Below are 103,187 nucleotides of genomic sequence, written 5' to 3'. Positions count from 1 at the left end.
TATAAAAGTGTCTAAGGCCATAAACATAATGTCCATTTAATAAATAATGGACACTATCGGGATATTGAGAAAATAAGAAAAGTGGGGTTCAGCGGACGCTTACGCAGTAAATGAATAAAAATTAGGAGAACAGTTTGACGGGTTTTATCGCAGTGCTGATTGTACCGGCAATGAAAATGACGCTGCGGGTTGATACGAAACTGGAGAACTCAAGCGGACATTAGGGCTGATGCAAACCAAGTCTGGTTAAATGTAGACGCAAGATACGACGCAATTCTAAAACAGCTTCTGGTGTTTCCTGAATGGAATGACCGCCTTTAATAATTTTTTCCGAAATAGCACCCTCCAGATGGGCACTCTTATAGGGCACTATGTCATCAGTGATCACATGGATATCATTACTGTTGGTGATATTGCCAATAATGGAATGAAAGACCAATCCTTTACGCGGGTTAATGTCTTTGGTCAGTTCAATAAACTTGGACTGATAACTTAAATCACTCGGTCCATTTTGAATCAGGCCATGATCAATCTGCTGTAACAGCTCTTTCAAATCCAGATCCTGAGTTTGTATGCTATCGCTAATCGCAGAGAGGAAAGCTCCGGGAATACGGATGATTTTACGTGCTGCCTTGGTAAACCAGCGATCGGCATAATCGGTTCCCCGATGCGGGGTGGCCAGAAAAATCGCCCGAGAAAAATTAGGAATGTCCTTGATGACCAGGCGCTGCGAAATAATCGGTAATTTTTGAAACTTGTTTAACTGACGATTATTCATCATGGATAAGGCTTTTTGGGTTAAGTCTGCATCACTGACCAAAAGCCGGGCAATAATGCCCCCCATACTATGTCCGACCAGTACCGCATCTTTTTTGGCAGGGGCATTGGCATCGACCTGGGCAAAGGCCTGAGTCAATAGGGCATAAATCTGAAAACGGCTTTCCATAATCGGCATATTAGTTGAATAAAATACCTGCCAGACCTGAAAATTTTCCCGTAGTACTGTGTCCCCCATAATATCGTTAGTCAGACGAATCCATGCTTCAGGGCTGCTGGCCAGACCATGGATTAAGACAATCACTTTTTTATTCGGATTATAAGGTTCCAGCATATATAAATGCGGCATGGTGAGATGATCATCACGGTCAATAAGGGTTAAATAGGCTGCCCGGCCGAGATTGTTTTGTGCAAGCCATAAGCCATAAGGCGTAGAAAAGTTTCCAGCCAGCGGATAGGTCTTTCCGGCCATATTGACCTGATCATATTTGTACGGATCAAAGGCTTTTATTTCAAATTCTGCATTGTTTAAAATGTCTTCTACACTGCTGGCCGCTTTAGGCTGGGCAGTCAGGGTTGCCGCTAAATAGCGGGCCTGATGAATATTGGGATTGACCCCGTTTTTGTAACTGAAATTTATTGGGTTAATAATATATTTATTTTTCCCTTCGCTAATACCATCCTTGACCTGCGGTAGAACCAGGACAAATTCTGAGCCAAAACCATCGCGACGGTTAATGGAACGTAAGCCTGAAAAATTCAGGTTGTAACTGGAAAGCAGCTGCTCGATTTTCTGATTTTTGAGCTGTGGATAGTAATCAAAGTTGATCTGATAAATACTTTTACCCACCTTGACCTGTGGCTCAACTACAGTAGGTTTATGACGCAAGGCATAAGCAGTTACCAGTTTAGCCAGTGCTAAATTATAAAAGTCACGTATTTGCACCTGCCGGTTGTCAAAAATGCGGTCTTTGGGCTGTCGTTTGGTCTTAAACATGTAGGCATAGCTGTAGCGGATACTTTTATCCAGCATATACAGTTGCTGATCCAGACATTGATCATAGGTTTCTTGTTGCTGTTTCTGTTTTTCTTCAGATCGGGTACTGGCTAAAGTACTGGTTTTACAGTCAGAAGAATTTTCAAATTCCAATGCTTTGGCCAGGTAAATTTCGCTGGAGGTAGAGAGCAGCTGTTCGTCCTGAATTTGCGGAATCTGTTGCAGTTCCTGAATACACTGGTCGGGTTGGTCGGAACAGATTTTAGCTTCACGACCGGTCATGGACAGCACATTTAAACTGGCTTCACTCAATTTATTTCGGGTAAGGATACTTTCACGTTCATTGGCAATGGTGACATTAATGCCCTGGCTTTTGACGCTGACAATTTGACAACCTGTAAGCAGATAACTACTCAGCAGCGAGGCAAATAAAAGCTGATATATTTGTTTTGGCATAAAGTATGTCTACGTTCAGTATTTATTTGAGTTTTGTTCATCATACGATGATTCTTCTAATTTTCAATTCGTACATATAAAAATAGACCGTTTTGAACGGTCTATCTGAAAGGTGAATGGACAAAGAAAAATTAAGACGTTTTAGCCGGATTAAGTACTTGCCATACATTCCAGCGACCTTGCTTTTCAATTTCTGCAATTAAACGGTCAGCCACTTCAGCTTCTTGCGGATATTTCACTTTGTAATTTTTCAAGACCTGAATCGCATTTTTCTTTTGTTCCATGGCAATGTAATTGTTTGCCGCAGATAAATAGGCTTCCTGCACACCTGCCTTCATGGCCTTGTCTAAATAAGGAATAGCTTCACGTTGACCACCACCTTCAGATAAGCCAAAACCGAACCAGAAGTTTGCTTCAGCATCTTCTTTGTTAATTTTTAAAATGCGCTGTGCATAAGTTAAAGACTTGGTGGTATAGACTGAACCTAAGTCCAGGTTACGTGCCATAACACTGGCTTTAAATGCACGAATCAACACATCAAAAGAGGCATTTTCTTTAGATGCCAGGGTATCGAGCTGTTGAGTCACTTGTTTCAGTTTGGCTTCAAAGCCTTTACGTTCCTGACGTTCAGTAAAACGAGGCGGATAATGGCGTGCTTTGCCTTCTACCAGCTGCAAGAAGTCATCAACTTCGGTGATATCTACTTCATTGTCACCCGCCACAACCGCATATTTTACATTACGTTGCTTGCTGTTTACGGTAGGAATAATCAGCTTGTTGACATCAAGCATCACTTTTTTCTTTGGATCACCCGGCAGTGTGACTTCCATTTTGGTTACCGGCTGTGCAGCAGCTTTTTGTAAGGCAATTTCAAATGGAGGTGGGGCATCATAGTTAAATGGATTTAGTGCATAAAACGGAGCAGTCAATTCAGGTTCAGTGAAAACGATCGGTGCATTGGAATTTTTATCTTTTGTTGGTGTCGAGCTACAGGCTGAGAGTAAAGAAACAGCAATCAATGTACATGCCAAAGGCTTAAGGGTCATAGGTGTCATCCGTTCATTTAATTTTAAAATTAATTAGTAGGTATGTTCCTCAGTCTAAAAAAACTTTCAGGAACATACAAGTCAGGGCTTGTTAATATTCAGGACAGCCGTTCAGGCTTTGGATTGACTGCTTTGCGCTTCGCATTCACGGCGAACGTCCTCCATAATTTTTAATTCTTCTGCACTAAAAGGTTGTTCATTCTGCTGCTGCTTTTTAAATGAAGGATCAATCACTGATAAACGCTGACATAGGGTATTCATACGTTTTTCATTAAGCTGAATCCGGTCCAGCAGTACGCGCATGCCATCCAGAATCGGGTCAGACTGGTCCTGTGTAGCTGCATAAGGCTGAAAGCCAATACTTTCTGCATAATCACGACGGCGGGCTTCTTCTGCATCTTTAGGTTTATCTTTGGTAATAAAGCGTGCCGGGTTTCCTACAGCAGTCGTATTCGGTGGAACAGCCTTGGTTACGACGGCATTGGAACCGACTTTGGCATTTTTACCCACGGTAAAAGGGCCCAGAATTTTGGCACCTGCACCAACCACCACGCCATCTTCCAGCGTAGGATGACGTTTGCCCTTGTTCCAGGTGGTACCGCCCAAAGTGACGCCGTGATAGAGCGTGACATCATCTCCAATTTCAGCCGTTTCACCAATTACTACACCCATGCCATGATCGATAAAGAAACGGCGCCCGATTTTGGCACCCGGATGGATTTCAATGCCGGTGGCAAAACGGCTAAAAGAAGACAGCAGGCGAGCAGAGCCTTTACACTCTTTTTGCCAAAGTTCATGGGCAATACGGTGCATGATCAGTGCATGAATGCCGGGATAGGTAGTGAGAACTTCTAAAGTGTTTCGTGCTGCAGGATCGCGCGCGAATACAGCTTGGATGTCTTCTTTGAGCTGTTTAAGCATTGGATTGATCCTCTGAAGAATCGGTTGTTTTGTCTGTAGATTTTTTCCATGTACCATTGTTCAATGCCTGTACACGGCTAAAGATGCCACGCAGTAAATGATATTCCATACGATCTAATTGTATACGTCCAAATAAACGACGCAAGCGTAAAGGCAATAATCGTGGGTTTTTCGGGTCCATAAATTCAATTTCGGCCAGCATTTTTTCAATATGTGGGTAAAACTGTTCCATCTGTTCATGCGTTACCAAAGGCTCATCCCACTGCATGTCAATGTCATCGGTGACATGCATGGTGGCTTTAGGGTCTTCCGCCTGTTCAGTCAATGCCATGGCAGCCATACGCATTTCATAGCAAATGACCTGAATGGCCTGAGCAACATTCAGTACGCCATAATCGCTATTGACCGGAATGGTGACATGATAATTGGCCATCGCCAGTTCTTCATTGGTCAGACCGCGATCTTCACGACCAAATACAATCGCAATTTCCTGTTTGTTCTGTACCACAGCTTGCAATGATTTTTCTGCAGCAGGGCGGGCATCGAGTAAAGGCCAGGGAATGGTGCGGTTACGTGCACTGGTACCAAAGACCAGATGACAATCCTTAATCGCTTCTTGCAAAGTCGGCACAATTTCAATCTGTTCAATCAGATCGGTTGCGCCTGCGGCCAGTGCATCAATATCAGGATGCGGATAGATTTTAGGCTCTACCAGTACCAGTCTGGATAGGCCCATGGTTTTCATGGCACGTAAGGCGCTGCCGATATTGGCAGGCAAGGTAGTATTGACCATGACAATACGCACATGAGAGAGATGTGCGGAAACCACAGCATTGTCAACTTGACTCATAAGGTGTCCGATTTGAATTTAAATATTTAAAAATTAAGAATATTGAGTGGCTTCAGCCTGATACATATCCATCGCTTCATCCATGCTCACATTGGCTGGAGGCGGCGGGACATTCGCAGGCATGGCCTGCTCGTAACTCACAGCTTTGGCCGCCTTGGATTTGACCTGATATTCAATATGAATTACGTCTTTACCAAAATAGTCACGTAATTTCGTCAGTAACTCATCCAGTGGAGCCACCTTCCAATTCAGGCCCAGGTTGATATCAGCAGAGGCATAGGAATAATCAATGTGTAATTGCATCGGGATATGATTGCACATATCGACATTACAGAATGGCATTAAGATTTTGCGTAAATCCTGACTGAGTGAAGGGTTGAGATGTTCCGCGTTCAGCTTGATTTGAATACTGTTGGCACGTTTCTGACGAATTTCATTCAGGCTAAAGGCTTTGGTCAGGCGTCCCATAGGACGGTCAAAACCTTCACGTTCATAAATTTCTCCTTCAATCACCACCACTTTTTCATTTTGAATAATGTCTTTAAAGCGTTGGAAACGTTCGTGATTGGCCGAGACTTCTATACGTGCAGTGCCATCATCCAGAGTAACCATCATGCGGTTCGGGAAGTTGGCGACATCGACCACCAGCCCGGCAAATACGGTAGTCACACCACGGCGTGTAGGGGTGAGCTCATTAATACGTGCAGGAATAAAGGATTTAAGTTCTGGACGATACACATCAATCGGATGTCCGGTTAAATACAGTCCCAAAGTGTCTTTTTCACCTTTGAGGCGAACTTCATCTGACCACGGTTTGACCGGTTTGGCTGGTTTGCGCTGAACTTCCTCAACTTCACCGAATAAATCCATGATGCCAGATTCACGGTTTGAACGTGCCTGTTCTGCGGCTTGAACCGCTTCAGGAAGTTGCGCCATGAGGTCAGCACGTTCAATGCCCAAACAGTCCATCGCACCTGCACGGATGAGTGCTTCAAGGGTACGTTTATTGATTTTTTTCAGATCGACTCGGTGGCAGAAATCAAACAAATCTTTATAAGGACCATCCTGTATGCGTGAATCAATCACCGACTGCATTGCAGCTTCACCCACGCCTTTAATTGCACCTAAACCATAGACAATGGTATTCGGACTGCTGGCATGGAAATTATATAAGGACATATTGATAGATGGCGGAAGAACTTCCAGACCATTAATACGGCAGTCATCAATCAGGAACACGATGTTGTCGGTGTTCTGCATTTCCGAGGTCATTACCGCAGACATAAACTCTGCAGGATAATGTGCTTTTAGCCATGCGGTCTGATAAGCAACCAGGGCATAGGCGGCAGCATGTGATTTGTTGAAACCATAACCGGCAAATTTTTCCATATAGTCGAAGATATGGTTGGCGGTCGCTTCATCAATATCTTTTTCAGCAGCACCTTTAATAAAGATCTGGCGCTGCTTGACCATTTCCTCAGGTTTTTTCTTACCCATGGCACGGCGCAGTAAATCCGCACCGCCCAGACTATAACCGGCACAGAACTGTGCAGCCTGCATCACCTGTTCCTGATACACCATAATCCCGTAGGTCGGTTCCAGAACTTTTTCCAGTAATGGGTGCAGGTATTCAAACTCACCGCCATGCATACGATGAATAAAGTCAGGAATCAGGTCCATTGGACCCGGACGGTACAAAGACACGAAGGCAATAATTTCTTCGAATTTGCTTGGACGTGCTTCCTTGAGCATTTTTTTCATGCCCACGGATTCAAACTGGAATACCGCAGTGGTGTTGGCGTTGGCAAAGATTTCGTAGGCCGGTTTATCATCCAGTGGAATATAGGAAATATTGACCGGTTCTGTGACATCTGGACGCGCATTGATATGCTTAATCGCATCTTCAATTACGGTTAAGTTACGTAAACCCAAGAAGTCGAACTTGACCAGACCAGCTGCTTCGACATCGTCCTTATCGAACTGGGCAACACGGTTAGTTCCGTCGGCATCACACATTACAGCTGAGTAGTCGGTCAGCTTGGTCGGTGCAATCACCACACCACCGGCATGTTTACCGGTATTACGGGTAATGCCTTCAAGTTTGAGTGCCATTTCCCAGATTTCAGCGGCATCGTCATTGTCCGGGTTGGACGGATTGGTGACAATATCCTTGAGCTGCGGCTCAGCTTCCAGCGATTCTTCCAGACTCAAACCCAAGGGCTTGGTTGGAATCATTTTGGAAATACGGTCCGCCAGACCATAGGATTTACCTAAAACACGTGCCACGTCCCGAATTGCACCTTTGGCCGCCATGGTCCCGAAAGTGGCAATCTGTGATACCGCATCTCGGCCATAAGTACGTGCCACATAGTCAATTACGCGGTCACGACCGGCAATACAGAAATCGACGTCAAAGTCGGGCATCGACACACGTTCCGGGTTCAAGAAACGTTCGAACAGCAGGTCATAACGCAGTGGATCCAGATCGGTAATTTTTAAGCTATACGCCACCAGTGAACCGGCACCTGAACCACGGCCCGGGCCGACAGGTACACCGTTACCTTTGGACCATTGAATAAAGTCCATCACGATCAGGAAGTAACCGGGGAAACCCATGTCGAGAATAATCTTTACTTCGAAGGCTAAACGCTCGTCATAAGGTTTACGGATTTCCGGCCAGTCTTCACCGCGCTTTTCAGGTGGATATAGGAAGTTAAGTCGTTCTTCCAGACCTTGTTCGGATAAATGTGCAAAGTAGGTATCAATGGTATGACCTTCCGGAATTGGGTAGTCCGGTAAGTCATTAAAACCTAAGCGTAAAGTCACATTACAACGCTTGGCAATGTGGTAGGTATTTTCAATGGCTGTTGGAATATCTGAAAATAGTTCCGTCATTTCTACAGCAGTTTTAAAGTACTGTTCAGGGCTATAGGTTTTAGGACGGCGGTTATCACCCAATACATAACCATCGGCAATACAGACCCGGGCTTCATGTGCTTCAAAATCATCACGTGTAATGAAGTGTACGTCGTTATGGGCGACCACGCCTATATTGTATTTTTTTGCAAGTTTGACAGCTTCTTCAATAAAGGCATCTTCATCAGGACGGTTGGTACGGGTCAAAGCTAAATAAACCCGATTGCCGAATTTTTCAATCCATTCTTGAAGGAGGGGTTCAGCTTTATCTGGATTTGATGTGATCAGCATTTTGCCAACATCAGATTGCATGCCCAATAGCACAATCAGGTCTTGATGCTGATCTAAAATCCAGTCTTTTTGTACACAAGGAATATCGAGTTGCTGACCTGAAATAAAACCTTGAGAAACCAGTTCGGTCAGACTGCGCCAGCCTTTATTGGTCATGGACAATAATGTCACACGATGTTCAGCATCATTCAGGCGGATTTCTGAACCTAAAATAGGTTTAATGCCTTTATCCAGACATTTTTTATAGAATTTTACCGCAGCATGCAGGTTGGACAGGTCGGTAATGGCCAGTGCTGGCATTTCATCATTTGCAGCAGCTTTAATTAGATCAGATATACGTACGATAGATTCTGTAATGGAAAATTCTGTATGTATACCAAGATGAACAAAGTGCATAAATGAGTCCCTGCAAAAACCACTGGATAGTTTAGCATGCTCTAGGAAAAGTCATGGATTATTATTTAGCTAATTCAAGTTCAAAATTGACTTTTTAAGTGTGATGAATAGGTGATTAAAATCATATCAGTAGGCTAAACGAATTTGAGTCCTCCTAATATTGATTGGAAGTGAAGCGGTACTTAAACTTAATTCTGAATATAAAAAAGCCCTCAATCGAGAGGGCATTCAATAATGGTATTTTATCTTAATCGTGACAGCCATTCACCAAAGGTCTGTACAAATTGCACCAGCAATAACAGCACAATCACGGTCAAAATGACTACACTGGTATCAAAACGCTGGTAACCGTAGGAAATGGCCAGATCGCCAATACCACCGGCACCGACCGCACCAGCCATCGCCGTTGCACCAATCAGGCTAATGGTTGCCGTAGTAAGGTTTAAAATCAGTGAACTGCGTGCTTCAGGCAAAATGAACTTGAAAATAATTTGCAGGGGCGAAGCACCCATGGCTTGCGCTGATTCGATAATACCTTCATTTACTTCAAGCAATGAAGTTTCAATCAATCGACCCATATAAGGACCAATATAAATGGTCAACGGCACAATTGCCGCCCATGTACCAATTGATGTGCCCACGAGTAATTTAGTCAGTGGAATAAAGGCAATCAGCAGGATAATAAAGGGTAAGGAACGTAGCGCATTTACAATCGGGTTTAAGCCATGATAAATCACCCGGTTTGGCAAAATGCCTGCCGGACGGGTCACCAGCAAAATGATGGCCTGGATAAAGCCCCAGATACAACCAAACAGCATGGCAAAGAACACCATGTGCAAGGTTTCTTGCAGCGCGGTTACAAACTGGTCAATCGAAAGTGAGCTTTTCCAGTAAGGCGCCGTGATTTCAGTCAGCCATTGAACAATTAAATCTCTCATGCGCTGACTCCAGACTGTTCAACTTTGACCCCATTTTGCTGGAAAAATGCAACAGCTTGCTCAATCACCACAGGATCACCTAGCAGCTGGACAAACATTTGTCCTATCACTGAACCGTTAATTTCAGTCATATTGGCAAACAGAATATTCAAGCTGATATCAAACTGTTTAATGGCTGCCTGTACTACGGTTTCTTGTGCAGATGTACCCAAAAATTGCAGGCTATAAATGCTGTTATGATTTTGATTTTCCAGGTTTTGTAGAATATTAAAAGGAAGTTGCTGCTGCAAAACGGTCTGAATAAAATTCTTCGTGGTTGGATGCTGTGGCTGACTGAAAATTTCCAGCGTCGAACCGGTTTCGATCACTTTACCCTGTTCCATTACCGCAACATAATCACAAACAGATTCAATCACATCCATTTCATGGGTCACCATAACAATGGTAATGCCTTGTTCTTTATTAATCTTTTTAAGCAAATCTAAAACAGATTTGGTGGTTTGCGGATCCAGTGCCGAAGTCGCTTCATCACAGAGTAAAATTTTAGGATGATTGGCGAGGGCACGGGCAATACCGACACGCTGTTTTTGACCGCCAGACAGTTCATCCGGATAAGCATCTTTCTTATGCTTAAGATCGATAAACTCGAGCAATTCCGCTAAACGTTTTTCACGCTCGGCTTTGCTCCAGCCCAACAGTTTCATTGGCATTTCAATATTGGCTGCGACAGTTTTACTCTGCAACAAATTAAAATGCTGAAAGATCATCCCGATGTTGGCACGTTCCTGACGTAATGAACGTGCATCCAATGCGGTAAAATCTTTTTGATTAATGATGACTTGACCATCATTTGGTCGTTCCAGCAAATTAATCAGGCGGATTAAGGTACTTTTACCCGCACCACTATAGCCAATAATGCCAAAAATACTGCCATCTGGAATCTGTAAATTAATTTGATCCAAGGCACGAATTGTTTGACCTTTAAGCTGATAATGTTTTGAAATATTTTTAAATTCAATCATATGGTCAAAAACTATCTATAAAAAGAAAAACAGGCAAAGAAACTTTGCCTGTTTAGATAAACCAATTATATTACTATTTCGAGTCAGTGAGATAGCTAATCGGTTTATTTACGTCAACTTTGGTACCGCCAAATTTCTGTTGCACAAATTTTTTCACGGCTTCAGAGTGGTAAAGTGCACCTACTTTTTGCAATACTGGGTCATTTTGACGACCTTCTGCAACAGCAAGAATATTGACATTCATTTTGGTGCTTTGGTCGATTGGCTCATAATAAATAGAGTCTTTCAGCACATTTAAGCCACCTTCCATTGCCAAAGTATTACCCAAAACAATGGCATCGACTTCGTCTTTTACACGTACAGCAGTTGCCATCTGAATTGGTTTGATCACAATTTTTTTGTTGTTTTCAACAACATCGGCAGGGGTGCCTTTTACGTTGTCAAAATTAGTTTTTAATTTAACCAAACCGGCAGATTGAAGTAACAATAATGCACGTGATTCATTTGCACCATCGTTAGGAATGGCAATCGTTGCACCTGTTTTGAATTCATCAAGTTTCTTCACTTTACTTGAATAAATACCCATTGGTTCCAGGTAAGTGGTAGAAAGCGGAGCAATCTTGTCTTTATTGGATTCGTTAAAAGCAACCAGGTAGGCATAAGACTGGAAGGCATTCACATCAATTTCTTTATTGGCTACTGCTGTGTTCATAGACACATAGTCAGTGAAGTTTTTCACTTCAAGCTTAATACCAGCAGTTTTGGTTTCCGGAAGTGTGGCAATATAACGCCAAACTTCTGCATCCGAACCTGTAGACGCCATAGTGACCGTTTGCAGACCATTCGCGTCTTTTGTTTGAGCTGCATTATTTGCAGGCGCTTCTTGCTTACCACAGCCAGACAAGCCAACTGAAAGACCTAAAACAAGACCAAGGAGCTTTTTCATGTATATGTCCTAGTAAATTTAATTTGGCGATAAATTTACGAATATGTCATTGGAGAGATTAAATCAAGTGTGAATCAGATCAACTGATTGATGCAGATAACTTTAAAATGTCCCATTCATCAACGCAATTGGATATCGGTAGCATCATGGAGAGATGTTTTTTGTTTGAAAAAAGCAAATTGCTGTAATCAAACAATTTTCATGATGACTTATTCCTAAAAATTGGATACATCATAACAATTTTTTTTTATGCATAATAGTGATTATAAATCTGATATTTAGCTTAATTTTGCATAAAAAAGTGAGACGTTTTTATAAATTAATTCATAAAACAATAGATTAAATTTATTGAAATGAGTAAAACCGATAATTAAAGAATTTTGTTTCTATATAAATTTTTTGAAAATACAAAGCTAAAAAATGGATATTGATAAAAATACTAATTGTTTGGTATTGATTCATTCTCTAAAAGATAAAGTTCATTAATTAGCATAAATTCGCGTATTTGCATTTTGTAGTGTTTATTGATTTCTCCGTGGGCGCGTTCCTTTCTATATGCTGTAAAAATGTGAGTGAACAAGCGTCCTATAGCATTTGATACCTCTTCATTATCTACATTCCACTTGTACATTGATTTATGTTTATCAGAAATGAATGCAGTCTTGAGCAGATTTGAAGAAAATAAATCTGTCTTGGTTTTGTGTCTAAGTATGTCTTCGAGTCTGGCATATGCTGTCATAATTGCATTGTTAGGCTCTTCCTTAAATTTTAAAGCTAAATCAAAAATACGAGGGTCGATAAGGTGATAGCTAAGCTCAATTGGATAATGTCGATCATTGATTTGTTGATATTCTAATGTTTTATAGATTGTATAAATATATTCATGAATACGTAAAGGGCGAACAAATTTACTTTCTAATATGTGTTTTACATCCGACTCTAAAATTAATGCTTTATTAACTTTCTTCATTAGTTTTTCGGAAATATTAACTTCTTCAATGTCTATTTGATGTTTCAGGAGAAGTTGAAGCGAAGATGCTAGACCTTTTGGACCCTCACCCATATAACCAGATTTAAATCCTGATCGGACTACGTAAGTATTTCTTTCAGAAATAATTAAGAATGCATGATATTGTTTATTTGATAGAAGGATAGCTTTTTCTATATTTTGTTGTGTTTGAAGTATAAATCCTAAAGCTTCTAAACAATCTTGTGTATAGCAAGTACCTAAATATTGTATTTTTTCTGAACCTTGAGTAAATAGAGTACTGAGCATTTTTAAGTAAATGATTTTATAAAATAAAATTAATATACATTAAAAAAACCCGCACTAGGCGGGTTTTTTTGCTGAATTAAATCAATCAAGCATTTCGCGTGCAATTGCGCGGTAACCAATATCCTTACGGTATTGAACACCATCAAAAGTCACTTTTTGGCAAAGTTCCAAAGCTTTGGCTTGTGCTTCACCGATGGTATTGCCGAGTGCAGTTACGCAAAGTACACGACCACCAGCAGTCACAATTTCACCTTTTTCATTGGCTTTTGTACCTGCGTGGAATACTTTTGCATCTGCCATTTCAGTGTTTAAGCCTGAAATTACATCACCATTGCTTGAGGTTTCCGGATAACCTTTCGATGCCAGTACGATACCGACAGTCTTACGTTCATCCCATTCAGCGTCCGCAGGTAAGCTACCTGCAATACCTGCTTCAACCAGATCCACTAAAGATGATTTTAAACGCATCATGATAGGCTGGGTTTCAGGATCACCAAAACGACAGTTGAATTCGATCACTTTAGGTTGACCTTGTTCATCAATCATTAAGCCTGCATACAAGAAACCTGTATAGACATGACCATCAGCTTTCATGCCATCAACGGTTGGACGCATGACTTCTTTCATGACTTTTTCAAAAACGTCAGCAGTCACAACAGGAGCAGGAGAGTAAGCACCCATACCACCAGTGTTTGGACCTTGGTCACCTTCAAAGATACGTTTGTGATCTTGCGATGTTGCCATTGGCAAGATGTTGTCGCCATCAATCATACAAATGAAAGATGCTTCTTCACCTGCAAGGAACTCTTCGATCACAACGCGAGAACCAGCATCACCAAATTTGTTGCCAGCCAGCATGTCATCAATGGCATCAAATGCTTCTTGATTGGTCATGGCAACGATTACGCCTTTACCCGCAGCAAGACCATCGGCCTTGATTACGATTGGCGCACCATTTTTCTCAACAAATGCTTTGGCTGCATCTACTTCAGTAAATACGTCATAGAAAGCAGTAGGAATGTTGTGACGTTTTAAGAAGTGCTTGGCGAATGCTTTAGAGCCTTCAAGCTGTGCAGCAAATTGAGTTGGACCCCAGATTTTAAGCTCAGCCGCGCGGCAAGCATCGACTACACCATTTACCAGTGGTGCTTCAGGACCAACGACAATTAGATCAACTGCATTGTTTTTAGCAAAGTCGATAATTGCAGCATTGTCTAAAATATTTAACGCAACATTTTCGCATTTATTTTCTGTTGCAGTACCTGCATTACCCGGTGCTACAAATACTTTTGCGACTTTGTCATCTTGCGCGATTTTCCATGCCAAAGCATGTTCACGACCGCCATTACCCAAAACTAAAATATTCATCGGTTCATACTCCATGAATCGAAAATGACATAAAGTCCTCAACCTAAAAATAGGAGAGGACTTTATGCAAGATTAGAAATCTATTTGTCTAAATGTAGATGACTTTGTCATTACATTAATATCCAATCACTTAGTGACGGAAGTGACGCATGCCAGTGAAGACCATTGCAATACCAGCTTCGTCAGCAGCAGCAATTGTTTCTTCATCACGCATAGAACCACCCGGTTGGATAATGCATTTAATACCTGCTTTAGCAGCATTATCAATACCATCACGGAATGGGAAGAATGCATCAGACGCCATGACAGCACCTTCAACCACTAAGCCAGCATGTTCAGCTTTGATCGCAGCAATACGAGCAGAGTTTACACGGCTCATTTGACCTGCGCCGACACCAATGGTTTGACGGTTTTTCGCATAAACAATCGCGTTAGATTTTACATATTTCGCAACTTTCCAGGCGAAGATCATGTCATCGATTTCTTGCTCAGTCGGTGCACGTTTAGTCACAACTTTAAGATCATCTTTGGTGATCATACCCAAGTCTTGATCTTGAACCAGTAAACCACCGTTTACACGTTTGTAGTCAAGCTGTGCTTTACGCTCATCAATTGCTGGCAATTCACCACATACAAGAACACGGACGTTTTTCTTCGCACCAGTGATTTCAAGTACGCCTTCAGCTACGCTTGGCGCAATGATCACTTCAACGAATTGACGGTCAACAATCGCTTGCGCAGTTGCAACGTCTAATTCACGGTTGAATGCAATGATGCCACCGAATGCAGATTCAGGGTCAGTTGCATAAGCAAGATCATAAGCAGCTTTAATACCGTCAAGCGATACTGCAACGCCACACGGGTTCGCATGTTTTACAATCACACAAGCAGGCTTCGCAAATGATTTCACACATTCAAGTGCTGCATCTGTATCTGCAATGTTGTTGTAAGAAAGTTCTTTACCTTGCAGCTGTTTCGAAGTTGAAACAGAAGCTTCTGTTGCATTAGCTTCTACATAGAAAGCAGCAGCTTGATGTGGGTTTTCACCGTAACGAAGGTCTTGGGCTTTATTCAATTGAGTATTGAAAGTACGTGCAAATTTGTCTGCTTGACCTTCTTCTTTACCTACGCGAGCGCCTAAGTAAGAAGCGATCATGCCGTCATATTGTGCAGTGTGTTCAAATGCTTTCACCGCTAAGTCGAAGCGAGTTGCATAAGACAATGCACCTTCAGCTTTAAGCTCGGCAACTACAGTCGCATAGTCAGCAGCATTTACAACAATACCTACAGATGCATGGTTTTTCGCAGCTGCACGAACCATAGTAGGACCACCGATGTCGATGTTTTCAATTGCATCAGCCAGTGAACAGTTTGGTTTTGCTACAGTTGCAGCAAATGGGTAAAGGTTCACCACAACCAGATCGATGGCATCGATGTTGTGTTCAGCCATTACAGCTTCGTCTAGACCACGACGAGCGAGGATACCACCATGGATTTTCGGGTGAAGTGTTTTTACACGTCCGTCCATCATCTCTGGGAAACCGGTGTGCTCTGAAACTTCAACTACAGCGATATTGTTGTCTTTTAAAAGTTTGTAAGTACCGCCAGTAGATAAAATTTCTACCCCAAGAGCAGCAAGGTCTTGTGCAAATTCGACAATGCCGGTTTTGTCAGAAACAGAGATTAAAGCACGTTTAATAGTCATGATGTCGTCACAGTTATCAAGAATTAAATCAAAAAGCTAAATAGCAGGCCAAAAAAAATGCCTGCGGAAACCGCAAGCATTTTATCACTTATTCACTCATTAAACCGTGAGCTTTTAACTTTTTGCGCAAAGTACCACGGTTAAGGCCTAGAATTTCAGCAGCGCGGGTTTGGTTGCCGCGAGTGTATTCTAAAACAACAGATAAAAGAGGTTTCTCCATTTCTGCCAGCACCATGTCATACACCTGAGAGGGTTGCTCGCCTTGCAATTGTGCAAAGTAATGGCGAACTGCGCGATCTACGTGAATACGAAGAGCGACATCAGATTGTGCAGTAAAAATAGGAGACTTGCTATTCATGCGAATTAATCCGAAAAATCAAATATCACTTGGGTAAAGAGATATATAAAAGTGGTCTATAGAAATTCAATGAACCCCGTTTTAGATCCTAAAACGGAAGTTCTAAAACTTGATCATTTAGCTTGCCACAACTCGACGTTTTTGATCGAAATTTAAGCGTAACAATAGATTAATATTTGTTACCACCCAAAATCAAAACAAAAAAATCTACTCAATACGCTATATTTAATAAAGCGCATTTCAGTTAGACAATTTTGTTGTAAAAATTTTCGAGGAGTTTGCAGCACTAAGCTTTCGTGGCGCGTATGATAGCATTGTCTAAGAAAAAGTGAGCAAGAAAACTACATTTTTTTTACATTTTTTTGTATTTTTTAATAGTTTTTTTCAATGTTACGGGCGAATTATTTCTAAACTATAAGTGTCAAAGCTTTTGCGTGGCATAGGAACGCTAAATTTGAATTTAAAAGGACTATTCTGGGGAATTCGTTGAATTCCTTGCAGACTCGTAATCAGATATTCAGAAGGCTTAAAGGAATAGGTCGAGATGGTTTCCCCATTTGCTTTCAGATCCACCCTGATCATTGGAAGAGCCAGGCTTTGAGTATGATAGTTAATTAGTTCTCCGCTAAACTGGGTTTCTTGTTTGGAAATTTGTTTAACCTTTAACTTGTTGGTAGAGAGTAGTCGATAATTTTCTTCCATAACCGAACATTTAAGTGCCTGACATGCTGTATTAAACAAAGCACTGAATACTGGGCTATTGTTTAAAATTTTCGGATTAAACCAGAAAAACTGAAAAACAAGCAAGCTGACTAAACATAAGTTGATTGTTCCCCATAAAACATAATGCCGCGCACCATATTTTTTCTCTTGTTCAGCTTTTTCTGACCAGTTTAGTGTGGGGTAGTTGCCAATCGGTTCTGTACTAAAATAATTCAAGTTATTGAGATAAGTTTTTAAATCGATATTCGAGTTTTCAACTTTATGATCGAAAATATCCAATAAATGTTTTACCGGTTTCTGTTCTGTAATGAACTGTTCTTTAATGAATGCATTGGATAAAGAAGTTTGTTTGGCTGGATCTAAAGAGGGAGTTGCTTGAGGGAGAGAAAAAGCCTCTTCTTTCTCTACGACCAGATGACTCAATGCATTAAAGTTGGTTGAGCATTTGGCACAACAAACCATGCCGCGAGCAACTGTAAGTTGAGCCACAGAGACTTTGTACTTGGTAAAACAGTTGGGGCAGCAGGTTTGTTTTTCGCTCATAGTCTATTCATGATTAGCAGGGGTATTTTTGCGTTTACCCGAAATTCGACACCAATGTTCGTCACGTTTTTCGACTTGCAGTATATCAAAAAATTCAGAATAAACACTAGAAACATCAGCAACTTGCTCTTCTAATATGCCGGCAAGTGCGAACTCCCCCTCAGATTTAACCAAAGTTGCGAATTCAGGCGCAAGCTCCATTAAGGGACCTGCCAGAATGTTGGCAACAAACACATCGGCTTTCTGATTTTTCAGCTCTTTATTGAACTCTTCAGGTAGTCCAACATACAGATTTTCAAGTACACCATTCAATTCTGCATTTTGTTTGGTTGCCAGTACAGCTTGTGGGTCAATATCGGTAGCATAGACTTTTTTTGCGCCCAGTAATAAAGCGGCAACCCCTAAAATGCCTGAACCACAACCATAATCGATGACAATTTTATCTTTGAGATCGACTTTGCCGAGCCATTGCAGGCAAAGGAAAGTTGAGGCATGGTTACCGGTACCAAAAGCCAGACCTGGGTCAAGCTTGATATTTACTGCATCGGCTTCAGGAGCTTCCATCCATTCAGGTACAATCCAGTATTTCTCGCCAATTTGAATAGGCTCATAGGTATCCATCCAGGTACGTTCCCATTCTTGGTCTTCAAGAAACTCGTAACGTAATGGTGCTTCAGGCATCTGTGCAGTAATAAAGGTAATGAGGGCATCTACATCAATTTCTTCATCATCTTCCTGCGCATAGATACCGGTTACAATGACTTTATTCCACAGAGGCGTTTCACCTGGAAGTGGTTCAAGCAAGTCCTGATTTTCAGCATCGTCTAAAGTTACGCTCACTGCACCCAATGAACTTAATAATGTTTCAGTAAAATCGACTTGAGCCTGCTCAACAGTAATATGAATTTGTAACCACTTCACGGAGATAACCTAAATTTGTGTTTTTAAAAATGCCATTGTAACGGAACTCAGGCTGAAACCACTATATATTGATGAAAACTATCTTGAAAAAGCAAAAGAAGCAGTTTGCACTCTTTATTTACAGAAGCGAAATCAGGGCGTTATAGCCGCTGGATGAGCTGCGAATTTATTTAATAACATGCCGAATAATGTGGCAAAAATATACATAAAAATAGTGTAAATTCCTGCGGGAATGGCAATGGTGGTATTTGATAACACGGAAAGTGCAATAGTAAGCGCCATGCCTGTGTTGTGAATTCCTACTTCAAATGTACATGCGCGTGCCTGTTTGTCGGAAATTCCAGATAAATGTGGAACTAGATAACCCACTAAAAAACTGATGAGGCAAAACAGCGCGATGGCAACCCCAATCTCGGAAAAGTATTCGGTGACATTGAATCGTTCTTTATAAAGGGCATACAAGAAAATCGAAAATAAAAAAATTACTGAACATAATCGCATGGGTTTGTTGAGTTGCAATGCAGTGTTGGGGGCAAGTGAACGAATCAACATACCCAAACAAACCGGAACAAAAATAATTAAAAAGACTTGGGTTATTTTTTCAATAGGCATGGCAACACTTTGCGACTCACCTAAAAAATAATGCATGGATAAATTGACAATAAACGGCAGGGTAAAGGTACAGATAATAGAATTAAGGGCTGTAAGGGTAAGGTTTAATGCCACATCTCCCTTGAAAATATAGCTAATCAAATTGGCTGTAGGGCCACCAGGAGAAGCGGCAAGCAACATTAAGCCAATCGCTAAAAGTGGAGAAGGCTTAAATAAAATACAGATAAAAAATGCCACGCCAACCAAAATGACTTGTTGCGAAAATAAAGCTAAAAAAATAGCTTTAGGGTGATGACGGATACGAAGAAAATCTTTAACTGTGAGTTCAAGCCCTAAACCAATCATCATAAAAGCAAGTATAAGAGGTAAAAAAAGGGTAAAGAGACCTGAATCCATTGAATATCCTTTATTGTTTTTATCCTTTGATATCCGTAGAGTTTAAACAAGATTTTTAAATAAGCAATATATGAAACGGGTAAAACCTAGGTATTTTACCCGTTAATAATTTTAATAAAATTAACATTTTATGGTGATTATTGTGGTTGCATCTCAGGTTTTGGCTGCATTTGAGGCTGGGTTTGCATTTCTGGTTGAGCATGCTGCATGTGCATTTGTGGCTGAGATTGTTGCATCTGCATTTGGGGTTGAGAAGAAGGACGAGGAGCCATAAAACCTAAAGTACATTTACCTTTAACTTCAGTCCCGTTGATGTTTACAGTTGTTGCACCGGTATCTCCGCTACATGCACTGGTTAACTCAGGTTCATCTCCTGCGATGGACGAATTTTTTACTGAAGGAAAGAATTGAGGTTCACAGGTACCATTCCAGATAATACCTCGATATGCAAAACTCACCTGTGCACCCTGACTTTTACCTTTACACGCCTTTTGGTACCTTTGAGTATCATATACCTTTTCGACCTTATCATTTGCTGAAGCTGCAAATGGCGTAAGACATAAACCACAGAGTATGGATGAGAGGAAAATATTCTTATTCATCTTTTATACCTTTGTTCGTAATGTATCCAATCTATAGATTAAAAAGTAATCAAATTTAAACAATGCTAATCAAGTAAAAAAATTTACTTAAATGTTTCATTTCTATAGCGAGTCTGAAAAGCGGAATTACATTGCAACATTAAAAGGTTAAAAATCTCTTCAATCTTCTTCAAGAAATTCGACTCATTTTGTCAACTTATTTTGTTCAGTTTTGATATAATACTCCGTCATCATTTTTTATCTCTCAAACCATTATGCATTATCCTAAAGTTTACGATGTCATTGTTATCGGTGGCGGTCACGCAGGTACCGAAGCAGCCCTTGCTGCAGCGCGTATGGGTCGACAGACTCTGCTCTTGACTCACAACATTGAGACTTTAGGGCAGATGAGCTGTAACCCGGCCATTGGTGGTATTGGTAAATCACATCTGGTTCGTGAAATTGATGCTTTGGGCGGTGCAATGGCATTGGCTGCCGATAAAGGTGGTATTCAGTTCCGTATCCTGAATTCACGTAAAGGTGCTGCAGTACGTGCAACACGTGCCCAGGCTGACCGTGTACGTTTTAAAGCTGCAATTCGTCATACTCTGGAAAATCAGGCGAATCTGGATATTTTCCAGCAAGCGGCAGATGACCTGATTGTTGAAGGCGATACCGTTAAAGGTGTTGTGACCCAAATGGGCATCCGCTTTGATGCTAAAACTGTCGTGTTGACGACCGGTACTTTCTTGGGTGGTGTGATTCACATCGGCTTGAATAATGCCTCTGGTGGTCGTGCCGGTGATCCTCCATCTATTGCATTGGCTGCACGCTTACGTGAATTAAACTTGCCTGTAGGTCGTTTAAAAACAGGTACGCCACCGCGTATTGATGCACGTTCAGTAGATTTTTCTGTCATGACTCCGCAGCCGGGGGATTTCCCGTCTCCGACCATGTCATTCATGGGTGATGCATCCATGCATCCGGAACAGATCAACTGCTATATTACGCATACCAATGAACGCACGCATGACATCATTCGTGGAGGACTTGACCGTTCACCAATGTATACCGGTGTGATTGAAGGCGTAGGTCCACGTTACTGCCCATCGATTGAAGATAAAATTCACAAATTTGCCGATAAAGATTCGCACCAGGTATTCCTTGAGCCAGAAGGCCTGGATACCCATGAGCTTTATCCTAACGGTATTTCAACATCGCTTCCATTTGATGTGCAGTTTGAACTGGTGCGCTCAATTCGTGGTATGGAGAATGCACATATTCTTCGTCCGGGTTATGCCATTGAATATGACTATTTTAACCCGCAAGCCTTGAAATTCTCATTGGAAACTAAAGCCATCAATAACCTGTACTTTGCAGGTCAAATTAATGGTACAACTGGTTATGAAGAAGCAGGTGCGCAAGGTTTGTTGGCAGGTTTGAATGCGGCACGCCGTGCATGGGATCAGGAACAATGGACACCGAAACGTGATGAAGCGTACATGGGCGTATTGGTTGATGACTTGATTACACTCGGGACCAAAGAACCGTACCGCATGTTTACCTCACGTGCGGAATATCGTTTGATGCTGCGTGAAGACAATGCGGATCAGCGTTTAACTGCCATTGGCCGTGAAATGGGTCTGGTGGATGATGAGCGTTGGGAATCTTACTGTGAAAAAATGGAAGCGGTAGAAACAGAAAAAGGCCGTTTGCAACACCTTTGGGCTGCGCCAAACAACCCGATGGGTAAAAAATTCGTGGAAATGACTGGTGCAGACTTGTCTAAAGAATGTTCTGCTATTGATTTGTTGAAACGTCCTAACATCAGCTTTGCTCAAATTGCGGAACTGACAGGTTCAGAAGTTTCTGCATTTGTCGGTGAGCAAATTGAAATTGCGGTGAAGTACGAAGGTTATATCAACCGTCAGCAAGAAGATGTGGCGCAAATGAAGCGTCTGGAAGAAACTCGTATTCCAGCAGACTTTGATTATGATGTGGTTTCTGGTCTTTCTCGGGAAATTACACTTAAATTAAAAGATGTGCGTCCTGAAACATTGGCTCAAGCAAGCCGTATTCCAGGCGTAACACCAGCAGCAGTTCAACTGGTGATGATTACCATTCGTAAGAACAATCAAGCGAAAAAACTGCTTAATACAATGTGAGTCAAGTTAATAAAAGCCCGCTAAATGCGGGCTTTTTTATCATTTAATTTTAAACTATTACTTTTGACTATGGTTTGATCATAAATAACTACCAAAATTATAAGTATTTGAAAATATGAAATAATAAATAAAATTAAGATCTATTATGTCTATTTGTTTAATCTTTTATGTCTAATTTGAATGATTTTCTTTGAGGTAGCGCACATTAAACCCGACCATTGTAGTGGTATTTATTTCAACAGATTGATCTGAAAATAGTGAAGCAAATTGCTGTGGGCTAATTTGCTTAATATGGACGGAGTTCAATCATGGCACAAATACAAACAGGTAAAATGCAGAAATTCTTAACAGTATTTTTGTGTTTTTGGGTCGCATTTTTTGAAGGTTTTGATCTTCAGGCTCCCGGTATTGCCGCAAAAGGAATTGCTGAAACATTTGCTCTAGACCAGGTGCAAATGGGCTATGTATTTAGTTTGGGTGTTTTTGGTATGTTGTTTGGCGCGTTCTTTGGTGGACGTGTTGCCGACTTTTTGGGTCAGAAGAAAGTTTTAATGCTTTCAATTGCAATTTTCGGCCTATTTATGTCGCTTACTGCGATCGCGCCGAGTATGGAAATTTTATATGCAGCGCGCTTTTTTACCGGCTTAGGCTTGGGTGCTGCGATGCCAACCATGATTTCTGTGGTGGGTGATGAGGCGACTGAAGCCAATCGCGGCAAGCTGAACAGCTTGATGTATTGTGGATTACCGGTAGGCGCAATTTTCGTTGCAGGCCTGGCTATCTTATTTAAAGATATTTCTTGGCATACTCTATTTTTGATTGGTGGCTTAACCCCTTTAGTTCTGCTGCCATTTATGGCGATTATTCTTAAAGACAAGCCTAAGAAAGTCGCTGTTGAGCAAGCTATAGATGAAGCTGTTCCGGGTATGGTTGAGGTGCTATTTAAAAACCAGCAATATAAATATACCATGCCGCTTTGGGTAGGCTTTTTCTTTACCTTGATGATCAATTATATTTTGATTAGCTGGTTACCTAATTTGCTTATGGAACAAGGCTTGGAAAAACCACAGGCTTTTATGGTGATGCTGGTATTCCAGGTAGGTGCTGTAATTGGTACTCTGGCTTTGGGTTATTTGCTGGACCGTTTAAAACTGTGGCAAATGGCGGTGATTATCTATAGTGGTTTATTTATTGCCCTTGTACTGTTATTTACCTCTAGCTCTATTCCAGTACTTGTTTTGGCAGGCTTTATGGGCGGGATTTTCTCGACAGGCGGACAATCGATTCTGTATGGCATTTCACCGATTTTCTATTCGGGTACAGGTAAAGTCACAGGCGTGGGCAGTGCGATTTCTTTGGGGCGATTAGGTGCAATGACTGGGCCGTTACTGACAGGAAAAATTTTGGCGATCGGCTTGGGAACAACAGGGATTTTAATGGCCAGTTTACCTGCTGTGGCTATCTCGGCAGTAGCGGTGACTGCACTCTCACGTTATAAAGCAGCACATAAATAAAAGTATAAGACTATAAAAAAGGGGAATCTTGAGGATTCCCTTTTTTTTGTTAAGTATTTTAAGCATTCACTTTACTTGAGTTTGTTAATATAGTTGGATAGAAAACTGAATTTAAAATGTTATGAGCTATCAACTGATCGAACTTAATATTCAAGCTACAGATAATATCCAATGTCCACACTGTCAGCAGCACGTGATCAATTGGGCTGAAGAACAATATATACAACCCTGTGAACATGTCTTGTTTATCGCTATGGATATTGGCTTTGAATATATCACGGATGAATTCGAACACACCATGCTGCGCTCTGTAGATGATCTGCATGCCCATGATGACCAGGTGAATATGTGCGCCGAAATTATCCAAGCTACGTATCCCGATTATCTGATTTTTAAATCTGATCTGGGGGCTGAAGGCTATTTTCGTTATGTGGGTTTTACTGCGTAAGTATTTACTAGGTGAAAATACAATAATAAAAAAGCGCCCTTAGGCGCTTTTTTATGGATAGAAAAGTTTAGCTTTCGATTTCTTCTTCTACATCATCATCGGCAGTGTCCATGCCTAGCTCTTTTAATTTGCGGGTTAGGGTATTGCGTCCCCAGCCCAGTAATTCAGCTGCATGACGTTTACGCCCGCGAGTTTGCTGCAAAGCGGCAGTAATTAGCGTGCGTTCAAACATGGGTGTAGCAATGTCCAGAATCTTCATTTCACCATTTTTCAGTTTCTGGATGGCCCATTGACCCAATAACTCATCCCAATGATGAAGGGAAATACGGTCAAAGGTGTTGTGTGGTTGTGCATCTTCAGCTGAGCGCTGAATTGGAATCTGTTTCAGTTCTGAAGGCAGGTCTTCAGGATAAACTTCACGTCCGGTAATCATGACAGTCAGCCAGCGACAGGTATTTTCTAACTGACGCACGTTACCCTGCCACGGTAGCTGTTGCATATATTCCTGAGTTTCTGGACGCAAGATTTTAGGATTGACACCCAGTTCTTTACCTGCACGGGCCAAGAAATGCTGCGCCAGCATAGGGATGTCTTCCCGACGATGGGCCAGTTTTGGAATATGAATACGGATCACATTCAGACGGTGATACAAGTCTTCACGGAAGCGTCCGTCATGCACCAGTTTTTCCAGATCCTGATGGGTTGCTGCAACAATACGTACATCGACCTTCACCGGGATATGTCCACCGACACGATAGAACTCGCCATCTGCCAGAACACGCAGTAAACGGGTTTGGGTTTCAAATGGCATGTCACCAATTTCATCTAGAAACAGGGTGCCACCATTAGCTTGTTCGAAACGGCCTTGGCGCTGTGAGTTGGCACCGGTAAAAGCACCTTTTTCATGTCCGAAAAGTTCGGTTTCAATCAGGTCTTTAGGAATGGCTGCCATATTCAAGGCAATAAAAGGTTTGCTGCTGCGTGGCGAATGGCGGTGTAACGCATGTGCGACCAGCTCTTTACCAGTTCCCGATTCACCATTGATCAATACGGTAATGTGCGATTGGGATAAACGGCCAATTGCACGGAACACTTCCTGCATGGCAGGAGATTCACCAATAATTTCAGTCGATTGAATGGCTGGGGTGACTTTGGCAGATTCTTGCTGCTGTAACTTGGCAATATGCAGGATGGCACGGTTGACTAGTGCCAGTGCTTCATCAATATCAAAGGGTTTTGGCAGATATTCAAAAGCACCGGTTTGATAGCTGGACACGGCAGATTCCAGATCTGAATGCGCGGTCATGATAATAACTGGTAAATCAGGATGGGTGCCTTTGACTTTGCCCAGGAAAGTCAGACCATCGATGCCAGGCATACGAATGTCAGTTAAAATAACATCAGGTGCATCTATGCTGAGCTGATCCAGTGCAGACTGTGCCTCTTCAAAACTGGTCACGTCAAAGCCTTCTTCTTTGAAGGTTTTTTCCAAAACCCAGCGCATGGCACGATCATCATCAATGACCCATATTTTATTTCGCGACATGGTTAGACTCCCAAGGTAAATATAAGCTAAATACTGTTTTTCCTGGAACAGATTGGCATTCAATCATTCCGTTATGTTGGTGCATAATATTCTGTGCAATGCTCAGGCCCAGTCCGGTGCCTTTAGCACGTCCTGTGACCAGTGGATAAAATACCGATTCTAAAATTTCTTCCGGAACGCCGGGACCGTTGTCTTCAATATCAATACGGACCGCAGAACGTTTTAATACTCCATTAATGGTGACTAGACGCTGAATCCGGGTTCTTAAAATCAGTTCCGGTTGATGATCAACAAAGAATTCTCTGTTTTCCATCATGGCCTGTACGGCATTGACACTGATATTGAGCATGACCTGAATGAGCTGGTCGCGATCTGCCATCACTTCAGGCAAGGACAGATCATAGTCGCGGGTAATTTTGATTTTCTTTTTGGTCTGGTTGGTAATCAGTGAACGTACACGTTCCAGAGGCTCATGTACATTGACCAGTTCATAACTTGGTAGCTGGCGGGAGCCGAGCATGGTGTCGGCCAGATTACGCAAACGGTCTACTTCACTAATAATAATGTCGGTAAATTCTTTGTATTGCGGGTCATTCAGGCTGCGCGCCAGTAATTGGGTAGCACCACGAATTCCGCCTAATGGGTTTTTGATTTCATGGGCGACACCACGAATCAGTTGTCTCGCCACCTGATGCTGCTGAATCAGGTTTTCTTCTTTGGATATTTTCAGCATCCGGTCAATTTGATTCAGCTCAATCAAGAGGAGCGGATGATAGGGTTTCTGCGAATTAATCAGAGATACAGTGTAATCGACATGAATATCTTTAAAATTGACACTAATGGTCGCTTCGCGACGGGTATAGGGCTGTCCGGTTGTAAAAGTATTGAGTAAGGCTTCTTCAGTATTGAACTCATCATCCGGCATATGCAGCAAATTTAACACCGGCTGTCCCGCCGCCCGCAGTAAACTGATGTCGAACAAGGATTCGCAAGAAGAATTTAAATAAAAAATATTCAGGTTACTGTCGACCAATAAAACTGCAGTGGTTAAATTATCCACTAAAAGGCGATAGTCGATAGCGACGGGTTGATCCATTTGCGAAAGCATCCTGTATTAAAATAGCGCAATGGCATCTGCACTTCTTTTCATTTCTCCCTGTTATGGGACATTCAACGAGTTAAACGTGGTCGAAATAAAGCAAAATGCACGCCAACTTTGAGCATGGAGGTAAATATAAATTCTGCCGCTATAAAACTGTGCTTTTTTGTTTTTGATAACAGAATTCCAATTTCATAGTAATAGAAATACAATTATTAGTGAACCAAAATGGTGCGTTTGAATTATTTGCTAAAAATATAGCCGTATTTTGGTGCGTAATACAAAGAGTCGGGATTCCACCTGTTTTTATGATTGGAAAAGACATACAATACGCGCATTATAGTGGAGCGCAGATTCATGAAATCCCCCAAAGTCGGTTTTGTTTCTTTAGGTTGTCCTAAGGCATTGGTAGATTCCGAACGAATTTTAACTCAGTTGAAGACTGAAGGTTATGATGTAGCATCGGATTACGATGGTGCTGATTTAGTAGTTGTTAATACCTGTGGTTTTATTGAATCTGCAGTACAAGAATCTTTAGATGCAATTGGCGAAGCCATGAGTGCAAATGGTCGTGTGATTGTGACCGGCTGCTTGGGTAAAGATGAAGAAAAAATTCGCCAGATGCACCCCAATGTCCTTAAAGTGACGGGTGCTGCAGCATATCAAGAAGTGATGGAAGCCGTACACCAGTACGTGCCTGAACCACCAAAACATAATCCGTTTATTGACCTTGTTCCGGAGCAGGGTATTCGTTTAACCCCTAAACATTATGCCTATCTAAAAATATCAGAAGGCTGTAACCATCGTTGTACCTTCTGCATTATTCCAAGCATGCGCGGTGACCTGGTATCACGTCCGGTCGGTTCTGTACTTGAAGAGGCAGCAGCGCTCAAGCGTGCAGGTGTGAAAGAAGTCCTGGTGATTTCTCAGGATACTTCTGCTTATGGTGTAGATACCAAGTACAAACTCGATTTCTGGAATGGCCAGCCAGTTAAAACCAAGTTTTACGATATGTGTGAAGCATTGGGTCAATTAGGCATCTGGGTACGTTTACATTATGTCTATCCATATCCGCATGTGGATGCAGTCATTGATTTGATGGCACAAGGTAAAATCCTACCTTATCTGGATATTCCATTCCAGCATGCTAGCCCTAAAATCCTGAAACTGATGAAACGTCCAGCGCACAGTGAAAATACATTGGAGCGTTTAAAATTGTGGCGTGAAAAATGTCCAGATTTGGTGATTCGTTCAACTTTTGTGGTGGGTTTCCCTGGCGAAACAGAAGAAGACTTCCAAATGCTATTGGAATGGCTCAAAGAAGCTCAGCTTGATCGCGTAGGTTGTTTTACTTACTCACCAGTTGAAGGTGCAACTGCCAATGATTTGCCAGACCATGTAGCGGAAGAAATCAAGCAAGACCGTTATGAACGTTTCATGCAAGTGCAGCAGGAAATTTCTGCAGCCAAACTGCAAAAACGCATTGGCCAAACCATGACTGTGCTGGTGGATGATCTGGAAGAAGAGTTCCCGGTAGCAGTTGCACGTTCTTATGCCGATGCGCCTGAAATTGATGGTAATGTCTTTGTAGAAGATATTGATAAAAGTCAGATTAAAGCGGGTGATTTGCTGGAAGTGGAAATTACTGATGCCGATGAATATGACTTGTATGCAAAGTTAATTCGCATTAAATCAGCCTGATTTTTAATTTAACTACACGAATAAAATTTTAGATATTGGAAGATTTGGAGATTTCCTGATGTTGGACTCAAAAAAGCCCCGTTATGCACGTATTTTATTGAAACTTTCTGGTGAAGCACTGGCTGGAAACAAAGATATGGGTATTGACGCCACTGTGCTTGATCAAATGTCCCTGGCGATTGCGCACTTGGTCGGTTTAGGCGTACAAGTGGGTATCGTAGTGGGCGGTGGTAACCTGTACCGCGGTAGCCAATTACAAAAAGATGGTCTGGTTGGCCGTGTAACCGGTGACCAGATGGGTATGTTGGCTACGGTAATGAATGGTCTGGCATTACGCGATGCTTTAGTGCGCCGTAACATTAAAACCCGCTTAATGTCAGCACTTCCAATTGGTGCTGTGGTTGAATCTTATTCAAGTCGTGATGCGATTCGTCATTTAACTCAAGGCGAAGTCTGTGTATTTGTTGCCGGTACAGGTAATCCGTTCTTTACTACCGATACAGCAGCCTGCTTACGTGGTATCGAAATTGAAGCCAACCTGATCCTAAAAGCAACTAAAGTGGACGGTGTTTATAATAAAGACCCAAGCAAATACGATGATGCTGTGAAATACGAAGCACTGACTTTCGATCAGGTACTTGATGAAAAACTAGGTGTGATGGATTTAACCGCGATTTGCCTATGTCGTGACCATAACGTGCCACTTCAAGTATTCGACATGAACAAAGCTGGTTCATTGCTTTCAGTGGTGATGGGTGAAAAAGAGGGTACTCACGTTACGAATTAATGTACGTGAGCCTGAAAGCTCTTTATACTACACGCTATTTAGTTATTACATCTCTTAGAATTAAGTAAGGAAGATCACATGATTAACGATCTTAAAAAAGACGCTGAAGACCGTATGAACAAGACGCTTGAGTCTTTGGAGCATGGTTTTGCCAAGGTCCGTACAGGACGCGCGCATCCATCCATCCTGAACGGTGTTATGGTTCCTTACTATGGCTCGGATGTGCCATTAAACCAGGTGGCGAACGTGGGGGTTGAAGACTCGCGTACATTGCTTGTTCAGCCATTTGAACGTTCAATGGTCTCTGCAATTGATAAAGCGATTCGTGAATCAGATTTGGGCTTGAACCCAATTACGGCTGACGCGATTCGTGTACCGATGGCGGCACTGACTGAAGAAACACGTCGTGATATGCAGAAAGTTGCACGTAATGAGGCTGAAAATGCCAAAGTTGCCATTCGTAACATTCGTCGTGATGTGTTGGGTGACATCAAGGCATTACTGAAAGAAAAAGAAATTTCTGAAGATGATGAGCGTCGTGCAGGTGATGACATTCAGAAAATCACTGATAAATTTGTTGCTGAAGTTGAAAAACGTCTGGCTGCTAAAGAAGCTGAATTGATGAAGGTCTAAGATTGAATGACCGTATCAGAAGATAATATGCTTCTTCCAAAACATGTTGCCATCATCATGGATGGCAACAATCGTTTTGCAAAAAAAAAGCAAATGCAAAAAGGGGCTGGACATCGTGAAGGGAAAAATGTCCTGGATCCGATTGTTGAACACTGTAGAAAACATCAGATTCAAGCGCTAACCGTTTTTGCATTTTCCAGTGAAAACTGGAATCGCCCTCAGTTTGAGGTTGATTTGCTCATGCTACTGTTAGAAGAAACCATTCATGAGCAATTGCCACGGATGGAAAAATTCAATATTGCCTTACGTTTTATTGGCGATCGTTCACGTTTGTCCGACCGTTTGCGCGAGTTAATGTTGCAAGCCGAACAAAGGACTGCTAAGTTCGACAGCATGACTTTAACTATTGCCATCAGTTATGGTGGTATGTGGGATATGGCTCAGGCTGCAAAACAGATTGCAGCAGATGTGCTGGCGAAAAAAGTTGCGGTTGAAGATATTGATGTGGAGCTTTTTGGGCAACATGTCTGCATGGCCGATTTGCCTGCTGTAGATTTACTCATTCGTACAGGGGGTGATTATCGTTTGTCAAATTTTTTACTTTGGCAAGCCGCGTATGCTGAGCTATATTTTACCCCAACCTTGTGGCCTGAATTTACTGTAGAAGAATTAGATGATGCATTCGCGGTCTTTGCTGGACGTGAACGTCGTTTTGGTAAAACTTCAGAGCAAATCCAACAAGAGAAACTTGAGAATTAATAAATGTTAGAGCGGATTATAACCGCATTGGTATTGGTAGCAGTTGTACTGAGTTGTATGTTTGCTACACAGTCTCAGTATCCAATGTTTATGCTGATGATTGTTGCAGCAGGGGTTGCAGGGTATGAGTGGTTTAAGCTTATGCCAAGAAAGAATAAAAATCTTATTAAGCCCTTAGCCTGGGTTTATGGACTTGCAACTGCAGCTTTGGCAGCTTTGGCATTATATTTTAATGATATTGCTCTGCTGCTTTGGGCAGCTTCCATTATTTGCTGGATCTGCAGTATTTTTTGGGTTAAATCGTATCCAAACTATGATGGATGGTACAATTCCAGCTTAAAGATTATTGGATTTATTTTAGTTTCTGCTGCAGTCACCGCAATTTTCTCTGTATGGCATAGCTCGCCATGGTGGCTCATGTACCTGTTTTTACTGGTGTGGGGTGCAGATAGCGGTGCTTATTTTGTTGGGCGTAAACTGGGCAAGAAAAAACTTGCTCCAGATGTCAGTCCAAATAAATCAGTAGAAGGTCTATATGGTGGTATTTTTACTGCCATGCTGATTGTGGTCGCGGTAGAAATCCTTTATTTGGATTTAACCTTGGCACAGCATATCTTGTTTTTAATTTTATCTGTGATTACTGTATTTAGTTCGGTTCTGGGCGATCTGTTTGAATCCATGATTAAACGTCGTGCTGGAATTAAAGACTCGGGTCGTATTCTGCCAGGACATGGTGGGGTGCTTGACCGTATTGATTCATTGCTTGCTGCTGCTCCAATTTTTGCTGCAGGCATGTATGTTTTGAAACTTATTGGTGTAGATTTATAGATGTCACAATCTGTTTGTATATTAGGTGTAACGGGTTCAATCGGTCAAAGTACCTTAAAAATTCTGCAACAGCATCCTGAAAAGTATTCTGTTTTTGCAGTCACGGCGCATAGCAGAATTTTAGAACTCGTTGCAATATGCAAACAATATCGGCCAAAAGTTGTGGTCGTTCCTTCTAGTCGTGTTAAAGAATTACAGCAATATTTTCATGATCATTCTTTAACCGATATTGAAATTCTGACTGATGAAGCGGGTTTGATTGCTGTTGCTGAACATGCAGATGTCGATGTGGTTATGGCAGCCATTGTGGGTGCTGCGGGCTTATTGCCAACCTTGGCTGCGGTTAAAGCCGGTAAGCGTGTCTTGCTAGCCAACAAAGAAGCACTGGTGATGTCGGGTGATCTCATGATGCAGGCAGCACGTGATTATCAGGCTGAATTGCTTCCAGTCGATTCTGAGCATAATGCTATTTTTCAATGTTTGCCTGCTGGTTATTTTCAGGCAGAACGCAATGGGCAACCTAAACAGGGGGTGTCGCGCATTCTGCTCACCGCATCGGGTGGTCCATTTTTAAACCATAGTCGGGAACAACTGCTAAATGTGACTCCTGCACAGGCATGCAAGCATCCTAACTGGTCTATGGGTCAGAAAATTTCAGTTGATTCGGCAACTTTAATGAATAAAGGACTGGAGCTGATCGAAGCTTGCCATCTCTTTGCAATTTCAGAACAGTTTGTAACAGTGGTGGTACATCCACAGAGTATCATTCATTCTATGGTTCAATATGTGGATGGGTCGACTTTGGCACAAATGGGCAATCCTGATATGTGTACGCCAATCGCGCATGCACTTGCATGGCCAAAGCGTATTCAAACCCATGTGCCTGCACTTGACCTGTTTGTCCATCAACAACTGGATTTTCAGGAACCTGATACACTGCGTTTTCCAGCATTAAAACTTGCACGTCAGGCCATGCAAACGGGCGGTTTGGCACCTGCAATTCTAAATGCTGCCAATGAGATTGCTGTTGCTGCCTTTTTGAAAAGTGCTATTGGCTTTACAGAAATTCCTCAGGTAGTCGAACAGACTTTAAATCAGGTTGAAGGGGGCGCTGCAGAGTCGATTGAGCGTATTTTACAAGTCGATCAAATGGCTCGATTTGTTGCCCAGCAAATTGTCATCAATAAAGGAAGCTAAAACATGAGTGCCTTGTTTATGATTGTGGCAGCAATTTTACTTCTTGGACCGCTCATTGCGATTCATGAGTTTGGACATTATATTGTTGCGCGTAAACTGGGTGTTAAAGTTTTAGTTTATTCGATTGGCTTTGGGCCGACCTTAGTCAAGTGGACCTCTAAAAAATCGGGCATTCAATATCAGCTTTCAGCATTGCCGTTAGGTGGCTATGTCAAAATGCTTGATGAACGGGAAGGCAGCGTTGCTGAAGAGGATTTACCTAAGGCATTCAACCGTCAGCATCCCTGGAAACGGATTGCAATTGTTGCTGCCGGGCCGTTAATCAATCTGGTTTTTGCCGTGTTATTGTTCTGGGTTTTGTTTATTCCATCGCAAGAACAATTGAACACCCGTGTGGGTAAAGTGTTGCCAAATACTCCGGCAGCTACAGCTCAAATGCAGGTTGGTGACAAAATTGCAACAGTCGATGGAACGCAAGTCACAACCTGGGAAAAGTTAAATTTTGCCTTGGTGGATCGTGTTGGTGAAACCGGTTCTATTGAAATTCAGGCAGACCGTCACGGTCAGTTGCAAACCTTTTACTTGCCTATCCAGAACTTCTTAAAAAATCAAGACCAGTCTGCATTGGATAGTTTGGGCTTTATGCCATATCGTCCATATATTGCTCCTGTGGTCAGCAAGCTGAGTGAAGGTGGTGCCGCTATTCGTCAGGGGATGAAAGAAGGCGATAAAATTGTGGCCATTGATGGTGTGAAAATGAATGACTGGTTCGATGTTGTTCAAGTTGTTCAGGCTTCTCCAGAAAAATTATTAAAAATAGATGTATTACGTCAAAATCAACTGCTACATTTACAGGTGATGCCACAAGCCAAGCGTGACAGCATGGGTAATGTTTCAGGTATGCTTGGTGTACAAAGTACCCCTGGAAAAATAACCATTCCCGAAGAATATAAGCAAACCATTCAATACAGTCCGACTGAAGCACTGGTGATGGCTGTTGATAAAACGGGCCAAATTTCAGGTATGATTTTGAACTCGATGGTTAAGATGGTCCGTGGTTTAATTGGGCTGGATAATTTATCTGGACCGATCACCATTGCCAAGGTAGCAGGGCAAAGTGCGGAAATGGGTTGGCAAACCTTTATCTCATTTATGGCCTTAATGAGCGTGAGTTTAGGTATTTTAAATTTATTGCCTATACCAATGCTTGATGGTGGACACTTGGTTTACTATGTTATTGAGCTAATTCGTGGTAAACCTGTTTCTGAACAAATACAATTGTTTGGTTTAAAAATTGGTATGGTACTGCTCGGTAGCATGATGCTCCTTGCACTATTCAATGACTTCATGCGTTTATAACAACGTAAATATGTAATAAATTAACATCGGAAAAGACTGGCATGCAGCACACACATTTATTTATGCCTTTGGCACTCGTTAGTGCAATGGCAGCAGTACAACAAGTATATGCAGCAGATGAATTCATTGTTCGCGATATCAAAATTGATGGTCTTGTTCGCTTAACGCCAGAAAATGTTTATGGAGTGTTGCCTGTCAATGCTGGCGATCGGGTTAATGATGCGATCATTGCAAATGCGATTCGTGCCTTGTATGCCACTGGCCTGTTTGATGATATCAAGGCATCTCAACAAGCAGATACGCTTGTTTTTAGCGTGGTAGAACGCCCGGTTATTTCCAAGGTTGAGTTCAAGGGGAATAAACTTATTCCTAAAGAAGCCCTGGAAGAAGGGCTGAAAAAGATGGGGATTGCAGAAGGCGAGGTTTTGAAAAAATCTGCTTTGCAAACCATTGAAACTGAACTTGAACAGCAGTATATGCAGCAAGGTCGTTATGATGCCGATGTTAAGGTCATCACGACTGCCAAACCCAATAACCGTGTTGATTTAACTGTTGACTTTGTTGAAGGTAAGGCAGCTAAAGTTGTTGATATCAATATTATTGGCAATACCGTTTTTAAAGAAAGCGACATTAAGCAGGCTTTTGCCGTTAAGGAAAGTGGTTGGAGTTCGATTGTTACCCGTAACGATCGTTATGCGCGTGAAAAGATGGCAGCCAGCCTTGAAGCTTTGCGTGCTTTATATTTAAACAAGGGTTATATCAATTTCAATATCACCAACTCGAGTTTGAACTTGAGTGAAGATAAAAAGAATATCTTTGTCGAAGTTGCGGTAGAAGAAGGCGAACAATTTAAATTTGGTCAAAGCAAGTTTTTGGGTGATGCACTTTATAAACCTGAAGAATTAAAAGCACTGCAAATTTATAAAGATGGCGACATTTATTCTCAAGAAAAAGTCAATGCAGTCAAGCAGCTTTTACTGCGTAAGTATGGTAATGCCGGTTATTACTATGCTGAAGTGAATGTCGTTCCTGAAATTAATAAAGAAACCAAACTGGTTGATTTAAACTATTATATTAATCCGGGTCAGCAAGTCACGGTTCGTCGTATCAATTTTACTGGTAATAGCAAAACTGCCGATGAGGTATTACGTCGCGAAATGCGCCAGATGGAAGGTGCATTAGCCAGCAATGAAAAAATTGATTTATCTAAAGTCCGTCTAGAACGTACAGGTTTCTTTAAAACAGTCGATATTAAACCGGCACGCATTCCAAACGTACCTGACCAGGTTGATTTGAACGTCAATGTTGAAGAACAGCATTCAGGTACCAGTACACTGGCAGTCGGTTTCTCGCAAAGTGGTGGTGTAACCTTCCAGGCGGGCTTAAGTCAAACCAACTTCTTGGGTACAGGTAATGCGGTATCAATTGACTTGTCACGTTCAGAAACACAAGACTATTATAATTTAAGCGTAACCGATCCGTACTTCACCATTGATGGTGTACGTCGCGGTTATAACATGTATTACCGTAAAACCAAGCTGGATAATAACTATAACGTCAATAACTATGTAACCGATAGTTTTGGTGGTGGTATCAACTTCGGTTATCCAATTGATGAGAACCAGAGTATCAGTGCAGGTCTAAATATTGACCAAACAGAAGTGACTACCGGTCCTTATGTATCTACTTATGTTCGTGACTATTTGCTAGCGAATGGTGGTAAAGCCACTGGTTCGGATACAAAGTGTAATGTAGATACTGTTCTTGATCCGTCTACAGGCCTATATAACTGCCCAACAGGCCAGGAAGTAACTTTTGATAATAAGTTTAATGGTGATTTCCTAACCTATAACCTTAATTTAGGTTGGTCTTATAATACTTTGAACCGTCCTGTTTTCCCTACATCAGGTATGTCACATCGTGTGAATGGTGAAATTGCATTACCAGGCAGTGATGTGGAATATCAAAAAATTACTTATGATGCCCAAGCCTTCCAGCCTTTAGGTAAGGGCTTTGTATTACGTGGTTATGGTAAGTTGGGTTATGGTAACGACTTGCCATTCTATAAAAATTTCTATGCCGGTGGTTTTGGTTCAGTACGTGGTTATGACAACAGTACATTAGGTCCTAGATATCCTGGTGTTACTTATAATGAGTCAGGAACTAAAGATTATAATCCGGAAGAAGTCGGTGGTAATGCTTTAGTACAATTTGGTACCGAACTGGCACTACCTTTACCATTTAAAGGGGATTGGACCCGTCAGGTTCGTCCAGTGCTGTTTGCTGAAGGTGCACAAGTATTTGATACTCAGTGTGATATTCCAAAAGGAAACTTATATCTGGATTCGACTAATACTCAAGTCAATGCGAAACAATATTGCGAAGATAACTTCGGCTTTGATGCTGGTAATATGCGTTATAGCGTAGGTGCAGGTTTTACCTGGATTACCATGATTGGGCCACTATCTCTCAGCTATGCTTATCCGTTAAATGAAAAAGACGGTGATAATACTAAAAATATCCAATTTGAAATTGGTCGTACTTTCTAAGTGCGACCCTCAATGGGTTTAAAGAGGATATGTGTATGAAGAAAATATTAATGAGCCTTGTTTTTGCTGGTTTGGCGAGTACGTCGATAGTACATGCCGCTGGTTATGGGGTTGTTGATCTGGAAAAAGTGGTAGAAAATAGCACTTATTTAAAACAGCAGAATGTTTCTTTGCAGCAAAAAGTCAAGCCGCAAACCACTAAACTAGAACAGTTAGCTAAAGAACTCGAAGCTCTACAGCAACGTGCTCAGCAAACGCCTAATTTATCTGATGCTGAAAAGCAAAAAATGTCTGTGCAATTTCAGACTCAGCTAAAAGAATTTAATACGCTGCAGCAAAGTGTACAGTCAACCGTTCAGTCTACGATTCAGATGATGAACAAGACTTTAGGGGCTCGAGTTAAGCAAGTGGCAGAACAATTGCGTAAAGAAAATAACTTGGATGTTGTTTTGAATAAAAATTCAGCACTTGCTTATGACCCTAAATATGATTTAACTGATAAAATGATTCAAAAGGTTAACGTTATTAAGTAATCAATGAATCCTAGACAATTTCGCTTAGAAGATCTTGCCCGTCTGGTACAGGGCGAGCACGTAGGTCAATCTGATTTAATATTAGAAGGATTGGCCAGCTTGGATGCAGCTCAAGCGAAACATATTGCATTTGTAAATGCTGATAAATATCTGGATCAGGCACGCGCTTCAAAGGCGGGTGCATTGATCGTTACTTCCTCTCTAAAAAATCAGTTAGATACGCACAATAATTTTATTGTAGTTGACAATCCTTATCTGGCTTTTGCCATTCTGACGCATGTATTTGAAAAGAAAAATCTGCATCAGGGCATAGAAAGTACAGCTCAAATTCACCCTTCTGCCATAATTGCCGATAGTGCCTATATTGGACATTATGTTGTTATTGGTGAGCATTGTGTGGTGGGTGATGATACCGTCATTCAGTCACACGTTAAAATTGATGATGATGTCGAAATTGGTCAGCAATGCTTTATCGATTCACATGTCACATTAACTGGTGAGACAAAAATTGGGGATCGTGTCCGTATTCATGCCAATACCGTGATTGGGGGAGAGGGCTTTGGTTTTGCTCCTTACCAAGGTAAATGGCATCGTATTGCACAATTAGGTTCAGTTAAAATCGGAAATGACGTCAGAATTGGATCAAATTGCAGCATTGACCGTGGCGCACTCGATGATACTCTTCTGGAAGATGGTGTCATTATTGATAATCTTGTGCAAATTGCCCATAACGTAAAAATTGGTGCAAATACAGCACTTGCTGCGAAATGTGGTATAGCAGGTAGCACAACAATTGGCAAAAACTGTGTACTGGCTGGAGCCGTGGGGGTGGTAGGTCACATTAATATTGCCGACAATGTCACAATTACCGGTATGTCAATGGTCACAAAAAGTATTTCTGAGGCAGGAAGCTATTCTTCTGGCACACCAATGCTGGAAAGTTTGCACTGGAAACGGGCTGCAGTACGCTTTAAACAATTAGCAGATGTGCCATTGACCCAGTTACTTAAACGGCTTGATCATATACAGGCTCAAATCGAGTCCCTTGAATCAACTTTTAAGCGTAAATAGATATGATGACTGAGTCGAATACTCCTGCATTTACGAAACCTGAATTGCCAATGCACATTCAACAAATTCGTGAATATTTACCTCACCGCTATCCATTCTTATTGGTCGATCGCATTGTAGATGTGACTGACAATGGCATTGTGGGCTATAAGAATGTTTCAATCAATGAAGAGTTTTTACAGGGGCACTTCCCGGGCTACCCGATTATGCCAGGCGTTTTGATTGTTGAGGCATTAGCTCAAGTCTCTGGTATACTTGGTTTTATCATGAATAATGAAAAACCTGGTCCAGGATCATTGTTTCTTTTTGCGGGTGTTGAAAAAGTCCGTTTTAAAAAACAGGTCGTTGCTGGTGACCAATTGGTATTAAAATCAGAATTGGTTATGCACAAACGTGGAATTTACAAATATAATTGTATCGCCACAGTGGATGGCGTTGTAGCAACAACCGCGGAAATTACGGTTTCGCATCAGAAAATAGAGCAGGCATGAGTAATAACGATTTAATTCACCCAACCGCCATTATAGACTCATCTGCAGTCATTGCTGCAGATGTACAAATTGGCCCTTATTGTATTATTGGGCCACAGGTCACCATTGGTGAGGGCACCAAGCTACATGCACATGTAGTGGTTGGTGGTTATACTCGTATTGGGAAAAACAACGAAATATTCCAGTTCGCGAGTGTGGGTGAAGTTTGTCAGGATTTAAAATATGCTGGCGAAGAGACCTGGCTTGAAATTGGTGATCATAACTCTATTCGTGAGCATTGCAGCTTGCATCGTGGTACGGTTCAAGATCAAGGTCTTACCAAAATCGGTAGTCATAATTTATTGATGGTCAATACACATATTGCACATGACTGTGTGGTGGGCGATCATAATATTTTTGCCAATAATGTTGGTGTTGCCGGACATGTTCAGGTTGGAGATTATGTGGTCGTGGGTGGAAACTCAGGTATTCATCAATTCTGCAAAATTGATTCTTACAGCATGATCGGTGGTGCTTCGTTAATCTTAAAAGATGTACCTGCTTATGTCATGGTTTCAGGTAATCCAGCGCATGCCTTTGCAATGAATGTTGAAGGTATGCGTCGTAAGGGTTGGTCTAAAAATGTGATCCAGGCCTTACGTCAAGCCTTTAAATTGATTTATAAAGAAGCTTTAACTACTGAGCAGGCCATACAGCAGATTCGCACCGACCTGTTGCCTGAGGCTCCTGAAGTACAGTTATTGATTGATTCATTAGAGCAATCCAAGCGTGGTATTGTTCGTTAATCGAATATACTGCTATAAAAAAGACACCTATTAAGGTGTCTTTTTTTGTCTTTTATTTCTTCAGATATCCAGCTTCTTCAGATTTGGGATAATTTTTTTGTAGTTTTATTTTTAACTGGTTGGCGAGAGTCATATTGTGATCGACATCTTTGGCTATATTGTAGAGTTGATATAGGGAACGTGATGCCTTGGCAGAATTGGGGTATTGATTGACCACGATATTATAGTTCTTTTTAGCTTCTGCATAATTGGTCGGTTCCACGGCCAGATTAAATTCAGCCAGCCAGAAATAGGCATTACTAATGTAGATACTATTGGGATTGTTCTTGATAAAGTTTTGCATAGGAGCAATGGCTTTTTTTGCACCGCCTTGTTTATAAGCATCCAGCGCTACAGTATAGGCTGCTTTATCAAGTTCAGTTGAAGAGGGCTGAGCATTGGCGGGAACTGCTTGCTTGGCTGTTGCTGGAGCCACTTCTTTAGCGGATGTATGAGATGCTACTGTGGCTTGGCTGTTTGAGCTGCTGGGAGAAGTATCCTGTTGGTTATCCTCCTCTGGAGCTGCACTTTCTGGGTCTACTTTCTGTTGCAGAAGTTCCAGACGTTGGTCTAGGTCAGTATAGCGATTGGTCAGTTCATGTTTAAGTTTTTCAATTTCGTTGTCCTGTTCTTCAATTTTGCCGCGTAATGCACGAATGTCATTTTCTAATTGCTGGTTTTTTTGTATGATTTGCCAATTTAGGTTGGTTGGCACATTGGCAACAGTTGCACCTGAATTAATGGCAACATTGTTAGCACTGAGGTCAATACTGTTATTTTGACTCAAGCCGCGTGATTCAATCGGGACATTGGCATAAAGTGAAGTGGAACCCAACAAGGTGAGTACACATAAAGCATGCTGTTTGAGCATCATAAAAAACATCCATTTTGTATTCTTTGGTACTTTCTAAACCTGAGGTTTTAAAGTGTGACCATTTAAAAGACATGACGACATTAAAAACGTCCGGCCCGTGAAATGCAATATGTGTTTACAATCTTGTCATAGTTTTAAAGTAATTGATTGTGCTGATAAAAAATATCCAAAAATGCTGTTTTTAATCAATATTGTTTTTTTAATAATCAAATAAAAGTAATGTTGCGGGAAAACAGCTTGGAATACTTGCAAGTTAGTTAAAAATCTCTATACTCTGTTCTTGCAATGGTAGCCCTGCCGGTTACTTCGCAATTGTACTCCACGAACCCCGCCAGGACCGGAAGGTAGCAACGGTAGTGGAAATATGATGTGCCGAAGGCTTGCTGGTAGGGTTGCCACCAGTTTTATAATAATTTTTATTTCTTCCCGCTATTTATATTTCTTCTGCTCTTCGGCTAATCGCTTTCATAATCGCATCCATTTCAAATCCACGATACATCAAAAAGCGTATTTGTTTGGCTTTCAGTTTTGGCTCTTTTTCGACATCAAGACCGAATTTTTTTACTTTCAGTTGATAGGCTTGTTCATTCCAGTCTGTTTCTTTTAATTCATCTTGAATTAGACTGCTATCAATTTTTTTTGATTTTAATGCCATCTTGATGCGGTTTGGACCTTTACCTTTACGTTTCTGGCTTGACAGCATCATTTCAGCTACACGTTGATCACTCTGATAATTTTCACTCGCCAGTTCATCCACCAGTTTTAGCACTTCATCACGATCCACGGCATAAAGTGCAAGTTTCTCGATCAGATCCGCTTTTGAGTATTCCTTACGTGTCAATACTGCAAAAGCGTAGGAACGTAAGCGTGTGCCCGTCAAGCCTTGAGGCTTGGGCTGGGTGTCAGTTTCAAAGTGTAAAGCATCGGATTCTTTAGGCGGAATCGAACAGGTCGACAATTCTCCAGGCGGCTCATCAAATTGTTGCTTGAGTGCTGCGTAATCCAGCATATTAGGAAATTTGGGATTGCTCATAAGGGTCTATATCACATCAAATATAAAACGCCCCGTAGGGCGTTTTACAGTTTAACTTTTATTATGCTGGAAATTAAGCATCTAAAAAGTCTGGTTCAGCTTCATCCTTGTCTTCTACCGGTGTTGTACCTGTGGTGAGAAGCTGTTCACGAATCAGTTTTTCCACTTCCACTGCAATTTGTGGATTTTCTTCCAGATGGCGAATCACGTTGTTTTTACCTTGGCCAATTTTATCGCCCTGATAAGAATACCATGCGCCAGCTTTTTGGATGATCTCTTGCTGTACGGCGAGGTCAATCAATTCGCCTAAATGGTTGACACCTTTACCATACAGAATCTGGAATACCGCTTCTTTAAATGGAGGCGCCATCTTGTTCTTCACGACTTTTACGCGGGTTTCCGAACCGATGATTTCATCACCTTCTTTCACCTGACCGATACGGCGGATATCCAGGCGTACGGAAGCGTAGAATTTAAGCGCATTACCACCCGTTGTGGTTTCAGGGCTACCAAACATCACGCCAATCTTCATACGGATCTGGTTAATGAAGATCACCATACAGTTAGAGCGTTTTGCATTACCGGTAATTTTACGGAGTGCCTGGCTCATTAAACGGGCTTGCAGACCCATGTGCGAGTCGCCCATTTCACCTTCAATTTCCGCACGTGGGGTTAGAGCTGCAACGGAGTCGACCACGATCAGGTCAATGGCGCCAGAACGTACCAGCATGTCGGCAATTTCAAGTGCCTGTTCACCATTGTCCGGTTGTGACACCAAAAGATTGTCGATGTCTACGCCTAACTTGCGGGCATATTGCGGATCAAGAGCATGTTCGGCATCAATGAAGGCACATGTACCGCCCGCTTTTTGACATTCTGCAATGGCTTGCAAAGTCATGGTGGTTTTACCTGAAGATTCAGGGCCGTAAATTTCAACGATACGACCTTTAGGTAAACCACCAATACCCAGAGCAATATCCAGGGTTAAAGAGCCTGTAGAGACCGCTTCAACGGCCTGTACAGTATTATCACCAAGGCGCATTACTGTATTTTTACCAAACTGTTTTTCAATTTGGCTTAGGGCAGCATTCAGCGCCTTGCTTTTATTATCATCCATCTCACAACCTCAAAACGATGTCACAAAAATATTCACTTAAGTGGATGTGTTGCTTTCAAACGTGTTCCACCCAAGTATAGTGACAGATTCATTCCTTATGTACTATATCAATTCAGTCGAATGCGACAGAATGTGACGCTTAAATATCAACAGCTTCTAATCATGATATGACCAGTGCTGATCGAACTGCTGATCATTATCTTGTTTGAATTTACTGATTTGTCTTCGATCTTTTTTACTCGGCCGATGTTCAGGTCGGGCTAGATTATGCAACTTTCTTTGGGTGGCAATCAACTCTCGTCTTGCAACACTCACTTCGGTTTCTTCATAAAGTTGCTGGGCAATCGGTGCTGCACCGCGAACGGCGGATAAGGCCTTGATGACAACGGTTTTACGGTCAAAACCCTGCTGGATGGTGAGTTCCATACCGACACGAACTTCTTTGGAAACTTTAACCCGTTCACCGTTATGATGAACTTTACCGCCTTCAATGGCAGCTTTGGATATTGAACGTGTTTTAAAAAAACGTGCTGCCCACAACCATTTGTCAACACGCATACTTTCAACATTGTTCTGTTGAGAAGAATTAGGCATATTTTTTCAGATCCTCAGCTTGTTTTAAAATCACCATTAAATCGGTCAGCTCTTGTAAAATGGGATAGGAACTTTCGGTCCTAACTTCTTTTTGAGATGAGGGCTGGGCAATGGTAATTAAATGCTGGATACCAAATTTTTCTGCACCTTTGAGTACTTTTTCAGTGTCATCAATAAAATAGGTATGTTCGACCTGAAAGGGGTGCAGTGAATGGAGTTTCTGCCAAAATTCGATGTTTTCTTTGGCGTGACCAATCACTTCACTACTGATTATGACATCAAAGTAATGTGCAATCCGGGTCTGTTCAAGTTTGAATTTCAGGCCTTCACAATCGGCATTGGTTGCAATCCAGCAGGCATAGCCATGAGCTTTAAGATATTCCAGCAGTTCAATACATCCTGGACGTAAAGTTACCTTGTGTTGAAATTCCTGTTGCAGCGCCAATGTATCAACCCCTACTTTTGCACTCCAGAAGCGTGTGGAATACCAATTTAAGGTATGATTGTATTGCTGGTAAAACTGAAATAGCGCTTGGGTACTTTGTTCGAGTGTACAGTTATGCTTTTCTGCATAGCAAATAGGGAGTTGATGATTCCAGATGAAATCATCATAAGCAAGATCGAGAAGCGTACCATCCATGTCAAAGATAATAGTCGGCCTTTCCATTCAAAAATCTCCAATGTTTTTCAAAGTTCAACAAGGTACATAGAAAAACCATAAAATCAGTGAAATATTCATTTTTTGCATTTATCAACGCTTTTTAAATATTTTCAAAGTTCAACAAATGTGTTTACGTTTCAAGAAAAATTATGTACAAATCTGTGTACATATTTTTGTCTTGTACATGAATGTGAAAATTATAGCGCATTGGATGATACGTAACATGGCTTTAAGTGACTCATGGTTAAAATCGAATAACGGTAAAGCACGCGATAAAGTTGAGGTGGTAACTGATCGAGATGCATTGTCTGTTCGCATATCACCAAAAGGGAAAATAGTATTTCAGTACCGATACCGCTTTAATGGAAAAGCCAAGCGTATAGATGTTGGTACATACCCATTGATGAGTCTAAAAGATGCCAGAATACTGGTTCAGAAATATAAAACTGAATTGGATCAGGGGAAGGACCCACTACAATTAAAGCTTAAACGTGAAGACGACTATGCAAAGCAACCAACCGTAAAAGAGATTTGCGACCTTTGGTTTAATACGATTGGTATTAATAAGGTCGCATATAAGGATGATTATCGAGCCTTTGAAATCCATGTTTACCCACGTATTGGGAAACGTATCTGTGATGAAGTTTCACTGCAAGATTGGTCGGATCTGTTATTTGCAATCACAGCCAATGCAAAAACAGTGGCAGTGAAAATTCTTGGTAATTTAAAAATGATTATGCGATGGGGGTGTATTCACGGAAAGTTGAATAATCAGCCCATCCAGCATCTGAAGGCTGCCGATCTAAACGTGAAGAAGGTAAAGCGGTCACGCTATCTATCAGAACAAGAAGTATATTGGGTAGTGCATGCATCGCTTAGAAGTAATGGGATGTCACCAAAAAACAAGGCCATAATTATTATGCTTCTATTTTTTGGATGCCGTGTCTCAGAATTGCGATTAGCTAAAAAGTCAGACTTCGATTTTCAAGAGAATATCTGGCACATCCCGCCTGAAAATCACAAGATGGGGGATAAAACACATAAACCCATTATTCGCCCCATCATTCCTCAAATTGTTCCATTTTTAAAATATGTATTTTCATTGTCGCCTGACAGTTGTGAGTATGCTTTTCCTAACTTAAAAGGAAAGAAATACACAATGTTAGAGAAGGGGTTTCAAACAACAATACCAATGTATGTTAGCAATGGCATTAAAAAGATATTTGATGTCGATATTGATCAATGGTCGACACATGATTTGCGTAGAACAATGCGAACACATATTTCTGAACTTGCACCACCACATATTTGTGAAATTATGCTTGGGCATGGATTGCCGGCGATATGGGGAACGTATGATTTACATGAATACTTGAGTGATCAGGCGCAAGCTTATGAAAAGTGGTTTTATAAGCTTTGCGCCATCTTGGATAATCATGAGCGATTTGACATTAAAGGTTGTATATCAAGAGACTCAAGTAATCCGTTTCTTTCCTCCCATGATGCTACAGCTTTAATACCGTAGCGACTGCTTGAACGCCCATGTGCTTTGATCACTGGTTCAGGAAAATCCTGTTTATTGCGCCAGTTGATCAAAGTACCCTTAGATATTCCATAGCGCTTTAACAAGTCAGGCGTTGAAATATATAAACCCATCAATCCACCTCCAATCTTTTACCTGCTTCAATTTCCGCATCAGTCGCGTGGCGAATCTCATCATATGGATTAAATTCACTAAAGCACCTTGCACTCAATTCATCCAAACATTCGTGCACAACAATCGAGCCATTTAAAACCGCTTTAACGTAAAACAATCTTTCGTGTGGCAGGGTGTAATAGACAACCTTATCCCCAACCTCAAAAATATTGTGCTGGCGGCGATTCTCTAATGCAGCCTTTTCTCTTAGCTGCTGCATCAAGAGTTGATTTTCTTCCCAGGTAATTCCAATTTGATCAGGACTTCTCATGGAACCTCCCCCAAGCTCATTACCACATCACTCGGCAATCCGCTTAAATAAGTCGTAAACAAGTGATACAACTTATCCGCATTCATTTCATTGATTTCAAGCATTGCGCCAGTACCACTTTGAACACGTTGTCTTGACCATCCGCGCATATCAAAAGTGAACTCATTGTCAAAATCCACCGCATTTAAAATCGCATTGAACGAACCAACATCACCAGCTGACCATGAATCAATGTAAGGCTTATCACGTGCCACAAGGTTATCGATCTGAATCTGAGCAAACCGGATGTTTGTTTTTTGAATTTCAGTCATTGGCTGGCTCCTGTGCTTCAACCAACTTGCCACCACAAAAACAACAGTGAGTAAATTTGTGTTTGCTTGGCTTATCTTCAGGTTCAGAAAATACAAAGCTTTGACCGCATGAAGCATCAAAATAACCATCCTCATTTTGCGACCATTTGCATTCCGGCACTGCTTTGGTTTTGGCTGCTTGCCAAGTCTCCCAATGTTCTAATACGGGCTGATCTTCATAAGTGCCAAAATCATCCAACATAAATAGGAAGCTTTTGTTTCTACACTTAAACTTTTCAGTTGAAAATAACCATGTCTCAAACGCCTTTCTTTCTTTTTGAATATCCATCACTTCACCCTAATACCTGAAAATTGTGGTGTTTTAAATTGATAGTTGTCATTTTTGTGCAATGCTGACAGTGTGTTCTGGAGCGTCTTTTTAATTCAGCTTCATCTTCTTTTAGTCGTTCACGCTGCTCGTTTATGTCCTTTTGTATCCGAGCAAAATAACCAACTGAATCTTTAATCCATAAAACTGGATTTACCTTTGCTCCGCATTTTTTGCACAACAACTCAAGAGACTTAGTATCGATTTCAACAATCATGTGCTGGCATTTTTTCGAGTTGATTCGAGGAAATTCCAGAACATTGTTCTCAGTATCAATAACTGTATGTTCCTGGAAAGGGTATTTGTAGTTTGGCTTTACCGGCTCATCCATCACGCCACCTCATCATCAAAAATTGGGTGAAGAAAAGTAATTTGACATGGTTTTACGCCACCGCCTTCAGGATGTGGGTCATGCCATAATTGACCATCTTCATAGATAACTGAATGCATATAGCCACGTGGGGAAATACCATTCACCAAGTGCTTAATACCCGCACCCTTACTAATTTCTTGAACCCATTTTTCAGAATCTTCACTCGGTTCATGAAATCCCAAGGAGATGGCCTTAAGGCCTTTGCTTGCAAGGAATTTATTAAGATTCGCTTGATACTTTGCGCCTTCAGTTGTGCAAGTTGGCTTTGATTTGTCACAACCTTCCCAAAAATCAGGAATATCATTAATGCTTAAACCAAGTAAGGTTGCGAGCGTTGCACCCTCACAGTTCCCACCAATTCCTGTTTTTGTCTGCATAACTTTTTTCATCACGCCACCTCAACTTTCAAAACGTACTTTTTACCGCCACTGGTGAACTCAACCGATTCACCTTTGCCCAGCAGGTAATGCCCAATCGCTTCCAAATTTTTTGAGCTCAAACCTGTTTTAGCTCTTGCTCTGCGGCGGTCACACTCAAGACATATATTGGATTTCACAGATCGCTCGGAAGTACCGCACGATCTGCATGGCGCAACTGGCTTATAGCTTTTTAAACCTTGCTTTTCAGCACGTGTACGCAAGATATGATTTTGATGGCTATTCGGTCTTTCAGCACTTTGCAAAACAGTATCTGCATTGCAGTAATTAAACTCAGCTTTATTTGTATTCACCGCCGGCTTAATCTGACCACCATTTGCCACAAATTGAGCAACAGCTTCCGAGTAGTCAGGTTTGATTTGAGTTCCAATCATCACGCCACCTTTTCCTGTAATGCTTTTTTAAGATAAGGATCCAAATCATCCTGGCGAAGCAACCATGAGATATAACCAGGATCAAGGTCCTTAATTAAAGTGCCTTTGTACTTGCCAAAATTAATCCGTTTCGGGATTCGAGCCGTCTCAGACATTAAATACAGTGAGTGCATGTCTTTGATTGCTAGTTTTTCAACAATTGCCTGAAGAATCACACCGGTAAAATAGATATCAGCTCTAGCATTGTGAGCATTGCGTAGGTGCTTTCGAGCTGCCTGCTTATCGCTCATGACAAAGTAATACAGCGCACCAAGAGTATGAGTTTCCAGATCACCCCAAATCATGCGAGCCAGGGCGAGGGTGCAAATAGCTTTCACTTGAATAGATGAATCGCATTTCTGAATTGCACGAATGTCATAATCAATGTTGTGGCCAATGATATAAGTCACGCCAGCTGGTAAACGAAACTCGTCATAGCTTGGGCAATCAACCAAATCAGATTCAATGATGTGGTGGACAGCCATGGCACCAAATGAAATAGGTTCAGGGCATGAGAAGTACTGATCAAAGTTGTGACTATGATCAACCTTCAATACACCATGCTCAAAGGAGCAAGGTGAATGTGAAATTTCAATTGGGTAACCATCAATGGTGTGCGTTTCCGTGTCTAAAATAATTGCACTCATGCGGTAATACCCTGTTTAGCAAAGTTATCGATTTCTTGTTGAACGGATTGAAGTTGTGAGATATCAATTTGAAGCAGTGAATCAATTCCGAGATGTTCACAAACGGTTTTAATATCAAGCCCACGTTCATCTATGAATGCTTGTAACTGATCACGCTGTACATCTGAAATTGCCTGGAATTCGACAGGGTTTTCCCATTTACCGCTCTGCTTATTGAATTTGCAGCCGAGCTCTTTGGCCCGTAAAAGCAATGACTGGCGCATAGATTCAGCATAGACATGTTTACTTTGAACAAGATCTTGCAATGACTCTGTCAGTTGATTTAGATCACCTGCATGCTCAATCTCATTGCAGCTTTGCTTCCAATTTTCCATATCAGAGATAGCCTTAGCACTTGCAAGCTGATCCGGTGTTAGCGTGTTGATGTGGTCTTTCGCATGTTTGATTAGGTCAGCCAGGAAAGTAGGGTTGCTCTTTAAATCAGGCAACCAAACTTCACCAGTCTCACCACCCAGCGCGCCAGAGTTTTTGGCATGATGTGTAGGAGAAGGTTTGAAGTTAATTACACGGGCATTCTTGCCTTCACCGGTGGTGACTGTAGTCAAATAACCCATGATGTCGGCAATACGGTAAAGCTCATTACGGTTTTTACCACCAAGTTCTGGTCGGTAGATCACCTGATCACCATTTTGATCTTCTGAAGCATGAGCAATAAAAACCACATCCTTACCGAAGCTCAGCAAAGTATTGATATATTGCTTAAACTTCATGTTGGCCAAACCCTGGGCTTTTAGCTTTAATGCGCCATCTTGTTGACGGTTATTCGCTGTTTTAAGCAAATGGGTCTTAATGGATTCGAGCATTGCACCCACGGTATCAATGACAACCGTGTTGAAAGGGGCAAGATCCTGTTCTTTAATGTTTTCAATGTCGGACCACTGCTGAACAGGAACCACAGCACCACGACGAAGTTCACCAGTACGGTGTGCACCGCGGTCAAAGTCAAATGAAATAGCTTTGTCTGCAGTGAAGCCCAAAGATGTTTTTCCCAAACCCGGATCTGCATAGATATAGGTAATGATTGCGCTGACATTTAATGCCTGGTCAGCCGGAATAATATTTAAAGCCATGATAATTTCCCTTAAGCCCCAACCCAGCCCATACGTTTTTTGTACGCACGACGCTCATGTAACGGAATATGCGAACTTTGCAAACCAATGGCCAAAGCCTTACGACGTTGAAAAGCACGTTCACGATCAAAGTTTTCACGAATCCACGGTTTAGAAACCAATTCTTCCAGGGTTACTTTCACAAGACCTTTAGCGGTTTCCTTGTAAATATCTTTGCCTTTTTCGACATAGATAGCGGCGAACTTTGTACCAAGGCGAAGACGCATGTTGCCTTGCTCATCGTTGCCAAGGTATTCAGAGAATTGTTGTTTAGGAGTAGTCATTACGCAGCCTCCACCAGGTTATTTTTTTCGATGAAAGTCGAAAGAATTTGATTAATGTTGCGGTGGTCGTTGTAGTCGGTGAAGTCGCTATATTCCTTACCGTTTACATCGGTGATTCGATCAATAGCCAGATTCATGATTTCAACAGAAGTGAACTCCGATCCAGCAACGCCATAGCTGTCTGGATGAGCTTCAAAGTCGAAATCCACTTGAACACGGAAGCCATCAAGTTTGACTACTGCGATACCAGAAGTATCAGAAGTAAGCTTTATGGATTGCACACCGTATTCAGAAGGGGTTGCATTGACGCTATAAGAAGGGTGGTATTCAGTTGCTTCTGGCTGATGAGTCATAGCCAGTACACCAATGGCTAATGCAGCGGTGGCTGCAAAAACCTTGGTATGGTTGAAATAATTTGGTTTTGTGTTCATACTTATCTCACTCACAGGTAAGTTGTGGGTCTGGCCTCAGGTAGCTCGAACTACGCTGGGGCTTTTGTTTGTTTATGAGATAAAATATACCTGTGAGGTAAAATAAAGTAAATACCTACAAGGTAAATATAGTAAAATTATTTTTACTCTTCAGGTGAGATAAGTTTTAATAGACAAAAGAAAACCCACCGCTGGGGTGGGTTGGATGGAGTTTGTTATGGATAAGAATCAAGAATTAGAGCGCGGAATTATTCCTGCCGGCACCCGAATAAAACTTTATGAAGGCTCAATTACACTCCTGGAAGATACTGTAGTTGACGCAAACCAAGAGTGGATTAATAAAGCCATTAAAGACCAAGAGGATTACTTTAATGGGATTGGTTGTGTTGGAAACATGCCCACTGATTCAAGAAAATCAAGCGGCACTATAGGTGGGTCAAAAAATACCAAGTGGATGCTTTAATCAAAAGAATAGCCAACTATATCTGCAACTCTAAGTTGATATGACTTGGAGTTATCAGCAAGCAAATGTAGGAAAATCTGTCTAAGCTCATCAGGAAATTCACTAAGACTTTGAGTTTCACTAAAAACATCAATATGTTTTTCTCTTTCTGCTTCAATTTCTTCAAAGTACAGGTTTTTATATCTATTATTCATTGGTCGATCATAATATTCCTTTGGGGTTAATAGTTTCCCTGAAATTTCTCTCCCATTAATCAAGACTGTGATTTTGCATCGATCAGAGAATGGTAGATTAGACTCATTGGTTATAATCTTAAGCAATAAAGTATTAGTTCTTGTGTTGTTCACTCTTTCCTCCACCCGATCTATTCTAAAGGACTGCGTCGGGTTCGCAGCATAGCGGCACGCTATTGCGTATTATTTATTTATGTTTTACACTGTTACACATGGACCGGGGATTCCCAGTCGGCAGAAGGCTCTAGCGTTATGTTAGGGCCTTTTGTTTATCTGGAATTTGGAAAAACCTTCAATCCATAACCGTGATAGCCGGTTCCTGCACCATTTCGACCATTAGAACTATAGAATTTAGCCTTCAATACATCAAAAGCCCTATTGGGTTGATCAGGCTTTAAAACGTGATTTCCAATTGGTCTAGCCACTAAATCTGCTATTTGAAGACCTGAAGAATTTACTTTCTTAGAAGCCATCTTGATTTCAAATGGAAGGCAAATTTTTCCATAATTATTACCATCACAGACTCGCCTGAATTCAAGTTCTAAGTCTTTATCTTCCTGCAATCCACGTTGTTCAAACACAATAAATGTTTTCTTATCTTGTTGGCCTTTTTCTACCAAGAACTTATAAATTCTCTCCAGGCCAAACTCTAAAGCAATAAAATATGGATTTTTAGGGGTTGCATATCGTTTGATCAGGGAATCTTTTCGGACAACACATGAAATGAGAATAAAATGTGTCTCTTGCATTAATCCAGTAAGGTCATTTAGTAGGGCTTCTTTTTGCTCTTTTGATGAGTAATTTTTAAAGTCCCCAGTACCTTTAAGAATATCTCGTTCATGCATAACAATAATGTCATGTCCAAAATGCTTAAACTTAAGTTGCTCTAATTTTTTGATTACAGTTTCTGTGTAATATCTTTTATGAAAAATACAAAAAGCTAAAACGAAAACAGGGTATTTGGAGTTATACCCATTAAGAGTATGATCGCCACTCTCATCGACATATACAATGTAATCACTAAAATCCATAAACCCTCTATAATTTAAGCATTATTAAACTGTAAGTTCTAAATTAAACATCCAGATACAACCCAACAACTTTACCGATCCAATTCCTATTTAACTAAATAAAAAGCTGAATACGCTTAAACTTTTTATTCGCTTCTATTTCAGTTTTATAGAATTTGTCTCTATCATCCGAATCTATAAACTTAGTAAACGTACTTGATTCAAGAAGGCGATAAAGAAACCTTTCACCTGTCTTAAGTACCACTGTCAGTAGATGATGCTCGTAAAGCACATGGCTGATCTTGCGGGAATTTATTTCAATTTTCTGCATTAAGTTTATTAGTCATTCCCTCGGTTTTTAATCAACTATCTTCTGCCCAAGCTTTCCTTCTTTACACAGCTGGACGATCTGCTCATTAGTCAACACTGGCACGAAGTGAAGATCACCAATCTCTTCAGCAAGGATTTTGACTTCTTCAGCATCTAATACCAGAGGTTGATTGGCAGCCGCCGCCTCATTAATTCGGTCGACGATTTGATTCATGATTTGTTTCGGGTGCATATCAATCCTTTAGGTAATCAAGGCTTAACTAAAGCCAACTCTAAGCGCCCAACAAAGTTGATTTCATTAAGCTGCTCATTATTAATAAATTCATCTGGGTATCGTTTTTTATCAGGGTTATCACTGGTCAATTTCACAGTATTCGAGCCATAGCTGACAAAAATACGTTTCATTCTTAATTCATGATTATGTGTAAATACATACACATTCCCATTTTTTAAAGCGTTTGGATCTTTATCTGAAATATCTACAAATAACGGACTTTCTGGGGCAACAGTAGGGTACATGCTGTATTCAGCAGAATAGATTATTCGCAAGTTTTCTGGTTTGGTTTGTATGCCCATAATTTTTAAGATGTATGGATCTATGTCGAGATACTCACTCACATCTTCTAAAAAATTTTCTATGCCAGCGCCACATGAAGCCTTAATGTCTTTATAAATAGGAATTCTTACATTGGTTGGCTTTCTTTCACCACTTCTAAACTCGATGGGTGAAATCTTAATCCCACCTTTATTTGAAGCATCACCTGAAGATATAGACACAGCATTCGCCTGATCCAAAAAACCTTTTGGTTTACCAAAGGCTTCTTCTATCTTGTTGGCTGTCTCATCACCAATATTTTTAGTTGGGTTCTTCCCGATATATTGACTGATCAAGTTATAAGATAGACCGACCTTTTCAGCAAAATCAGTGCGGCTTAGTCCGGATTCACTCATTAAATCCCGAGCATTCTTAAGTCGTATTTCATGAATTTGCATCAAATCAGTCATGCTGATCCCCATTGTTAAATCCTTTATCAAATTTACCTGTTAGGTAGAAAAAATAAATACCCTGTCAGGTTGAATTAATTTTACCTTACAGGTATATTTAATATTAATTTACCTATTAGGTGTATTTTCATGAGAAACCTATACGAATACTGGAAATCCTTAAGTGAGAGTGAAAAACATATTTTTTGCTCTCGCGTAGGAGTGTCTTACGGATACATGGAATCCCATTTGATTCATGGTCGTAAAAAACCCCGTATGGAAACCATTCAAGCAATTGTTGATGCCAGCAATAACAAGCTATCTCACAAAAAATTGTTTGATTTTTTCTTAAAGAAGGCGCCAGACGCCGCTTAACCCAATTATCCCTCGGTCAATGTTTTAAAGAAACGTGAACTTAACTATTGGATTCACATATGGAAATTTCAAAAGAAACAAAAACTGCACTGCATAAGATGATTCATCACTCTGAAGGTGTGACACCGAAAGATATTGCAGATGTTTTAGGTGTATCGCACAAAACTGCTTTGAATTACGCCAACCCGAATATGGTCAGCATCTGCCAAGTCTAAAGGCCTTTGAAGCAATGTTGACCTATACGCAAAATCCAGTCGTTTTAAAGTCCTGGGCACACAAGCTGGGCCTAGTGCTTATGCCGTTAGGTGATATTGAAGGCAAAGAGCACCAGTTGAGCGTACTGGAATCATTGCTCGGTATGAATGTTGGTGCAGGTCAGGCGAATAAGCAGGTTTTAAGTGCGCTGGAAGATGGCGTGGTGACACCAGCAGAAATGGACGAGACGGACCGCATCCTGGAAGAAATGGAACACAAGATTCAGTCTTTGCGTAAAGCCATGAAGGGCGAGTGTGCAAAGTATTTATCAGCTCTACAAATAGAAAAAGCCTGAGGTCAGAACTCAGGCTTTTAGGTATTCAAGAATTTAGGAACCCTAGAATGAAAACAAATTTACCACAACACCCATGCGCTAACAAGTGCACGAATTTTAAAGAAGAGCAGTGCGGGCATTGCTTGATTTCAGAATCGGATTTTATTGCCGGCGATGTTGTTGTTTTTATCGATGAATCCAAGCCAGGTGAATTGATGACTGTGCACAAAGTTCAAGGCAAAGGCCTGCTGCTGGATGGAAACAGAAGCTTTGCATTGAGCCACCTGGTCAGTCATGCAAACGTGGCGGAGCTGGGTGCTGGGAAGCGGTTAGGGGATCAAGTATGAAATTAACACTCGCTCAATTGCTTGAACTCAGACGCGCTGAGTATCGCAAACAATTGCACAAAAACAGCATGCCACTTGATCCGTATGTTCAATCGGTGAAGGTGGATTTTGTGGCTGTGCTGGATAGACATTTTCACAAAATGGGGGATGCAGCGTGAATACAAGCATTCCCATGATCAAGTTGATTGAAGCTATGAATGATCAACCAATCGCATTTAACAAGCATTACGTGTTCATTGGGTGTGGCATTAATGGCGCACTCATGCTGTCACAACTGGTGTATTGGACTTCGCGTACCAGGAACAAAGATGGTTGGATCTATAAAACTCATGAGGAGTGGACACAGGAAACTGGGCTTACTAGACGTGAGCAGGATACTGCAAGAAAAACCTTAAAATCGCTTGGTTTTCTAATAGAAAAAAAGGTTGGTGTGCCATGTAAATTGCATTTTCGTGTTGAGCGCGAAAATCTGTATAAAGCACTGATTAAATACTCTGAAAGCCTTGATTCATCACAGTTGCACAATTCCGCCAAACTAGATGCACAAATGCGCCAATCTGAATGCACAGATGTGCCAGACTGTATGCACAATTCCGCCAAACTAGATGCACAAATGCGCCAATCTGAATGCACAGATGTGCCAGACTGTATGCACAATTCCGCCAAACTAGATGCACAAATCAGCCCAACTAATACAGAGAATACATACAGAGAATACACAGAGAATACTTCAGAGAGTGTTGTGGTTGAAAATCCATCTGAAAACCAAAATCCATCACCTGAACAAAATTCAGTTGAGCACACACTCAAAATCTGGACTCCAAATTTAGATTCTTTGAATTCTTGGTTACAACGTTCTGGGCTACCAAAAATCTCACAAGGCCAATCAGACGAAATTTTGCTTGAGATCAATCCTCACTACGAAAACAAAATTATCACTGGCGCAGTAACCGATACCCAGATGTATTCAAACTTCGTGAAGTGGATTAAGCGTGACAACAAACTCGTTGAAAAACTCATGCAGCAGGCTGCATCTGCAAATGCTCAACCAGTAATCCCTCAAAACTATCAATCTGACATGGGGGATTGGTGATGTCGAATATTCACAATTTATCAATCGAGCAATGTGTTCTTGTTGCATTGATGACTGTCCAAAATTCATTTGAAACCGTGATGAATGATCTGGATGCAGAATGTTTTTACGCTGAACGACACAAAGCAATTTTCAATGCCATCACTGACCTGTCGAACGAAAACAAACCGTATGACGTAGTGTTTGTTGAGCAAAAGCTGATTGAAACAAAACATCATGAATTGGTCGGCGGCACTGAATACTTGATGCGTATGTTCACTGAATCGCCAAGACCGCATTATGAGCCGGTAACAGTAAGAGAAGTTTTGGCAAGTTTTGACAATGGTACTTCTCATCCACTGAAAGACTTGGTTATTCGTAAATTTCAACCAGTTAAGCCAACTAACACTGAGCCAAAAGAAGTTTCTGTTAGTTCTAAAAAATCAAAACTTTCACCAAGGGAAGTAAAGCAGTCAATTTTGGCATTAGCTCAACATGGAACTATTACGAAGTTTAAAAGCGGCTGTCGTTGCAAGGAGTGTATGGAATGGGCATGAACTTAATCGAAGAATTGGGGTTGGAAAAGTGTCAGGCGATTGTGGATGGTGCGCCTGAGTGGGCCAATAAATTCAACCCAGAAACCAAAGTGTATTCAAAGACGGTCAATGTTGTTTTTCTAGGCGCGAGTTATGCCACTCATGTAGTTCATAGTCAGGCTGGTTTTTTGAATGGATTAGTAGACCTTAAAGACCTCCGCGCCGCAATTGCCGACCACAACCGCACGGACTATGTAAGTGATATTCGGAACCATATTAGCCCAATGACGAAGGTGATTGAGAGATGAGTGATTTTGAGAAATACATCGAGGCCAAATACCCAAACAGATCACCAAAAATACTGTTTCAGAAATTTGAGGATATTGATAGGACTTTGTTTTATGGGATCAAGGAAGTTGAGGATCAGGCTGAGGTATGGAGCCACCAACAAGCCATAATTGATGACCTTCGCTCACAACTCAATAACATGGAGGCTTGCTACATCCAGATTAAAAAAATCAACGATGAGCAGTCAGCAATTATTCAATGTCATTTTGCTGCACGTCAGGAGTTGCAAAAGCGGGTTGGTGAATACGAAAAGCTTACTACAAGCATAAGAAATGAATTTGATTTGTGGTCTGACGATAGTGAGTTTGCGGACGTTATCGAGGCTCAAATTGAGAATTTACAAGCCCTGCGAGGTGCCAATGACTGACCGTATGACCGTAGCTCAATACAAATCCTCGCTTAGCCCAAAAGCTAAGCCGAGGAAAAAGCGGAATCCTGATCCAGCACCGACAATCCCTCCTAATTTAATCAAAGGTTTTGCAAGCGATGGGTTATTTGAAGATGACTTGCTGATGTGTGAAATTCAAATCGTGCCACCATCCGTAAACAATTACTGGATTAAGGGTGCAAATAAAACAAATCGGTTAAGCCTTCGAGCAAAGCATTTTACGGCTGTTATGGCGCGATTTGTTAATCCGTGTAGGTACGATGGGAAAGTGTCAGTAAACATTGAGTACGCGCCACCTGATGCGAAAACAAGGGATATAGACAACATAGTGAAGCCTATCTTTGATTCACTCTCAAAATGTGGACTGATTCTGGATGATAAGCAGGTGGATAAATTGGTAGTTGAAAGACTGCCAGTTGAGAAAGATGGGAAGTTGGTTATTTACGTGAGAAAGATTTGAGGGTAATGGGATGAATGCAGCGGTTAAAACACAAGTAATGGATTGGTCGAAATTTACAGCTGAAGATTGGTTGAAGCAGTACGGTGCATACATTCAAACCTGTCGCATGAAGTCGGGGAATGAGCCGGATAGTCTTGGGGTGAACCAGATTTATTGGCTGATCTGTGAGAACAATAAAGGTGTGGCACCACGCAAGGATCAGATCATTTGTAAGATTAATGATTTTGAGGCTGAACAGGTGCGGAAGCTCATCATTGAAGTGAAGCAATCAAAACTGATTTGTGATTCGGCGAAGGTTGCAGTTCAGTTGTTTATTGAAAAGAATGTGCGAGGGATGTCTGACCGAAAGATGGAAGATGAATTTAAATTAGGCCGGAATGTTTTAAGAAATATGATTTATGCAGGGAAGTTTTATTTAGCTGGTCATGATAAACGATTACGCATTGATTAGTATTTGACTGGCATTCCGAGATATGGCATATTTCAGGTATAGTGCGCTTGAGTAGTCGGGTTCACTAGCTATTAAAGCTCGCTAAATGGTGGGCTTTTTTGTTGCCTAGTGTTTTTGATACGCAAATAGATTTGTCTCTCGGAATAACCAAAATTGGAGAATCAAAAATGCCAGTATTAGCATAAACAGCTTTTGAGCTACGTATAGACCCCACGAAAGATGGTACAACCCATGCAGTTCATCGAGCATGAATAGGATATGCAGGAAAGTGAAATCAGAGTTGGGAGTGATGCCCCTCCGACATTTGAACCGAAACCGAAAATTGATTAGTACTGTGCCTATTCAGCGGCAATCAAAGTAGGGAGTAGCTATGGACCACAGCATGGATCTTTTGTGGTGGCTATGCCCTGAGAAATGTCATGTGTAAGCAATATCAGGGCACCTAGATTAGATTTAATGATCATTGTCTAACAAAGATCAAAAAATAACTTAAAGCCAATGCTTGAACACAGTTTCTACAAATTCCCTATACTTTGTAAATCGAAGTATGGTGATATATTTCTTGTACTCTAAAGAGAAAGTGCAATAAAAATAAAAAAGATGACACCCCATATTAGCCCGCTTAATACCATCCCCGGTTAAGTGGGCTTTTTTAATGTTTGATAAATTATTAATTAAGTTTTAATAATATATTGATTTATTTGAAACTTATATTAATTTTTAACAAGAGTTTAATAAATATGTATGTATAATCACCACTGGAAACGGCTGTAGTTTCCCAGTGACCTTTCAAGGTCATTAGTTTATAGGCCCACATCGTATTCCCTAATGTGGGCTTTTTTTTGCATGGAGAAAAGTATGCTCCGATTCTTAATGTGTTTATTCGGCCTGCATGGTGCGATAGAAATCGATTACACGGTTGATGATGAAGAAATCAAGGTGTGTCGGGATTGTTTGAAAGAAGTTAAATGAACCCTTGTCACTTCGGTGACTTTAGCCGAACGGATTACGGCACATAAGACCCCGCTAAATATGCATTATTGGCGGGGTTTTTCTTTTCTTATTGGTGATTCCATGACAGACAAAGTACAAGCGAAACAAGACTTAGAATTTTGCAGTGCTGAGCTGTCTAAGTATCAGAATTTAAGTCGGGCAGGATTGACCAGGGCAGAGATGCTAACTATTGACGGCATCATGATTAAGCTGAAAGAGCGTATTAAGAATTTGCGTGAAGCGTTGTATGCGTGATGCAAAGCGGTTAGCAGCAATCAGAAGGTTGCCATGTATTCGATGCGGTAATCCACATAGCCAGGCTGCTCATTCAAACTCAAGTCGTGATGGTAAAGGGCGCGGAATCAAGGCCGATGACAGTAAGACCATTCCCCTTTGTTTTAAATGCCATACTGCATTCGACCGTTTTGAATTGGGCAATCGGGCAGAGAGTGAAGCCATGTTTGAGAAGTGGCTAGTGAAGACTAATCGGATGCTGGTGATGGAAGATAGAGAGGTGTTTTGATGAAGTGGATTAGTATCAAAAAGCAAAAGCCTGAAATTATTATTGAAGACGGTCGTGTGACTGGGTGGAGTGAACCTGTTTTAACAGTGGATTTAAGAAGTGATGAAGACCCGGAAGTGCAGCGTTATTGCAAGGGTGGTCGTGGCGACCTAACAACCGAATATTGGTCTGGATTCACATCAAATGCAACGCACTGGATGCCAATACCAAAACCACCAAAGAAGTAATTTAATGGAGCAGGAAATGCAAAAAGCCGTGTTTCCTATCCAGTCGCATGCTGATATCACCAAAGCTATTAACTTCATGCATACCAATTACACCAGTGCATTGGAAAGTGGCAAGCCTTTACGTGTGGTGATTGATCGGAAAGAAGATAAGCTTTCAGATGCTCAACGAAGACTGTACTGGCTCTGGATGACTGAGTACGGCAAACAGCGTGGATTAGATAAAGAGGAAGCGTCTGCATTCTTTAAATACAAATACCTTTCGATTATTTATAACCGTGACAATGTGGGTGAATACCCTGAAACATTTAAAGTTATGCGTGATTTGAAAAAGTCAGGAAGTTCAGGTTATGAGCCACTAAGGCAGTTTGTATCAAATCGAATGAGCATCACAGAAGCCACGACAAAGCAGATGGCTGAATTCTTAACTGATATTGAAGTGTGGTGCTTGAAAGATGGTGTGAAACTGACTTGTCCAGATGATTTAAAATATTTGAGAGATCAATAACAGGCATTTGCGAAACAATCCTATGAAAGAAAGTTTATGAGGCGTTTATGGCTATTTGCGGAGCAAAGAAACGCAATGGCGAAGCGTGTCAAAAACCGCCAATCAAAGGTAAAAAACGATGTCGCCTGCATGGCGGAAACGCAGGAGCGCCAACAGGTAATAAAAACAGCGCAAAGCACAACATCTACTCTCAGTTTATGACTGAAGATGAAATAGAGTTTAGCCAGCAATCTGAATTGCATTCTATTGATTCAGAGCTGAAGCTTTGCAAGGTTCAATTAGCTCGGGCATTAAAAGCTAAGCAAGCACAAGATGACGCAATTAAAGACCAAGACAAGGTTGCTATTGACTCGATGACGCTTGGGGATGCAAACCCTCAAGATCAGAGTGGTGGCGATAGGATTGTATATAAGCGCAAAGATTATGACGCTTTAATTGACCGCTTGATTGGCCGTATCTCTATGTTGACCAAGCAAAGAAATGAGCTTGAGTATCAGGTTTTGAATAATCAAAAATTAGAGCTTGAAGTAGAGAAATTGAGACGAGAAGTTAAGCCACCTCAAGAACACGGCCCGGGAGAAGACTACAAGGTTGAGCTGCGGCCCGATGAGGAAATTCCAAATGAGCCAATTCTTTGAGCCACCAGAAGGTGCGGTAACTCTTACACCAAAGCAAGCAAATATCTATTTGTGGGGCTGGCAGCCTGAAGCTCGCTTCCGTGATGCTGTATGTGGTCGACGTTTTGGCAAGACATTTTTAGCTAAGGCGGAAATGCGTCGAGCTGCAAGGCTGGCTGCAAAGTGGAATGTGTCAGTTGAGGATGAAATCTGGTATGCAGCACCTACATTTAAGCAGGCTAAACGTGTTTTCTGGAAACGATTAAAACAAGCAATTCCACCATCATGGCGTGCAGGAAAGCCCAATGAGACAGAATGCTCGATCACCCTTAAAAGTGGTCACGTTATTCGTGTGGTTGGTCTGGATAACTACGATGACCTGCGTGGTTCTGGTTTGTTTTTCCTGATTATTGATGAATGGGCAGACTGTAAGTGGGCTGCATGGGAAGAAGTACTTCGCCCAATGTTGTCTACGTGCAAATACATTGTGAATGGTGTGCAGAGGGTAGGAGGTCATGTTTTAAGGATTGGCACACCAAAAGGTTTTAACCATTGCTATGACACATTCATGGATGGTCAGCCAGGTCATGAGCCTGATTGCCGGAGTTTCTCCTATACCTCACTACAGGGTGGGAATATTCCTGAGTCGGAAATCATTGTTGCCAAGCGCAAGATGGACCCGAAAACATTCAGTCAGGAATATGAAGCCAGTTTTGAGAGCTATCAGGGTGTTATTTATTACTGCTTTATCCAAACATTGAGTCCATACGGCACACGTTTAGAAAATGGCTGGAGTCAGCAAGCGCCCAACGGGGTGTACTCGTTGTCCTATCAATCGGTTGCGAGCAAATACAAATGATGACACTCACCCAAGCTGAAACTGAAATCTATAAAAAGATTGGTCAATTCACTGGCGTGGAAAAAGCAAATCTACGTATTGAGAATCAACTTTTAAATAATGGGAAACCGTTCAAAGCACCAGACGACAAGCCATGGTGTAAAGTTTTTGTACAGTACGCTGATAGTCAGGTGGTGGCGATTGGCAATGGCCCATGTATTCGAGATCAAGGCATTATTTCAATCCAATGTTTTGCGCCAAAGAATAAAGGCACCCTTACAATGACTGCATTGTGTGATGCTTGGCGCTCATTCTTGCAATCCTTTGGTGTATCTCATCTTGAAATCTACAAGGTTCACGCACCGCAAAGCATGAGTGATGATAATTTTTATGGAAAGATTATTCGGGCTGAGTTCCGAGTCAACTAATTCTTATTCTGCCACCGAAAGGTGGTTTTTTTATGCCTATAAGGAGCAAATGCCATGTCAAAAGGCACTGATGTGGTTATCCACATTGCGAAAGAAGAAACACCCAATACATTGCCAGCATTACCTATCTGGCATACCTTGCGACGCAATTCAGATTCACTGAAAAAGAAAGTGTCTGTTACTCAGTCCGATGAGATTATTGACTCGCGGTTTGAGCAGGGATCTATTGCTACCTCTGGTGAGGCAGTTGGTAATATTGAATATGAGTTGTCAGCATTAAGCCAAGATATGTTTTTCGAGGGCGTGGCTGGGAATCTATTTGTTGATTCTGGTACACCATCAGTTTCAACATTAGATATCGGTGGTGATACATTACCAACCTACACCATTGTGAAGCATGACAAAAAGGTTGGATTAATTCAGGTGTTCTCAGGCTGTCGTATTGGCGAGCTGACAATTCAAGGTGATACGAAAGGCAAAATTACTGGTAGCGCCTCTATTAGTGCTACAGGTTACGAAACACCGGTTGCTACACCAGTGGTAAATCCATTGGCCGCAACAACCACGCCATTCATGTCGTCTATTGACGTAAATACATTCAAAATTAATGGTGCAACTACTGTTGGAACTGCATGTGCTGAATCGTTCAAGATTACCATTAATAATAATCTGACAGCCAAGCCGTGCTTGGGTAGTGAAAGCCTGATTCCGAACCGATACACAGAAGGTAAAGCTTCTATCACTCTCAATGTGACGCTGGCCTTAACAACAGCATCTAAAGCATGGATTCCATACGTTGAAACTCGTCAAACCATGACGGCTGAAATTGGACTTGAAGACAATTTAGGCAATGCTTACGGTTTCAACTTCACCAAGTTGGAACTGGATAATGATGGTCTTTCCGATACCAATGCTAATGATGATCACACGTTAGGTTTGGAATTCCGCCACGTCAAAGAAGCTCCAACAATTACTCGTACTACAGCATAACAATGGCCCCGTAAGGGGCTTTATTTTTAGGATAAGAAAATGGCTTTAAAAGTGGCAATTCAACAAAGTAAAGATATCGCTGTCTGGAAAGAGTATAAAGATGCTGATGGTAATGTATTAGCTGAATTTAAAATCCGTGGCGATGAATATAAACCATATAGAGTTGCTTTAGAGCGCGCACAGAATCAAGTGGCATCAAAAGGCTATAATGTGGCGCTAGCAGGTGGTGAAGATAAGCTTTATCACGAATTACTTTTAGAGGCTGCAGCATGCCATTTGATTGCAGACTGGAAGGGCATCACATTTGTAGAAGATGGTAAAGAAGTTGAGGTGGGGTATTCACCAGAAAACGCTACCAAGCTTTTAAATATGGGTGACATTGGCCCCATTATTTGGATGTTTGTGAAAGACCACGCAAATAAAATCCAAATGGATGCGAACAAGGAGCTTGCCGATACCCTGGGAAAGTCCTCAGCCTCTACGACTGGCACACAGGAGACGGAAGCCTAACTGATTTTCAAAAGAAGATCCGTGATAAGCAGGGCCGCAAACTGAGTGACGCACCAGAATACAGCTACACCGCCAATGCCATATTGGTAGCCTACAATACAATTGCTAGATCCCGCCGGTATGAGCAAGGTGTTCCGTTGTCGCTGGATGCTTCAGCTTTGCTGAATTACATGGAAATGTTTGAATTGCCGTGTGAACTACATATTTTCTTTGAATGCATAATGGCAATTGATAATAAATTTATCGATAAGGCTCACAAGAGCATAAATAAGAAATCAGCTTAGGTTGGTTTCTTTGTTTATTTTAATTGTTTTAAACTCTAGATAAATAATTATAAATTTACGATGAAAAACATAAATTTATTAAAAATTAAAAACACCAAATTGAAAAATATGATAACCTCATATCCAAATCAAATACTAGGTATTGGTTATGAGTGTCTCAGAAAAAATAATTGTGCCAGGTACAAATGTATTAAGAAGAGCGGGTAATACTTTAATTAGCTCAGAAGCAAGCGAAGCTGAAAAGGCTGAAGCCTTCAAAACTTTAACAGCATGGCGTTCTTTACATACATACCCAATCGACACTTTTCAAAAAACATTAAGAAGAAGATGCGGCGAGTTAAAATTTAAAGATTTTACAGTAGCACAACGACTCAAACGCTTACCATCTATCGTATCTAAGTTGAAACGATACCCTGGAATGAACTTAGCTAGAATGCAGGACATTGGTGGGCTAAGAGTAATCTTGCCTAGTATTCAGGATGTATATCGACTGCATAATGACTTAATTCATATAAACAAAAGATTTAGTCATGAGCCAAAATTACCTTGTGATGACTATATTCAAAAGCCAAAGCCTGATGGGTATCGCAGCCTTCATCAGATATTTATTTATAAAAGTAGAGATCATACTGAACTAGATGGCTTAAGTATTGAATTGCAAATAAGGACCAAGCTGCAACACTCTTGGGCAACTGCTGTTGAAACTCTTGGTGTGATTGAGAAGGCATCCATTAAGTCTGGATTTGGGTCTGATGACCATAAGCATTTTTTTAAGCTTAGTAGTGCGCTTTTTTCAATAAAAGAGCAAACTCCAATCTTGCCGGAACTTGCAGATCTATCTCCTAATGAAATTGCTCTTCAAGCAAAAGAAATTGAGGAAAAGCTGCAAATCTTTAAAAAACTCAAAGGTATTGCAATTACCGCAAAACATATTGAATCAACCTCTAACAGTCGATATGCATACCATATTTTAAGGCTTTATAGGAGTGAGGACGCATGGAAGGTAGATGTAATGCCATTCTCTAAGAGTCAAGAAGATCTAGCTAAAACCTTTTATGCTTCTCTTGAGGCGCAAGTTAAAGGCGATCCGGATGTGGATGTTGTACTAGTATCAGTAGGTGACTTAAAGGCGATTAAAAAAGCTTACCCAAACTACTTTTTAGACACCAATCAATTTATTAAAGAAATGCAGTCTGCATTTAAGAAGTTTCTAGATGCTTAAAAACATACCACCCTAGGGTGCTTTTTTTTAAACCTCATATTTGAGGAGTGATCTGCTCGGTCAAGTTGACCGAGAGGGGGTCTGCAAATTTACAGAGGCGATATGAGGATTTGCATATCGAGACACTCAAATTGAGGGTTTCGAAGCAAAGACCAAATTTGGTACTTGGTACTCAAATTGAGGGTCGTTATTGCTATTCAGCAGGGTCTTTCAACTCAAGAGTGAAACCTACGTGGCCACTTGTGGTGGTATTAATTATTCTCTTATTAACTTCAAATGTTCTAATACCACCATCCATGCTTTCAATTTCTAAAATGTCTCCTTTCATAGGGATTTGAGTTGGATCAAATTGAAGAATTAGGCTTTGGTATTCATCCTCCTCTAATTCAAAATCGAGAGAAGATAATATTTGAAGGCATACATCAATCTTTTTATTAGTGATGGGTTTTTCTTCAACTGAAGCAAAACTATGCTCAAGTCTGGCTACAATTTCTTGGTTAATAGATCTTGAGTTTTCTTTAGATGCATCAACAACTTTTTCTTTCAGATCCTCAGACCACCGCAAATTGTATTGGGTAGTCAGGTTTCCACTACTTGCAGTCATGGTCATTACCTAAGTTAAATATTTGTAAATTCTAGCACCCTAGGTATTGTTTTAATATTCGTATTAAAATAATATTGACTAATAATATTATTTCGATATTATTAAGTAATACCAAAACAATATTACTTAAAGGTGATTATGATGGAGATGTTAACAAAACCAACCACAGCCCCAAGAACCAAGATTCAATACAATCTTCGGATTGAACCTGAATTGATGGACTGGCTTAAAGAACTTGGTCAGGAATACGAAAGACCAGTGAATTATTTGATTAACCACGCTGTTAAACAAATGAAGGAAAAAATAGAGAGTGCGAAAGCATGAAATCAATAGACAATAAAAAAGCGCACCCAGACCTGAGAAATCGAATGCGCTTTAGTGTTGTTAACCCAAACCAAAGGATTAGAACTATGACTAATTTAGCACAAAACTTTGCAAACCCAAACAACCAACCTTTAGTTATTGGTGAATTTACTATTCGTCAGGATGAGGATGGGCGTTATTGCCTGAATGATCTTCATAAGGCAAGCGGTAATAATAAGAAGCATCAGCCTGCTTACTTTATTCGTAATCAACAAACTAAAGATTTGATTGAGCTGATTGAGTTTGAAAATCATGATCTGCAAATTTGCAGATCAAAACAAGCTGTAAATTCAATTAAAGGCAAAGGGTTGGAACAAGGCACATACGTCGTCAAGGAATTAGTCTACTCATATGCCATGTGGATTTCTGCAAAATTTCATTTGATGGTAATTCGTGCTTATGATGCGATGGTGATGCAGTGGAAAATTAACGACCGTCAATCCATCACACCAGAACAGCAAGCTTTGCTTCATGAGATTGTAGATCGACGCTCACAGGGTAATCGTAAAATTTATGCAGAAATGTGGAGTCGCCATAATCGGCACTTCAAAATTCCGCGTTATGCAGAGTTGCTTGCGATTCACTTTCCTGAAGCTGTTCATTATTTGGAAACAATGGAGCTAAAAGCTAAAGCTGAAAAGCAGGAAGTGAAAGCTTTACCGTACCCACAAGAAGTTGTTCAGGTAGCACAGCAGATCAACCAAGAATACAACCAAGGTCGTTTTAAAAACTGGTTTGTAAGTATTAGAGATAACGGTGTTATTGGTGTGCAGCCCCTAAGCAATGGTTACTATCCAGTGAATATTGCTGAATTCACCAAACGTTTTGATGGTGTGCTGGACTATTTATACGGAAGTGACTTATTGATGATGGGTCGCCATCTTCAGAAAAGCTTATGATTGATTAATAACAAAGAACCGCCCAAGTGGCGGTTTCTTTTTGTTCAGAGAATTAGTATCTTATCCACTTATCTTAAGGGGGGTAGCATGAAAAAATTATTATCAATCGGAACTTTATCTTTAATCTCATCATTTGCTTTGGCTGATCGAGCAATTATCCTTCAACCAGGTGAACCGCTGCCTATGGGTGCAAAGATTGATCGTCAGTATTACGAAGGGTCTAGCATTTCTCAGAAAAGCCAACCTCAAAACCAATCTAAATCCAAAAGAAATACCAATCTTATCGGTATTTCTTTATTTGCTGGATATTCTGGCCAAAATGCAAAGCCAGAATATGAGGGCAAGCAAAAATTAAATGGCTTTGAGTTAGGTGCTTCATATTCTTGGGGTGATTTTGGTGTTTATGAAAAATATGAGCATCAGAATGAAAGCCAGGTTAAATACAACGAAATGTCCACTGGCGTTCAATACAAATTTTTAAAGCAAAACAATGTTTATTTAATGGGTACAGCTGCGCTAGGTTATGGTTGGGGTGAGACCAAGGAAACAAAAATTGATTTGGAGTTCTTAACTTTACCAGTTGGATTGGAAGCAGGTTATTCATTTACTCCTAATTTTGATCTTTATGGTGGTGTTGGTTATAAATGGTTATGGGATAGAACTGAAAATGTAGGTTGCTCAATGTATGTTTGCTGGTCTGGACGCGGTGATGTTGTTGGAGATACTGATGGCATAACCTACAAAGCTGGCCTTCGATACAACTTCTAAAAGTAAGCCTCCTTCGGGAGGTTTCTTTTTAACCAGAATAAAGTATCCTGTTCTAAATTAATAATTTGGGGTTACATGTGAAAAACATTTTTCTAGTTTTTATGCTTATTAGTTTAGTTGGGTGCTCAACAACATCTGGAAGTGGGGCAAAAACTTCGGTTAGTAATTTTGATGGGAGTAGATCTGTTGGTATTTCAGCTCATGGTGCCGCCTGTAAATCTATGATATGCCCTATGCTTGGTGCAACATGGGTTGAAAAACACCCTCATACTGTTGGATTTACAGTTCAAGTTTTAAATGAAATAACAAGCATTAACTCTGTTGCATTTAATATTGATGGCGAAATTATTCAACTTAATGGAATTGGATTGACTGATTTTGATCGCCTGGCAAATGCAAAGATTTCAAGAAAATCTATAGTTGCTGATTACAGTGTTTTGGAAAAAATATTAAATTCAAAAAGAACTTGGATGAAAGTTTCAACCAGTAATGGACCTCTTGAAGTGGCTATTATTGATGGAGCTGTTGATAGCAAAGCATTTCATGCTCTAAAAAGATTTGATGCACAAGTAAAAGCTATCAAGTAGGCAACCAACAACTAACCAAACCCACTACGGTGGGGTTTTTAATACTCAAAATTCATAGCTCGCATATCGCGGGCTTTTTTATGCCTGTAGGAAAGTGAAATGGCTCAAGAATCTGTATTACGAATTGTTATTGATTCGCGCAATGCCGAACGAAATGCACATGCTTTAGCGAATGAATTGGAAAGCATTGAGAAGAAGGGTGATTTCGCCACTAAATCAATGGATTCAATGTCTGTAGCGACTCGCCAACTGGCTGGGTACATGGCTGGTATTGTGACAATTAGTGCAGCCATTAATAAAATTGACACCTACACGGGCATCAATAATAAGTTGAAGCTTGTTACCAACTCACAAGAAGAACTCAATCAAGCGATGCAAGATACCTTTGCTATTGCACAAAAATCTGCATCTTCATGGGGTGCTGTGAATGATGTGTATTCCAAGTACATGTCAAATGCAAAAACCTTAAATTTAACCCAAGCACAAACAGCACGATTAACTGAAATTACTTCTAAGGCTGTGGCAATCAGCGGATCAACCACAGAGTCAGCAGCAGGAGCTTTATTCCAGTACGGTCAGGCTCTTGATGGGAATATCCTACGTGGTGAGGAATATAACGCACTTGTTGATGGTGCTGGTGGTTTGCTTAGCGCGATGGCTAAAGGCCTAGGTGTTACACGCGGTGAGCTGCGCCAAATGATGCTTGATGGGAAATTAACAGGCGAAGTCATTACTAAGGCCCTTTTAAAAGCTGGTGATAGTGTTGATGAGCTGTTTAATAAAACCGATGTTACCATCGGGCAGTCACTTACAGTTTTAAGCGACAGCGTAACAAAATTTACAGGTGAGGCTGCATCTGGTTCTGGTGCTGCAACTGTTCTAGCTGGGTCAATTAAAGTTCTGGCAGAAAACCTTAACCTTATTGCTGATGGTGCGATTGTTTTGGGTATCGGTTATGTCACAACTGCGATTGCCACTAAAACAGTGGCAGTTAAAGCCGATATTGCCGCAACTTTGACTCAACGAGCAGCAACCCAAGCACAAGCAATTGAAGAGGCTAAGCTTGCTACAGCAGCTGTAAATGATGCAAAAGCACATCTTGCATTAACCCAAGCTACAGCAGCAGCCACACAAGCTAAGTTCGGAGCTACAGCTGCAGCAACCAAGTATAAAATGGCTACCGATGCAGTCACTCAGGCTATTATTCGCCAAGAAGCAGCAGAAAAAGCGGCTTTTGGATCAACTGTAAATATGTCCAGAGCTAGTGCTGGATTACTTGGATTTTTGGGTGGCCCTGCAGGGATTGGATTGACGCTGGCAACGGTTGCAGCTGGCTACATATTGATGCGTGATAATGCAGAAAAAGCCACCGCTTCAATTGATATCCAAGGTCAATCGGTTGATGACTTGGTAGTGAAGTATCGAGCACTGAATACACTTCAACGGGATAATGAAACTAAGGCATTGTCAGATCAGGTAGAAGATTTAAGTCTTAAATTTAGAGTAGCGTCCTCTGATTTAACATCATTCATGCAGGCTCTACCGGTCTCGGATGAAAAGATCAATACCTGGAGTAAATTACACTCTCAGTTCTCACTAGGTAAGATTTCTAGTAATGAGTATTACGAGTCTATTAAGGCTTTAAACATCCTAAATATCGATCAATTAAATAAAGTTCGCAGTTTAATTAATGGATACGATTCCAGTAATACAAAAATGAAAGAAGCTGAGGCTGCCCAAAAGGCACTAGCATCTGCTGCTAAAAAAACCACTGGCGACTTAAAAGATCAAGCCGTTGGTGTTGCAAATTTGGATGAAAAATTAAAAGCACTTCTGTCCACAGCAACAAGCGAAAATAATAAAAACAAACTCTGGATTAATAATATTGGCGCGAGTGCTGATGTATGGGGAACGAAATGGGCTGATTTTGTCGAAAAGTTCAAGGAGGCAAATAAACTACCAACCGATAAGGCTCTAGGTACAGAGCAGCTAAAAATTGCTCAAGAACAGTTTTTAGTTTTGCAAAAACGCCAAAACCTTGAAGAAAAAATATCTCAAGCAGCAAAAGATCAAACTAAAGCACTCGAGAAGCAGCAGCAAGTTTTAAAAGTTAATGCAAAAGTACAAGCGAATGCCGCTAAGTACAATTTTGGTGGATTGGAGTCACAATATGGGTTACCTAAAGGGCTGTTATCTGGCATTCAGATGCAGGAAAGCCGTGGCGATACATACCGCAACGGAAAACTTTTAACATCACCTGCAGGTGCACAAGGTTCATTCCAGTTTATGCCTGATACCGCAAAGCGTTTTAACGTCAATGTTGCTGATATGGCATCAAGTTCCGAAGGTGCTGCAAAGTATTTAAGCAAGCTGCTTAAAATGTTTGGTGGTGACATTGATAAAGCAATCATGGCCTACAATGCTGGTGAAGGTAATGTACAGAGTGGAAAGGCATACGGGTTTAAAGAAACTCAAGCTTATTTGAAAAATGTTAAGGGTTATACCGCAGGCTCATTGGGTATTTCTAGTGATGTTACTTCAAAAGAGTTTGACCGTCTGCTTGAGGATTCAATCCGTCTTTATGAGCAACAAGCAGAAGCGCGAAAATCCATTGAGCTCGATGTTGCTGATAAGGTAAAACGCATCAACCTTGAGTTGCAGCAAAAGAAAGAAGAAATTGAAAAAGCTAATTTCTCTCCTGAGCGAAAAAAGCAAATTATTGATGAATATGAATCAATTGCTGCAAATGATATTGCAATAGCCAAGCATTCTTTGAAAACCAAGGCTGATTCATTTTCCGATTATCTTAAAACTGAAGAGCAGCTATTGCAGGATAGTTATGCTGCTCGTCAATTTGAAGCTAGTCATGATCTTGAGTTGACAAAAAAACAGCGCGAACAGGCAGTTCAACACCTAGGGAAACAACTTCAGCAAGAAATCGCTTTGGTTAAGTTGGCTAAAGAACAGCGCATGTTTCAGATGCGGGAGCAGTTTATGACTGAAACTGCAGCGATGGAGGAGCGCTATCGAATTGAGTATATGCGACTCATTGAGATTAATGACGTGGAAGAGCGCAATTTTAAGCAACAGATGCTTCGACTTCAAAAGCAGGAGGAAATTCGAAAAAGGCTAAATAGCGCCATTCAAAACTGGGGTCAAACTGAGGCTGATATGAATGGTACAAGTAGCCAATGGCAATTAGAGCAGACACGTTTCAGTCGCTATGGTCAATCTCAAGAATTATTCGATTCTCAGATGTCTAACATTGATCAAAAAGCACAAGATCCGGCAGCTGATCTAAATCAGATAGCCGCTCTTCGTGAGGAGGCATGGCGGGCTCATCATGATCGAATGAATAGCATTGAAACAGATTATCAAATGTCATCTATGCAACTTCAGGCGTCATATGGGGAGGACATAACAAACTCAATGGCTACAATGTTTAAGGCTATGGGTGGCGAACAATCTAGGGGCTATCAAGTGATGTATTCAATCTCTAGAGGATTTGCAGCAGCACAAGCAGCAATTTCCATGGTTACAAACATCGCTAAAGCCTCAGAAATTGGCTTCCCTCAAAACATTCCTATGATTGCTGGAGCAATGGCTCAAGGCGCATCAATAATAGCAATGCTAAGTAGCACACAAGAGCCTGCGGGCTTCAAATCCGGCGGCTACACAGGCAACTACGGCACATCTGATGTTGCAGGTGTAGTGCATGGCCAAGAGTATGTTTTAAATGCCGAAGCCACCAAACGTGTCGGCATTAACACGCTTAACGCCATTAACAACGGTGGAACGATTCAGGCTGAGAAGGTGGCTCAGGCGAGTATTAGAGCGCAGTCTGTCAATCCTCAGCCAATTGAGAGTAATGTTCGTGTTGCTATCTTTGATGATCGTGAGGATATGATGAACCAAATGTATGGCAAAGAAGGTGAGAAGATAATCATGTACCACTGGAAGCGAAATAAAAGCAAAATGTAAGCCCACTCAATAGAGTGGATTTTTATTTGGAATCATACGTATAAGAGAGAAATTAAAGACCATCGTTCACGGTGGTTTTTTTACGTCAACTGGAAACCGGGCCGGTGTCTAAACACAACCAGTTTTTACAAAATTACAAACAACTAAACGGAAGCATTTCCGCCTGACCTTTAATAGAAGAATTTATTAAAGTTCAGAAAAGCAAAAACCCCAGTGTTGGAAGCACTGAGGTTTTTAATTCCACTCAACTGCGAAGCAAAGAGGAAAACATATTTCGTATGGAAGATTTTATCAAATTGGTGAATTGGTGTCTAATGGAGTTACGAAAAATGCAAGCATGGCGATTTTTAGCAATCCTACTTACAGTAATTATCTGTACATATATTTGGAAAATGTAAGTTCACCCAATACGAGGTCGGTTTTAATGCCTAAAATTTGAGGACAAAATGAAAATACAAACTGAACAATATGGCGAAGTCCATGTATTAACAAATTGCCCTCTATTGAGTTCAACTGAGCGCCTGGAATGGATGACTGAAGTTCATGAATCAGATGATGGTAGTGAAGAGCGTTATCCGCTGCGTGACACATGTCGTCAAGTTCTGAGCTTTAACTACACTCAGATGCGTAAAGCCATGGGTGATATGTTTCACATGCTGTCCGCCAATCTGCGAAAACAGTGGGGTATTCCACTGCGACAGGTCAAACGTGTCATTCCTGATATGGTGGATGATGACTACATCATTCTCGATACAACCAGCACCATAGCCGACCTTAGAGTCGGTTTTGCTTTTATTGAGAGCAAGGAAGGTGGTCAGGTTGTCGAGATTACTGAACGTGGTCGCTACATCATTATCCAAGAAGAAATTCGAGATCCAGAAACCGATGAGGTTATTCAGCCATTAATCACTGAATACCAAGATGGCTTCCGGTTGGCAGAAAATATCACCGCAACCAATGCGGTGATGATGCCATTGCGGATCTGCATCATTGATGGCGATGCTTCAATCAATGCTGGTGGGTTCTGGTCCAATGCTTCAATGGTCTTTCGTGTACTGGCTGAGGATTTGCCAGAACATTCAGGTGATATTCCGGACCAGTACAAAGGCAACGATATTTACTTTAAACCGTTGCTACTCGATGGCGACTCTATCGAAATCACGATGAGCCAGCATCAAAACGTAGTTGATAACGATGTTGGTGGCTTTCAGTCATTTACTCATCACGCCAAGGTAAAACAGTCCAAACCGTTTAAATCGCTGATTAGAAGTTGGGATGAGTTTCAGGAGTTTAGACGATTCCTGTTTCGGCGTGGTGGCCGTTATCGGCCGTTCTGGTTGCCGCTATATGAGCAGCATTTGAATATCTTAAACACCGGTAATATCACAACTTCACTCAGCACAAATACCAAGTACTTAGTTGAAGCCAATCGGAATTACATTGCAGTGAAGCGCAAGGATGGCACCTGGACAGCGCATGAAATCACTGCACGAACCGGTGGTTCATTAACGGTTTCACCCTCAATTAATGCTCATCGCAACGACCTTCAGGCGATTTGCTATATGGGGCTTTACCGCTTTGATGCTGATCAGATGGAATTTCAATTTTTAGGCGCAGGTATTAGTCAGGTTACGGTGCCAATTCTGGAGTTAGAAAGTTAATGGATATTCGTGTAGAGCTTTATCAATTCAAGCACGGGGATAAAGCCTGGTACTTCACCAACCATCGTAAAGATGTCACGCACAACGGCATCACCTACAAGAAAGTCCCTGGCTTAGATCGGGATGCTATTGAGGATGCAGACATTGATAAGTGCGAGATTGAAGTCACCTTTCCACAAGGTGACTTTAAGAATGCAACCGGCGATAGTTTTACCAGTATCTTCTTAAACAAGATTTATTTTGAGTCTGTTTATCTCACCATCCTTGAACTTGAACAGAATGAAACACTAGTTTTGTTTATGGGGCGCGTGACTCAGCCGAAATTCAATGATTCAGAAGACACAATGACTTTGGTTTGCTCAACCGGTGAGTCCTATTTAAACCGGACCATCCTGACACGCAAATTCCAAAAGACCTGTCCGAATTCAATTTATGACCGCTGGTGTGGATTGAAATTTGAAGACTGGACATTCGATGTGACTGTGACAGCAATCAATGGTTTGACAATCACATTCATGGTAAATCCAACTCAAGTCGAAGATGCAGAAGGCAATCTGGTCTTTGAGCAGGTGCCTGTTCTGGATGAACAAGGGCAACCTGTTTTAGATGTAAATGGACAGCCAACTTATACAGATGGTGATCCGGTGATGGAAACTAAAACCTATGCTGCAGGTTATCTCAACCGAGGGCTGTTTAAAAAATTGGGTGTCTATACGTTCATTGTCGGCAATACAGCAAATACGGTCACTTTGTACCGCGAGCATGTTGGTGTGAAAGTTGGTGATGTGATTCAGCTGGCACCCGGGTGTGATCAATCTCTGAATACTTGCCATACAAAATTTGATAACGCTGCCCGATTTGCTGGGCATCCATATATGCCGAGTGAAAACCCAGTGATGAATCAATTAATTAAATAGGTGATGTAATGGGCGTTGGATTAATTATTGCTGCTGTGCTTGCCGTTATTGTTGGTATCTACAACTACGTGCAAATGCGAAAAATGCAGAAGAAAAACCGCCAATCTGCAAACCAGTTAGACGGGACTATTGCCGATGAGGGCACTTCATTTAGCGACATTGCTGGCAGCCCTCATATGTACGGAAATATCACGCATCTTTGGGGGCAGTCCACAACACCAATCAAATCGAAAGGTGGCAAGTGAAAATTTATATGTCGGATATACGGAAAGCAAAAATGTGTGCTCGCGGATCGCGGGCATTTTTTTTGTCTCAAGGTTGGGATTGGCAGGATTTTTTAGCAAACGGCATCGACTTGGAAATCGTCGAAAAATCTAATGATGCAATGGTACAGCAAGTTATTAACATGCTGCGCTGTGACTTTCTTTTGAACTTAATAGTGTGCGCGGTTGATGCTGTCGTAAATGCTGACAGTGAAATTGAAGCACTTGTTTTTATTGACTGTGTGATGGTATTGAAAAAATGGATTAGGGGTGAGTAATGGGCGGAAGTAGTAGTCAAGTCACAGGTTATCGATATTTCACAAACCTCCTTTTATTCATCGGTAATCCGATTGAAAAAATGCTCGGCATTAACTTCGATAAGCGCGGCTGGTTATCACCTTTTGTTGATGAAAATAGCAATGCTTTAGCGCAAGGTGTTATCAATTCACCGAGTTTGTTTGGTGAAAATGAAGGTGGTGTAGCTGGTGTGGTTCATGTGCAGTACGGCACCGATAACCAAGATGTTTTACCCTTTTATAAAGATTATATGGAATCTATTGGGCTTCGGGCTTCAGCTTATCCATATCAATCATATTTGGCTTTTACTGGACTTGGTTCAGTAAAATTGGATGGTTTGGCTGGTGGTGTTTTTAACACATTAATGCCGTATAACAACGCTTTTTACGTCGGCAACTCAGGCTACATGAAAGAAATGCTGCTGTGGCCTAAACGTACACGCATTCGCAATGATGGTCGTAGGCAGTGGTATGAAGTGCGGGGGGATGGGGCTGTAGTTTGTGAGATTGGAAGTCGTCAAATAATTTCAAACACCACTCAGTCAAAAATTCACAATGCAATTTTTACTTACAAAACTGGAGTAACTACAGGAAATAATGAAGTTAATTATAGTGTTGTGCGTAATGAGCAATCATTGGAGTTTGAGCAGTCAAGAGTAGCAATTAGTATGGGGGGTGCTACCACCAGCATCAATGATGAGGAGGAAAAGATAAAGGTCGGCTATAAACTTGATTTCTCCCCAATCTCTAAAATCAAAATCATAATCGAGACGTCACGTATTGGAAGTGAATCAGTCACTATTATTGGTAATATTCTGAGTTACGAAAAAAAAATTAAGAGTAGAAATGAGTTAACTTACGAATATGTTATTGAGGCTGGACACTTTGAATTTATTTTCACAGTTTCTGCCTTCAATTCAGTATCAGCATTTATCGAATATGTAACTATAGAAAGTTACCCTTTTGGCTATATCGCTAATAATGAGTATCCTGACATAAACCCGATTCATAAGATCCGTGAAATCCTTACGGATGATACAGCGATGAATAAGCCTGAATCCTCTGTAAATGATGATAATTTTATCAAAGCGGCTGATCAAATTTTTGATGAAGGTTTGGGTGTATCTTGGTCTATTACTGAGAAGTCATGTATCGATGCAATTAATGAACTTTGCTATCACATAGAAGCTGGTATTCGTGTGAACCGTCAAACTGGTCTTTATGAGATGGTATTATTCCGTGATGACTGGTTTGAAGAAGATGAAATTCACACGATCGCAGAAAGCAAGATCAAAAAAGGCAGTATGCAGTATGAAATTACTAATGCTGATGAGGTGATTAACCAGGTCAACGTTAATTACTATGATCGTAAAAACATCAAAAATTCATCATTTTCAATTTCTGAAAGCGGGCTGATTCAAACACTTGGCAGAGTCAATGCTGAAACAGTCGATTTTCCATATTTCATGAACATGCGAAATGCTGAAATTGTGGCGAACTGGAAACTTAAAATACTCTCTACAGGTGTTTTAAAAGGTTCTTTCACAACAGGATGGCGTGAAGCACGGAAATGGAATCGTTATGACTTGATCCGATTACCTTGGTCTAAGCGCTGGACTGGGACAATCTTAGTTCGAATCATGAGCATCAAACTTGGTGGCCCAACCTCCAATGAAGTTTCTATTGAGTGGGTTGAAGTCGTTCCATCAACTGGAATGATGAATACAACGATTGTTGCAGATGATCCGATTGAAAAACCTTTACCACCACAACCCATCCACTATGAGCCTTTTGAGATGCCCTACTATTTGGCTGTCATGGCACTTGGTCAACGTCAGGTTGAAGATGAGCTAGCATATGAAAGTAACTTTGGTCTGGTTGGGGTTGTAGCGGAACGACCGCAGTCAAATTCACTTTATGCTGTGATGATGACAAATAACTATGACGAGTGGGTTCGTGCTGGATCAATTCAATATTCAGAAACCGCTGACTCAGATCAATTCATCTCAAGAACAGCGACAAGTTTTACTGTAAAGAACTGGAAAAAAATTGCTAATTTTCCAGTTGGCACGCTTATTCAGTGCGGGAAAGAATGGCTTACAGGATATTTCGAGTGGATGGTTTTTCAGGGTATTGACCCAGAAACAGGTGTTATGTCTGTCAAGCGTGGTGCACTGGATACGCAACCACAAGACTGGGATTTTGATTTAAAGCTTTATTTCTGTGGGACTGATGTTGCTTATGATGCAACTGAATACGTAGCAGGTGAAAAAGTTCTAGTATCTGCACTGACAACCACGCCTTCTGGTGTGCTTGAGCTAAAAGGTTCACATTCTGTTGAAATGAAAGCACGTGCAATTCGTCCTTATCCACCGGCGAATGTGAAAATCAATGACGTTTATTTTCCAGAGACACTGATCGTAACCAACAATATTGTATTGACCTGGGTACATCGAAACCGAGCGCAACAAACTGGCGGAGTAATCCTTGGTTGGTATGATGGTGATGTGACTGTAGAAGATGGGGTGACTTATTCATATGAATTGGTTTGTGAAAATGTGATTTTAGATTCTCGGTCAAATATTTCTGCAAATACCGTGACAATTCTTGCATCTGTATTAAAACCAAATAAACCGCATAAATTAAAACTCTGGTCTGTACGAGATGGATATGAATCATATCAGAAGTTTGAGCATTCATTTTTTATTGAATCGGTCAGCCTTCTTCTAACCGCAACCGCGCTTAAAGACAAGGTTACTGGCAATACAGTTCCAGTTGCAAATATTTCCGTGAGTATAGATGAATCACTTAAAGCAAACATGAAATTTGATGGCTCGAGCATTAGCGGTAAAGCGCCAGCTGGAGCGACAATCACAATTGAGGTAGATGAATAATGACAATATATACAGGAGTTGCAGATCAAAATGGGGACTTCATTGTTCCTTTTTCATCTAGCTATACAGGTGGCGAAAAAATCACAGTAGCGGCAGAAAAGGAGGGGGCTCTAAAAACGATTGAGCTTTTTGCACCATCAGAGGTTATAGGAGGTGGCGTAATTCAATTTGGAGGGACGTTAAATGATTTCCCGAAAAATATTGGGGTAATTACATTAACTGGTTTAGCTGGGCCCATAAATAACTACGCATTTGCAGGTAATAGTAATGATTCCAATATTTTTAAAATGGCAACTGGATTAAATATTGAATTTGGCGTTGATTCTATTAATGAAGGTGCATTTATTAATTGGAGAAATTCCCAATATTTATCATTACCGAGCTCACTCATCAGCATCGGTGTTCTGGCGTTCATGTCATGGGTAAAAATTCAATCAGTTGAAATACCCTCTTCCGTGGCAGAAATTAAGGGTTCTGCATTTTCCGATTGCTCGATGCTACAAGAAGTTATAATGATGTCATTAGAACCGCCTGCAATTGGTGCAAATGTGTTTGAAGCGACCCATCCAAACTTAATCATTAAGGTTCCTGCCTCAAGTCTCTCTGCGTATCAAACAGCAAATCAGTGGTCAGCTTACGCATCAAGAATGGTCGGTTATTGATTATCTACATATTTAGCTTTAAGCACCTTCGGGTGCTTTTTTATTGCCAAAAATTAGGGGGCGCAATGGCTGAAACCACCGCAGCAGTAGCGGAAACATCTGCAGCAGCTTTAGGATCAAAAGCAACAGTAACCGGCGGTGCGGCAAGTGCAGCCGGTTTTTTTATGGGCATTGATTGGATGGGTTGGATTGGTATTGGGGTTGCAGTACTTGGTTTGCTTATCAATGTGTATTTTTCATGGCAGCGGAATCAGCGTGAAAAAGAGATTCATGAGCTGACAAAGCGAAAATTGAATGGTGAATGTAATGTCCAAGACTAAATACTTTGTTATTGGTACAGCTTTAACCGCCTCATTAGGTAGTTTTTTTATATCTGGGGTTAGTACTGAACAAGTTCAGGCAACCGCAATTAAAGAGGGGTATACACCAAAACCCATAATTCCAGTGAAAGGCGATGTACCAACAATTGGCAATGGCACTACTGTCTACTGTGATGGTAAGAAAGTCACACTAAAAGATCCGGCTATTTCTAAAGAAAAAGCACTTCAGCAACTTAAATGCCATATCGAAAAGAATGCACCAGCATTCAACAAATCGCTGCATGGCGTGAAAGTTTCACAGGTTGAATATGACTTGTATAACGACTTTGTTTATCAGTTCGGCATCACCGCTTGGAATACCTCATCAATGCTTCGCAATCTAAAGCAGGGCAATTATGTCCAGGCGTGCCAATCACTGCTGAAGTGGAAATATGTCGCCGGTAAAGACTGCTCAGTACGATCCAACAATTGCTATGGCGTTTGGACCCGGCAAGTTGATCGTTATCAAAAATGTATGGGGGCACAATAATGAATGAGTTTAAAAAAGTAAGTAATGTTTTGCTTGAATCAAATGGTATCTATTTCATTGAGTGCCCAGGATGTAAAACCTTACATCCTATCCATGTTGGTGAGCAGCATCGCATCCGATGGGGTTTTAATGGGAATTTAGATGCTCCAACATTCACCCCATCATTGATGGTAAATCAAGGTCATCCAAGCCAATGTCACTCATTTATCACCGACGGGAAGATTCAATTCTTATCTGATTGTAATCACAGTTTAGCTGGTAAAACCGTTGATTTACTGCCAGTGGAGGAATTCTAATGCCAATACTTTTATGGATTTGGAATAACAAGCGCTGGACTTTGATTATCGTTCTTTTGTTGGGCTTATTTTTTCAAACATGGCATGTGAATAGTTTGGCTGGCGATTTACGCAAAGCTGAAACCGCATGCGATACACATGTGGCTAAAGCAATTAAGCCTTATCGAGATTCGATAGTAAAAGCCCAAGAACAGAAAGCCATCACTGAAAAAGCCTGGTCAGATAAATATATTGAGGTAGAACAAAATGCGATTAAAAAAATACAAGATGCGAATGCTGCCGCTCGTAGTGCTGACTTGGCTGCTAGTGGGTTGTCAAAGCAACTCAGTGAAGCCAACAAACGTTTGTCCACAGCTTCCCATCAAACCATCGTTGAGTACACCATTACCAACAATGAGTTACTCGAAGCTTGCACAGCAGAATATCGAAGCATGGCAGAAAAAGCAGATGGCCACGCAATTGATGCAATGAGGTTAAGTGAAAGTTGGCCAGAAGAAAAAGCCCTCAAGTGAGGGCTTTTAGTGAATATTAAACGGCATCTAATAGTCTTAAACTTGGCCGTTTTGGATTCTTTCCTAGACCATACATATGATAAAGATCATCATTGCTAGATTTTAATAAATACTGCATATCAGTAGGACTATATTCTAAATCTTGAGTATGTAGATTGATAATCTCTGTAACATTTGTAGGTATCTCCACTTTAATATCTATTTGAGATGGCTCCCTGGTTTTGTAGCCAAATTTATTCATCTCAATCCATAGATATTTTTGTTGATGGGGACTTATTGCGCCAATATCACCAGCTCTATATAGAATTGAACCCATTGAAGACAACCATAACGGTTTAAGTTGCGCTAATTTACTAATTGTTAATTTACCTTGTACATAAGGCCGAATATCTTCAGCTGGCATTAATAAGGAACTCGCAAACTTATTTGCTTCAGTTTCCATATCATCACCCGTTGGAATTCTATGCATAATAATATGCCCCAACTCATGAGCAAGGGTAAATCTTTGTCGACAACCAGGTAAACTCTTATTTAAAAAAATGCAAGGAGGCAGATCTGGTGATCTCATTGTTACACCATCAACCGATAATTCATCAAAGTCACATAAGAAAACCATGCAACCTGCGCGCTCAACATACTCCATTAGGTTGTGTAATGGCCCTTTAGGAATCAACCAAGCTTGTCGAACCTTGGCAGCTATTTCCTCGGGAGTATATTCATCAGGATCGAGTTCTAATAAGGGTAAGTCAAAATCTAAATCAATTGATCTTAAAAGCCTCTTTAAATGAAGAATACGAATATTCAGGATAGCTTCTAATTTTTCCCTAGATTTCTTGGTTACACTGGCCTTTCTGCGATACATAGCACCAGCATGAACACTTGCTGGTAATCCATACAGGCGATCTGGTTCGTAAAAGAAATCAGTTGGATAATTTAGAATATTGGATAATTTTGATAACACATCCATCGATGGTTCAGAAACCAAACGTCCTTCGAGTTTGGAAATCATAGCCTGTGACAACTTGCAGTTATCAGCTAATTCAGATTGACTTAGTCCTCTGGATTGTCTAGCTAATATTAGTAGATCTGCATTAAAAGGCATTTTATTCACCTACGATTTTTTTCTGCTCTTTCTCAGCTTTAGCTGATTTAAGCTTAACCCTTTTCTTAACAGACAATGCTGCAGTTGAATTAGGGGATTGTGGGTTAACAGGAATAGTTGGGAAAATAGGTAATTCATCATTTGCACGATATTTTAAACTCGCCTGCCAAATGACAACATCTTTATTTCGTGCAACAGCTACTACATCAATTATTGAGGATTCAAACTTGTCTAACTCATATTGAATTTCAATTCTTGGTAATAATCCAATTTCAGGCAATGATTCATTCGGATCATGGAAACCCTTAGACATGTTTGTCGGTATATTGCTAGATTTTCTAGAGTTTTTACCTTTCTTAATCCTGAACACTAATTTCTGTTCAACGATAAAGTTATATGTCTGATTGTTGTTGTAAGGAAAGATAGCGAATTTATGGTCTGGCTCAAATCCAAATTCATTTTTTGAGTGATGAATAATTTGATCCCAAATAAAATTTGATCTACCTCGCTTACAACACGATGGATTTTCTTTAATACGCTTCAACCAGTCTTGCCATGCCAAATCAAACACATTCAATATTCGATCAGAATAAGGAGATAATAATTTTTCAGCATCAGTTTTGGTTATAAGCATAAATTAATCCAAATTAGGTATGTAATTTGATTTTAATTAAAAACAGAAAAAAAACAAGTAAATTATAACTACATCAATAACCTTTTTGATTAAAATATACTCAATACCGACTAACCTGATTTTTTATTCCATGGCTCGGCAAATTTTATGCAGTGTTCAATGTGAGAGTACAGGTATGTTTTCATTTTTAATCCTTATTGTCATATAAAGCTATAATGTACATAGCATATTTTTCAAAGTGTACAAATGTGTGTACATAAAAAATAAGTAATTATTTTTAGTTTAATTAATTTTAATTAAAATAATAACTTATGAATTAGTCAGCCCATATCAAAGATGATGGTGGGTTTTTCTGAGGAATTCGGCATATGAAGGTAATCTATGTTTAATGCAACTACGGCACCGCAAGATGCTCTGATTTTACAGTTAGTTCCCATTGTGACACAGGCATGTGAAATTTTGCGAGCAGAATATCAAGCCTATTGTGCAGGTGAAACTTTTGATGTTGAGCACAAAAATGATCAATCACCCGTAACCCAGGCAGATTATCGGGTTAATGAGTTTATCACGACCGCATTACACAAAATTTTTCCGAACATCTCGTTGTTGTCTGAAGAAGGTGAATATACCGAGCGTGAGCAATGGCAAAAATTCTGGTTGCTTGACCCTTTGGATGGTACCAAGGAATTTCTGCATAAACGTCCTGAATTTACCATTAATTTGAGTCTGGTTGAGGGGGTGCATACCACCTTCGCTGTATTAGCCATCCCTGGTGAACAAACGATATATTTTTGTCCCAAACATGGCCTGCCTTTAAAATTAGAAATTGCAACGGGGCAATGGCTGCAATATGTTGATGATCTGCCATCTGAAACTGTTCAGGTCGGTTTAAGTCAAAGTAGTCAGAACAAACCTAAATATGCTGAATATCTGGACATCCTGAAACAGCAGGTGGATATTGTAGAGTTTAGGGCGGGCAGTGCCTATAAGTTCTGCATGATGCTGGAAGGTAAAGTGGATATTTACCCACGCTTTCATCCGACCAGTGAGTGGGATACCAGTGCAGGGCAATGCCTGATTGAACGCATCGGTGGCGGGCTGGTAGATTTTAAAGGCAGACCCTTTGTATATAATCAGCGCGAGAGTTTACTGAATGGTGGTTTTATCGCATTTCGTAATATCGAGATGAAAAATTTGGCATTCCAGGCCCTAGGACTTATGGCGAACATACATTGAGCTGATGCATTAACATGCTATAGTATGCTATGTACCCATGTTTAATTTTGGCTGCTTCATGGCGTTAGATTTACTCCCTATAAGTATGCTGAAGGCGATTGATTTATTGCCTGATGCTAAAACACCTGTCACTCTGTTTACCCGCCATTCTATTCGCGAGGTCGTTACAGGGCAGGGTTTGGCAGGCTATGATTTGCAGTTAACTGAACAAGGCCGTGAGCTTGCCCAGGCATGGGGTAACTATTTAATTGATAATACGGATCGTAGCATCCAGCACTGTATTTCAAGTCCGATTCAACGCTGTGTCGATACTGCTGCTTTAATGATACAGGGTGCCGATTCGAGTACGCTGGTACAAAATACCCATCATATTGAAATTGTCCAGCAAGGTTTACTGGTTGAGCCGGGAAGTTTTGTGCTTGATATTAAACAGGCGGGGCCTTATTTTCAGAAACAAGGTGCTTTGGGTTTTATTAACAGTTTTGTCAATAATGCCTTGCCTGGAATGAAACATCCGATTACTGGTGTAGTCGATGTGCTGGAGCTGATTTATAACACTCATCCGCAAGATCATTTTGGTTTAAGTCTGGCTGTAAGTCACGATACTATTTTGGCAGCCATTATTGCGGTGATTTCTGGGCGTAATACCGTTAGCCATGAAGACTGGCCAAAAATGATGGAAGGCCTGTTTGTCTGGTTTGAAGGTGATGTGTTTTTAGAATCCAAACTGAAATGGATTTGGCGTGGTCAAGTGAACGAGTTGTCGATTCGCGAGTTTCAGAACCTGGAAAAAATAAAATAAAACAGTATTGCTCTTAAAAAATGTCATCTTGATACTACTTTCTGAATAAAGTAACCCTAAAAAACAATTTTTAATAAAAGTTTTGAAGTGCCTTATGTTTTTATAAGGTGCTATTTTTAGACCTAATAATTTTTTATAGACGTAAAAAAAGCCCTAAAAGGGCTTTTTTTAATGCAACAACTTAGTTAGCTAAAGCTTTAACTTGTGCATTTAAACGGCTCTTATGACGAGCAGCTTTGTTTTTATGGATGATACCTTTATCAGCCATACGGTCAATTACAGGAACCGCAGTTTTGTATGCTTCTGTAGCAGCAGCATAATCACCAGCAGCGATTGCAGCTACTGTACGTTTAAGATAAGTACGAACCATAGAACGTAAGCTTGCGTTGTGTTTACGTGCTTTAACGTTTTGACGAGCACGTTTTTTAGCTTGAGCAGAGTTTGCCACTCGTGCACTCCTTGAATTAGATTGGTCTGGGCGGGCTGAAATTACAACTGAAAACCTTCATCAGAAGAATTATCACCAGCCCGTAAACAAGTGCCATATTGTGATTAAACTATGGCGTTAAGTCAAGTCTTGACTTGATTCAGCAACATTTTAGATGCATAAAAAGTATAAAAAAACTGTTACGTTAGTAAAACCTATAGAGATCGATTAAAAAATGACTAAATCAATTAAAAGTGTAATTGTGATTGGTGCAACAGGTCTAGTGGGACGTGAATTGCTGAAACAGCTCAATGAGCTTGAAAGCTGTGAGAAAATAACGGCTGTGGTTCGGCATGAAGATCAGCAGATTAAAAGTCTGGAAAAAGTACAACAATTTATCTTGCAGGATTTTCTGTTACTGAACGATGAAGATGTAAATGGTTATAGTCATGCCTTCAGCTGTTTAGGCACGACACTAAAAAAAGCCGGTTCAAAACAGAATTTTTATAATATTGATTATGAAATCAATGCACATTTTGCTGATTTATTTGAATCGACCCAGACCCACTATTTATTAATTAGTACCATGGGCGCAAACGCACAATCCAGAATTTTTTACAATAAAGTCAAAGGTGAACTGGAACAGCATATCCAAGGCTTAAATCTGGAATATGTATCTGTTCTGCGCCCATCACTATTAATCGGTGAACGACCAGAACAACGCACCTTAGAAGATATGGCGCAAAAATTGTATCAAAAATTCTCGCATTGGGTTCCTGATACATTTAAATATAAGCCCGTGACAGCAGTACAAGTAGCTCATACTATGGTCGAGGCTGCACAAACTCAGACTGAAAAGTTTGAAATTTATGATAATTTACGCATACAAAATTTCAAACGAGGGAAATAAAAAGTGTCTAATCCAGCATTCGTAACCTGTGACTTACTTGATGACAATCCAGAAAAAGAAATTCAGGTGGTCACCCCATCAATGGATGGAAAATTCTTTAAAAGCTATGGTGCACGTAAAAGTTTTGGTGGTCAGGCAGTCACTGTAAAGTGTTTTGAAGATAATTCACGTGTCAAAGAACTGCTCGCAACCGATGGTACTGGTAAAGTGCTTGTGGTGGATGGTGGAGCATCTATGCGCTGTGCCTTGATGGGCGATATGATTGCTGAATCAGCGGTGAAAAATCACTGGAATGGGGTAATTATTTACGGGTGTGTACGTGATGTCGATGCGATTGCCGAACTGGACCTGGGTGTACATGCGTTGGCTGCAATTCCGCAAAAAAGTAATCGCAAAGGCATAGGCGAAGTGGATTTAACTTTGTATTTTGGTGGTGTAAGCGTCAGTTCTGGCGATTATATCTATGCCGATAACAACGGCATTGTGGTGGCAAAAGAAAAATTAGTCGATTTATAAAGACAGAGATACAAGGATAAAAATGGTGAATCATCAAATTAAAGTGATACAAGCGCTGGCTTCATCTTTGACTGAAGGCGGACGAGGTGTGAGCGGTACAGCTTTTCCCAAGCAGCCTGAAAAATCACTGAAACTTTATGAGTTTGAGGGTTCGCCATTTTGTCGCCGTGTGCGTGAGGTTTTAACCTTGTTAAATCTGGATTATGAGGTTTATCCTTGCCCTAAGGGTGGCCAGAAATACCGGAAAATTGTCAAAGAAAAAGGTGGAAAAAAACAGTTTCCATTTTTCGTAGATGAAAATACCGGTACAGAAATATATGAATCACAAGCCATTATTAATCATTTATTTAAACATTATGGCCGAACGGGAACCACACCGAAAAAATTTGCCCATTATCCCAAAATCCCTGTCGTGGCTTTAGCTGGCACCATCGTGAATGGTGCATGCGGCGTCTGGATTAACCGGAAAATTAAAGATCGTGCAGCACCAGAGCAACTTTTGGAGTTATGGGGTTTTGAAGCCAGTCCTTTTACCCGTGTGGTACGAGCAATGTTAACTGAGCTTGAGCTACCTTATATTTATCATAACGTGGCTAAAGAGCGCTGGCAGGATATGGGGCCGGCAATATTGCGTTTAAAACCTGGAAAATATCAACCCTTAGCGGGTGGTAAACGTGAAAAGACCGTTGAAATTATGGGGCGAGATATTCAGGTTCCTTATTTAATTGATCCAAATACCGGAGTGAAAATGTTTGAGTCTGCACAGATTGTGAAATACTTAAACCAGCAATATGGTCACTAATCTCATCCGAAGTAAGAAACTGCTAAAACAGCGGTTTTTTTTGGCCTATATCTGATTAATTTAAGCAAAAACTAAAGTAAGTTATACCCTGGTATGATAGTCAGAATATTGAATGGATAACTGATGGCTAAATCATCGATTGAAACTTTAAAATTTGTATTTTATGGTCTTAACACTGGCTGATTACAATGTAATAGTAAATAAAATTGATCGTTTATTAATATAAAAGTTATTAAATTACCTGATTTTAGGGATATTGTTTAGCTTGTATTTTTCGCTATAGTAGGCGGTTATAATAGGGGGTGCTGTGTGTCAGAATTAGCAACGATTTTACCCGTTCCAGTTTTAATTGTTGAAGATGAAGGGCTGATTCAAGAACGATTAAAAAAGATATTGGCAGAACTGGGCTATAGCAAAGATATGCTGATTTTTGCTAAAAACTTGCAACAGGCTTTTGTAGAAATAGAGCAGCAACCTGTTTCTTTGGCTTTGGTTGATTTGGGACTGCCTGACGGTAACGGCATAGAGCTGATTGAAAAGCTTCATGCACAGGATAGCAATGCCATGATCTTGGTGATATCGGCTTGGAGTACTCAGGAAAGTTTATTTTCAGCAATCAAGGCAGGCGCGACAGGTTATGTTCTGAAAGAACGTGATGATGTTGAAGTTAAGTTATCCATTCGTAGCATTTTACGTGGCGGTGCGCCGATAGACCCTTTTATTGCTCAAGAAATTTTGAAACAGATATCAGCTGCGGTTATACCGGCAGTAGCTGATCAGAAAATCATAGATGCAGATATGGAGCTGTTAACCAGCCGGGAAACTGAGATTCTAAATCTGGTCGCTCAAGGAATGAGTAACCGGGAAATCGCTGAACAATTGTTTGTTTCTAAATATACTGTTGAAAGTCATATCAAGCACATATACCGTAAATTGTCGGTGACCAAAAGAACAAAGGCCGTGAGTGCAGCAAGATCCTTAGGGATTCTATGAAGTCATTGATTGTGCATTATTTTTTTATTCTTGTTCTTAGCCTGCTGAGTCAAGTCAGTTCTGCCGAAATAATTGAAAATATTAATGCACAATGTGCAGTACACATTCATTCTATTGATACTGTCAAAACCAGTTCAGTCACAGTTTTACCCCGACAGGGCTGGGAGTCTGTAAATTTACCCGATCAGTGGCAAAAACGCTGGAAAAATTATAACGGAGCAGCGTGGTACAAAATTCAATGGAGCTGGTCCTGTCAGAATCAGGCTAGACTTGCCGAGCCGATTGCTTTTTCAATTGATTATATTAATTCTGCCGGCGCAGTCTTTTTGAATGGTGATTTACTCTGGAGAGATAAGCATTTACAAGAACCACTGTCAAAAAGCTGGAATATGCCGCGTTACTGGATTTTACCAATATCGGGATTAAACAGCGGCGAAAATGAAATTTTAATTTATGTGAATGGCTTTGCTTTCCAGTCTTCGGGTATTGGTCAGATTGCTTTTAATAATGTACAAAACAATTACGAGTCATATCAAAGTCAGATATGGAATCGCAGAACTTTATTTCAAATTAATCTTATTTTATCCATTACGTTTGGGGTGATCTGTTTTGTTATCTGGTTATCGCGGCGAAAAGAAACTACTTTTGGATGGTTTGCCTTAAGTTCCTTGTTATGGGTGCTATTTATTTCCAATATGTTGACTACAGAAACATTTCCCTATCCAAATACACTAATTGCAGCACAGGCCAATTTGGCTTTTTTTATTCTTTATGTTGTAAGTTTCTGTATTTATTCATTCAGGTTTATCCAAAAGCGCTTTATTAAAGTTGAGACAGTTGTTTGGGGAATTACGGGACTGATTATTGCAGGTATTTTTCTAACCCCGCAGCAGTCAGCTTATTGGGTTTTTGCGCTGATATTTTTAATCTATGTTGGACTGTTTATTATCGGTTATCTATATGCCTGTTATTACGCAATTCAATCTAAAAGAACAGATTATATCTTTTTAGCCATTTGCCTAAGCGCTATTGTCATTTTTATGATATTCGACCTTTTATTATTATCGGGAGAGGTGGTTGTAAAGGATGTTCGACCATTATCTCCCTATACCGGACCGATTATCACCTTTTTTATGGTAATTATATTAGGTTCAAGATTGGCACGTAATGTTAAAAAAATTGAAACATTTAATGCCCAGCTAGAAATGAAAGTTCAGCAGGTCAGTAATGATTTAAGCTCCAGTTTGAATGAAAAACATCAATTAGAGCTTAAAAATGTCAAGCTACAAGAAAGAATCAATTTATCCCATGATTTACATGATGGTTTGGGCGCATCATTGGTTCGCTCGATGATTTTAGTGGATCAAAGTACGCATGATATTTCCAACAAGCAATTTTTATCGATGCTTAAATTACTAAGAGATGACCTTAGGCAAATTATCGATAGTGGTTCATCTGCAGATAATAAAATTCCAGTTAATCCCATACTGTGGGTGGCACCCGTTAGGCATCGTTTTAGTCAGCTTATGGATGAACTGGATATTCGTTCTAAATGGATTTTTCCGCAGGAATGGCAAGCCGTGCCGAGTGCTTTACAGTGTCTCACCTTGATTCGGGTACTGGAAGAAAGCCTGATCAATATTATTAAACATAGTCAGGCCAGGCAGGTAAAAATAGCGATGGTCTATATTCGAGAAAACCAGTTTATTTTGAGTATAGAAGATGACGGTGTCGGTTTTGATGCAGATAGTGTAGTGCAACAGGGATTAAGTATTGGCATGCGCAGTATGAAAATGCGTTTGGAGCGTATGGGCGGCGAGTTTAAATTATCTTCTGAACCGGGTTGCACCATCATTCAGGCGATTGTTCAGCTGAAATAAGCAATTAAATTTTTTTTGCTTTTTAAATGTCGGTTGCTATTTCATCATTTTATAAAATTGGAAGAAATTAAAATGAGTGAATTATTTTTTCTGCTGATCTTGAGAAGAAATAAATATAAATTTTTTAAAATATAAAAATGGGGAAAATATTATTTTCCCCATTTTGTAGCTTTATTTATTCTTCATCTTCTGCAGGCAACAGCATCAGAATAGATTCATTGAGCAAATTCACAATGTCTTCGAGAATATCTGGATCATATAAATTGTCATCGAGTAATACCGAACCGCCGTCAGCCAATTGTTTTAAAATTGGGGCAAAAACTTCGGAGATACAAATGCCTTCACCATTTGCCCAAAATAGCAACTCACCTTCAGCTTCAGTATAAAGCAGGCGAGATGCCGGCTCGAGCATGAGTGAATAGCCCTGATCCAAAGCTTCTTCCAGATCACCTGTACCAATGGCTTCCGCCTCTGGAATATTTTCCGGATATTTCGCTTCTGACATCAGGCTCATCAGGGCATCCTCAAGTACAGCTGGATTTTGCAATTGTGCCAAAAGTTCAGTTTTTAAATACTCCAGCTCATTTTGGGTAATTTGACCAATCGGGCTGATCTTGTCACGCAGAATGTCTTTTAATGGATTTTTAAGCAACTGATCGTCTGCGAATTTGTCACTGACGCGATCCATCATTTCTGCCACGTTCGGCATGCGGAAACCGAAAGAAAAAGTCAGGCAGTCATCTTCCGCTACGCCGTAGTGTGATAAACCAGGCGGTACATATAGTAGATCACCGGGAGCAAGCACCTCATCAAAATTCACGTCCATGTCAGGAAGTAATTTTAAAGGTTGTCCTGCAACGAAGTCAGTATCTGCATCACACATTTGTCCCAATTGCCAGCGGCGATGACCATAACCTTGTACCAGGAACACGTCATAAAAATCGAAGTGCTTGCCGACAGATCCACCTTTAGGCGCATAAGACACCATGATGTCATCACGACGCCACAGCGGAATGAAGGGAAATTTCTTCCACAGTTCAGCGAGATCAAATGAATAATGGTCTACGGCCTGAACCAGTAGAGTCCAAAGCTTAGGCATCTTCTGAAAGTCTGCTTTAATCAAAGGTGAAGACTTCACTGACCATTGATTTGGGTCTTTATCTTTTTGCTTGATTAAGCGGGCAGTGACATTTTCATCTAGCGCCAGTTCCATAACATCATGAGGTTCTAAAAGGCCTGCAATTTCAGGGAGAGCGTTACGAACCAGTAATGGTTTTTTTTGCCAGTATTCGGCAAGGAATTGTTCGGCGGTAATTCCGCCAAGCACGTCTAGAGGCTGGGACATAAGATAAAGCACCTATAAATTTATGCTTATTGTCTATGGAGTTGCAGGTGAGAGCAAGTTGTAAATCAGTTGGGGGAGATTCCTTAGTCTGCGTTATGGGAGTGAAGTAGTGTGGGAAGTTTTGAAATTGATAATAGCGCAATGCTAGCCATGAATCATGGACAGGAAAAGCTTGAACAAGGAGGGTGGAACCCTCAAATAAGCCAACCATTCAACATGGAAGGATTGGCTTAAGCAGAATTTGAGCTAGGGTACTAACACATTCAACTGACGCAGGATATGACAAAGCTGAATCATCGGCATACCCATCAAAGTGGTTTGATCTTGCCCGGTCATCTGTTCAAACAGACTAATGCCGAGACTTTCACACTTAAAACTGCCTGCACACATTAAAGGTTGATCGACTTCAATATAACGTTCAATTTCGGACAAACCCAGTTTGCGGAATTTCACTTTATAATGTTCAACCAGAGTCTGTTCAAATCCCGTCGATTTTTGCTGTACGCTGAGGGCGGTACTGAAATAAACGATTTTGTCCGAATTGGCCTGTAACTGTTTGATGGCTTTTTCCACAGTTAACGGTTTGCCAATAAAAATATCGGGTGCCCCTTCACGCCACGCCACCTGATCGGAACCAATCACAATAGCATCGGGATATTGTTCGGCAATAACGTTGGCCTTTTCAAAAGCCAGCCGTTTCGCCAGTTCATCTGCATGGTCTTCGCCCCGTGGGGATTCATCGATATCTGGTACTAAGCTCTGATAGTCGATACGGAGACGATTCATCAGCTCTTTACGGGTTTGACTGCTTGAAGCCAAAATAATGTTGGGAGTATTCATTACACTGCATATTCCATGAGCACATCAAGCGGAACATATGAGAGCACAGCTTGATGGCAAGCTTGTATTTTAATAGGCGGAGCAATACCAGCCTGATATGCTTCAACCCAACGGGTTACACAAATGCACCAGAAATCACCCGGTTCTAGACCTGGGAAATCGACTTCTGGAAGAGGTGTGATCAGGTCATTACCTACTTTTTGCGAAAAATTAAGAAACTCAGCGGTCATTTGTGCACACATCGTATGCTGACCTAGATCTGTGGTCGCCGTATGACAAAAGCCGTTACGAAAATAACCGGTAATAGGAGAGTAGCAACAGCTTGCCAAGGGTTCGCCTAAAACATTTAAACGATTGATATTTGGATCTGGGTGAATAGACATAAGCTCTAAATCATGATGTGGCTTTTGACTATAATAATCAAAACTTTGCCTTTCGACAGCTTTTCTGCAAAAGATGCTAACCTTTTTCTACATAATCATTTAAAATCGGGGCGTTTTTTATATCTATAAAGTGAGCTATACATGAACTTTCAGCGTATGACTGACCTGGATTTGGCAGGTAAGCGTGTACTAATTCGTGAAGATTTAAACGTTCCTGTTAAAAACGGTGTAATTACCAGTGATGCACGTTTACGCGCAGCATTGCCAACCATTAAAGCGGCTTTGGAAAAAGGTGCAGCAGTCATGGTTTATTCACACCTTGGTCGTCCAGTTGAAGGTGAGCCAAAACCTGAACAATCTTTGGCGCCAGTTGCAGCGTACTTAACTGAAGCTTTGGGCCAGGAAGTCAAACTTTTCACTGATTATTTAGATGGTGTTGAAGTTGCAGCTGGTCAAGTGGTACTTCTTGAAAACTGCCGTTTCAATGTTGGGGAAAAGAAAAACAACCCTGAACTTGCACAAAAATATGCTGCGCTTTGCGATGTATTTGTGATGGATGCATTTGGTACTGCACACCGTGCAGAAGCGTCAACTGAAGGCGTGGCGCGTTTTGCAAAAGTAGCGGCTGCGGGTCCTTTACTTGCAGCAGAATTGGATGCTTTGGGTCGTGCACTTAAAACCCCTGAAAAACCAATGGTTGCGATTGTTGCGGGTTCTAAAGTATCAACTAAGCTTGATGTACTCACTTCACTTTCAGATATTTGCGATCAAATTATCGTAGGTGGCGGTATTGCCAATACCTTCCTGGCTGCGGCTGGTTACAACGTGGGTAAATCACTTTGCGAAAATGATTTGATCGATACTGCAAAAGCGATCGCAGCAAAAGTTTCTGTACCGCTTCCAACTGACGTTGTGGTTGCAGATGCTGCTGAAATTAACTTTGATGATTTCCTCGGTTCATTGGCTGCGGCTAAAGCTGTAGTAAAAAAAGTGGAAGATGTTGCAGACAACGACATGATTTTGGATGTGGGTCCAGAAACTGCGAAAGCATTTGCTGAAATCCTGAAAACATCAAAAACGATTCTCTGGAATGGTCCTGTTGGCGTATTTGAAGTAGATCAGTTCGGTGAAGGTACGAAAGCACTCTCTTTAGCAATTGCAGAATCTGATGGTTTCTCTATTGCAGGTGGTGGCGATACTTTAGCTGCGATTGATAAATACGACGTTGCAGACAAGATCGGTTATATCTCTACGGGTGGTGGTGCATTCCTTGAATTTGTTGAGGGCAAAACCCTTCCAGCGGTTGCTGTGCTTTTAGAACGCGCTTAATACATTCTTTTAAAAGTATCAAAGGTTGACTTCGGTCAGCCTTTTTTCATGCCTTTTCATTTGAGTGATTCATTTTTTGGTCATAAAAATGCAATATATCTGCAATAAAATTCCGGTCATTAAATCTCCTGTCGTAGGAAAATGTGATGAACCTGAAATTAACACTTGCAGCACTTGTGATTTTACCTTTGGCTTTGACTGCCTGTGCCAAGAAAGATGAAGCACCTAAAACTGAAACTGCCGCTTCAGCAGCAGTAGAGGAGCAAACGACTCCAGAACAGCAAAAAGCGATTGATGCACTGGATAAGCCTGTCCTGGATGAAAAAAATACTGATGTACCTGCTGAAGTGGCAAATGCACCAGCAGATGAAGCGACTGCCGCTACAGATGATGCTGCCTCTACAGCAACTGCTCAATAAGTTTGTAGTTTTTTATTTAAAAGTCCCTGCATAAGCAGGGATTTTTTTTGAAATAGTGTGTTTTGTTGCTGAATTGAAATGATTCAGCATGTAGAATATGGCGCATCACCTGGGAGGATATTATGGCTCTAATCTCGATGCGCCAGCTCTTGGATCACGCTGCAGAACACAACTACGGCGTACCAGCGTTCAATGTAAACAACTTAGAACAAATGCGTGCAATTATGTTGGCCGCAGACGAAACAAATTCACCTGTCATTGTGCAGGCATCTGCGGGTGCTCGTAAATATGCAGGTGCTCCATTCTTACGTCACCTGATTTTAGCTGCAATTGAAGAATGGCCACACATTCCAGTGGTAATGCATCAAGACCACGGTACCAGCCCTGACGTATGTCAGCGTTCTATCCAGTTGGGCTTCTCATCAGTAATGATGGATGGTTCTTTGGGTGAAGATGGTAAAACACCAACTTCATATGAATACAACGTAGACGTGACTCGCCGTACTGTTCAAATGGCACATGCCTGTGGCGTTTCAGTTGAAGGTGAAATTGGTTGCCTGGGTAGCCTTGAAACAGGTATGGCGGGTGAAGAAGATGGCGTAGGTGCAGAAGGTGTGCTTGACCATTCTCAACTGCTTACTTCAGTTGAAGAAGCACGTTCGTTTGTTGCTGATACCGATGTAGATGCCTTGGCGATTGCCGTAGGTACTTCACATGGTGCATACAAATTCACGCGTCCACCTACAGGCGACATCTTGGCAATTGACCGTATTAAAGAAATTCATGCGGCATTACCAAATACCCATCTTGTCATGCACGGTTCAAGTTCTGTACCTCAAGAATGGTTGGCTGTAATCAATGAATTTGGCGGCGACATCAAGGAAACTTATGGTGTGCCTGTTGAACAACTGGTTGAAGCAATCAAACACGGTGTTCGTAAAATCAATATCGACACGGACTTGCGTTTGGCATCGACTGGTGCAATGCGCCGCATGATGGCGGAAAAACCAAGCGAATTCGATCCACGTAAATTCTTTGCAGAAACTATTGTTGCAATGAAACAAATTTGTGTAGATCGTTATACAGCATTTGGTACTGCAGGTCATGCAGACAAGATTCGTCCAATTTCTTTAGAGAAAATGGTGAATCGTTATAAATAATCGTTAAAGATTATCTATAATCAAAAGCCCACATCTATTGTGGGCTTTTCTGTATCTCATTCCTAAAGCATGATAAATAGGGAAAATAAGGCAAAAGATGGAACTTATATTGGCTGCAGCATGCTGTAGTGTCGTCATCTCAATGTTGTTTAAATTATGCAAGGCTAATGGTTTTGATGCCTTGCAGATGATTGTCTGGAACTATGCCTCTGCAAGTGTACTCTGTTTTTTATGGTTTAAGCCCGATTTACAGCACATATCAGTTATCGATACGCCGTGGTGGCTGATTGTGGCGCTGGGTGTATTACTACCGAGTATTTTCCTGTGCTTGGCGAAATCACTGCAATATGCCGGTATTATCAAAACGGAAATTGCCCAGCGTTTATCGGTGGTTTTGTCTCTGTTGGCAGCATTCTTTATTTTTCAGGAACAGTTTAATACCTTAAAAATAATCGGAATCGGATTAGGGATTTCCGCCGTACTCAGTATTTTATTTTCACATCAAGCAGCAGCGCAAGGGCAGCCATTTTCAAAGCAAGGCTTGCTTTATCTGGCATTGGTCTGGTGTGGCTATGCGCTGATTGATGTATTGCTCAAGTACACCACTGGCTTGGGAGTGCAGTTTGCTGTAGCACTAAACTTGATGTTTATCTGTGCCTTCATCTTGTCGTTGGCTTATATTGGCATGACCACGAAAACAGCAGGCAGTAGTCGAAATATTCTGGCTGGATTGGGGCTGGGAGTTTTAAATTTTGCCAATATAGCCCTGTATGTCAAGGCACACATATTATTAAAAGACACACCTGCAATTGTGTTTGCAGGCATGAACATTCTTGTGGTGCTGCTGGGAGCTTTAAGTGGCTTAATTCTGTTTAAAGAAAAATTAAAACCTGCAACTGCATGCGGTCTTGCTTTAGGTTTGGCCAGTGTTATTTGCTTAGCCTATGCAATGTCTGTCTGATATAGCTCGATACAAAAATGAAAGGATGTTGCAGAAAATCTTCCTTTTCTGCCAAACCCAATAATAAGCCATTTTGATGGCAGACAGGGCGGGCAGAATAGTGATGATTTTCTTGTTGATAAAGCTGAAGATAATATTGCTGGCAATGCAAGAATTGCAATTAAAAATACAGCGCATTTAAATGCGCTGTATTTTTAGTGTTCAAGCTTTATAGTATAAGGACATTTGCTCAATTATGAGCGTTGAAAGCGTTGTAATGTATCTTTCCAATAGTAGTTAGCCATAATAATAGGATGTTTGAATAGATCCTGCATTTCAATCGTGCCCTGAAGTTGACCGGGTTGCTGACAATGTGGACATTTAGGGTAAGACGTCAAAATAGCATCTGCGCTATATTTCTGCATGTAAACCGTTTGGCAAGAGCGACATTCAAATTTTATCGGCATTTTGATAGCTGGAAGCATAGTAGGGACTACCGTTTATTTTTTTGCCAATATACCTGAGTCCTGTTACAAAAATAAGTCCTGAAATGACATGAAAGGGGCATATTCGCCCCTTTTATTGTAATTTTTTTTAATCACAGCTTGGTGAAAATTTCTTCACGACTCAGGCGTGACTTGGGTAACTGAGCATTGAAATCATTTTCGCTGCGGAAACCTAGCGTCATAATCACTGATGGAATTAACCCTTTTTCATCTAATTCCAATTCCTGGCGAATAATCTGTTCATCAAATCCGCCAATAGGGGTGGCATCAACTCCTTCAATAGCTGCGGCCAGTAACATTTGACCGAGCGCAATAAAAGTCTGATTTTCTGCCCAGCGCTGAATATCCCCTTTTTCATTACGGTAATAATCCACATAACCGCTACGGCTGTCTTTTTGGCCCTGTTTGGCTTTTTCATCTTTAAAACGGCCACTAAGATCATCTTGCTTGAGCAGGGTATCAAGGTGCTGTTCTGAAATATCCGCTTTGGTACAGAACAGAATGGTATGAGAAGAATCTAGAACTTTAGGTGCATTGTAGGCATATTTCCCAACCAAGGCTTTGGCGATACGCTCTTTGGCGCCTTGATCATCGGCAATAAAAAAATGCCAGGGCTGAATATTGATGGAGGATGGCGTGAGACGCAGGATTTCTAATAAACGTTCAAACTGCTCTTGATGAATTTTTTTACTGGGATCATATGCTTTCGTTGTGTAGCGTGATTTTGAAACGTTTAATAAATCCATGAGTGACATTTCCACTATTAAATTTTTAATGATTTTACCTGATTCCTTGCTGAAATGGCTTGGAAGAATTATGGGATAGCTTATATTTTGGCATCAAGCGTGTGAATTTTTATGGTGAATAAAAGTAAAAAACTTAATAAAATGTATAATTAATAGCAATATACAATGACGAAATACGAAATCTATATTGGTACTTTTTGTTAAATCACGTTTAATCGAATAATTACATCGCCTGTAGACCGAGTCAGACAATGATAGATGATACAAACCATTTTAAAAGACGATTAAAAACCCAACAGCAGATTGGGTTATGGGTGGGGCTGGCAGATGCTTACGGCACTGAAATTGCGGCCAATGCAGGCTATGACTGGTTACTCATTGATGGGGAACATGCACCGAGCGATTTAAGAACCACACTCTCTCAATTGCAAAGTATCGCAGCGTATCCATCACAAGCTGTGGTTCGTCCACCTATTGGCAGTGTGCAGCTGATTAAGCAACTTTTGGATATTGGGGCGCAAACTTTATTGATTCCCATGGTGGAAACGGTTGAGCAGGCTGAGCTGATGGTGAAAGCGGTACGTTATCCGCCAGAAGGAATTCGTGGCGTAGGTGCCGCATTGGCCCGTGCAACACGCTGGAACAGTATCCCGGATTATTATGCAACAGCACATGAAAATATTTGTCTGCTGATTCAGATTGAATCTGTGACAGGTCTGGAAAATCTGGATGATATTTTAAAAGTGGAGGGAATTGACGGTGTATTTATTGGCGCTGTAGATTTGTCTGCGACCATGGGATATCAGGGTAATCCGAATCATCCGGAAGTACAAAAAGCGGTTGTTGATGCCATTCAACGCATTCGGGCATCGGGTAAAGCAGCGGGGATTTTATCAACGGTGCATGACGTAACGCAAAAATATATTGATTTGGGTACCGAGTTTGTTGCGGTAGGGGTGGATACCAGCGTATTAATGAATTCACTGCGCGAGCTTTTAGCCAAATATAAAAATGATGCGGAAGTGATAAAATCTGAAGGTGGGTATTAATTTTTAATATTTTATATCAGCTTTTAAATTGTACCTGATGGACTCCTACCAGCTGTAATTGTGAGGTCAGGAGTTCTATGTGCTGCTTTATTTTGCCTTGAAAAGCATTGCTTGGTAAGACCAAAGGCATTTGTCATTCACAAAGCCTGTTTTATTTTTGGTCAGCTAAATTTTTTTCATCGCAGAAACATTACAGCCTAGTTCTCGACAGATTGTGAATGACATAGTCAAGTTATAAAAGTTAATTATGAAAATTTATATTTAATAAGCCCAAGTCTTTAATTCTAATTTTACATTTTTATGTGCAGGATTGATCTCTAAAATCTGTGCCGAATGTTCGCGCCAGTCACCTAGCACAATCCGTTTCTTACCCTGAATATCATGTATTGCAGAACGATGAGTATGGCCATGAATCAGTACGTCAATATGTTCTAAGGCAACTTTCACCGCGAACTGATTTACATCCATGATGTCATAAGACTTCATCTGTTTGGTTTCAGCACTTTTTTTACGGAAACCATTAGCCAGTTGTTGCCGAAAACTTAAAGGCATGCGTTTTAAAAAACCTAAAAGTAATGGATTACGAATGATCTTGCGGAATTTTTGGTAGGACACATCGTCTGTGCAGAGCAGATCACCATGTTCTAAACGGTATGTGGTGTCGGATATTTTTAAAATGGCCGGTTCGGACAGCAATGTGCCATTGAATTGTTTTAAGAATTTTTTGCCTAAAGCAAAATCGCGGTTGCCAGCCAGAAAATATATCTGATTGCCGGCATGATGAAACTTTTGCAGGGCATGGACAATGTCATCTAGCCAGGGGGCTGTATAGTCATCACCAATCCAAGCATTAAACCAGTCACCCAAAATATAAAGCTGGGTATTTTTATCTTTATAACTGTCTAATAAATCCAAAAACCCCCGAACGAGTCGAGGGTGTTCAGGTGACAAATGTAAATCAGAGATAAACAGATAGGTCACGTATTTTCCTTAATACTTCCTCTCAAAGTCCATCTATTGGATAGAGGAACTATATCCTTAACATTATTCCGTTTTAAAGCACTGCTTTAAAACTCATTAAAGACGGAGAGGACGTTCTTTATTCAGAAATGATTTTTGCAGATTCAATCACAACGTTCTCTAGAGGAACGTCAGCGTGGTAGCCACGGTTACCTGTGCGAACGCCTTTGATATCAGCAACGACATCCATACCTTCAACTACTTTACCAAATACGGCATAACCCCAACCTTGAGCTGTTTTACCAGTGTGGTTAAGGAAAGAGTTGTTTTTCACGTTAATGAAGAACTGAGCAGAAGCTGAATGAGGAGCTTGGGTACGCGCCATTGCGATGGTACCTTCATCATTGCTTAAACCGTTGTCTGCTTCGTTTTCAATTGAATCACGCGTTGCTTTTTCTTTGAAATTTTCATCCATGCCACCGCCCTGGATCATGAAACCGTCAATTACACGGTGGAAAATTACGCCATCATAAAAACCATCACGAACATATTCCAGGAAGTTAGCCACAGTTTTAGGTGCTTTTTCTGAATTAAGTTCAAGAACAATACGTCCTTTATTGGTGTTTAATTCGACTTGAGGAAAACTCATTCTATAATCTCCTGATCATGGACAAAAAAGCCATGGGTTTTTGGTTGAGAGAAGCATAAGCAAACTGTAAACTACAAGGCAAGCGAAAACGTTATTTTCTTTGTTAAAAAAACCAGAAAAGCGTTTTAATTATCCTATTTTATCTTATAGAAGTGATTTATCAACTATGAAGCCGAATGATGTTGTTTCATCCCTGCCAAATAACCCGACAACAAGTAATCAACCTGTCGATGCTGCGCAGCAAGAACAACAGCCGGGCTTAGACTTTGTACGTCAGGTCATTACTGACGATTTGGCAGCAGGCCTTACACAGCAAGTGATCACGCGTTTTCCACCAGAACCGAATGGTTATTTACACATTGGTCACGTGAAAGCGATTTGTTTGAACTTTGGTATTGCACAAGAATTTGATGGCGTATGTAACCTGCGTTTTGACGATACCAATCCGGACGCAGAAGAACAAGAATATGTGGATGGGATTGCCAACGACGTAAAATGGCTCGGTTTTAACTGGAACGGTGAACCTCGCTATGCATCTAGCTATTTTGATCAACTGTACACATGGGCAGTACAACTGATTGAACAGGGCGATGCTTATGTAGATTTACAAACACCTGAAGAAATCAAGTTAAACCGTGGTTCATTTGTAGAACCAGGTAAAAACTCTCCATTCCGTGACGCGACTGTAGAAGAAAACCTGGTGCGTTTTGAACAAATGCGTAATGGCGAGCTGGGTGAAGGTCAGGCTGTATTGCGTGCCAAGATTGATATGGCTTCTCCAAACGTGCATATGCGTGATCCGATCCTGTATCGAATTCTGCATTCTGCTCATCACCAGACTGGCGATAAATGGAAAATCTATCCAATGTACGACTATGCGCATCCATTATCTGATGCCATTGAAGGTGTGACTCACTCTTTATGTACTTTGGAATTCCAGGATCACCGTCCGTTTTATGACTGGGTTATCGAGAAAGTTAAATCTCCAGCTGTTCCACGTCAGTACGAATCAAGCCGTCTAAATGTCGATTACACCATTACCTCTAAACGTAAACTGCGTAAACTGGTAGAAGGTGGCTTTGTACAAGGGTGGGATGATCCACGTATGCCAACCGTTGTAGGGATGCGCCGCCGTGGTTTCACGCCTGAAGGTTTGCGTGATTTCTGTAAACGCGTGGGTGTTTCCAAGTCTGACGGTATTGTCGATGTTGCTATGCTGGAATACTGCATCCGTCAGTCTTTGGAAAATACCGCTGCACGTGGCATGGCGGTGTTGAATCCATTGAAAGTGACTTTGACTAACCTGCCTGAAGCAATGAACCTGAGTCATGCACGTCATCCGAACGTTGAGATGGGTGATCGTATCATTCCATTAACGTCTGAAATTTACATCGACCGTAAAGACTTTGAAGAAGTACCGCCTAAAGGCTTTAAACGCTTAATTCCAGAAGGCGAAGTACGTTTACGCCATGCTTATGTGATCAAGTGTGATGAAGTGATTAAAGATGCCAATGGTGAAGTGGTTGAACTGAAATGTTCAATTGACCCTGAAACTTTAGGCAAAAATCCGGAAGGTCGTAAAGTGAAAGGCGTTATTCATTGGGTATCTGCAACCCAAGGTGTGCCTGCAGAAGTGCGTATCTACGACCGTTTATTCACTGAATCTGATCCGGAAGTGGGTGATGACTTCCTTGCCAACTTAAATCCTGAATCACTCAAAGTGGTTCAAGCGGTGATTGAACCGGCTTTAGCTGAAGCGAAGCCTGAAGACCGCTTCCAGTTTGAACGTGAAGGTTATTTCGTTGCAGATCAATATGATCACACGGCAGAAAAACCAGTGTTTAACCGTATTCTGGACTTAAAAGACAGCTTTAAGCCTGGAAAATAACATTGTTTATGCTCTAGGATGATTCACTGTTGAGTCAAAAATGTTTAGATCAAGCTCAACTTCGGTTGGGCTTTTTCATGACAGCTATTTTATAAATATTGAAGCGACTAGGTTTCATGAGGGGAAATTTGTGATTATTCGAGATAAAAATAATAGCTTTATGCTGTTATTTGCATGGCATGGCACAATTTTACCTAAAGTGATGCCAGCTCTAGCGGTTGTAGTCAGTTTATCGGCACTGTTGGTGTATTTAAGTGCAGCACATTTCTTGACTATGCCAGAAGTTCCTGCCATTGGCTTTACCATCTTCGGTGTGATTCTTTCGATTTTCTTAAGTTTTAGGAATACGGCCTGTTATGATCGCTGGTGGGAAGGGCGCAAGCTTTGGGGCGCACTGATTGCCAATACACGGCATATTATTCGTGATAGTCATGTGCTGGAAGACTCTCAACGTCAGATTTTGATGTATCGGGTTATGTTATTTTGTTACCTGCTACGCGACCGCTTACGTCATCAAGCAACAGATATTCAACATTTCCGAAATGCTGTCAATTTAAGCGATGGGCAATGGCAGCAATGTGCTGAACATATCAATGCGCCGCAGTATTTACTTGAGATTATGCAAAAAGATTTGGTGCTGTGTTATAAGCAAGGTCAAATCAGCGACATTATCTATAGCACCTTGACTCGACATACGGTTGCCATGGGCGACATTCATGCAGGCTGTGATCGTATTATGACTACGCCATTGCCATTTTCTTATTCAGTTTTATTGCATCGGGCAGTTTATTCATTCTGTTTAATTTTGCCCTTCAGTATTGAAGCGAGTTTCGGTATTTGGACACCCGTAATTGTGGCATTAATTGCCTATTTGTTTTTAGGTTTGGATGCGCTCAGTGCAGAGTTGGAAGAACCATTTGGACTTCAAGAAAATGATTTACCCCTCAATTCGATTGTGCGAAATATTGAACGGGAAATGTTAAGTTCATTAGGGGCTGAAATTCCGCCAGTACTTTCAAGCTATAAAGGTAATTTAAGTTAAGTTTAGAAAATCATTTTTGCTTCTACACGGCGCTGTTTAAGTCTTTAACAATTCAGTGATAGCCATGAATTTCAGATGTATGCTATCACTAAGAGCCTATCCAGTATTAATTTCATTCTTTTTTAGCACTTAAAAAAAGAATTTGTTAAAATTATTCAATGAGAAAACCATATCCCAGCGACATTAGTCGAGA

At 40.9% G+C, this 103,187-nt stretch carries 111 protein-coding genes, 1 other RNA gene and 4 pseudogenes; 67 read left to right on the top strand and 49 right to left on the bottom strand.

What is annotated here, in order from left to right:
* Positions 1 to 220 precede the first annotated feature (220 nt).
* The 16 genes and pseudogenes from ACE01T_RS01795 to ACE01T_RS01720 form a co-directional block, all read right to left on the bottom strand.
* On the bottom strand, positions 221 to 2,230 hold the full coding sequence (locus ACE01T_RS01795) for an alpha/beta hydrolase (RefSeq protein ID WP_180043653.1): 2,010 nt from the start codon (positions 2,228 to 2,230) through the stop codon (positions 221 to 223).
* Between the two features lie 131 nt (positions 2,231 to 2,361).
* Positions 2,362 to 3,276: an ABUW_2363 family tetratricopeptide repeat lipoprotein gene (locus ACE01T_RS01790; RefSeq protein ID WP_180043651.1), complete on the bottom strand. Its 915-nt coding sequence runs from the start codon at positions 3,274 to 3,276 to the stop codon at positions 2,362 to 2,364.
* Positions 3,277 to 3,387: 111 nt separating this feature from the next.
* The gene (cysE, locus tag ACE01T_RS01785; protein WP_086195115.1) at positions 3,388 to 4,197 is read right to left on the bottom strand and encodes a serine O-acetyltransferase; all 810 of its coding nucleotides are present in this window, start codon (positions 4,195 to 4,197) and stop codon (positions 3,388 to 3,390) included.
* A complete protein-coding gene (locus ACE01T_RS01780) occupies positions 4,190 to 5,047 on the bottom strand; it encodes an RNA methyltransferase (RefSeq protein ID WP_086195116.1) in 858 nt (285 codons plus the stop codon). Before ACE01T_RS01780 ends, cysE begins: the two co-directional genes overlap by 8 nt.
* 33 nt (positions 5,048 to 5,080) lie before the next feature.
* On the bottom strand, positions 5,081 to 8,650 hold the full coding sequence (gene dnaE, locus ACE01T_RS01775) for a DNA polymerase III subunit alpha (protein WP_086195117.1): 3,570 nt from the start codon (positions 8,648 to 8,650) through the stop codon (positions 5,081 to 5,083).
* 242 nt (positions 8,651 to 8,892) lie between these two features.
* Positions 8,893 to 9,588 (bottom strand): methionine ABC transporter permease, encoded by a 696-nt coding sequence (locus ACE01T_RS01770; RefSeq protein WP_086195118.1) that lies wholly within the window; start codon positions 9,586 to 9,588, stop codon positions 8,893 to 8,895.
* Positions 9,585 to 10,610 carry a methionine ABC transporter ATP-binding protein gene (locus ACE01T_RS01765; RefSeq protein ID WP_180043649.1) on the bottom strand — a complete coding sequence of 342 codons (1,026 nt, stop codon included), beginning with the start codon at positions 10,608 to 10,610 and terminating at the stop codon, positions 9,585 to 9,587. Before ACE01T_RS01765 ends, ACE01T_RS01770 begins: the two co-directional genes overlap by 4 nt.
* Positions 10,611 to 10,683: 73 nt before the next feature.
* Positions 10,684 to 11,556, bottom strand: coding sequence for a MetQ/NlpA family ABC transporter substrate-binding protein (locus ACE01T_RS01760; RefSeq protein WP_086195120.1), 873 nt, complete (start codon positions 11,554 to 11,556; stop codon positions 10,684 to 10,686).
* A gap of 439 nt (positions 11,557 to 11,995) precedes the next feature.
* Positions 11,996 to 12,832 carry a TIGR02391 family protein gene (locus ACE01T_RS01755; RefSeq protein WP_395518637.1) on the bottom strand — a complete coding sequence of 279 codons (837 nt, stop codon included), beginning with the start codon at positions 12,830 to 12,832 and terminating at the stop codon, positions 11,996 to 11,998.
* Positions 12,833 to 12,913: 81 nt separating this feature from the next.
* Positions 12,914 to 14,200 (bottom strand): phosphoribosylamine--glycine ligase, encoded by a 1,287-nt coding sequence (purD, locus tag ACE01T_RS01750; protein WP_395518636.1) that lies wholly within the window; start codon positions 14,198 to 14,200, stop codon positions 12,914 to 12,916.
* Between the two features lie 130 nt (positions 14,201 to 14,330).
* Positions 14,331 to 15,905, bottom strand: a complete 1,575-nt coding sequence (gene purH / locus ACE01T_RS01745) for a bifunctional phosphoribosylaminoimidazolecarboxamide formyltransferase/IMP cyclohydrolase (RefSeq protein ID WP_180043643.1) — start codon at positions 15,903 to 15,905, stop codon at positions 14,331 to 14,333.
* An 88-nt stretch (positions 15,906 to 15,993) separates the two neighbouring features.
* The gene (gene fis, locus ACE01T_RS01740; protein ID WP_001086304.1) at positions 15,994 to 16,263 is read right to left on the bottom strand and encodes a DNA-binding transcriptional regulator Fis; all 270 of its coding nucleotides are present in this window, start codon (positions 16,261 to 16,263) and stop codon (positions 15,994 to 15,996) included.
* Positions 16,264 to 16,653: 390 nt separating this feature from the next.
* Entirely contained in the window at positions 16,654 to 17,529 is an 876-nt protein-coding gene (locus ACE01T_RS01735) for a DUF3426 domain-containing protein (RefSeq protein ID WP_180043641.1), read from the bottom strand.
* Positions 17,530 to 17,532: 3 nt separating this feature from the next.
* A complete protein-coding gene (gene prmA, locus ACE01T_RS01730) occupies positions 17,533 to 18,450 on the bottom strand; it encodes a 50S ribosomal protein L11 methyltransferase (RefSeq protein ID WP_180043639.1) in 918 nt (305 codons plus the stop codon).
* Positions 18,451 to 18,582: 132 nt separating this feature from the next.
* The gene (locus tag ACE01T_RS01725) at positions 18,583 to 19,458 is read right to left on the bottom strand and encodes a bile acid:sodium symporter family protein (protein ID WP_300046219.1); all 876 of its coding nucleotides are present in this window, start codon (positions 19,456 to 19,458) and stop codon (positions 18,583 to 18,585) included.
* 257 nt (positions 19,459 to 19,715) lie between these two features.
* Positions 19,716 to 20,060 (bottom strand): annotated as a pseudogene (locus tag ACE01T_RS01720) (hypothetical protein); the annotation flags it as partial.
* A gap of 254 nt (positions 20,061 to 20,314) precedes the next feature.
* Here ACE01T_RS01720 and mnmG point away from each other — a divergent pair.
* The 3 genes from mnmG to ACE01T_RS01705 all read left to right on the top strand — a co-directional run bounded on the left by mnmG (position 20,315) and on the right by ACE01T_RS01705 (position 24,166).
* Positions 20,315 to 22,204, top strand: a complete 1,890-nt coding sequence (gene mnmG / locus ACE01T_RS01715) for a tRNA uridine-5-carboxymethylaminomethyl(34) synthesis enzyme MnmG (RefSeq protein ID WP_395518635.1) — start codon at positions 20,315 to 20,317, stop codon at positions 22,202 to 22,204.
* A 308-nt stretch (positions 22,205 to 22,512) separates the two neighbouring features.
* On the top strand, positions 22,513 to 23,718 hold the full coding sequence (gene mhpT / locus ACE01T_RS01710) for a 3-(3-hydroxy-phenyl)propionate transporter MhpT (RefSeq protein ID WP_300046225.1): 1,206 nt from the start codon (positions 22,513 to 22,515) through the stop codon (positions 23,716 to 23,718).
* A 121-nt stretch (positions 23,719 to 23,839) separates the two neighbouring features.
* The gene (locus tag ACE01T_RS01705; protein WP_395518634.1) at positions 23,840 to 24,166 is read left to right on the top strand and encodes a hypothetical protein; all 327 of its coding nucleotides are present in this window, start codon (positions 23,840 to 23,842) and stop codon (positions 24,164 to 24,166) included.
* A gap of 67 nt (positions 24,167 to 24,233) precedes the next feature.
* Here the strand turns inward: ACE01T_RS01705 and glnG are convergent, their stop codons facing one another.
* Both glnG and glnL read right to left on the bottom strand, forming a co-directional pair.
* Positions 24,234 to 25,712: a nitrogen regulation protein NR(I) gene (gene glnG, locus ACE01T_RS01700; RefSeq protein ID WP_349929535.1), complete on the bottom strand. Its 1,479-nt coding sequence runs from the start codon at positions 25,710 to 25,712 to the stop codon at positions 24,234 to 24,236.
* A complete protein-coding gene (gene glnL, locus ACE01T_RS01695) occupies positions 25,699 to 26,808 on the bottom strand; it encodes a nitrogen regulation protein NR(II) (RefSeq protein WP_166168179.1) in 1,110 nt (369 codons plus the stop codon). Before glnL ends, glnG begins: the two co-directional genes overlap by 14 nt.
* Positions 26,809 to 27,168: 360 nt before the next feature.
* On the opposite strand from glnL, the gene rimO reads away from it, so the two are divergent.
* The 12 genes from rimO to lpxA all read left to right on the top strand — a co-directional run bounded on the left by rimO (position 27,169) and on the right by lpxA (position 39,504).
* Positions 27,169 to 28,512, top strand: a complete 1,344-nt coding sequence (gene rimO / locus ACE01T_RS01690) for a 30S ribosomal protein S12 methylthiotransferase RimO (RefSeq protein ID WP_395518633.1) — start codon at positions 27,169 to 27,171, stop codon at positions 28,510 to 28,512.
* A gap of 58 nt (positions 28,513 to 28,570) precedes the next feature.
* Complete coding sequence (pyrH, locus tag ACE01T_RS01685) at positions 28,571 to 29,299, top strand: UMP kinase (protein ID WP_086196397.1); 729 nt, start codon at positions 28,571 to 28,573, stop codon at positions 29,297 to 29,299.
* Between the two features lie 78 nt (positions 29,300 to 29,377).
* On the top strand, positions 29,378 to 29,932 hold the full coding sequence (frr, locus tag ACE01T_RS01680) for a ribosome recycling factor (protein WP_092819386.1): 555 nt from the start codon (positions 29,378 to 29,380) through the stop codon (positions 29,930 to 29,932).
* A 6-nt stretch (positions 29,933 to 29,938) separates the two neighbouring features.
* On the top strand, positions 29,939 to 30,691 hold the full coding sequence (uppS, locus tag ACE01T_RS01675) for a polyprenyl diphosphate synthase (RefSeq protein ID WP_395518632.1): 753 nt from the start codon (positions 29,939 to 29,941) through the stop codon (positions 30,689 to 30,691).
* A 3-nt stretch (positions 30,692 to 30,694) separates the two neighbouring features.
* Complete coding sequence (locus ACE01T_RS01670; RefSeq protein ID WP_395518631.1) at positions 30,695 to 31,519, top strand: phosphatidate cytidylyltransferase; 825 nt, start codon at positions 30,695 to 30,697, stop codon at positions 31,517 to 31,519.
* Complete coding sequence (ispC, locus tag ACE01T_RS01665; protein ID WP_300046237.1) at positions 31,520 to 32,716, top strand: 1-deoxy-D-xylulose-5-phosphate reductoisomerase; 1,197 nt, start codon at positions 31,520 to 31,522, stop codon at positions 32,714 to 32,716.
* A 3-nt stretch (positions 32,717 to 32,719) separates the two neighbouring features.
* The gene (gene rseP / locus ACE01T_RS01660) at positions 32,720 to 34,075 is read left to right on the top strand and encodes an RIP metalloprotease RseP (RefSeq protein WP_395518630.1); all 1,356 of its coding nucleotides are present in this window, start codon (positions 32,720 to 32,722) and stop codon (positions 34,073 to 34,075) included.
* Between the two features lie 41 nt (positions 34,076 to 34,116).
* Positions 34,117 to 36,624, top strand: a complete 2,508-nt coding sequence (gene bamA, locus ACE01T_RS01655) for an outer membrane protein assembly factor BamA (protein ID WP_395518629.1) — start codon at positions 34,117 to 34,119, stop codon at positions 36,622 to 36,624.
* Between the two features lie 35 nt (positions 36,625 to 36,659).
* Positions 36,660 to 37,157, top strand: coding sequence for an OmpH/Skp family outer membrane protein (locus ACE01T_RS01650; RefSeq protein ID WP_086196390.1), 498 nt, complete (start codon positions 36,660 to 36,662; stop codon positions 37,155 to 37,157).
* A 3-nt stretch (positions 37,158 to 37,160) separates the two neighbouring features.
* Positions 37,161 to 38,228, top strand: coding sequence for a UDP-3-O-(3-hydroxymyristoyl)glucosamine N-acyltransferase (lpxD, locus tag ACE01T_RS01645; RefSeq protein ID WP_086196389.1), 1,068 nt, complete (start codon positions 37,161 to 37,163; stop codon positions 38,226 to 38,228).
* 5 nt (positions 38,229 to 38,233) lie between these two features.
* Positions 38,234 to 38,719 (top strand): 3-hydroxyacyl-ACP dehydratase FabZ, encoded by a 486-nt coding sequence (gene fabZ, locus ACE01T_RS01640; protein ID WP_171263214.1) that lies wholly within the window; start codon positions 38,234 to 38,236, stop codon positions 38,717 to 38,719.
* Positions 38,716 to 39,504 (top strand): acyl-ACP--UDP-N-acetylglucosamine O-acyltransferase, encoded by a 789-nt coding sequence (gene lpxA, locus ACE01T_RS01635; RefSeq protein ID WP_180043576.1) that lies wholly within the window; start codon positions 38,716 to 38,718, stop codon positions 39,502 to 39,504. The genes fabZ and lpxA overlap by 4 nt, the downstream gene beginning before the upstream one ends.
* Positions 39,505 to 39,556: 52 nt before the next feature.
* Here lpxA and ACE01T_RS01630 read toward each other — a convergent pair whose 3' ends face one another.
* The gene (locus ACE01T_RS01630; RefSeq protein ID WP_180081293.1) at positions 39,557 to 40,417 is read right to left on the bottom strand and encodes a YbgF trimerization domain-containing protein; all 861 of its coding nucleotides are present in this window, start codon (positions 40,415 to 40,417) and stop codon (positions 39,557 to 39,559) included.
* Positions 40,418 to 40,712: 295 nt separating this feature from the next.
* On the opposite strand from ACE01T_RS01630, the gene ffs reads away from it, so the two are divergent.
* An RNA gene (gene ffs / locus ACE01T_RS01625) (signal recognition particle sRNA small type) lies at positions 40,713 to 40,809 on the top strand.
* A gap of 41 nt (positions 40,810 to 40,850) precedes the next feature.
* Here the strand turns inward: ffs and ACE01T_RS01620 are convergent.
* The 4 genes from ACE01T_RS01620 to ACE01T_RS01605 all read right to left on the bottom strand — a co-directional run bounded on the left by ACE01T_RS01620 (position 40,851) and on the right by ACE01T_RS01605 (position 43,828).
* Positions 40,851 to 41,450 (bottom strand): regulatory protein RecX, encoded by a 600-nt coding sequence (locus tag ACE01T_RS01620; protein ID WP_180043581.1) that lies wholly within the window; start codon positions 41,448 to 41,450, stop codon positions 40,851 to 40,853.
* Positions 41,451 to 41,523: 73 nt separating this feature from the next.
* Positions 41,524 to 42,567, bottom strand: a complete 1,044-nt coding sequence (gene recA, locus ACE01T_RS01615) for a recombinase RecA (RefSeq protein WP_180043583.1) — start codon at positions 42,565 to 42,567, stop codon at positions 41,524 to 41,526.
* A 156-nt stretch (positions 42,568 to 42,723) separates the two neighbouring features.
* Positions 42,724 to 43,161 (bottom strand): RNA-binding S4 domain-containing protein, encoded by a 438-nt coding sequence (locus ACE01T_RS01610; RefSeq protein WP_180043585.1) that lies wholly within the window; start codon positions 43,159 to 43,161, stop codon positions 42,724 to 42,726.
* A complete protein-coding gene (locus ACE01T_RS01605) occupies positions 43,154 to 43,828 on the bottom strand; it encodes an HAD-IA family hydrolase (RefSeq protein WP_395518628.1) in 675 nt (224 codons plus the stop codon). Before ACE01T_RS01605 ends, ACE01T_RS01610 begins: the two co-directional genes overlap by 8 nt.
* A 217-nt stretch (positions 43,829 to 44,045) precedes the next feature.
* On the opposite strand from ACE01T_RS01605, the gene ACE01T_RS01600 reads away from it, so the two are divergent.
* The gene (locus ACE01T_RS01600; RefSeq protein WP_395518627.1) at positions 44,046 to 45,347 is read left to right on the top strand and encodes a tyrosine-type recombinase/integrase; all 1,302 of its coding nucleotides are present in this window, start codon (positions 44,046 to 44,048) and stop codon (positions 45,345 to 45,347) included.
* On the opposite strand, the gene ACE01T_RS01595 is transcribed toward ACE01T_RS01600, so the two are convergent.
* Genes ACE01T_RS01595 through ACE01T_RS01545 form a run of 11 tightly spaced genes read right to left on the bottom strand, consistent with a single transcriptional unit; the run spans position 45,257 to position 50,221 of the window.
* Positions 45,257 to 45,478 carry a helix-turn-helix transcriptional regulator gene (locus ACE01T_RS01595; protein WP_395518626.1) on the bottom strand — a complete coding sequence of 74 codons (222 nt, stop codon included), beginning with the start codon at positions 45,476 to 45,478 and terminating at the stop codon, positions 45,257 to 45,259. The genes ACE01T_RS01600 and ACE01T_RS01595 overlap by 91 nt on opposite strands.
* Entirely contained in the window at positions 45,478 to 45,789 is a 312-nt protein-coding gene (locus ACE01T_RS01590) for a hypothetical protein (RefSeq protein WP_395518625.1), read from the bottom strand. The genes ACE01T_RS01595 and ACE01T_RS01590 overlap by 1 nt, the downstream gene beginning before the upstream one ends.
* Positions 45,786 to 46,100, bottom strand: a complete 315-nt coding sequence (locus ACE01T_RS01585) for a hypothetical protein (RefSeq protein WP_395518624.1) — start codon at positions 46,098 to 46,100, stop codon at positions 45,786 to 45,788. The genes ACE01T_RS01590 and ACE01T_RS01585 overlap by 4 nt, the downstream gene beginning before the upstream one ends.
* Positions 46,093 to 46,428: a phiTE_015 family protein gene (locus ACE01T_RS01580; protein WP_395518623.1), complete on the bottom strand. Its 336-nt coding sequence runs from the start codon at positions 46,426 to 46,428 to the stop codon at positions 46,093 to 46,095. Before ACE01T_RS01580 ends, ACE01T_RS01585 begins: the two co-directional genes overlap by 8 nt.
* Before the next feature lie 4 nt (positions 46,429 to 46,432).
* Positions 46,433 to 46,798 (bottom strand): hypothetical protein, encoded by a 366-nt coding sequence (locus tag ACE01T_RS01575; protein WP_395518622.1) that lies wholly within the window; start codon positions 46,796 to 46,798, stop codon positions 46,433 to 46,435.
* Positions 46,798 to 47,229, bottom strand: a complete 432-nt coding sequence (locus tag ACE01T_RS01570; RefSeq protein ID WP_395518621.1) for a hypothetical protein — start codon at positions 47,227 to 47,229, stop codon at positions 46,798 to 46,800. The genes ACE01T_RS01575 and ACE01T_RS01570 overlap by 1 nt, the downstream gene beginning before the upstream one ends.
* Positions 47,229 to 47,651, bottom strand: a complete 423-nt coding sequence (locus tag ACE01T_RS01565) for a hypothetical protein (RefSeq protein WP_395518620.1) — start codon at positions 47,649 to 47,651, stop codon at positions 47,229 to 47,231. Before ACE01T_RS01565 ends, ACE01T_RS01570 begins: the two co-directional genes overlap by 1 nt.
* Positions 47,651 to 48,337, bottom strand: coding sequence for a 3'-5' exonuclease (locus tag ACE01T_RS01560; RefSeq protein ID WP_395518618.1), 687 nt, complete (start codon positions 48,335 to 48,337; stop codon positions 47,651 to 47,653). The genes ACE01T_RS01565 and ACE01T_RS01560 overlap by 1 nt, the downstream gene beginning before the upstream one ends.
* Positions 48,334 to 49,467 (bottom strand): ATP-binding protein, encoded by a 1,134-nt coding sequence (locus ACE01T_RS01555; protein ID WP_395518617.1) that lies wholly within the window; start codon positions 49,465 to 49,467, stop codon positions 48,334 to 48,336. The genes ACE01T_RS01560 and ACE01T_RS01555 overlap by 4 nt, the downstream gene beginning before the upstream one ends.
* 11 nt (positions 49,468 to 49,478) lie before the next feature.
* Complete coding sequence (locus ACE01T_RS01550) at positions 49,479 to 49,790, bottom strand: hypothetical protein (protein WP_395518616.1); 312 nt, start codon at positions 49,788 to 49,790, stop codon at positions 49,479 to 49,481.
* Positions 49,790 to 50,221, bottom strand: coding sequence for a hypothetical protein (locus ACE01T_RS01545; protein ID WP_395518615.1), 432 nt, complete (start codon positions 50,219 to 50,221; stop codon positions 49,790 to 49,792). Before ACE01T_RS01545 ends, ACE01T_RS01550 begins: the two co-directional genes overlap by 1 nt.
* Before the next feature lie 217 nt (positions 50,222 to 50,438).
* Between ACE01T_RS01545 and ACE01T_RS01540 the strand changes: the two genes are divergently transcribed.
* Complete coding sequence (locus ACE01T_RS01540) at positions 50,439 to 50,684, top strand: hypothetical protein (RefSeq protein WP_395518614.1); 246 nt, start codon at positions 50,439 to 50,441, stop codon at positions 50,682 to 50,684.
* Here the strand turns inward: ACE01T_RS01540 and ACE01T_RS01535 are convergent.
* The 5 genes from ACE01T_RS01535 to ACE01T_RS01515 form a co-directional block, all read right to left on the bottom strand.
* Positions 50,681 to 51,031 (bottom strand): hypothetical protein, encoded by a 351-nt coding sequence (locus ACE01T_RS01535; RefSeq protein ID WP_395518613.1) that lies wholly within the window; start codon positions 51,029 to 51,031, stop codon positions 50,681 to 50,683. The two genes, ACE01T_RS01540 and ACE01T_RS01535, sit on opposite strands and share 4 nt — an antisense overlap.
* Before the next feature lie 155 nt (positions 51,032 to 51,186).
* A complete protein-coding gene (locus ACE01T_RS01530) occupies positions 51,187 to 51,948 on the bottom strand; it encodes a DUF3800 domain-containing protein (RefSeq protein ID WP_395518612.1) in 762 nt (253 codons plus the stop codon).
* Positions 51,949 to 52,042: 94 nt separating this feature from the next.
* Positions 52,043 to 52,258: a hypothetical protein gene (locus tag ACE01T_RS01525; protein WP_395518611.1), complete on the bottom strand. Its 216-nt coding sequence runs from the start codon at positions 52,256 to 52,258 to the stop codon at positions 52,043 to 52,045.
* Positions 52,259 to 52,285: 27 nt separating this feature from the next.
* Complete coding sequence (locus ACE01T_RS01520; protein WP_395518610.1) at positions 52,286 to 52,489, bottom strand: hypothetical protein; 204 nt, start codon at positions 52,487 to 52,489, stop codon at positions 52,286 to 52,288.
* 17 nt (positions 52,490 to 52,506) lie between these two features.
* Complete coding sequence (locus ACE01T_RS01515; RefSeq protein ID WP_395518609.1) at positions 52,507 to 53,262, bottom strand: LexA family transcriptional regulator; 756 nt, start codon at positions 53,260 to 53,262, stop codon at positions 52,507 to 52,509.
* Between the two features lie 129 nt (positions 53,263 to 53,391).
* On the opposite strand from ACE01T_RS01515, the gene ACE01T_RS01510 reads away from it, so the two are divergent.
* The 20 genes and pseudogenes from ACE01T_RS01510 (at position 53,392) to ACE01T_RS01415 (ending at position 64,884) form a co-directional block, all read left to right on the top strand.
* A complete protein-coding gene (locus tag ACE01T_RS01510) occupies positions 53,392 to 53,616 on the top strand; it encodes an XRE family transcriptional regulator (RefSeq protein WP_395518608.1) in 225 nt (74 codons plus the stop codon).
* Positions 53,617 to 53,675: 59 nt separating this feature from the next.
* Positions 53,676 to 54,166 (top strand): annotated as a pseudogene (locus ACE01T_RS01505) (phage regulatory CII family protein).
* A gap of 47 nt (positions 54,167 to 54,213) precedes the next feature.
* Positions 54,214 to 54,492: a hypothetical protein gene (locus ACE01T_RS01500; RefSeq protein ID WP_395518607.1), complete on the top strand. Its 279-nt coding sequence runs from the start codon at positions 54,214 to 54,216 to the stop codon at positions 54,490 to 54,492.
* Positions 54,489 to 54,650 carry a hypothetical protein gene (locus ACE01T_RS01495; RefSeq protein WP_395518606.1) on the top strand — a complete coding sequence of 54 codons (162 nt, stop codon included), beginning with the start codon at positions 54,489 to 54,491 and terminating at the stop codon, positions 54,648 to 54,650. Before ACE01T_RS01500 ends, ACE01T_RS01495 begins: the two co-directional genes overlap by 4 nt.
* A complete protein-coding gene (locus ACE01T_RS01490) occupies positions 54,647 to 55,585 on the top strand; it encodes a hypothetical protein (protein WP_395518605.1) in 939 nt (312 codons plus the stop codon). Before ACE01T_RS01495 ends, ACE01T_RS01490 begins: the two co-directional genes overlap by 4 nt.
* Positions 55,585 to 55,866: pseudogene (locus ACE01T_RS01485) on the top strand (DnaB-like helicase N-terminal domain-containing protein); the annotation flags it as partial. The gene ACE01T_RS01490 and the pseudogene ACE01T_RS01485, both read left to right, overlap by 1 nt.
* Positions 55,867 to 56,117: 251 nt before the next feature.
* Positions 56,118 to 56,408 carry a hypothetical protein gene (locus ACE01T_RS01480; RefSeq protein WP_395518604.1) on the top strand — a complete coding sequence of 97 codons (291 nt, stop codon included), beginning with the start codon at positions 56,118 to 56,120 and terminating at the stop codon, positions 56,406 to 56,408.
* The gene (locus ACE01T_RS01475) at positions 56,405 to 56,815 is read left to right on the top strand and encodes a hypothetical protein (RefSeq protein ID WP_395518603.1); all 411 of its coding nucleotides are present in this window, start codon (positions 56,405 to 56,407) and stop codon (positions 56,813 to 56,815) included. The genes ACE01T_RS01480 and ACE01T_RS01475 overlap by 4 nt, the downstream gene beginning before the upstream one ends.
* Positions 56,808 to 57,296 (top strand): RusA family crossover junction endodeoxyribonuclease, encoded by a 489-nt coding sequence (locus ACE01T_RS01470; protein ID WP_395518602.1) that lies wholly within the window; start codon positions 56,808 to 56,810, stop codon positions 57,294 to 57,296. Before ACE01T_RS01475 ends, ACE01T_RS01470 begins: the two co-directional genes overlap by 8 nt.
* 10 nt (positions 57,297 to 57,306) lie before the next feature.
* On the top strand, positions 57,307 to 57,747 hold the full coding sequence (locus ACE01T_RS01465) for a hypothetical protein (protein ID WP_395518601.1): 441 nt from the start codon (positions 57,307 to 57,309) through the stop codon (positions 57,745 to 57,747).
* A gap of 1,074 nt (positions 57,748 to 58,821) precedes the next feature.
* Positions 58,822 to 58,995 (top strand): hypothetical protein, encoded by a 174-nt coding sequence (locus ACE01T_RS01460; protein ID WP_395518600.1) that lies wholly within the window; start codon positions 58,822 to 58,824, stop codon positions 58,993 to 58,995.
* Positions 58,988 to 59,263 carry a hypothetical protein gene (locus tag ACE01T_RS01455; protein ID WP_395518599.1) on the top strand — a complete coding sequence of 92 codons (276 nt, stop codon included), beginning with the start codon at positions 58,988 to 58,990 and terminating at the stop codon, positions 59,261 to 59,263. The genes ACE01T_RS01460 and ACE01T_RS01455 overlap by 8 nt, the downstream gene beginning before the upstream one ends.
* Positions 59,263 to 59,490, top strand: a complete 228-nt coding sequence (locus ACE01T_RS01450) for a DUF551 domain-containing protein (protein WP_395518598.1) — start codon at positions 59,263 to 59,265, stop codon at positions 59,488 to 59,490. Before ACE01T_RS01455 ends, ACE01T_RS01450 begins: the two co-directional genes overlap by 1 nt.
* 16 nt (positions 59,491 to 59,506) lie before the next feature.
* The gene (locus ACE01T_RS01445; RefSeq protein ID WP_395518597.1) at positions 59,507 to 59,995 is read left to right on the top strand and encodes a NinB/YbcN family protein; all 489 of its coding nucleotides are present in this window, start codon (positions 59,507 to 59,509) and stop codon (positions 59,993 to 59,995) included.
* A gap of 47 nt (positions 59,996 to 60,042) precedes the next feature.
* Entirely contained in the window at positions 60,043 to 60,633 is a 591-nt protein-coding gene (locus ACE01T_RS01440) for an HGGxSTG domain-containing protein (protein WP_395518596.1), read from the top strand.
* Positions 60,617 to 61,375 (top strand): annotated as a pseudogene (locus ACE01T_RS01435) (phage terminase large subunit family protein); the annotation flags it as partial. The gene ACE01T_RS01440 and the pseudogene ACE01T_RS01435, both read left to right, overlap by 17 nt.
* 92 nt (positions 61,376 to 61,467) lie before the next feature.
* Entirely contained in the window at positions 61,468 to 61,878 is a 411-nt protein-coding gene (locus ACE01T_RS01430) for a hypothetical protein (protein WP_395518595.1), read from the top strand.
* 54 nt (positions 61,879 to 61,932) lie between these two features.
* Complete coding sequence (locus tag ACE01T_RS01425) at positions 61,933 to 62,868, top strand: phage tail tube protein (RefSeq protein ID WP_395518594.1); 936 nt, start codon at positions 61,933 to 61,935, stop codon at positions 62,866 to 62,868.
* A gap of 39 nt (positions 62,869 to 62,907) precedes the next feature.
* Positions 62,908 to 63,378, top strand: coding sequence for a phage-derived protein YdaY family protein (locus tag ACE01T_RS01420; protein ID WP_395518593.1), 471 nt, complete (start codon positions 62,908 to 62,910; stop codon positions 63,376 to 63,378).
* A 432-nt stretch (positions 63,379 to 63,810) separates the two neighbouring features.
* Positions 63,811 to 64,884: a RelA/SpoT domain-containing protein gene (locus ACE01T_RS01415; protein WP_395518592.1), complete on the top strand. Its 1,074-nt coding sequence runs from the start codon at positions 63,811 to 63,813 to the stop codon at positions 64,882 to 64,884.
* Between the two features lie 193 nt (positions 64,885 to 65,077).
* Here ACE01T_RS01415 and ACE01T_RS01410 read toward each other — a convergent pair whose 3' ends face one another.
* Positions 65,078 to 65,488: an Arc family DNA-binding protein gene (locus ACE01T_RS01410; RefSeq protein WP_395518591.1), complete on the bottom strand. Its 411-nt coding sequence runs from the start codon at positions 65,486 to 65,488 to the stop codon at positions 65,078 to 65,080.
* A gap of 147 nt (positions 65,489 to 65,635) precedes the next feature.
* Between ACE01T_RS01410 and ACE01T_RS01405 the strand changes: the two genes are divergently transcribed.
* The 15 genes from ACE01T_RS01405 (at position 65,636) to ACE01T_RS01335 (ending at position 80,436) form a co-directional block, all read left to right on the top strand.
* Positions 65,636 to 65,812 (top strand): DNA-binding protein, encoded by a 177-nt coding sequence (locus tag ACE01T_RS01405; protein WP_395518590.1) that lies wholly within the window; start codon positions 65,636 to 65,638, stop codon positions 65,810 to 65,812.
* Between the two features lie 86 nt (positions 65,813 to 65,898).
* Positions 65,899 to 66,750, top strand: coding sequence for a KilA-N domain-containing protein (locus tag ACE01T_RS01400; RefSeq protein ID WP_395518589.1), 852 nt, complete (start codon positions 65,899 to 65,901; stop codon positions 66,748 to 66,750).
* 87 nt (positions 66,751 to 66,837) lie between these two features.
* Positions 66,838 to 67,518, top strand: a complete 681-nt coding sequence (locus ACE01T_RS01395) for an outer membrane beta-barrel protein (protein WP_395518588.1) — start codon at positions 66,838 to 66,840, stop codon at positions 67,516 to 67,518.
* A gap of 77 nt (positions 67,519 to 67,595) precedes the next feature.
* On the top strand, positions 67,596 to 68,105 hold the full coding sequence (locus ACE01T_RS01390; RefSeq protein ID WP_395518586.1) for a hypothetical protein: 510 nt from the start codon (positions 67,596 to 67,598) through the stop codon (positions 68,103 to 68,105).
* 99 nt (positions 68,106 to 68,204) lie between these two features.
* The gene (locus ACE01T_RS01385) at positions 68,205 to 72,086 is read left to right on the top strand and encodes a tape measure protein (protein ID WP_395518585.1); all 3,882 of its coding nucleotides are present in this window, start codon (positions 68,205 to 68,207) and stop codon (positions 72,084 to 72,086) included.
* A 446-nt stretch (positions 72,087 to 72,532) separates the two neighbouring features.
* Entirely contained in the window at positions 72,533 to 73,747 is a 1,215-nt protein-coding gene (locus ACE01T_RS01380) for a hypothetical protein (RefSeq protein ID WP_395518584.1), read from the top strand.
* Positions 73,747 to 74,664 (top strand): phage BR0599 family protein, encoded by a 918-nt coding sequence (locus tag ACE01T_RS01375; RefSeq protein WP_395518583.1) that lies wholly within the window; start codon positions 73,747 to 73,749, stop codon positions 74,662 to 74,664. Before ACE01T_RS01380 ends, ACE01T_RS01375 begins: the two co-directional genes overlap by 1 nt.
* 8 nt (positions 74,665 to 74,672) lie before the next feature.
* The gene (locus ACE01T_RS01370; protein WP_395518582.1) at positions 74,673 to 74,909 is read left to right on the top strand and encodes a hypothetical protein; all 237 of its coding nucleotides are present in this window, start codon (positions 74,673 to 74,675) and stop codon (positions 74,907 to 74,909) included.
* A gap of 62 nt (positions 74,910 to 74,971) precedes the next feature.
* A complete protein-coding gene (locus tag ACE01T_RS01365) occupies positions 74,972 to 75,205 on the top strand; it encodes a hypothetical protein (protein WP_395518581.1) in 234 nt (77 codons plus the stop codon).
* Entirely contained in the window at positions 75,205 to 78,117 is a 2,913-nt protein-coding gene (locus ACE01T_RS01360) for a hypothetical protein (protein WP_395518580.1), read from the top strand. Before ACE01T_RS01365 ends, ACE01T_RS01360 begins: the two co-directional genes overlap by 1 nt.
* A complete protein-coding gene (locus ACE01T_RS01355; protein ID WP_395518579.1) occupies positions 78,117 to 78,779 on the top strand; it encodes a leucine-rich repeat protein in 663 nt (220 codons plus the stop codon). The genes ACE01T_RS01360 and ACE01T_RS01355 overlap by 1 nt, the downstream gene beginning before the upstream one ends.
* A 65-nt stretch (positions 78,780 to 78,844) precedes the next feature.
* Positions 78,845 to 79,099 carry a holin gene (locus ACE01T_RS01350; protein ID WP_395518578.1) on the top strand — a complete coding sequence of 85 codons (255 nt, stop codon included), beginning with the start codon at positions 78,845 to 78,847 and terminating at the stop codon, positions 79,097 to 79,099.
* Positions 79,086 to 79,628, top strand: coding sequence for a glycoside hydrolase family protein (locus tag ACE01T_RS01345; RefSeq protein WP_395518577.1), 543 nt, complete (start codon positions 79,086 to 79,088; stop codon positions 79,626 to 79,628). The genes ACE01T_RS01350 and ACE01T_RS01345 overlap by 14 nt, the downstream gene beginning before the upstream one ends.
* On the top strand, positions 79,628 to 79,924 hold the full coding sequence (locus tag ACE01T_RS01340; RefSeq protein WP_200224286.1) for a ubiquitination-like system serine protease family protein: 297 nt from the start codon (positions 79,628 to 79,630) through the stop codon (positions 79,922 to 79,924). Before ACE01T_RS01345 ends, ACE01T_RS01340 begins: the two co-directional genes overlap by 1 nt.
* Positions 79,924 to 80,436, top strand: a complete 513-nt coding sequence (locus tag ACE01T_RS01335) for a hypothetical protein (RefSeq protein WP_395518576.1) — start codon at positions 79,924 to 79,926, stop codon at positions 80,434 to 80,436. The genes ACE01T_RS01340 and ACE01T_RS01335 overlap by 1 nt, the downstream gene beginning before the upstream one ends.
* Positions 80,437 to 80,452: 16 nt before the next feature.
* Here ACE01T_RS01335 and ACE01T_RS01330 read toward each other — a convergent pair whose 3' ends face one another.
* Together ACE01T_RS01330 and ACE01T_RS01325 are read right to left on the bottom strand one after the other, a co-directional pair.
* Complete coding sequence (locus ACE01T_RS01330; protein WP_395518575.1) at positions 80,453 to 81,538, bottom strand: helix-turn-helix domain-containing protein; 1,086 nt, start codon at positions 81,536 to 81,538, stop codon at positions 80,453 to 80,455.
* A 1-nt stretch (position 81,539) separates the two neighbouring features.
* Complete coding sequence (locus ACE01T_RS01325) at positions 81,540 to 82,172, bottom strand: hypothetical protein (RefSeq protein WP_395518574.1); 633 nt, start codon at positions 82,170 to 82,172, stop codon at positions 81,540 to 81,542.
* 381 nt (positions 82,173 to 82,553) lie between these two features.
* Here ACE01T_RS01325 and ACE01T_RS01320 point away from each other — a divergent pair, with 381 nt between their 5' ends.
* Both ACE01T_RS01320 and ACE01T_RS01315 read left to right on the top strand, forming a co-directional pair.
* A complete protein-coding gene (locus ACE01T_RS01320; RefSeq protein ID WP_180043589.1) occupies positions 82,554 to 83,408 on the top strand; it encodes a 3'(2'),5'-bisphosphate nucleotidase CysQ family protein in 855 nt (284 codons plus the stop codon).
* A gap of 58 nt (positions 83,409 to 83,466) precedes the next feature.
* On the top strand, positions 83,467 to 84,210 hold the full coding sequence (locus ACE01T_RS01315) for a histidine phosphatase family protein (protein ID WP_086196462.1): 744 nt from the start codon (positions 83,467 to 83,469) through the stop codon (positions 84,208 to 84,210).
* Positions 84,211 to 84,391: 181 nt separating this feature from the next.
* Here ACE01T_RS01315 and rpsT read toward each other — a convergent pair whose 3' ends face one another.
* Positions 84,392 to 84,658 carry a 30S ribosomal protein S20 gene (gene rpsT / locus ACE01T_RS01310; protein ID WP_039622003.1) on the bottom strand — a complete coding sequence of 89 codons (267 nt, stop codon included), beginning with the start codon at positions 84,656 to 84,658 and terminating at the stop codon, positions 84,392 to 84,394.
* Positions 84,659 to 84,872: 214 nt separating this feature from the next.
* On the opposite strand from rpsT, the gene ACE01T_RS01305 reads away from it, so the two are divergent.
* From ACE01T_RS01305 to ACE01T_RS01285, 5 genes are all read left to right on the top strand, one after another.
* Positions 84,873 to 85,547, top strand: coding sequence for an NAD(P)H-binding protein (locus ACE01T_RS01305; protein WP_180043591.1), 675 nt, complete (start codon positions 84,873 to 84,875; stop codon positions 85,545 to 85,547).
* Positions 85,548 to 85,550: 3 nt separating this feature from the next.
* Positions 85,551 to 86,063, top strand: coding sequence for a ribonuclease E activity regulator RraA (rraA, locus tag ACE01T_RS01300; RefSeq protein WP_086196380.1), 513 nt, complete (start codon positions 85,551 to 85,553; stop codon positions 86,061 to 86,063).
* A 22-nt stretch (positions 86,064 to 86,085) separates the two neighbouring features.
* Positions 86,086 to 86,865 carry a glutathione S-transferase N-terminal domain-containing protein gene (locus ACE01T_RS01295; RefSeq protein ID WP_180043593.1) on the top strand — a complete coding sequence of 260 codons (780 nt, stop codon included), beginning with the start codon at positions 86,086 to 86,088 and terminating at the stop codon, positions 86,863 to 86,865.
* 309 nt (positions 86,866 to 87,174) lie between these two features.
* Positions 87,175 to 87,858, top strand: a complete 684-nt coding sequence (locus ACE01T_RS01290) for a LuxR C-terminal-related transcriptional regulator (protein ID WP_180081291.1) — start codon at positions 87,175 to 87,177, stop codon at positions 87,856 to 87,858.
* Complete coding sequence (locus ACE01T_RS01285; RefSeq protein ID WP_180043595.1) at positions 87,855 to 89,738, top strand: ATP-binding protein; 1,884 nt, start codon at positions 87,855 to 87,857, stop codon at positions 89,736 to 89,738. The genes ACE01T_RS01290 and ACE01T_RS01285 overlap by 4 nt, the downstream gene beginning before the upstream one ends.
* Positions 89,739 to 89,913: 175 nt before the next feature.
* Here the strand turns inward: ACE01T_RS01285 and ACE01T_RS01280 are convergent, their stop codons facing one another.
* The 3 genes from ACE01T_RS01280 to ACE01T_RS01270 all read right to left on the bottom strand — a co-directional run bounded on the left by ACE01T_RS01280 (position 89,914) and on the right by ACE01T_RS01270 (position 92,306).
* Positions 89,914 to 91,083 (bottom strand): ribosomal protein uL16 3-hydroxylase, encoded by a 1,170-nt coding sequence (locus ACE01T_RS01280; protein WP_180043597.1) that lies wholly within the window; start codon positions 91,081 to 91,083, stop codon positions 89,914 to 89,916.
* A gap of 246 nt (positions 91,084 to 91,329) precedes the next feature.
* On the bottom strand, positions 91,330 to 91,923 hold the full coding sequence (locus ACE01T_RS01275) for a Maf family protein (RefSeq protein ID WP_180043599.1): 594 nt from the start codon (positions 91,921 to 91,923) through the stop codon (positions 91,330 to 91,332).
* A complete protein-coding gene (locus ACE01T_RS01270) occupies positions 91,923 to 92,306 on the bottom strand; it encodes a DUF2237 family protein (RefSeq protein WP_086196374.1) in 384 nt (127 codons plus the stop codon). Before ACE01T_RS01270 ends, ACE01T_RS01275 begins: the two co-directional genes overlap by 1 nt.
* 141 nt (positions 92,307 to 92,447) lie before the next feature.
* On the opposite strand from ACE01T_RS01270, the gene ACE01T_RS01265 reads away from it, so the two are divergent.
* From ACE01T_RS01265 to ACE01T_RS01250, 4 genes are all read left to right on the top strand, one after another.
* Positions 92,448 to 93,635, top strand: a complete 1,188-nt coding sequence (locus tag ACE01T_RS01265; protein ID WP_180043601.1) for a phosphoglycerate kinase — start codon at positions 92,448 to 92,450, stop codon at positions 93,633 to 93,635.
* 146 nt (positions 93,636 to 93,781) lie between these two features.
* Positions 93,782 to 94,054 carry a hypothetical protein gene (locus ACE01T_RS01260; RefSeq protein ID WP_086196372.1) on the top strand — a complete coding sequence of 91 codons (273 nt, stop codon included), beginning with the start codon at positions 93,782 to 93,784 and terminating at the stop codon, positions 94,052 to 94,054.
* A 122-nt stretch (positions 94,055 to 94,176) separates the two neighbouring features.
* Positions 94,177 to 95,214 carry a class II fructose-bisphosphate aldolase gene (fba, locus tag ACE01T_RS01255; RefSeq protein WP_086196371.1) on the top strand — a complete coding sequence of 346 codons (1,038 nt, stop codon included), beginning with the start codon at positions 94,177 to 94,179 and terminating at the stop codon, positions 95,212 to 95,214.
* A gap of 97 nt (positions 95,215 to 95,311) precedes the next feature.
* Complete coding sequence (locus tag ACE01T_RS01250; protein WP_180081289.1) at positions 95,312 to 96,175, top strand: DMT family transporter; 864 nt, start codon at positions 95,312 to 95,314, stop codon at positions 96,173 to 96,175.
* A gap of 577 nt (positions 96,176 to 96,752) precedes the next feature.
* Here the strand turns inward: ACE01T_RS01250 and nfsB are convergent.
* Positions 96,753 to 97,406 (bottom strand): oxygen-insensitive NAD(P)H nitroreductase, encoded by a 654-nt coding sequence (gene nfsB, locus ACE01T_RS01245; RefSeq protein WP_180044724.1) that lies wholly within the window; start codon positions 97,404 to 97,406, stop codon positions 96,753 to 96,755.
* Between the two features lie 251 nt (positions 97,407 to 97,657).
* Between nfsB and hpaI the strand changes: the two genes are divergently transcribed.
* Positions 97,658 to 98,455 (top strand): 4-hydroxy-2-oxoheptanedioate aldolase, encoded by a 798-nt coding sequence (gene hpaI, locus ACE01T_RS01240; protein ID WP_180044607.1) that lies wholly within the window; start codon positions 97,658 to 97,660, stop codon positions 98,453 to 98,455.
* Between the two features lie 261 nt (positions 98,456 to 98,716).
* On the opposite strand, the gene ACE01T_RS01235 is transcribed toward hpaI, so the two are convergent.
* The gene (locus tag ACE01T_RS01235) at positions 98,717 to 99,436 is read right to left on the bottom strand and encodes a UDP-2,3-diacylglucosamine diphosphatase (RefSeq protein WP_180044606.1); all 720 of its coding nucleotides are present in this window, start codon (positions 99,434 to 99,436) and stop codon (positions 98,717 to 98,719) included.
* A gap of 118 nt (positions 99,437 to 99,554) precedes the next feature.
* The gene (locus tag ACE01T_RS01230; protein WP_166168257.1) at positions 99,555 to 100,064 is read right to left on the bottom strand and encodes a peptidylprolyl isomerase; all 510 of its coding nucleotides are present in this window, start codon (positions 100,062 to 100,064) and stop codon (positions 99,555 to 99,557) included.
* A 166-nt stretch (positions 100,065 to 100,230) separates the two neighbouring features.
* Between ACE01T_RS01230 and ACE01T_RS01225 the strand changes: the two genes are divergently transcribed.
* On the top strand, positions 100,231 to 101,952 hold the full coding sequence (locus ACE01T_RS01225; protein WP_180044605.1) for a glutamine--tRNA ligase/YqeY domain fusion protein: 1,722 nt from the start codon (positions 100,231 to 100,233) through the stop codon (positions 101,950 to 101,952).
* A gap of 130 nt (positions 101,953 to 102,082) precedes the next feature.
* The gene (locus ACE01T_RS01220) at positions 102,083 to 102,994 is read left to right on the top strand and encodes a bestrophin family protein (RefSeq protein ID WP_180044604.1); all 912 of its coding nucleotides are present in this window, start codon (positions 102,083 to 102,085) and stop codon (positions 102,992 to 102,994) included.
* Positions 102,995 to 103,187 lie beyond the last annotated feature (193 nt).

The sequence above is a fragment of the Acinetobacter uliginosus genome (genome assembly GCF_044130295.1).
In the GTDB taxonomy this organism is placed as follows: Bacteria; Pseudomonadota; Gammaproteobacteria; order Pseudomonadales; family Moraxellaceae; genus Acinetobacter.
The sequence above is the reverse complement of the archived record's forward strand: the minus strand, read 5'-3'. Positions and strand labels throughout refer to the sequence as shown.

What these genes read in the sequence shown, in the direction of transcription:
- ACE01T_RS01225 (WP_180044605.1), top strand. Translation starts at nt 100,231, where the DNA reads ATGAAGCCGAATGATGTTGTTTCATCCCTGCCAAATAACCCGACAACA.
- ACE01T_RS01605 (WP_395518628.1), bottom strand. Translation starts at nt 43,828, where the DNA reads ATGGAAAGGCCGACTATTATCTTTGACATGGATGGTACGCTTCTCGAT.
- glnG (WP_349929535.1), bottom strand. Translation starts at nt 25,712, where the DNA reads ATGTCGCGAAATAAAATATGGGTCATTGATGATGATCGTGCCATGCGC.
- glnL (WP_166168179.1), bottom strand. Translation starts at nt 26,808, where the DNA reads ATGGATCAACCCGTCGCTATCGACTATCGCCTTTTAGTGGATAATTTA.
- ACE01T_RS01500 (WP_395518607.1), top strand. Translation starts at nt 54,214, where the DNA reads ATGAAAACAAATTTACCACAACACCCATGCGCTAACAAGTGCACGAAT.
- rimO (WP_395518633.1), top strand. Translation starts at nt 27,169, where the DNA reads ATGAAATCCCCCAAAGTCGGTTTTGTTTCTTTAGGTTGTCCTAAGGCA.
- ACE01T_RS01315 (WP_086196462.1), top strand. Translation starts at nt 83,467, where the DNA reads ATGGCGTTAGATTTACTCCCTATAAGTATGCTGAAGGCGATTGATTTA.
- ACE01T_RS01475 (WP_395518603.1), top strand. Translation starts at nt 56,405, where the DNA reads ATGAGTGATTTTGAGAAATACATCGAGGCCAAATACCCAAACAGATCA.
- ACE01T_RS01565 (WP_395518620.1), bottom strand. Translation starts at nt 47,651, where the DNA reads ATGATTGGAACTCAAATCAAACCTGACTACTCGGAAGCTGTTGCTCAA.
- ACE01T_RS01540 (WP_395518614.1), top strand. Translation starts at nt 50,439, where the DNA reads ATGGATAAGAATCAAGAATTAGAGCGCGGAATTATTCCTGCCGGCACC.
- bamA (WP_395518629.1), top strand. Translation starts at nt 34,117, where the DNA reads ATGCAGCACACACATTTATTTATGCCTTTGGCACTCGTTAGTGCAATG.
- ACE01T_RS01725 (WP_300046219.1), bottom strand. Translation starts at nt 19,458, where the DNA reads ATGGATTCAGGTCTCTTTACCCTTTTTTTACCTCTTATACTTGCTTTT.
- cysE (WP_086195115.1), bottom strand. Translation starts at nt 4,197, where the DNA reads ATGCTTAAACAGCTCAAAGAAGACATCCAAGCTGTATTCGCGCGCGAT.
- ACE01T_RS01280 (WP_180043597.1), bottom strand. Translation starts at nt 91,083, where the DNA reads ATGTCCCAGCCTCTAGACGTGCTTGGCGGAATTACCGCCGAACAATTC.
- ACE01T_RS01440 (WP_395518596.1), top strand. Translation starts at nt 60,043, where the DNA reads ATGGCTATTTGCGGAGCAAAGAAACGCAATGGCGAAGCGTGTCAAAAA.
- ACE01T_RS01370 (WP_395518582.1), top strand. Translation starts at nt 74,673, where the DNA reads ATGGGCGTTGGATTAATTATTGCTGCTGTGCTTGCCGTTATTGTTGGT.
- ACE01T_RS01495 (WP_395518606.1), top strand. Translation starts at nt 54,489, where the DNA reads ATGAAATTAACACTCGCTCAATTGCTTGAACTCAGACGCGCTGAGTAT.
- ACE01T_RS01360 (WP_395518580.1), top strand. Translation starts at nt 75,205, where the DNA reads ATGGGCGGAAGTAGTAGTCAAGTCACAGGTTATCGATATTTCACAAAC.
- mnmG (WP_395518635.1), top strand. Translation starts at nt 20,315, where the DNA reads ATGCATTATCCTAAAGTTTACGATGTCATTGTTATCGGTGGCGGTCAC.
- lpxD (WP_086196389.1), top strand. Translation starts at nt 37,161, where the DNA reads ATGAATCCTAGACAATTTCGCTTAGAAGATCTTGCCCGTCTGGTACAG.
- recA (WP_180043583.1), bottom strand. Translation starts at nt 42,567, where the DNA reads ATGGATGATAATAAAAGCAAGGCGCTGAATGCTGCCCTAAGCCAAATT.
- ACE01T_RS01465 (WP_395518601.1), top strand. Translation starts at nt 57,307, where the DNA reads ATGAATGCAGCGGTTAAAACACAAGTAATGGATTGGTCGAAATTTACA.
- ACE01T_RS01350 (WP_395518578.1), top strand. Translation starts at nt 78,845, where the DNA reads ATGGCTGAAACCACCGCAGCAGTAGCGGAAACATCTGCAGCAGCTTTA.
- ACE01T_RS01620 (WP_180043581.1), bottom strand. Translation starts at nt 41,450, where the DNA reads ATGAGCAATCCCAAATTTCCTAATATGCTGGATTACGCAGCACTCAAG.
- hpaI (WP_180044607.1), top strand. Translation starts at nt 97,658, where the DNA reads ATGATAGATGATACAAACCATTTTAAAAGACGATTAAAAACCCAACAG.
- ACE01T_RS01335 (WP_395518576.1), top strand. Translation starts at nt 79,924, where the DNA reads ATGCCAATACTTTTATGGATTTGGAATAACAAGCGCTGGACTTTGATT.
- purH (WP_180043643.1), bottom strand. Translation starts at nt 15,905, where the DNA reads ATGACTATTAAACGTGCTTTAATCTCTGTTTCTGACAAAACCGGCATT.
- ACE01T_RS01735 (WP_180043641.1), bottom strand. Translation starts at nt 17,529, where the DNA reads ATGAGCGAAAAACAAACCTGCTGCCCCAACTGTTTTACCAAGTACAAA.
- ACE01T_RS01770 (WP_086195118.1), bottom strand. Translation starts at nt 9,588, where the DNA reads ATGAGAGATTTAATTGTTCAATGGCTGACTGAAATCACGGCGCCTTAC.
- ACE01T_RS01575 (WP_395518622.1), bottom strand. Translation starts at nt 46,798, where the DNA reads ATGGATGAGCCGGTAAAGCCAAACTACAAATACCCTTTCCAGGAACAT.
- nfsB (WP_180044724.1), bottom strand. Translation starts at nt 97,406, where the DNA reads ATGGATTTATTAAACGTTTCAAAATCACGCTACACAACGAAAGCATAT.
- ACE01T_RS01670 (WP_395518631.1), top strand. Translation starts at nt 30,695, where the DNA reads ATGTTAGAGCGGATTATAACCGCATTGGTATTGGTAGCAGTTGTACTG.
- ACE01T_RS01560 (WP_395518618.1), bottom strand. Translation starts at nt 48,337, where the DNA reads ATGAGTGCAATTATTTTAGACACGGAAACGCACACCATTGATGGTTAC.
- ACE01T_RS01445 (WP_395518597.1), top strand. Translation starts at nt 59,507, where the DNA reads ATGCAAAAAGCCGTGTTTCCTATCCAGTCGCATGCTGATATCACCAAA.
- ACE01T_RS01330 (WP_395518575.1), bottom strand. Translation starts at nt 81,538, where the DNA reads ATGCCTTTTAATGCAGATCTACTAATATTAGCTAGACAATCCAGAGGA.
- ACE01T_RS01460 (WP_395518600.1), top strand. Translation starts at nt 58,822, where the DNA reads ATGACAGACAAAGTACAAGCGAAACAAGACTTAGAATTTTGCAGTGCT.
- fba (WP_086196371.1), top strand. Translation starts at nt 94,177, where the DNA reads ATGGCTCTAATCTCGATGCGCCAGCTCTTGGATCACGCTGCAGAACAC.
- ACE01T_RS01780 (WP_086195116.1), bottom strand. Translation starts at nt 5,047, where the DNA reads ATGAGTCAAGTTGACAATGCTGTGGTTTCCGCACATCTCTCTCATGTG.
- ACE01T_RS01580 (WP_395518623.1), bottom strand. Translation starts at nt 46,428, where the DNA reads ATGGATATTCAAAAAGAAAGAAAGGCGTTTGAGACATGGTTATTTTCA.
- ACE01T_RS01285 (WP_180043595.1), top strand. Translation starts at nt 87,855, where the DNA reads ATGAAGTCATTGATTGTGCATTATTTTTTTATTCTTGTTCTTAGCCTG.
- ACE01T_RS01550 (WP_395518616.1), bottom strand. Translation starts at nt 49,790, where the DNA reads ATGACTACTCCTAAACAACAATTCTCTGAATACCTTGGCAACGATGAG.
- ACE01T_RS01590 (WP_395518625.1), bottom strand. Translation starts at nt 45,789, where the DNA reads ATGAGAAGTCCTGATCAAATTGGAATTACCTGGGAAGAAAATCAACTC.
- ACE01T_RS01345 (WP_395518577.1), top strand. Translation starts at nt 79,086, where the DNA reads ATGTCCAAGACTAAATACTTTGTTATTGGTACAGCTTTAACCGCCTCA.
- ACE01T_RS01355 (WP_395518579.1), top strand. Translation starts at nt 78,117, where the DNA reads ATGACAATATATACAGGAGTTGCAGATCAAAATGGGGACTTCATTGTT.
- ACE01T_RS01305 (WP_180043591.1), top strand. Translation starts at nt 84,873, where the DNA reads ATGACTAAATCAATTAAAAGTGTAATTGTGATTGGTGCAACAGGTCTA.
- ACE01T_RS01425 (WP_395518594.1), top strand. Translation starts at nt 61,933, where the DNA reads ATGTCAAAAGGCACTGATGTGGTTATCCACATTGCGAAAGAAGAAACA.
- ACE01T_RS01250 (WP_180081289.1), top strand. Translation starts at nt 95,312, where the DNA reads ATGGAACTTATATTGGCTGCAGCATGCTGTAGTGTCGTCATCTCAATG.
- ACE01T_RS01510 (WP_395518608.1), top strand. Translation starts at nt 53,392, where the DNA reads ATGAGAAACCTATACGAATACTGGAAATCCTTAAGTGAGAGTGAAAAA.
- pyrH (WP_086196397.1), top strand. Translation starts at nt 28,571, where the DNA reads ATGTTGGACTCAAAAAAGCCCCGTTATGCACGTATTTTATTGAAACTT.
- ACE01T_RS01375 (WP_395518583.1), top strand. Translation starts at nt 73,747, where the DNA reads ATGGATATTCGTGTAGAGCTTTATCAATTCAAGCACGGGGATAAAGCC.
- ACE01T_RS01480 (WP_395518604.1), top strand. Translation starts at nt 56,118, where the DNA reads ATGAACTTAATCGAAGAATTGGGGTTGGAAAAGTGTCAGGCGATTGTG.
- ACE01T_RS01530 (WP_395518612.1), bottom strand. Translation starts at nt 51,948, where the DNA reads ATGGATTTTAGTGATTACATTGTATATGTCGATGAGAGTGGCGATCAT.
- uppS (WP_395518632.1), top strand. Translation starts at nt 29,939, where the DNA reads ATGACCGTATCAGAAGATAATATGCTTCTTCCAAAACATGTTGCCATC.
- ACE01T_RS01765 (WP_180043649.1), bottom strand. Translation starts at nt 10,610, where the DNA reads ATGATTGAATTTAAAAATATTTCAAAACATTATCAGCTTAAAGGTCAA.
- ACE01T_RS01415 (WP_395518592.1), top strand. Translation starts at nt 63,811, where the DNA reads ATGAGTGTCTCAGAAAAAATAATTGTGCCAGGTACAAATGTATTAAGA.
- ACE01T_RS01555 (WP_395518617.1), bottom strand. Translation starts at nt 49,467, where the DNA reads ATGGCTTTAAATATTATTCCGGCTGACCAGGCATTAAATGTCAGCGCA.
- ACE01T_RS01275 (WP_180043599.1), bottom strand. Translation starts at nt 91,923, where the DNA reads ATGAATACTCCCAACATTATTTTGGCTTCAAGCAGTCAAACCCGTAAA.
- ACE01T_RS01760 (WP_086195120.1), bottom strand. Translation starts at nt 11,556, where the DNA reads ATGAAAAAGCTCCTTGGTCTTGTTTTAGGTCTTTCAGTTGGCTTGTCT.
- ACE01T_RS01325 (WP_395518574.1), bottom strand. Translation starts at nt 82,172, where the DNA reads ATGCTTATAACCAAAACTGATGCTGAAAAATTATTATCTCCTTATTCT.
- mhpT (WP_300046225.1), top strand. Translation starts at nt 22,513, where the DNA reads ATGGCACAAATACAAACAGGTAAAATGCAGAAATTCTTAACAGTATTT.
- fis (WP_001086304.1), bottom strand. Translation starts at nt 16,263, where the DNA reads ATGAATAGCAAGTCTCCTATTTTTACTGCACAATCTGATGTCGCTCTT.
- purD (WP_395518636.1), bottom strand. Translation starts at nt 14,200, where the DNA reads ATGAATATTTTAGTTTTGGGTAATGGCGGTCGTGAACATGCTTTGGCA.
- ACE01T_RS01545 (WP_395518615.1), bottom strand. Translation starts at nt 50,221, where the DNA reads ATGAACACAAAACCAAATTATTTCAACCATACCAAGGTTTTTGCAGCC.
- dnaE (WP_086195117.1), bottom strand. Translation starts at nt 8,650, where the DNA reads ATGCACTTTGTTCATCTTGGTATACATACAGAATTTTCCATTACAGAA.
- ACE01T_RS01470 (WP_395518602.1), top strand. Translation starts at nt 56,808, where the DNA reads ATGACTGACCGTATGACCGTAGCTCAATACAAATCCTCGCTTAGCCCA.
- ACE01T_RS01455 (WP_395518599.1), top strand. Translation starts at nt 58,988, where the DNA reads ATGCGTGATGCAAAGCGGTTAGCAGCAATCAGAAGGTTGCCATGTATT.
- ACE01T_RS01525 (WP_395518611.1), bottom strand. Translation starts at nt 52,258, where the DNA reads ATGCAGAAAATTGAAATAAATTCCCGCAAGATCAGCCATGTGCTTTAC.
- ACE01T_RS01570 (WP_395518621.1), bottom strand. Translation starts at nt 47,229, where the DNA reads ATGAAAAAAGTTATGCAGACAAAAACAGGAATTGGTGGGAACTGTGAG.
- ACE01T_RS01380 (WP_395518584.1), top strand. Translation starts at nt 72,533, where the DNA reads ATGAAAATACAAACTGAACAATATGGCGAAGTCCATGTATTAACAAAT.
- ACE01T_RS01405 (WP_395518590.1), top strand. Translation starts at nt 65,636, where the DNA reads ATGTTAACAAAACCAACCACAGCCCCAAGAACCAAGATTCAATACAAT.
- ACE01T_RS01705 (WP_395518634.1), top strand. Translation starts at nt 23,840, where the DNA reads ATGAGCTATCAACTGATCGAACTTAATATTCAAGCTACAGATAATATC.
- ACE01T_RS01650 (WP_086196390.1), top strand. Translation starts at nt 36,660, where the DNA reads ATGAAGAAAATATTAATGAGCCTTGTTTTTGCTGGTTTGGCGAGTACG.
- ACE01T_RS01585 (WP_395518624.1), bottom strand. Translation starts at nt 46,100, where the DNA reads ATGACTGAAATTCAAAAAACAAACATCCGGTTTGCTCAGATTCAGATC.
- ACE01T_RS01270 (WP_086196374.1), bottom strand. Translation starts at nt 92,306, where the DNA reads ATGTCTATTCACCCAGATCCAAATATCAATCGTTTAAATGTTTTAGGC.
- ACE01T_RS01595 (WP_395518626.1), bottom strand. Translation starts at nt 45,478, where the DNA reads ATGGGTTTATATATTTCAACGCCTGACTTGTTAAAGCGCTATGGAATA.
- ACE01T_RS01260 (WP_086196372.1), top strand. Translation starts at nt 93,782, where the DNA reads ATGAACCTGAAATTAACACTTGCAGCACTTGTGATTTTACCTTTGGCT.
- ACE01T_RS01400 (WP_395518589.1), top strand. Translation starts at nt 65,899, where the DNA reads ATGACTAATTTAGCACAAAACTTTGCAAACCCAAACAACCAACCTTTA.
- frr (WP_092819386.1), top strand. Translation starts at nt 29,378, where the DNA reads ATGATTAACGATCTTAAAAAAGACGCTGAAGACCGTATGAACAAGACG.
- ACE01T_RS01410 (WP_395518591.1), bottom strand. Translation starts at nt 65,488, where the DNA reads ATGACTGCAAGTAGTGGAAACCTGACTACCCAATACAATTTGCGGTGG.
- ACE01T_RS01600 (WP_395518627.1), top strand. Translation starts at nt 44,046, where the DNA reads ATGGCTTTAAGTGACTCATGGTTAAAATCGAATAACGGTAAAGCACGC.
- ACE01T_RS01755 (WP_395518637.1), bottom strand. Translation starts at nt 12,832, where the DNA reads ATGCTCAGTACTCTATTTACTCAAGGTTCAGAAAAAATACAATATTTA.
- ACE01T_RS01630 (WP_180081293.1), bottom strand. Translation starts at nt 40,417, where the DNA reads ATGATGCTCAAACAGCATGCTTTATGTGTACTCACCTTGTTGGGTTCC.
- ACE01T_RS01340 (WP_200224286.1), top strand. Translation starts at nt 79,628, where the DNA reads ATGAATGAGTTTAAAAAAGTAAGTAATGTTTTGCTTGAATCAAATGGT.
- ACE01T_RS01295 (WP_180043593.1), top strand. Translation starts at nt 86,086, where the DNA reads ATGGTGAATCATCAAATTAAAGTGATACAAGCGCTGGCTTCATCTTTG.
- ACE01T_RS01515 (WP_395518609.1), bottom strand. Translation starts at nt 53,262, where the DNA reads ATGACTGATTTGATGCAAATTCATGAAATACGACTTAAGAATGCTCGG.
- ACE01T_RS01265 (WP_180043601.1), top strand. Translation starts at nt 92,448, where the DNA reads ATGAACTTTCAGCGTATGACTGACCTGGATTTGGCAGGTAAGCGTGTA.
- fabZ (WP_171263214.1), top strand. Translation starts at nt 38,234, where the DNA reads ATGACTGAGTCGAATACTCCTGCATTTACGAAACCTGAATTGCCAATG.
- ACE01T_RS01790 (WP_180043651.1), bottom strand. Translation starts at nt 3,276, where the DNA reads ATGACCCTTAAGCCTTTGGCATGTACATTGATTGCTGTTTCTTTACTC.
- ACE01T_RS01430 (WP_395518595.1), top strand. Translation starts at nt 61,468, where the DNA reads ATGATGACACTCACCCAAGCTGAAACTGAAATCTATAAAAAGATTGGT.
- ACE01T_RS01320 (WP_180043589.1), top strand. Translation starts at nt 82,554, where the DNA reads ATGTTTAATGCAACTACGGCACCGCAAGATGCTCTGATTTTACAGTTA.
- ACE01T_RS01420 (WP_395518593.1), top strand. Translation starts at nt 62,908, where the DNA reads ATGGCTTTAAAAGTGGCAATTCAACAAAGTAAAGATATCGCTGTCTGG.
- rseP (WP_395518630.1), top strand. Translation starts at nt 32,720, where the DNA reads ATGAGTGCCTTGTTTATGATTGTGGCAGCAATTTTACTTCTTGGACCG.
- ACE01T_RS01795 (WP_180043653.1), bottom strand. Translation starts at nt 2,230, where the DNA reads ATGCCAAAACAAATATATCAGCTTTTATTTGCCTCGCTGCTGAGTAGT.
- lpxA (WP_180043576.1), top strand. Translation starts at nt 38,716, where the DNA reads ATGAGTAATAACGATTTAATTCACCCAACCGCCATTATAGACTCATCT.
- ACE01T_RS01395 (WP_395518588.1), top strand. Translation starts at nt 66,838, where the DNA reads ATGAAAAAATTATTATCAATCGGAACTTTATCTTTAATCTCATCATTT.
- ACE01T_RS01450 (WP_395518598.1), top strand. Translation starts at nt 59,263, where the DNA reads ATGAAGTGGATTAGTATCAAAAAGCAAAAGCCTGAAATTATTATTGAA.
- ACE01T_RS01520 (WP_395518610.1), bottom strand. Translation starts at nt 52,489, where the DNA reads ATGCACCCGAAACAAATCATGAATCAAATCGTCGACCGAATTAATGAG.
- ispC (WP_300046237.1), top strand. Translation starts at nt 31,520, where the DNA reads ATGTCACAATCTGTTTGTATATTAGGTGTAACGGGTTCAATCGGTCAA.
- ACE01T_RS01385 (WP_395518585.1), top strand. Translation starts at nt 68,205, where the DNA reads ATGGCTCAAGAATCTGTATTACGAATTGTTATTGATTCGCGCAATGCC.
- ACE01T_RS01610 (WP_180043585.1), bottom strand. Translation starts at nt 43,161, where the DNA reads ATGCCTAATTCTTCTCAACAGAACAATGTTGAAAGTATGCGTGTTGAC.
- ACE01T_RS01230 (WP_166168257.1), bottom strand. Translation starts at nt 100,064, where the DNA reads ATGAGTTTTCCTCAAGTCGAATTAAACACCAATAAAGGACGTATTGTT.